The organism is Meridianimaribacter sp. CL38 (genome assembly GCF_004328055.1).
GTDB lineage: Bacteria > Bacteroidota > Bacteroidia > Flavobacteriales > Flavobacteriaceae > Gaetbulibacter_B > Gaetbulibacter_B jejuensis.
Window position 1 is genome coordinate 1 of sequence record NZ_QKWS01000003.1, and the last position, 115,343, is coordinate 115,343.

Genomic DNA, 115,343 nt, shown 5'->3' on the forward strand with positions numbered 1-115,343 from the left:
ATTAATGTGGTAGATACTACTGCGCCTACATTTACTGTACCTGCTGATGTAACTATCGAGTGTGATCAAGATGCTAATGACTTAACTCTTACTGGTGATGTAACGGATGAAGCGGATAATTGTGACTCTGGTCTGGAAGCGACTTACTCAGATGCGGTTGCTGATGGGAACTGTGCTAATGAATCTGTGATCACACGTACTTGGTCACTAACTGATGATTGTGGTAACACTGCTACGCTTGTTCAAACTATTAATGTGGTAGATACTACTGCGCCTACATTTACTGTACCTGCTGATGTAACTATCGAGTGTGATCAAGATGCTAATGACTTAACTCTTACTGGTGATGTAACGGATGAAGCAGATAACTGTGACTCTGGTTTAGAAGCGACTTACTCAGATGCGGTTGCTGATGGCAACTGTGCTAACGAATCTGTGATCACACGTACTTGGTCATTAACTGATGATTGTGGTAACACGGCTACGCTTGTTCAAACTATCAATGTGGTAGATACTACTGCGCCTACATTTACTGTACCTGCTGATGTAACTATCGAGTGTGATCAAGATGCTAACGACTTAACACTTACTGGTGATGTAACGGATGAAGCGGATAACTGTGACTCTGGTCTGGAAGCGACTTACTCAGATGCGGTTGCTGATGGCAACTGTGCTAATGAATCTGTAATCACACGTACTTGGTCAGTAACTGATGATTGTGGTAATACTGCTACACTTGTTCAAACTATTAATATCGTAGATACTACTGCGCCTACATTTACTGTACCTGCTGATGTAACTATCGAGTGTGATCAAGATGCTAATGACTTAACTCTTACTGGTGATGTAACGGATGAAGCGGATAACTGTGACTCTGGTTTAGAAGCGACTTACTCAGATGCGGTTGCTGATGGGAACTGTGCTAATGAATCTGTAATCACACGTACTTGGTCAGTAACTGATGATTGTGGTAATACTGCTACGCTTGTTCAAACTATCAATGTGGTAGACACTACTGCTCCTACATTTACTGTACCTGCTGATGTAACTATCGAGTGTGATCAAGATGCTAATAACTTAACTCTTACTGGTGATGTAACGGATGAAGCGGATAACTGTGACTCTAGTCTGGAAGCGACTTACTCAGATGCGGTTGCTGATGGTAACTGTGCTAACGAATCTGTAATCACACGTACTTGGTCATTAACTGATGATTGTGGTAACACGGCTACGCTTGTTCAAACTATTAATGTGGTAGATACAACTGCGCCTGTCATTGACACTAACGCAACAGATATTATTGTTGAATGTGATGGTTCAGGTAATAACGGAGAAATAGAAAACTGGTTAAATAATAATGGTGGTGCTGTAGCATCAGATAATTGTGGTGCTATAACCTGGACAAATGATTACAATGGAGCTCAATCAGATTGTTCTGCTCCAGTAACAGTAACATTTACAGCTACTGATGCTTGTGGAAATTCATCAACTACAACAGCTTCTTATGCTATTCAAGACACTACTGCTCCTTCTATAGATACTACTAGTGCTAACTTAACTGTAGAATGTGATGGTGCTGGTAATGTTGATGACCTTAATGATTGGTTAACTAATAATGGTGGCGCTATTGCCTCTGATGATTGTTCAGCAATTACATGGACAAATGACTTTACTAAACTTGCAGATGCTTGTGGTGCAACTGGTTCAGCTACTGTAACTTTTACAGCTACTGATGGTTGTGGTAACTCAAGTACTACTACTGCTATATTTACTATCGTAGATACTACTGCACCTACATTTACTGTACCTGCTGATGTAACTATCGAGTGTGATCAAGATGCTAACGACTTAACTCTTACTGGTGATGTAACGGATGAAGCGGATAACTGTGACTCTGGTTTAGAAGCGACTTACTCAGATGCGGTTGCTGATGGGAACTGTGCTAACGAATCTGTAATCACACGTACTTGGTCAGTAACTGATGATTGTGGTAACACTGCTACACTTGTTCAAACTATTAATATCGTAGATACTACTGCGCCTACATTTACTGTACCTGCTGATGTAACTATCGAGTGTGATCAAGATGCTAATGACTTAACACTTACTGGTGATGTAACGGATGAAGCGGATAACTGTGACTCTAGTCTGGAAGCGACTTACTCAGATGCGGTTGCTGATGGGAACTGTGCTAACGAATCTGTAATCACACGTACTTGGTCAGTAACTGATGATTGTGGTAATACTGCTACACTTGTTCAAACTATTAATATCGTAGATACTACTGCGCCTACATTTACTGTACCTGCTGATGTAACTATCGAGTGTGATCAAGATGCTAATGACTTAACACTTACTGGTGATGTAACGGATGAAGCAGATAACTGTGACTCTAGTTTAGAAGCGACTTACTCAGATGCGGTTGCTGATGGGAACTGTGCTAATGAATCTGTAATCACACGTACTTGGTCATTGACTGATGATTGTGGTAATACTGTTACGCTTGTTCAAACTATTAATATCGTAGATACTACTGCGCCTATTATTGTTGGAGACTTTGAAACAACTATAGATGTAAGCTGTTCAGATATTCCTGAAGTACCAGAATTAGTATTTGAAGACGCTTGTTCTTCTGACATAACTGTAGAGTTTAACGAATCAAATGATTCAAATGATGGTTTAGAAGATTATTCAATCACTAGAAGCTGGACTGTTACTGACGAATGTGGTAACGAAGCAATCTATACACAAATAGTAAATGTAAATGTTGAGAGTACATTCACAGGATATGATACCGAACTTTGTATAGATGATTTAGCTATTGACTTATTTGATTTATTAAGTGGAGATTATGACAGTAATGGTGTTTGGGAAGTTGTTTCTGGTAACGCTACGTTAGACGGAAGCATCTTTGACCCTGCAACAGCTGATCTAGGTGATTACATCTTTACTTACACTGTAGCAAACGGACCATGTCCAAGCACTGTTGAAGTAATGATTACAGTTCATGATGATTGTATTGTACTACCATGTGGCGCTGAAGATGTTGTGATTTCTAAAGCTGTTACTCCTAATGGTGACCAATGGAATGAGTTCTTTACAATCACTGGTGTTGAGGATTGTGGGTTCACTATTGAACTACAAATATTCAACCGTTGGGGAGCAAAAATCTATGAAAACTTCAATTATCAAAATGATTGGAATGGTACAGCTTCAAAAGCTTCAATAGGAAGATCTGATAAAGTACCTTCAGGAACGTATTATTATATAATAAACATCAAAGGTAGTAATGGACTGCAGCTAAAACCTTTTACAGGTCCAATCTACATAGGAACCAAATAAATTTTAACCTATTATGAAATTATTAAAGTTTAACATAATCGTTTTTATACTGTTCAATTGCTGGACAAGTGTTGCCCAACAGTTACCTCAGTTTACACAGTATATGTATAACACTATCTCGATAAACCCAGCTTATGCTGGTAGTAGAGAAACATTAAGTATTGTTGGATTGCACAGGAGCCAATGGGTTGGTCTTGAAGGTGGACCAACTACACAAACCTTGTCTATTCATACACCGCTTAGAAACGAGAAAATTGGTTTAGGATTGTCGTTTATTAACGATGAGTTAGGTTATGAAAATTTCTCTTACCTATATGGTGACTTTTCGTATACTATTCAAACTGGAGAAAACACCAAACTTGCCTTTGGTCTTAAAGCTGGATTTACTCATTATAATTTAGATCAGGCTTTACTTAATGACCCTTCGGTAGTAAATGACCCTTTCTTTAATGATGTATCTAATAGATGGAGTCCAAATATTGGTACTGGTGTTTATTGGCATTCAAACAAATGGTATATAGGCCTCTCTGCTCCTAGAATTTTAAATACTGATTACAACAAAGGGAGCCAAGGAAATATTGACTATGTATCATTAGAACGTGTTAGTTATTATTTTACTGGTGGATATGTATTCGATTTAAGCGAAACCACAAAATTCAAACCAGCCACAATGCTAAAAGCTACAAATGGAGCTCCTTTATCATTTGATATAACAGCTAACTTCTTATTTAATGAAAAACTATGGTTAGGAGCTGCTTATAGAATGAATGAGTCTGCTGCCGCTGTTGGTGGTATTGCCGATTTTCAGGTTTCAAAACAATTGAGAATAGGTTATGCTTATGAGTATCCTATTTCAGATATTAGACCTTATACAAGTGGAACTCATGAAGTTTTACTTATGTTTGAAATTTTCAAGACACAACGTGTTAAATCACCTAGATACTTCTAAAAAAACAGATTATGAAAGCAAGAATAATATTATTAATAGTTGCACTTAGTAGTACTTTTATGGTTGCTCAAAAACAGCAAGTAAAAGTAGCTGACAAGTTCTTTAAAAACTTCGCTTATCAAAAGGCTACTGAATTTTATGAAGAAGCTGTAAAAAAAGGTGATAGTAGCGAATATGTATTAACTAGATTAGGTGATTGTTATTACAATAATTCAGATTCTGAAGGATCAGCAAAATGGTATGCTGAAGCTGTAAGGTTACATGAAAATAAAATTGATCCTGAATATTTTTACAAGTACTCACAAGCGCTTAGAGGTTTAGGTAATTATGAAGAAGCTATCATTTGGTTAGAAAAATATAAAGCAGAAAATCCTGATGACGACAGAATTGCAGGCTTAGAGTATGATAACCTTGAACTTTACGAAAAACTATCATCTACTGATGAAATTTATGTTACTATCAACACATTACCAATTAACACCAAGTTTGCCGATTTTGGTGCGTTTGAAAAAGATGGTAAGTTAATTTTCTCTTCTTCAAGAGATGGAAAAGACAAAATTTACGATTGGAATGGTGAACCATTTTTAGACCTTTATGAAGTAGAAGTTACTGTAAAAGATGGTGTAAACACTTATGAAAAAGTAAATAAAATTAATGGACCAAAAATAAATACTGAGTTCCATGAAGCAAATGCAGTTATTACTAGTGATGGAAAAACAATGTACTTTACTAGAGACAATGTAAATAAAAGAAACAAGTTAAAAACTGACAAGGAAGGAACATCACATTTAAAGATTTATAAAGCTTCTTTAGTAGATAGCATGTGGCAAGATGTAGTTGAACTTCCTATTAACGACACCTACTACTCTACTGGTCATCCTGCTTTAAGTCCTGATGATAGTACATTATTTTTTGTATCTGATCGTGATGGTGGTTATGGATCCACAGACATCTATAAAGTTGCAATACTTGGAGATAATAAATATGGAACTCCTGAAAATTTAGGACCTGAAATTAATACAGATGGTAAAGAAATGTTCCCTTTTGTTGCCAAGGATAATACATTATACTTTTCTTCTGACAGTAATATAAACTTAGGATTCCTGGATATTTTTAAATCAAATATATTAAAAGGTGAAAATGCTGAAGTAGAAAACTTAGGTGCTCCTTTTAACACAAGTTACGACGACTTTGGTTTTATTATAGATTCTGACACTCAAATTGGTTACTTTTCATCAAACAGACCTGATGGAGCTGGTAGTGATGATATTTATGGATTTATTGGTTGTTCTCAAATAATTAAAGGAACCATTAGAGACAGTTTAACTCAAAAATCTATTGCAATGGCTACCGTTAAACTAATCAACAAAGAAGGTAAAATCTTAAACGAAGTTACTGCTGATGAAAATGGAGCATATTCATTTAAAGTAAAATGTCATACTGAATATACTGTATTAGCTACCAAACCAGATTATAAAGACAATCATAAACAAATTATGACTGGTGAAGTTAATAATGAAGAAAACACATTAGACCTAGATTTAATTCCGTTAATTATAAATAATGAAATAGTTATCAACCCTATTTTCTTTGATTTTGACAAATGGAATATAAGACCTGATGCTGCTTACGAACTTGAAAATATAGTAAGTGTAATGAGAGACCACCCAAATATGGTTATTAAAATTGAGTCGCATACTGATAGTAGAGGTAGTGATAGATATAACTTAAAACTATCAGACAGAAGAGCTAAATCAACTCATGAATATTTATTATCAAGAGGTATAGCTCCTGAAAGAATTGAAAGTGCTATTGGTTATGGTGAAACACAATTGTTAAACAAGTGTTCAAATGGTGTAAAATGTACTCCTGAAGAGCATCAACTTAACAGAAGATCTCACTTCTATATCTTAAAAAACTAAACAGCACTTAATTATAAGAATAAAAAAACAGGCTAATAATAGCCTGTTTTTTTATACATCATAGTTAAGTCAATTATTGCCTAACCATTGTAATTTTGAACTATTAAAAACTAAGCCTTATGACAACCTAGAATCATTTTTTGTTACGGTAGTTGAATAATCCATTTCAAACTTTAATATTAATAATTAAGTATGCTTCTTCTCTTCTAGCATTAATAAAATATCCTACTGCTCCAAACATTTGTGATTTCTTTTCTCGTTTCCGTTAGGTTAATGGACTAAAGTGAGTATAACTCATAGACAATGTACTCAAATTTAAAGTACTTTTAATAATTACATACTTTAATTTATCAGAGCTAATAAAACTATCTATTTGTAGTTTGAATTATACCATGGTTAAGCTAGAAATAGTATATGGTTTAGCTGCATGATTTATAACAGTACAACAAATGCAATTCCTGTATTTACATTAATGACCATGAATTAAATAAATAAAACCTTTAAATAAAAAAAGACCACTAAAAAGTGGTCTTAATTCATTAACTAATAATTAATCTATTAACGTTTTATAAAAATGTTGGTATAATACCATTTACCTTCTTCATTTTGTTCGGCAGAAATATCAAAGTCTGTAAAGTCTCCTTCAATATTTGCTCTATGACCTTCACTGTTAATCCATGCATTTACAACTGATTGTGCTGAGCTAAATGCATAAGCAACGTTTTCAGATACTTTAGTTGCTGATGCGTGTTGCTCTAAACTACTCTTTCTTTGGAAAAAATTGTCATGATTTACTTGATTAACACTAACCATGTAGTCAGTATGCGAATAGGCAACAGACTTAATAATGTTTAAATTGTTCAATGGATTTAAGCCTAATTCTATTCTGTGCGCATTGATAAGCTCTAAAATTTCTATTTCAATACTTTTTGCAGCTGGTGCGTTTTGTAATGTTATATTATTTGCTTCATTTTCAGGGAATTCTTCAGTAGAACAAGAGAAGCTTAACATTGCAAACAATACCATAACAGGTAGGTAAAATTTAGTCTTCATAAGAGGGTTATTTAGATTTGGTGTAGTAAAATTAGAAGACTATACGTAGTAGACTGTTAATAAAATGTTAAAATCGATAAAAAACATGCATTTCATCGATTTTAAATGTCAATAATCGATGAAATGCATAAAATTAAGGAATATTCTTACTTTTTATCGATAAAATTGTACACTTTATCGTTTTGTAAAAGCTAAAAAACAATTAAGGTGCAAGTCGGTTAATTGTCCAACTAGAATCTGAATTCAATTTATATTCAATTCTATCATGAAGTCTATTAGGTCTCCCTTGCCAAAACTCAATTTCTGTAGGCTTAATTAAAAATCCGCCCCAATGATTAGGTCTAGGTATATCTTTGTCTTTATATTGAAGCTCTAATTCTTTTAACTTGTTATTCAATACATCCCTATCGGCAATAATTTCGCTTTGGTTAGAAGCCCATGCTCCTAGTTGACTTCCTCTTGGACGTGTTGAAAAATAGTCGTCACTAGTAGCAGCATCAACTTTTTCAGCAATACCTTTAATTATAACTTGTCGTTCAGCTGAATGCCAAAAAAACGAAAGACAAACATTAGGATCTGCTAGTATGGCTTGTCCTTTGTCACTATTATAATTAGAATAAAACACAAAACCATCAGTATTAAACTCCTTTAACAGCACAATTCTACTTTTAGGGAAACCATCTAAACTTATTGTAGATAACGTCATTGCATTAGCTTCAATTTCTGGAAAAGAAGCATCTATTTCATGAAACCATCTTTTAAACAACTCTAGAGGGTTTGCAGGAGCATCTTTTAATAAAAGCTCATGTTTTTCATAAGATTTTCTGTAATTACTTAAGTCTGTACTCATTAGATTTTAATATGCTTTTTTGATTAGATTTTATTTTTTTGAATAAAGTAATTCATATAAATTTAAGAATTATTTTAGTCCCATGACATTTGAAAATAGCAAATATTTTAACCTTCTTAAACACTCAAAAGTAGAGTTTTCATTTGGTAATTTTTATCTTTTTGACAAGTTTATAATCTCTGAAATAAATGAAGGCGTCCATTTTGACTGGGACAAAATTCAACAGGTTATTGCTGCATTAATAGATTACTATGGGTCAAATCTTAAAATTGGATATATTTCAAACAGAGTAAACCCCTACTCTATTGAACCACAATTGTGGATTAGATTTCAAAGAGATTATGGTTTTATTGTTGCTAGTGCTATGGTGTCTTATACTGAACTTAATTACATAAACGCCTCTATTGAAAAGCGATTTTCAGAGATGAGTATAAAGCGTTGCGGCTCTTTAGATGAAGCTATAAACTGGATTAAAAATTTAAAGGAGTTTAAATAATAAAATAGAACTGTCTTGCTTTTACTCTCAAAAAAGCTTATTTTAGTTAAAATATTTCCCCTTACATTATTATTTAAATTTATAGCAATTAACAATGGATCATTTTAGAACCATAGAACAATATTGTAAGGGAATAGGTATATCTAAACCTAAACATTCAGAGTTTGACATTAGAAGATTTGAGATTAACATGAAAACCGTTAATCTTAAACAACCTCCTTTTAGACATGAATTTTATGCTATTGCCATAAAAGTTGCAGGAGGTGGCAAAGCTATTTCTGGTCATCATACTGACTTTCCTACTGGTTACACCATTTTCTTTAATTCACCTTATCAAATTTTATCTTGGGATATTTTACCCGATTGGGAAGGCTTTTACATCATTTTTAATCAAGACTTTATATCAAGATCTTCAGTGTTTAATAATATCTTGAATAGATTTCCTTTTTTAAAGATTGAAAAAGATATCCCTTTAGAGATTGGACAAAAACAAGTAGACGAAGTTTTAGCCATCTACGAATCAATTTATGAAGAATACCACAGTAATCATAAAGACAAGTTTCAAATTATTGAATCGCAAGTGTTACTGTTACTAAACTACATTAAAAGGTATTTTAAAAACACAAATACCACTTTAGATGTTCCTGAAGAAATTAGAAAAACAGATTTAAAAATACTAGGTCGGTTTCAAACACTTATTGAGACTTCTTTTTTTCAAGACATCAATACTAACTTTGATTCTAAGCTACACTCTACCTCATTCTATGCTGATATATTAAATGTTCATCCCAATCATTTAAATACTGTAATTAAACAAATTACAGGGCAAACAGCAAAACAGTTAATACAAAACCATGTTATCAATTTAGCTAAATCAAGACTTATTAACACTCAACTTAGTGTAAAAGAAATCGCATACTCTCTACATTACGAATCTCCTAACAATTTTAGTAGTTTCTTTAAAAAAATGACAGGAAAAACACCAAATTCTTACAGAAAAGAAAGTAATATTTGATTTTTATAGTTTTTCCTTTGTTTTTATTTAGATACAAAGTTCTAATAATTAGAATTTTGTATTCATAAGAAATAAAATGCAAAAAAAAATATCTTTTAATAGCAAAGGCCTCAAACTTAAGGGCAACCTTTTTTACCCCAATAACTATAGTGATAAGCAAAAATATCCTGCTATTATAGTCTCTGGAAGCTGGACAACAGTAAAAGAGCAAATGGCAGGTCTTTATGCTTCAAAATTATCAAAAAATGGGTTTATCACCTTAGCTTTTGACTTTAGTCACTATGGTGAAAGTGAAGGTGAACCTCGTTTTTTTGAAAGACCAAAACTTAAAAAAGAAGATATTAAAAATGCAGTTACTTTTTTATCAAGACAAAAAACTGTGGACACTAATAAAATTGGAGTTTTAGGCATTTGTGCTGGCGCAATGTATACATTAATGGCAGCTGCTGAAGACAATCAAATTTCTTCAGTAGTTACTATTGCATCTTGGTTACATGATGAAGAAGTCGTAAAACTCTTTTATGGTGGAGAGACAGGTGTTAGGTCAAAAATTAAAGCTGCAAAAAACGCAAAAATTAAATACGCTATTACTGGAGAGGTAGAATACATACCAACAATATCTGAAACAGATGAAAGTGCAGCCATGTTTGGATCGTACGATTATTACCTAAATCCTAAAAGAGGCGCAATTAAAGAATGGAGTAATGATAAGTTTGCAGTTGCTAGTTGGGAAGATTGGTTAACAACTAATCCTATGCCTTATGCTGAAAAAATTAAAACACCAACATTAATGATACATTCAGATGGTGCTGTTTTACCTGACTACACAAAAAAATTTTATAACACCATACCAACTCACAACAAACAACTTATATGGATGGATACTGACTTAGAGTCACCATTTCATCAATTTAGCTTTTACGATCAAGAACCTGAAGTTAACAAAGCAATAGAATATGCTAGCCAATGGTATAAAAAACATATGAATTAATAGCCTTCAAATATTAACCAAACAACCTCAAAAACACTTTAATATGCGACTAGAACTAACACGTTATTACAAAGAAAACAGTTCGTACAAACTGAAACTGTCTTTTGGAACTTTTTATTTATTTAGTAAATTTTATGTTGCCGAAATCAATGAAGGAGTCCATTTAAGCTACAATAAGTTAAAAGTTATTTTTCAAGAAATAACTGATTTTTATGGTAAAAATGCTAAAATTGTATGTATTGCAAACAGAGTGAACACCTACTCTACCGAACCTATAGTATTTAATATACTTGATGATGAATTCCCTATTTTAAAAGCAAGTGCTTTTGTTACTTATAGCGACAAAGCTTTTAAAGTATCAACTTTAGAAAAAATTATCATTAAGAATAATGTATTAAGATTTAGGTCTTTGGCCGAAGCTTTGCATTGGGCAACTAATTATGACCTCAAATCATCAAAATCAAATGATTTTCCATCTTTAGATAACAACACATTATCAAATGCTGATGAAGCTTCCTCTCGAAAATCTTCATAGTCATTATAACGTGTTGAATAATGACCTAAAATTAATGCCCTTACATTAGCTAACTTAGCTATTTGAGCAGCTTCTTTTGCTGTAGAGTGTTTTGTTTTTGGAGCTAAATGTGCGTGTTTTTCTAAAAAAGTAGACTCGTGATAAAGCACATCAACATCTTTAATGATAGGAACAATACTAGGGTTATATGCTGTATCGCTACAAAACGCATAGCTTTTAACTGGAGATGGAGCTTTAGTAAGCTCACTATTTTTAATTAGTTCTCCATTGTTATCTACAACATCTGCTCCTTGTTTTAACTTTCTATAATAGGCAATATCAATATCATTATTTAATATTGCATTCATGTCTAATTTTCGCTCTCCAGGTTTCTCTTTAAATAAAAACCCATTAGTGTATACTCGATGGTCTAAAGGAATTGTATGAACTTCTACTTTATCGTCTTCAAAAATTAATTCAGACTTTGTTGAAGTTAACTCATGAAAAATCAGTTTATAATTTGTCCATGATTCGGCTAATTTCATTTGGAGTGTAATGACTTCTTTAAGTCCTTTTGGTCCATAAATATGCAAATCAGTTTCTCTGGTTAAAAGCCTAAAAGTTGATATCAAGCCAACTAAACCAAAATAATGGTCACCATGAAGATGAGAAATAAATATATGCTTTATGCGATTGAACTTAATCTTAGCTTTTCTTAACTGCACTTGTGTGCCTTCGCCACAATCAATTAAAAACATGTGGTTTTTAATTTGCAATACTTGAGACGTTGGGTTTGTGTCTATTCGTGGAGTTGCACTATGACAGCCAAGGATTGTTAGTTGCATGTAGTTGTTTTAAAATCCTAAATCGCGCTCAATTTCTTCCATTTCAATAATATCATAAGCTTCTTGCAGTGTAGGAACTACAACAATTTCATCAGGAGTTTCATCTAAATTGGTTTTATCAGTAACTATAACAAACGAATGTTTTGATGCTCTATGTGTATTTGAAATACTTAAAAATTCTACTATTTGTTCTAAAGGAATTTTATTTAAACTAGTAAGATTAACAATTACATTGTCATTTTTAAAACGCTCATACATTACTTCAAGCTTTTTTACTAGTTCAACAACCGTAGCTTTTTCTTGTGTAATGATAGTTGTATTTCCGTCTTTGTCAAAAATCATAATAAATTAGTGTTTAATTTTTGAAGCTAATAAATAAATTACAGCCATTCTAACTGCTACTCCATTTTGAACTTGATCTAAAATAATAGCTTGGTCAGAATCTGCAACATCACTCGTGATTTCCACACCACGATTAATTGGTCCAGGATGCATTATTGTAATTTCTTTATCAAGACTGTTCAATAACGCTTTATTAACTCCATATTGCTGAGTGTACTCTCTTGTTGAAGGGAAATAGCTTATATCCATTCGTTCGTTTTGAACGCGAAGCATATTAGCTACGTCACACCAATTAAGGGCTTTACGCAAATTAGTTTCAACTTTTACACCAAGTTTATCAATATGTTTTGGTAACAATGTTTTTGGTCCGCAAACCATGACATTTGCACCTTGAAGTTGTAATGCATATATATTTGAAAGGGCAACACGACTATGTAAAATATCACCAACTATAACAACGTTTTTGCCTTTTACACTTCCTAGTCGCTCTCGTATTGAATAACTGTCTAACAAAGCTTGTGTTGGATGCTCATGAGCTCCATCTCCAGCATTTACAATACTTGCATCAACATGTTGAGATAAAAACACTCCTGCTCCAGGATTTGGGTGTCTCATAACAACCATATCCACTTTCATGGAAAGAATATTGTTTACCGTATCAATTAAAGTTTCTCCTTTTTTTACTGAAGATTGTGATGCTGAAAAATTGATAACATCTGCAGACAATCGTTTTTCGGCTAACTCAAAAGAGAGCTTTGTACGCGTAGAGTTTTCAAAAAATAAATTAGCAATTGTAATGTCTCTAAGCGAAGGTACTTTTTTTATTGGCCTGTTAATGACTTCTTTAAAATGATCGGCAGTTTCAAAAATAAGTTGAATATCTTGAGAGTTAAGATATTTTATTCCTAATAAGTGGTTGACACTTAATTCGCTCATAGATTTAATTATTTATTAAGTAAACCGAGTCTTCTCCATCATTTTCAGCCCAATTTACTTTTACTTTTTCTTTGTTAATAGCATCTACCTGACGACCTCTATAATTAGGTTGTATTGGTAAATGCCTACTAAAACGTCGGTCAATTAAGGTTAAAAGTTCTATTTCGTTAGGTCTTCCAAACGATTGAATTGCTGTTAAAGCAGACCGTATACTTCGTCCTGTATATAAAACATCATCAATAAAAACCACATTTTTATTTTCAACTAAGAAGTTAATTTCGGTAGTATTAGCTTCAAGAGTTTTTTCTCCTCGTCTAAAATCGTCTCTAAAAAAAGTAATATCTAAATGCCCTAACTGAATGTTTTTTACTTTATAGTCTTCAGTTAACATTTTAGCTAAACGATTAGCTAAATACTTCCCTCTAGGCTGAATACCTATTAAAACTGTGTTGGAAAAATCGTTGTGGTTTTCAATTAATTGACAAGCCAATCTATGAAGAATGATGTTTACCTCTTTTGCATTAAGTAACACTTTTTGACTCATATTGTATCCAAACGTATTTGGAGAACAAAGATAATGCAAAATTTTTACGCAGTTTGTATAAACTCTAAAAAAGTAAAAAGAAGCCTATTTAAGGCTTCTTTTTTTTAGTTGTCAAAATAAATTAATATCTAACAAACTTGACAGACTCACTGTTTTTATTATTGTATAAGTTTAAAACATAAACTCCTTTGTTTAAATAAGATGTGTCAATAGATTGTAAAACATCACTTGAATCTCCTTTAGCCAATTGCTTACCGTCTAATCCATAAATACTAAATTCAAAAAAATCGGTATTGTTTAATAAATCTATTTTATTGTCCTTTACTAAAACTTTAAAGTCTTGTTGATTTGCGCTTTCTAAACCTAAAGTACTATCATACTCACTAACCATGGTAATTGATGTTCCATTTAAAAGATTGGTTAAAACACCTCCAAGTCCTGAAGTTTTATACACTCTTAAATAGTAAACATCACCTGGGTTAATATTATTGATAACAACTTCAAAGCTACCTCCAACAACCAATAAAACTCCGTAAGAATCACATCCTATTTCTTGAAGATTTCCAATATCTCCTGATGGTGCTAATAAAATTTGGTAATCAACACTAGTTATTAAAGAAACACCAGCACTTACCATACCAATTGTAACTTTGTTATCTCCTCCTGAGACTTCATGCATATAAAACACATCATCAGTAGCTCCACACGCAGGATTTAATCCCGAAGGAGTAGCTGAGTTAAAATCTAAAACATTTACAGCTACAGCAGTTCCATCTACTTCTATAGCATCATTAATCGTGTTTCCATTTTGAGCTACTAAGATGGTAGCCATCAAAAATCCGGTTAAAAAAAGTACATTTTTTTTCATAATATAAAAATTTAGGGTTAATAAAAAGACTGCTTTGTTCTTGATTGAACTATATCTTGTCTAATTACAAAGTGCACTCTATAATTATGAAAAAATTTAAAACTTATTTTAACAAATAATCATTAAAATCGTTATTTTGATACATATTTACTATTAATTTAACAAACAAAATTATAAATAACAACGATTTAATTAAATATTATGTGAAATACATAAAATTTTAACATTTAACATGAAAAACATAAAAAAGCCTTACAGAAACTGTAAGGCTTTTTAAAAAATTGGTTTTGGGTCAAATATTACTTCTTCCCGTCCATTTTATCTTTAAGAGCTTGCAACGCGTCGTTAGCATCACCTAAAGTAGGTTTTGCTTCAGCAGCTTGAGCTTCTGCTTTTTTAGCAGCAGCTTTTACGTTTGCAATTTCTTCTTCTTTAAAGATTGCTGTATGAGAAGCAACTACTCTCTTGAATTCTTTATTGAACTCAATGATTTTGAATTCTGCTTCTTCACCTTTCTTAAGTTTCTTACCATCTTCTTTCTCTAAGTGACGAGAAGGAACAAAAGCAACGATATCTTCGTTAAACTCAACAGTTGCACCTTTGTCAACGATTTCAGAAATTTCAGCAGTGTGAGTTGTATCTAAAGCAAACTCAGTCTCATACTTATCCCATGGGTTATCAGTAGTTTGCTTGTGACCTAAAGATAATTTACGTCCTTCTACGTCTAACTCAAGAACAACAACTTCTAACTTGTCTCCTACGTTACAGAACTCGCTTGGGTGTTTAATTTTCTTAGTCCAAGATAAATCAGAGATATAAATTAATCCATCGATACCTTCTTCTAATTCAACAAATACACCAAAGTTTGTAAAGTTACGTACAATACCAGTGTGTGTAGAACCTACAGGGTATTTTCCTGTAATATCAGTCCATGGGTCTGGAGTTAATTGCTTAATACCAAGTGACATTTTACGATCTTCTCTATCAAGAGTTAAGATAACCGCTTCAATTTCGTCTCCTACAGATACGAAATCTTGAGCTGAACGTAAATGTGTTGACCATGACATTTCTGATACGTGAACTAATCCTTCAACACCTTCTTCTACTTCAATAAATGCACCGTAATCAGCAATTACAACAACTTTACCTTTTACTTTGTCACCTACCTTTACAGTTTCACCAAGTGCTTCCCAAGGATGCTTGCTTAATTGTTTTAAACCTAATTGGATTCTAGATTTATCTTCATCGAAATCTAAAATTACAACGTTAAGTTTTTGGTCTAATTCAACAATCTCATTTGGATGGTTGATACGAGACCAAGAAAGATCAGTAATGTGGATTAATCCATCAACACCACCAAGATCAATAAACACACCGTATGAAGTAATGTTTTTAACAACACCTTCTAATACTTGTCCTTTTTCTAATTGACCAATGATTTCTTTCTTTTGTTCTTCAATATCAGCTTCAATAAGAGCTTTGTGAGATACTACTATGTTTTTGAATTCGTGGTTGATTTTTACAACTTTAAATTCCATAGTTTTATTTACGTACTGGTCGTAATCTCTAATTGGTTTTACATCAATTTGAGAACCTGGTAAGAATGCTTCAATACCAAATACGTCAACGATCATACCACCTTTAGTTCTGCATTTTACAAAACCGTTTACGATTTCACCAGTGTCATGTGCATTGTTTACACGATCCCATGCTTTAATAACACGAGCTTTACGGTGAGATAATACTAATTGTCCTGTTGTGTCTTCACGAACGTCAATTAATACTTCTACCTTGTCACCAACTTTTAAATTTGGGTTGTAACGAAACTCATTTAATGAGATTACACCTTCAGATTTTGCGTTGATGTCGATGATAGCATCACGATCAGTAATGTGAATTACTTCTCCTTCTACTACTTCATCATCTAAAGTATCTACGAAATTTTCAGATACTAATTTTTCAAATTCTTCTAATTGCTTGTCGTCAACTTGGTCAATTCCTTCTTCGTAATTGTGCCAGTTAAACTCTTTTAAGAATTTTTCAGGATTTGCTTGTGCTTCAGATACTACTGGAGCTTTAGCTGCTACTGCTTCAGTTGCTTCAACTTCTGCTTGTTTTGCTTGTTTTTCAGCCATGTGCTGATAATTAATTTGTATTCTGTATGTTTAAAAAGATTTATGCGAACACACACAGAAGTGTTATTGTTTGTTTTGTTTGTTTCCTTCCTATCTTTTTCAACTCGCTAAAAAGGAGTGCAAAAATACAATTTATTTATTGTAATACCAAATAAATAATTGAAGTATAAATTATTGGTTTTTAACGCGTAATAAGTGCTTATGCGTTTTTAGCAATGGTTTGTTTTGCTAGTTGCAAAATGGTTTCAAATTGCTCATCTAATGTTAGATTAGAATTGTCTATTTCTATAGCGTCTACAGCTTTGGTAAGTGGAGAGTCTTTTCTGGTGGAATCTATCCTATCTCTGGTTTCAACATTTTTTAAAACGTCTTCAAAACTCACATCGTCACCGCGTTCTTTCAATTCTTCATAACGCCTTAATGCTCTTGTATTTGCAGATGCTGTCATAAACAATTTAAGTTCTGCATCAGGAAAAACAACTGTACCAATATCTCTACCGTCCATAACAACACCTTTGTCTTTTCCCATTTGTTGTTGCTGTTTTACCAATTGCCTACGAACTTCAGGAACCGTTGCTACTTGACTTACAAATTTTGAAACTTCTAATGTTCTAATCTGCTTTTCAACATTTACAGAATTTAAATAGACCTCAGCAAAACCTAGCGTTTCATTAAACTTAAATGAGATATTTATATCATCTAATTGATTGATTAATGCTTCTGTATCAAAACAGTCTTGCGCTATAAGGTTATTTTGCATCGCATATAAAGTTACAGCTCTATACATTGCTCCTGTATCCACATACACATAGCTTAAAGCTTTTGCTAATTGTTTAGCAACTGTACTTTTTCCTGTTGAGGAAAATCCGTCTATAGCAATAGTAATGTTTTGCATTATCTCAAATCTATTTGTAATCCAAAGAAACTTGTGTTCGAAGCTCCTGTATATCTTGCATGCGTATAACTGAATCGCATTTTGTTAAGTTTTATTCCAACTCCAAAAGATAATCCTGAAAAGTTACGTTGGTCAACAATTCTTAATTCTTCTGATCTTCTAAAGTTATATCCTAATCGAACATTAAATCCCCTATCAGGAAATAACTCTGCTCCTAGTATTGTATGACGCAGTACTTCATTTAAAAAGCCTACTTTTTCTTGGGTTTGTTCGCCATCAAGGTCTGTGGTTGCTCTTGCAGGATTAGAAAAACCAATTGGCCACTCTTGAAGGTTTTCTAAGGTTAAATGCCATCTAATTGGTACGTTCTCTAAAGTTTGCGACATACCAAAATTGACTTCTAAAGGTAAACTCTCATTTAAACCTGCATAAGTTTTAAGCTGCGCTCCAAGATTTCTAACGGTTAATGCTGCATGAAAATCTAATCGTTCATTTATATACATTATTCCTAAATCCAATGCACCTCCAATAGAGTTGTATTGTTCCAATTTTGAAGTAATGATTTTAAGGTTTGCTCCTGCATAAAAATCGGAAAACCCAATTTGCTTTGCATAACCTAAAGATAAAGCGGCTTCATTTCCTGTAAAAGAACCTGTAGATACTCCGTTGATATCATAACCATCAAAACTACCATAATTAATATAGGTCATCCCAATATGAAATGTTTGCACTCGTCTGTCCCATGTATATGCATAAGCAGCAGTACCATAACTAATACCTCCCAAATAGCTTGAATAATTAAGTGCTAACTGGTTATCCATTTCATCATTAATAGTTGCAGGATTGTATAAAGGACTGGTTACATCATAATCGTAATTGGTAAGCACTTTACCACCTAATGCGGCTTGACGAGGAGACGATACCAAATTTAAAAACTGGTACGTAGACTCTCCACCAACTTGAGCATAAATTGATGAAGTGACAATGCAAAATAAAAAAATAAAAACCCTCTTTAGCATAAGTCTGCAAAGTAAACAAATCTATCTTAAAACGAAGACATCATTGTTTTATTTTTATGCTATAAAAAAACCTCAACAAATTGTTGAGGTTTAAACTTATAAGGTCTTTGCATTTTTAACCTTTTGGTTAGTGAGTGCAAGCTTTAAAACATCACTCATATCGGTAACATAGTGAAATTTGAGACCTTTTAAATATTCAGGCTTTATTTCGTCTATATCACGCTTGTTGTCTTCACAAAGTAAGATTTCTTTTATTCGAGCACGTTTAGCAGCCAATATTTTTTCTTTAATACCACCAACAGGTAACACTTTTCCACGAAGTGTAATCTCACCTGTCATTGCTAAGCTACTTTTAACTTTGCGTTGCGTAAATAAAGACACCAAAGAGGTTAACATAGTTACACCTGCACTTGGACCATCTTTAGGAGTAGCTCCTTCTGGCACGTGAATGTGTACGTTATATTTATCAAACACTTCTGGGTTTATACCAAACTCATCAGCATGCGATTTAATATACTCCATAGCAATGGTAGCAGACTCTTTCATTACCTTTCCTAAGTTACCAGTAATAGTTAAATTACCTTTTCCTTTAGAAAGTATTGATTCTATAAACAAAATATCGCCTCCTACTCTAGTCCAAGCTAACCCTGTAACAACTCCTGCTACATTATTATTTTCATATTTATCGCGTTCTAGCTTTGGTGCTCCAAGTACTTCTATAATATCATCATTACTCACTTTTACATTGTACTCTTCTTCCATAGCAATGTTTTTTGCTGCGTAACGCACCATTTTTGCTACTTGCTTTTCCAATCCTCTAACACCAGACTCTCTAGTATAACCTTCTACAATTTTTTCTAATTGTGGTTTTGCTATTTTAAGGTCTTTAGGTTTTAAACCATGTTCTTCAAGTTGTTTTGGCAGTAAATGTCTTTTTGCGATTTCAACTTTTTCTTCAATAGTATAACCGCTTACATTTATAATTTCCATTCTGTCTCTTAAAGCAGGCTGAATGGTATTTAAGCTATTAGAGGTTGCAATAAACATCACTTTAGAAAGGTCAAATCCCATTTCTAAGAAGTTATCATAAAACTCACTGTTTTGCTCAGGATCTAACACTTCTAACATTGCAGATGAAGGATCACCTTGGTGCGAATTAGACAGTTTATCTATCTCATCTAATACAAATACTGGATTTGATGTTCCTGCCTTTTTAAGACTTTGAAGAATTCGTCCAGGCATTGCACCAATATAGGTTTTACGATGTCCTCTAATTTCAGCTTCATCTCGCAAACCTCCTAATGACATTCTTACATACTCTCTCCCTAAAGCTTCAGCAATAGACTTTCCTAAAGACGTTTTACCAACTCCTGGAGGTCCATAAAGACAAAGGATTGGAGATTTCATATCATTACGCAATTTTAAAACTGCCAAATATTCAATAATTCGACGTTTTACGTCATCTAATCCATAATGGTCTCGGTCTAAAACTTTTTTGGCATGTTTTAAATCGAAGTTATCGTCACTAAACTCATTCCAAGGTAAATCTAAAAATAAGTCTAAGTAATTACGTTGAATAGAATACTCTGCAACTTGCGGATTCATTCGCTGTAATTTAGATAATTCTTTATCAAAATGCTCGCCTACTTTTTCATCCCAAACTTTATCCTTAGCACGTTGGCGCATCTCTTCTACTTCCTCTTCATACGAAACGCCTCCAAGTTCTTCTTGAATGGTTTTCATTTGTTGATGCAAAAAGTACTCACGTTGCTGTTGGCTCATGTCGCTTTGTACTTTAGACTGAATGTCGTTTTTAAGCTCCAACTTTTGGAACTCAACATTCATATACTTTAAAGTAGTTAACGCACGCTCTTTTAAATCGTTTATCTCTAAAAGCTCTTGTTTTTCCTTTACTGTAAGATTCATGTTTGAAGACACGAAATTTACCAGAAACGAATTGCTTTCAATATTTTTAATTGCAAAAGTAGCTTCGGTAGGAATGTTTGGGCTTTCCTTAATAATTTGAAGCGACAATTCTTTTATAGAGTCTATTATTGCCGAAAACTCCTCGTTATCAACAGCTGGTTTAGCTTCTGCCACATCTTTGATAGTTGCTGTTATATAAGGTTTTTCAGAAACTATTGTATCAATCTCAAAACGTCTTTTACCTTGTATAATAATAGTAGTATTACCATCAGGCATTTTTAAAACTTTAAGGATTTTTGCTACTGTTCCTTTTTTATAAATGTCGTTTCCTGTTGGATTTTCTATAGTTTCATCTATTTGAGAAACCACACCTATTACCTTACTACTTTTATTAGCGTCGTTAATAAGCTTTATAGACTTGTCTCTACCTGCTGTAATTGGAATAACAACTCCAGGAAACAACACTGTATTACGTAAAGGTAATATTGGTAATGTTTCGGGTAGTGCTTCATTATTTATTTCTGCTTCATCTTCAGGTGTCATTAACGGGATTAACTCTGAATTTTCATCGAAATCCTGTAATGACAAACTGTCAAGACTTAAAAAATTAGATTTTGCCATATATCTTTTGTAGGTCATTCTGTCATTATAAATAACAAAATGCATTTTAATTAATCATTAAATATTCAAAACAAATGCTGATAATCAACAATTTAACATATCAACAAAGTTATTTACCTTTATATAATTTCAATAGTTATGCCATTACCAAAATATCACAGTAAAAACTTTTTTCAATTAAAGTGTAACAAATTAAAAACACATACATCTTTATACTAAAGCATTTGTTTTTTGACACTAACCAATCAAAATATAGAGCAGCTACTACAGCTATGTAAATTAGGCAACCAAAACGCGCAAATGGAAGTCTACAACCGGTATTACAAAGCTATGTATAATACTGCACACCGAATTGTAAAAGACAGCTTTGAAGCTGAAGATATCATGCAAGATTCTTTTTTAACCGCTTTTACAAAATTAGACAGCTTAAAAAACGAGTCGACTTTTGGATCATGGTTAAAACGAATTGTAGTAAACAATAGTATTTACCATTACAATAAAAACAGTAAATACAGTGATGTTCCTTTAGATAATGTAATGTATAAAATTGAAGATGAGCAAGGGATTGCCGAAGATTATGAATTTACCAATCTAAAAGCAACCCAAGTTATGCAGAGCATGAAGCAGCTTAAAGAAAATTACCAAGTTAGCTTAACACTACATTTAATTGAAGGGTATGATTATGAAGAAATTTCGGAAATCATGAATATATCACACGCCAATTGCAGAACAATGATATCTAGAGCTAAAGAAAGTTTGAGGCAAAAACTTCAGCCATTAGCTGAATTATAAGTAAACGATATGGAAAAAGATAACTTAAAGAATTTGTTTGAAAAGCTAGATGGTCAATTTGACATTGAAACTCCATCTATAGGTCATCAAGATCGTTTTTTGAGTAAATTAAAAACTCAAGATACTAAAGTAACAACGGTTAAATCCAAAGGTAAAAACATTTGGAAACCTTTAATGGCTGTTGCTGCATCAGTAATACTATGTTTAAGTCTTTTTACTATTACTCAGCAAGAGCCTGAAGTAAAAGATTTAGCTAGTGTGTCTCCAGAGTTATCAAAAACTCAAGATTTCTTTACAACAGCTATAAACAAAGAATTAGCATTACTTAAAGACGAGCGTTCTCCTGAAACCAAAGTTTTGGTTGACGATGCTTTAAAGCAGTTAAACATTTTAGAAAAAGAATACGAATTACTAAAAGTTGACCTTACCGAAAGTGGAGATGACAAACGAGTTATTTACGCTATGATCTCAAATTTTCAAACCAGAATTGACGTATTACAATCAGTACTAGAAAACATAGAACAAGTTAAACAATTAAAGCAACAAAATAATGAAATCAAAAATACTATATAACCTGTTTTTAACCTTGGTTTTAGTGATGCCACTATCTGTTATAGCTGGTGGAACAAGCTTAAAAGGCAAACACACTAAAGAAAAAACCATTAAAAAAGAGTTTACTGTTAACAGTGATGCTCTATTAAGAATAAAAAATAGCTATGGTAATATTAATGTAGCTACTTACGAAGGCAACACAACATCTATTGAAGTGGTTATAAAAACCAACGGAAATGATTTAGACGAGGTTCAAAAAAAGCTTGATGAAATTACTGTTGAATTTAACGCAACATCAAACGAAGTTGAAGCAAAAACCATTTTCAATAAAAACAAATCAAAGTCTTGGTGGAATTGGGGAAAAGGCAACAACATTAATATGGAAATTAATTACATAGTCAACCTTCCTATTACCAACAATGTCGATTTAAACAACGACTATGGTAGTATTACACTTGATAAGCTAGAAGGAAGCGCTATAATAAGATGCGATTACGGAAAGATTACCACAAAAGAATTAATGTCTGACAATAACATACTAAGCTTTGACTATACTAAAAACTGCTACTTTGAGTATATAAAAAGTGGTAAAATCAATGCTGATTACAGTGGTTATACTGTTGCAAAAACCAAAAATCTTGAAATTTCGGCTGACTATACAGACTCTACAATTGAAGTTGCTGAAAATGTAAGTTACAATTGTGATTATGGTTCAATTACCATTAACAATGCAAACAACGTAAATGGCAAAGGAGATTACCTTACTCAAAGACTTGGCAACATTTATAAAAATGTAAAATTGAATGCTGATTATGGTTCTATAAAAATTGCTAAAATGGCTGCAAATGCAGGAAATGTATTGATAGAGTCAGATTACGTTGGAATTACAATTGGCTACGATCCTGGATACAACTTTAATTTTGAAATTGATTTAGAGTATGCATCCCTAAAAATTGATGATGCTGTTGAAATTTCTAAAAAACGAATAGAATCTACTGACAAATATTACTTAGGACATAAAGGAAACCCAAATAGCGGAAACAACATTAAAATCACTTCAGACTATGGAAGTGTAACACTAAAAGAGAATTAATCAAAAAACACAACTGAACAATGAAAAAATCAATCTTATTTTTAGCCTTTTTAGCATGTTCGTTTATTGTAAACGCACAAAAAATAAAAGGAAATGGAAACATGACTACTATTACCAGATCAACATCAGACTATGATGGTATAAAATGCGCTGGGTCGTTTGATTACATTTTAGTAGCAGGAACTGAAGGTAACATAACTATCGAAGGAGAAGAAAACCTTTTAGAGTATATAGTTACCGAAGTTAAAGGTGGAAACCTTATCGTTAAAACCGAAAACAATGTTAACCTTAGAACAAGTAAAGGGAAAACAATTAAAATTACCATTCCTTTTAAAGACATCAATAATGTATCGCTTGCTGGTTCTGGAGACCTTTGGAACGAAGATAAAATTACCTCTACAAACCTCGACGTAGCTTTAGCTGGTTCTGGTGATGTAGTACTTAACGTAGAGGCTTCTTCTATAGTTGGAAAACTAGCTGGCTCTGGCGATTTAACGCTTAAAGGTAACACCAATGAGTTAGAAGCAAAAGTTGCTGGTTCGGGCGATTTTCATGGCTTTAATTTGCAGTCTAACCACACAAATGTAGCTGTTGCAGGTTCTGGTGATGCAGAAGTTGTGAGTAATATAAGTTTAAAAGCAAGAGTTGCAGGTTCTGGTGATATAGAATATAGAGGCAACCCAAAAACTGAAGACACTAAAGTTGCAGGCTCAGGAAGTATTAGCAACTAAAATAATTTCATCAATCAATTAAAAAAGCCACTCAATCCCATTACTTAGGAAGAGTGGCTTTTTATTTTTATCGTTTATATTTCTTAATACGTAATATTAATAACACCTGAAGTAATACTAAGGTCTCCTCCATCAGCATTGGTAACTACTCCTCCAAAAGAACCAACTAAATTTCCAGCTTCATTAACTGTTATATTTGATACAAAATCAAATGGAGGTCCTAATTCTGAAGGATAAAATACTGATGTTAATGTTAATTCAAAAGTATCATTAATTAAACCTTCTCCTGTAGTATCAACAGGTACTTCAAAATAAATTGAATATACAGATCCTGGAGATGTATCTACTCCTGTAACTTTTACCATTCCGTTTTCAACAGCTACACTAATATCTTCAAAATCAATTGGAGCTGTACCTGCAAAAAGGCTTAGTTCCTGATCAGGGTTTTCAACATTTACAACACATTCGCCTAAATCATCAACAATCGCTTGTAAGCTTCCGTCGTTATCTCCACATTCGGCAATTTGGTTTTCTAAAGCCAATTTGTAAGCATTACAATAATCAGCATAATTATCGTCAGTTGCATTATTAAAGTTTACCTCAGCTAAGTTAGTTGCGTTCGCTAAAGCTTCACAATCATCAAATCCGTTAGGATCTGAACAATCTCCTAAAGCGTCGATACTAGATTGAATGCTTCCATCAGGATCACCACAAGCAGCTAATAAGTTTTCTAATGCGGTTTTGTACGCAGAACACAATTGAGTATAGTTATCATCAGTAACCGAAACAAAAGCTAAAGCAGCTGTAGCTACTTCTTGTGCTGCAGCTTCACAATTTAAATTTCCTGAGTTTGATGTATCTATTTCACTATCTAATGGTTCGTTTTCGCAAGTAAATGCTGATAAAAGAATAAATAGAGAAAATAAAAAACTGAGTTTTTTCATAATAGTTTTGAGTTGAATTTTTACAAACATAATACTTTTAATTAATTTTCAGGATTAGATTTAGGTACTCTGAACAATAAAATTATTCCAAATAAGAAAAACAGAAATAAAAATACAATAGCATTTCGCATTGTACTTATGTGGTCAACAATAGCAAAAATAGCCATACCTATAACGATTCCTATTTTTTCAGCTACATCATAAAAACTAAAATATGAGGTTGAATCTTCAGTTTCTGGTAAATATTTTGAATACGTAGAACGAGCCAAAGCTTGTATTCCTCCCATTACCAAACCTACAAATGCAGCAGTAACATAAAAGTGTATTGGCAATGTTACAAAGTAAGCACAAACACATAAAAGCATCCATATAGCATTAATTACAATTAGCGTGTATTTGTTTCCAAAACGTTTTGATGCTCTCGAAGTCAATACAGCTCCTAATACAGCTACTAATTGAATTACCAGTATACTCACTATTAATCCTGTTCTTTTTTCATTATCATCAGCCCAAAGAATTTCTTTTTCACCAAAGTAAACAGCCATTAACATAATGGTCTGTACAGCCATACTAAATACAAAAAACGCATATAAATAACGCTTTAATCTTAGGTTTTGCTTAAGATCTTTCCAAACCGATTTAAGCTCAGTAAATCCGTTAAAAATTACACTTTTGGTTACTTTATGACCTTTAGATGCTCCTTTTGGTAATACGTAAAATGTGTACTGACTAAATATAATCCACCATAACCCAACTGTTATAAATGAAATTCTCATAGCTTCTATTGAAGCTGTATTTCGAGACTCTTCGGTTGTACCAACATCAAATCCAAACCACTCAGGAAACATAACCATAAAAAGGTTAAGAATTAATAATAACACGCTACCTATGTAGCCCAAACTAAATCCTTTTGCACTTATGCTATCCTGTTGGTCCTCGAACGCGATGTCTGGTAAATACGAATTATAAAACACCAAACTTCCCCAATATCCTATAAGTCCCATAAAATAGAATAGTAAACTAACGTGAATTAAATCTTTACTAAACCAATACAAACCTATACAACCTAAGCCACCAACATAACAGAAAAACTTCATGAACGTTTTTTTGTTTCCTACAAAATCGGCAATACCTGAAAGTATTGGTGATGAAAACGCAACCACAAGAAAGGTAAACGCTGTTACAATTTCAATTAAAACGGTTTGTTTAAATTCATATCCAAATGCCGAAACTAGTTCGGTTTTTGTTGCAAATAAACTCCCATAAAACAATGGAAAAATAGAAGATGCTATAGTTAAAGTATATACTGAATTTGCCCAATCATAAAATGCCCAAGCATTAAGAAGTTTTTTACTTCCCTTTTGAAGTTCTGCCATAGTTAGTTAAAATAAAAAGCTGCCCTTTTTAGGACAGCTTCTAAAGTAATCAAATATTTTTAGAATTTGGTGTTATCATTTAAACGATGTTACACCAAACTTTTTTGCTTCAGCTTTTGCCTTTGCAGCATTCTTTGTAAGATTAGCAATTCTAGTTTCGTTTGAAGGATGCGTACTTAAAAACTCAGGTGGTGCTTGTCCTCCACTTTGTGCTTGCATACGTTTCCAAAGTTCAGCACATTCATCAGGATTATAACCTGCAATAGCCATAATCATTTGTCCAATCTCATCAGCTTGCGTTTCATGACTTCTGCTAAAAGGTAGCATTCCTAATACATTTGAACCTACTCCATAAGACTGGTTAAATATATTTCTGGTTTGCTCATCTTTTATAGCAAAATTACCTGCTACTGCAAGACCTTGTTGTATATATGCAGCACTCATACGTTGTTGTCCATGGTTTGCTAAAGCGTGTGATACCTCGTGTCCCATAATGGCAGCTACTCCTGTTTCTCCATTTGCTATTGGTAAAATACCTGTGTAGAATACAATTTTTCCTCCAGGCATACACCAAGCGTTTACAGTTTCGTCATTAACTAAATTATATTCCCATTGGTAATCTTTTAAATACCCTTCATAGCCATTAGCATTTAACCAACGCTCAGCAGCAACTGCAATACGTTGACCAACACGTTTAATCATTTCAGCATCAGCAGTTCCTGTAACTACTTTGTTTTCAGTTAAAAATTGATCGTATTGCGAAAATGATGATGGAAACAATTGGTCGTTAGATACAAATGCCATTGTTTTTTTCCCTGTAAAAGGGTTTGTTGCACAAGATAAAAACAGTAATACTGTACCTAATGCAACGATGCTTTTTCTATAGTTCATTATTGATGGTGTTAAATGTTATTAGTTATAAATTTACAAAAATCATTCCATACAATTATGACACATAACATCATAAATTGTCACAATTAACTTACAGTTTAGTTCTTATTCTCCCACCAAGTGAAGCTCGGTAAAGTCTTTATCAACTATCATACTATTGTCTCCATTCATCTTAACATTAGCTAATGGAATATCGACATTATCAATTTGGATACTAGAAACCTTAAATGGCAATCCATGGAATTTTACTAAAAACTGCTGATAGTTTGCTGTAAACTTACCTTCTTTATGTTGCTGAATAATAAGCTGATTTGGCTTTCCTGTTAACTTAAACGTTCTAAAACTATAACGTCCTTTTATGTAGTCATAACCATCATGTGCATCATCATAAAACAGAGAATCTTCTTTACCTTCTTTGTAATATACATCTAATACTACTTGGTCTATTTCTTTTTCGTCTACATACTGCTGAACAGGATACTTTGGGATAATTGCTCCTTCTTTCACAAAAATTGGCATACTATCAATATCAGCATCAACCCACATTTCCTTTCCTCCATTAACAATTTCATTTGTCCAGAAATTAAACCATTTTCCTCTAGGTACAAACATGCGTCTGCCTCTTGCATTTTGTTCTAAAATTGGACAAACCAATATTTTTTCACCAAAAATAAACTCGTCATTTCTGTAATGTGTATGAACGTCTTCTTGATCAAACAACATTAATGATTTCAACATTGGAATACCTTCTTCAACATACTGCCAAAATGTAGTATATAAATATGGAAGTAATTGGTAGCGAAGTTCAATAAACTTTCTAACAATGTCTGTTACGTCTTCATCAAAAGCCCATGGTTCTTGATCGCCATGATCACCAGAAGAATGTACTCTACAAAATGGGTGAAATACTCCTAACTGAATCCAACGAGTAAAAAGCTCACCTTGTGGCTGTTCTGCAAATCCACCTATATCACTACCAGCAAATGAAAAACCAGACATTGCCATGCGTTGTGCTTGTATGTTTGCTATCCATAAATGCTCCCATGTTGCAACGTTATCACCTGTCCAAGTTGATGTATATCTTTGAGTTCCTGAATAGGCTGCTCTTGTAATTACAAATGGTCGTTTTGGATAAGAGTACTTTTTTAATCCTTGATATGTAGCTCTCGCCATTTGCATACCATAAATGTTATGCGCTTTTCTGTGACTACAAGGGTTACCATCATAATCGTGTCTTACATCGTTAGGGAAAGTTTTATTAGGTACTTCCATAACTGCAGGCTCGTTCATATCGTTCCAAACTCCTTTTACACCAATGTCTTCAACAAGCTCTTTGAATAAACCAGACCACCATTCTCTAACTTCAGGATTTGTAAAATCAGGGAAATAACATTCCCCAGGCCATACTTTACCTTTCATGTATGGTCCATCAGCACGTTTACAGAAGTAGTCTTTATCTAAAGCTTCTTTAAACACACTGTATTCCATATCTATTTTAATTCCTGGATCAATGATAACAACAGTTTTAAAACCATCGTCTGATAGTTCTTTAACCATTCTCTTAGGATCAGGAAAATAGTCTTTATTCCAAGTAAAACACCTAAAACCATCCATATAATCAATATCTAAATAGATAGCATCACATGGTATTCTTAACTCTCTAAATTTTTGAGTGATTTCTTTTACCTTACTTTCTGGATAATAGCTCCATTTACATTGGTGAAAACCTAAGGCCCAAAGTGGTGGTAATTGATGTGGTTTTCCTGTTAAATCTGTATAATTAGCAACTACATCGCTCATTTGAGGACCATAAATGAAATAGTAGTTCATTTCGCCTCCTTGAGCCCAAAAACTAGTGACGTTACGTCTTTCATTAGCAAAGTCAAAAAATGACCTAAAGGTATTGTCAAAGAAAATTCCGTAGGCTTTTTTATTGTGCAATGCTGTATAAAACGGTATTGTTTTATAGATTGGGTCTGTATTTTTACCATAAGCGTAAGAATCAGTTACCCAGTTTTCAAAACGTTTTCCTTTTAGGTTAAGCTTTGCTGGTTTATCTCCAAGACCAAAGTAACTTTCACCATCATGAGAGGCTTTGCTCATTTTTACAATATTGCCTCCAAACTCATAGCTTTCTTCCCAATGAAACCCTAATTCGTCTTCGTTTATCAAACTTCCATCAATAGCATCAAACAATGACACTCTAAGATCTAGTTTTGAAATTTCACAAATTAGTTTTGAAGTTGTGACTTTATAAACTTCCTTCTCTTCTTCAATCTCAAGTTTATTATATCCTCTACTTGCATATTTGGTTATTGCATAGGAAAAATCGTTTTCAAAATTGCCTGTTGTTGTAAACCTAAATCTCAACACACTATCTCTAACCACTGTTAATTCTAAAACAACATCATTGTCAGTTTTAAAATATAAGGTATCAACATCTTTGCTATACGAAACAATCTTTGAAGGAAATAAGTTCCCTTTATATTCTAATTCAGTATTTACAATCATAAGTCAAGGTTAATATACATAACAAAAAAACGTATAAGTTACCACATATAAAACATTAGTTTATAAGAATTATTAACTATAACGTTTTCGAAAATTTATTTTGAATATTTAAACGCTACCATACCTAAAGGCGGAATAGTAATCTCTACAGAATGCTTTCTATACTGCCAATCTTTTTTCTCTGACTTAAGCGTTTTGTTTTGATATTCACCTGTACCATTGTATGACTTTAAATCACTATTAAAGATTTCTTTAAGTGTTCCTTGTTTAGGTAAACCTATTCTATAGTCTTCCCTAGGAATTGGTGTCATGTTACACACTACAATAATGTTATCTTTTACTAGCTTACCTTTTCTTATATAGACAAGTACAGAGTTTTCAGAATCATTATAATCTATCCATTCAAAACCGTCGTTTGAAAATTGTTTTTGGTGTAAAGCAGGTTCACTTTTGTAGAATGTATTCAAATCTTTTATGAGTGTTTGAACACCTTTATGAACATCATACTGTAATAAATGCCAATCTAAACTTTGTTGAAAATTCCATTCTTCGCTTTGTCCAAATTCGGCTCCTTGAAACAGCAAGTTTGCTCCAGGATGTGTAAACATGTAACTATACAGCAATCGTAAATTTGCAAAGCGTTGCCATTCGTCTCCTGGCATTCTACCTAGTAAAGAACGTTTACCATACACAACTTCGTCATGTGATAAAGGCAGCATAAAATTCTCAGAAAACGCGTAGGTCATTGAAAACGTTAAATCATTTTGATGATGCTTCCTATAAATAGGTTCTTTTGCAAAATATTGAAGTGTATCGTGCATCCAACCCATCATCCATTTCATGCCAAATCCTAAACCTCCTAAAAAAGTTGGTTTTGACACCATTGGATATGCTGTAGATTCTTCAGCAATGGTTTGTACATCAGGAAACAAACTATAAACGGCTTCATTCATTTCTTTCATAAAATCAATAGCCTCAAGGTTTTCCCTACCTCCAAACTTATTGGGTTCCCACTCTCCTTCTTCTCTTGAATAGTCTAAAAACAACATAGATGCTACAGCATCAACCCTTAAACCATCTGCATGATAATGATCTAACCAAAAAATAGCGTTACTAATTAGAAACGATTTTACTTCATTACGACCATAGTTAAAAATTAGGCTTTTCCAATCAGGATGATAGCCTTTTCGCTTATCAGGATGTTCGTACAAATGTGAGCCATCAAAAAAACCGAGTCCGTGAGCATCTTCTGGGAAATGTGATGGTACCCAATCTAGAATAATTCCTATGTCATTTTGATGAAGTTTATCTACCAGAAGTTTAAACTCTTCAGGATACCCGAAACGCGATGTTGGTGCAAAATATCCTGTAATTTGATATCCCCAACTTGGGTCATAAGGATATTCCATTACTGGCATCAACTCTACATGTGTAAAGTTCATGTCCTTTACATAGCTTACCAACTCGTCAGCTAATTCTCGATAAGACAAAAACCGATTGTGTTCTAGCTTTCGTTTCCAAGACCCTAAATGCACCTCGTATACTGAAAATGGAGCATCCAAAGCATTATTAGCTTTACGCTTTTTCATCCATTTGGCATCATCCCAAGTATAATTTTCATCATCCCAAACTATTGAAGCTGTTTTTGGAGGATGTTCGCATCGTCTTGCGTAAGGGTCAGCTTTTTCAGTTATTATATCAGCATTATTACTATGTATTTTATACTTATACACACTGCCTTTCCCAACATTGGGTATAAAGCCTTCCCATATTCCGCTAGAATCCCAACGTACATTAAGTTGGTGTTGTTCATCTTCCCAAAAGTTAAAATCACCTATAACCGAAACAACCTTAGCACTTGGAGCCCAAACAGCAAAATACGTCCCTTTTACTCCATTTAAAGTAGTAATATGAGAGCCAAACTTTTCATAAAGTCTGTAATGCTTTCCTGCTTTGAAAAGACCAATATCAAATTCTGTAAACAAACTATGGGCTATTACCTTTTCCATATTGAGAATTAAACACTAAATGTACATAATTAAATACACTGTAAAAGTATTATTTCTTTTAAATAAATGTAATTTTAAGCTAATGGTTTCGACCAAAACCATAAAAAATTGAAAATTTAGAATTATGAAAAAGCTCTTTTTATTATTTGCTATTGGAATGTTATTTAGCTGCAATACTGTAGCGCAAAAAACAAAAACTACAAAAAAGGACGTTTACAAAGTGAACAAAACTGATGAAGAATGGAGACGCGTTTTAACTGATGAACAATTTTATGTTTTAAGAGAAAAAGGCACTGAAAGACCTCACACAGGCAAGTACAATTTACATTTTGAGAAAGGCACATATGCTTGTGCAGCTTGTGATGCTCAATTATTTGAAAGTGGAGATAAGTTTATGTCAGATTGTGGTTGGCCCAGTTTTGACAATGCCATTGAAGGTACTATAAAATATAAAGAAGATCGCTCTTTAGGAATGATTCGTACCGAAATTCTTTGCGCCAATTGTGGAGGACATTTAGGACACATTTTTAACGATGGACCTACTGCAACAGGAAAACGTTTTTGTGTAAACTCTGCGAGTTTAAACTTTGACGCTAAAGCTGAAAAAAATTAGCACCTAGTCATTGACTTAAGTGTTATCTTTACACTTATGGAAAATACAATAATTTCTGGTATAATCAAACAGTTTGAATATTACAAAACTGCTGCTGACAAAACATTTGACCAACTATCTTTTGACGATATAAATTGGCAACCAAATGATACCTCAAATAGTATTTCTATAATTGTTAAACACATGGTAGGAAATATGTTGAGTAGGTGGACCAATTTTTTAACAGAAGATGGTGAAAAAGATTGGAGGCATCGCGAACAAGAATTTGTGGCAACTTACACAACTAAAAACGATGTATTGCAAGCATGGGAAATGGGTTGGGACTGTTTGTTTGACGCTATACAACCACTTAAAGATTCTGATTTAGAACGTATAGTTTACATTAGAAATGAAAAGCATACTGTAGCTGAGGCTATCTTTAGGCAATTAGGACATTACCCTTATCACATCGGTCAAATTGCTTATATAGGAAAATTGCTAAAAGAGAATCATTGGAAATCATTATCTATTCCCAAAGGACAATCTGAAGCATTTAACAAAGAAAAATTCAACAAAAACAGAAATTAACTTTTTTTCACTTCAGATTTTACAATGTGATGTTTTTTATAAGGCCTAATAATTAGTCGTGCTTCCCTATCAAAACGAATGTAATTATACACCCAGTTTATAAAAACAACTGCTCTGTTTCTAAATCCTATTAAAAAGAATAAGTGAACAAACATCCAAACAAACCATGCAAACACACCTTGAAATTTAAACGACTCTAAATCTACAACCGCTTTATTACGACCAACTGTTGCCATTGATCCTTTATCGTTATACTTAAACGGTTTCATGGGTTTACAATCTATTAATCTCACCAAGTTATCTCCAAGTTGTTTTCCTTGTTGAATAGCAGGTTGAGCCATCATAGGATAACCTTGCGGAAAATCTTCGGTTTGCATGCAAGCAATATCACCTACAGCAAAAATGGTGTCAAACCCTTTTACTTGGCTAAACTGGTTTACCACTATTCTATTACCTCTTGCAATGTAATCTTGAGCATCTAATCCTTTTATGGTAGCACCTTTAACACCTGCAGCCCAAACAACAGTTGCAGTTTCAAAAGTAACATCAGTATTAGTGGTTACCGTTTTGCCATCATATCCTGTAACTCTTAAATCCTTCCAGATGTTAACACCTAGTTCTTCAAGAAAATCTTCAGCTTTTTTAGAAGCCTTTTCACTCATTTCTTTCAACACTCTGTCACCAGATTGCACAAGATTTATTTGTGCTAAACGCGTATCTAAATCAGGATAATCTTTAGGTAAAATGCCTTTCTTTATTTCGGCTAAAGCACCAGCTAACTCAACTCCTGTTGGTCCTGCTCCTACAATTACAAAATTCATTAAAGCATTACGCTCATCAAGGTCTGATGTGAGTAGCGCATCTTCAAAATTTTCTAAAATTAAACTTCTAAGATTAAGCGATTGTGGTATGCTTTTCATAGCCATACTATGCTTTTCAATCGATTGGTTACCAAAATAATTGGTTTCAGAACCTGTTGCAATAACCAGATAATCGAACTTTAAATCACCAATATCAGATTTTACTACTTTATTTTCGGCATCAATCTCCTTCACATTTGCCATTCTAAAGAAAACATTAGGAAAATTTTTCAATATTTTTCGCAATGGATATGCAATAGAATCAGGTTCTAATCCACCTGTAGAGACTTGATATAGTAAAGGCTGAAACGTGTGATAATTGTGTTTATCCAATAAAACAACTTGTGCTTCTTTTTTTGATAATCTTCTGGCAAGAGAAATGCCTGCAAATCCACCACCAATAATAACAATGCGTGGATAACTCACTCTAGGTATATTCATAAAGCTTAACTTTCAATACAAAGGTAGCAAAACATATAATTTTTTGTTAGCTAAATTCATATTTCAATTTAGGTTTTGTAAATTCGTAGCTTCAAAATAAGACAAAACAAATTCTCATGAGTAAATACGATATTATTGTTCTTGGAAGTGGTCCTGGAGGCTACGTAACTGCTATTAGAGCTTCTCAATTAGGTTTTAAAACTGCAATTGTTGAAAAAGAAAGTCTAGGTGGTGTGTGCTTAAATTGGGGTTGTATTCCAACAAAAGCATTGTTAAAATCTGCACAAGTATTTGAATACTTAAAACATGCTGAAGATTACGGATTATCAGTTAAAGACGCTGATAAAGATTTTGATGCTGTTGTAAAACGTAGTCGTGGTGTAGCAGATGGTATGAGCAAAGGTGTTCAGTTTTTAATGAAAAAGAACAAAATTGACGTTATTGAAGGGTATGGAAAAGTAAAACCTGGAAAGAAAGTTGAAGTTGACGGTAAAGACTACAGTGCTGACCATATTGTAATAGCAACTGGAGCTCGTTCTAGAGAGTTACCTAGCTTACCACAAGATGGTAAAAAAGTAATAGGTTACCGCGAAGCAATGAGCTTAAAAGAGCAACCTAAAAAGATGATTGTAGTAGGTTCTGGAGCTATAGGTGTTGAGTTTGCTTACTTTTACAACTCTATGGGAACTGAGGTAACTATAGTTGAGTACTTACCTAATATTGTTCCTGTTGAAGATCAAGACGTATCTAAACAACTAGAACGTAGCTTTAAGAAAAGTGGTATTAAAATCATGACTTCAGCCGAAGTAACTAAAGTTGACACTTCAGGAAAAGGTGTTAAGGCTACTGTAAAAACATCTAAAGGAGAAGAAGTTCTTGAAGCTGATGTAGTATTATCTGCAGTAGGAATTAAAACTAATATTGAAAACATAGGATTAGAAGACGTAGGTATTGTTGTTGATAGAGATAAAATTTTAGTAAATGATTTCTACCAAACCAATATACCTGGTTATTATGCTATTGGAGACGTTACTCCTGGTCAAGCATTAGCTCACGTAGCCTCTGCTGAAGGAATTCTTTGTGTTGAAAAAATTGCAGGAATGCATGTAGAAGCTTTAGACTACGGAAACATTCCTGGTTGTACATATTGTACTCCAGAAATTGCTAGCGTTGGTTTAACCGAAAAACAAGCTAAAGATCAAGGTATCGATATTAAAGTTGGAAAATTCCCATTCTCAGCTTCTGGTAAAGCAAGTGCTGGTGGAAATAAAGAAGGCTTTGTAAAAGTTATTTTTGATGCCAAATATGGTGAGTGGTTAGGATGCCACATGATTGGTGCTGGCGTAACTGATATGGTTGCTGAAGCTGTTTTAGGTAGAAAACTAGAAACTACAGGTCATGAAGTATTAAAAGCAGTACATCCTCACCCAACAATGAGTGAAGCGATTATGGAAGCTGTTGCAGATGCTTATGATGAGTGTATTCATATCTAAACAAAACAAACTAATAGATATAAAAAGCAATCCTTAATTTGGGTTGCTTTTTTTTATAATACAAGTCCCATTCCTATGAACAATCCATTAGGAGCTATTTCTTCAAATCCTATGGTGTATTTCATGTGAGCATCTAATGAAGGTGTGATATTATAAGACGCACTTATATCTGCTCTTACCTTAAATTTACTAGAGAAAAAATCAAAAAAGTAATTAAGACTAGGTCCTGCAAGTAAGTTAAAATTGTTAGCCACTTCATATTTGGCATAAATAGGAGCATTTATAAACTTAAAATCACTAAGCCCAATGTATAACACTTCAGGTTGCAAAGAAAAGGTTTCGTTAATTTCAAACTCAGTAAAAGCACCTAAATAAAATCCTGTTTCAGTTTCAGTGTTTGCTCCAAAATTAGCTTCTTCTACATTAAAAAACGTAAGGTTTAAACCTCCTTTAACTCCAAAATTCACTTCATTTTGTGAATGCATTGTAAATGTTGAAATACAAAAAAATAGTAATAGATTAAATCTCATAGTTAGTTATGTGGTTGGTTAAATTATGTGTCTAGAACTTAAATCTAGAGCCTAAATTAAATGAAGAACGCGATTTACCTTGATAATGTTGTGTATTAAAACCTTCATTCTCAAACTGCTCAGTCATTAACAAATTAAATCGCGCATAGATATTCAAATTATCATTAACATCATATTGAACTCCAGTAGTCATGGACATGGAGTATTCGCGTGGAACTCCTGTATTATCTGTGAGAATATTAACTTTTGGACCAGCCATTACACTAAATTTATTTGTAACTCCATATTTTAAAAGAAAAGGATATTCAAAATAATTAAAATGCGGTGTAATGGTTTTATGCAGTTCTGTTCTCAAGGTCCAATTATCTCCAAGTATGTCGTATTCTGAAAAATAACTACCATAAAAGTAATTAATCCCTAAATCTGAATTCAAGACTTCGTCACTTTGTGTAAAAGAATCTATTGGTTGAGTGCTCGTTTCTTGAGCGTTAATAGTTTGAAAAAGACCAACTAATAACAGGCTAGAAATTAATCGTTTCATATGGTTGAGTATAGTATTTTACACTAATTTACAACAACATAGAATAAGTATTTCACAAAAGAACCTTAAATTATAGCTTAAAAAAAGTTAATTAACTAATTATAACTTTATAAAAAGCTTTGAATACCAAGCTCATAGCTTTGTAAACCAAAACCAACTATTACGCCTTTTGCATTAGGAGAAACATAGGATACATGTCTAAACTCTTCCCTATCAAATGTGTTGGAAATATGAACTTCTACAACAGGAGTTTCAATGGCTTTTACAGCATCACCTATACCAACAGAAGTATGTGTATAAGCAGCAGCATTTAATACAATACCATCATAAGCACCATAACCAGCTTCATGAAGTCTATTAATAATTTCGCCTTCAATATTTGACTGAAAGTATTCAATGCTTACGTTTTTATACTTTTCTTGTATTGTATCAAAAAACTCATTAAAAGTTAAGCTACCATATATATTGGTTTCACGTTTACCTAGCAAATTTAAATTAGGTCCATTAATAATAATTAGTTTCTTCATATAGTAAAGATATTAAAAAAAGGTATAAAAAAAGCCGAAGCAACTGCTTCGGCTTTTTTCAACTATTATTTTTTATAATTAGAAGTGAAAAGCAAATCCAATTAAACCTTGGAAAGCGCTTTCAGCTTTTTCCTCATCTAAAGTTACATTGTAACGTACAGTTGGCTCAATACTTACGTTTGGAGCAACAAACCAAGCATAACCACCTTGTACACCAACCCAGTTAGCGTTGTTTCCATCTTGAGAAACACCTGTAAAATCAACTCCTACAGGAAACTGTCCGTCGATGTAGTATTTTGCCCCAACTTTGTAAGCAAAGATTCCATCGTTAAAACCATCATCAGCATAACCTAAACCAGCTTTAACCGCTAAGTTATCCATAACAAAATAACCAGCTTCAGCACCAGCAGACCAAGCAGTGTTCCCATCAATAGATGTTAAAGAAAATGCTGTACTTCCTGTTGTCCAAGAACCAGTGTTGATTTCAATAACCATACTTCCTTCTGATAAAGCAGTTGATGCGTTGTCAGAATCTTGAGCGTTTACATTAGATAATCCTAATACTGCAGCAGCAGCAAATAAAAATAATTTTTTCATAATTGATTAAGTTTTTTTTAAATTGAGGTTGCGAAAGTATATAGAAGTTTTATATCTACACAACATTTTAACAAGAATTTTCTTAACTTTTTAATTATCAGAACATAAAAAAAGCCGAAACGAATGTTTCGGCTTCATTTTTTATGTTTTGGAATATTATAACCCAAACTCAATACCTAAAGAAATTGCATCGAAAGATCCACCATCAACACTTACTCCCTTATAAGATAAAACGATATCTAAAGATTCGCTTACTCCATATTGTACTTTAGGAGCATAGTAAAATCCACCATCGTTACCATCTGGACTTAGTCCTATTGCGTATCCTAAGTCAGCTCCTAAAGTAAATTCTTCAGAAACAGCAAAACGACCAGCAGCAGCTATTGGTAAAAATCCTGCATCGTCTACATCAATAGATGTTCCTAATACTTCAACAGAATCTCCAAAATAGTGATGATAACCAGCAGCAACACCTGCATTGAAGCTTTCAGAAACTTCCCATAAATAATTTGCGTCTAAATTAACTCCAAAAGTGTAAGAGTCTCCAGCATCTCCAATTGGTAATGCAGCACTAATTCCTGCATTAAAATCTTGGGCTTTAGCAGTAAATCCAAAAGCTACCATAGCAGCTAATAACATTAATTTTTTCATAATATTTAAAGTTTTTAAATTGATTATTAGCAAACTAAACACTTTTTTTTGAATTTTTCACATTTTTATCGCTAGTTATTAACAATTTTATACACATTAATTTTTAAAAACATGATTATCAATACTTTAAAAAATACGTTATTAACAATTTTTAAGAAATATACGACATATGACGTACTGATTTTGACTAATTTACAGTAAAAAAGTACTATTTTTACCCAATGAAATGGCTAAATGCACTCAAAGATTATAAACATTATCTCAAAATTGAAAGAGGATTGTCTGATAATTCAATTACTAATTATGAGTATGATGTTCAAAAACTTATCACCTATTTAGAAGCAAATAACATTAATCAATCGCCTGATGTAATTGATTATGATACTATACAACCATTCATTTACGAATTATCAAAATCTCTTAATGCTAGGTCACAATCGCGTTTAATATCTGGTTTGCGTAGTTTTTTTAGCTACTTGGTATTTGAAGATTACAGAACCACAAATCCTTTAGACCATATAGAGTCGCCTAAAATAGGCCGAAAACTACCAGACACTTTAAGTATTGAAGACATCGACTCGCTTATAGCTGCTATTGATATTACCAAAGAGTATAATGGAATACGAATTGGTGAACGTGATAGAACAATACTAGAAACACTTTACAGTTGCGGATTGCGTGTAAGCGAACTTACTAACCTAAAGCTATCTGATCTTTATTTTGATGAAGGATTTATAAAAGTAACAGGTAAAGGTAATAAGCAACGGTTTGTGCCTATTGGAAAAAACACTCAAAAGTACATTAACATCTATAAAAACGAAGTGCGTACAACTATTAATGTTCAAAAAGAGTTTAAAGACACTTTATTTTTAAACAATAGAGGGAAACAGCTTACTCGTGCTATGATATTTACAATTATTAAACAGCTAGCAAAGAAAACTGGTCTTCAAAAAACTATTTCTCCACATACATTTAGACATTCGTTTGCTACTCATTTATTAGAAAATGGTGCCGATTTAAGAGCTATACAACTTATGTTAGGTCATGAAAGTATTACCACTACCGAAATTTATATGCATGTTGATAGAACTCACTTAAAAGACGTACTTACTCAGTTTCATCCAAGAAAATAATGTTCTTCATAATTTTTTCTAAAAATCAGTCCTATCTTTGTGACCCTTTTTTAGATTATGTGTCTTAACACAAAAGCCCTTACATCAATCAATACTTATGGAAAATAGCAAGCTACTCTACATAGAATGCTTAAATAATGATAAATACCTCGAAGAGTTAATTACCGATAGTTATAAATGGCGTTTTGCTTTAGAAAACTCAAATATTGGTGTTTGGGATTGGAATGCAAAAACTAACGAAGTCTTTTATTCTGAAGAATCTAAACAAATGATAGGCTATGAAGATTATGAAATTGGAAACACATCAGACGAATGGGACAAAAGAGTTCATCCTGAAGATAGAGAAGCCTATTACAGAGACTTTAATGCACACTTAAGAGGCGAACTTGATATCTATATAAACGAACATAGAATACGCTGTAAAGACGGAAGTTATACGTGGATTTTAGATAGAGGTAAAGTTGTTAGTAAAGATAACGATGGTAAACCTACAAGAATTATTGGTACGCACTCCAATATCACCAAACGTAAAGAAGTTGAAGAGGCATTAAAAATAAATCTTGACCTTATAACTAATCAAAACGATAGATTGCACAACTTTACTCATATTGTATCTCATAACCTACGCACACACGTTGGTAACTTTGAGAGTATTTTAGAGTTTTATGACCAAGCTAGTTCTGAAAGTGAAAAAGAAGACATGGTTAATCATTTAAAAACTATTTCAAAATCTTTAACTGAAACCATAACCGATTTAAATTCTATCATTAGTATTAAATCAAAGTCAGATACCAAAGCACTTAATCAAAGAGTAAACTTAAGAGACGTTGCAAAAAAAGTTATGGAAAGCTTAGTGCTTGATATTAAAAAACATAATGTTTTAATTGAAAATCTTATTCCTGAAACAATTTATTTAAACACCAACGTAAGTTACTTAAATAGCGTTATACACAATTTAATTTCAAACAGTATTAAATACAGTAGTAAAACACGTCAACCCATAATAACATTAAATTGCGATGTAACTATTAACACTATTCAACTTACTGTTAAAGATAATGGTATTGGTATAGATTTAAACAAACATAAAGACAAGATTTTTCAGCTTTACCAAACATTTCATGGCACACAAAGAGAAGACTCCAAAGGCATAGGTTTATATATCACAAAAACCCAAGTAGAAGCTCTTGGAGGAACTATTGAAGTTGATAGCACTCCTAACCAAGGCACTTGCTTTAAAGTCACATTAAACACATAAAAAAAGCACCTTTTTAGGTGCTTTTTTTACGTTGTAGTAGTTTATATATTCTATTTAGCAATATTAACTGCTCTTGTTTCTCTAATTACAGTAACTTTAACCTGACCAGGATACGTCATATCTGTTTGGATTTTTTGTGAAATCTCAAACGATAAGTTTGCTGCTTGATCATCAGATACTTTTTCACTTTCAACAATTACACGAAGCTCTCTACCTGCTTGTATTGCATAAGCTTTATTAACTCCTGTAAATCCAAAAGCAACGTCTTCAAGGTCTTTTAACCTCTGAATATAAGAATCTAGCACTTGTCGTCTTGCTCCTGGTCTTGCTCCTGAAATAGCATCACACACCTGAATAATTGGCGATAATAAAGTAGTCATTTCTATTTCGTCGTGGTGCGCTCCAATAGCATTGCATACTTCTGGTTTTTCACCATATTTTTCAGCCCATTGCATTCCTAAGATAGCGTGAGGCGTTTCGATATCAGCTTCACTATCTGGTACTTTTCCTATATCATGTAATAATCCAGCACGTTTAGCTAGTTTTGGGTTTAGGCCTAATTCTGCAGCCATAACACCACATAGCTTAGCAACTTCACGAGAGTGTTGTAATAAGTTTTGTCCGTAAGACGAACGGTACTTCATACGTCCTACAAGCTTTATAAGTTCAGGATGTAATCCATGAATTCCTAAATCAATTACAGTACGCTTACCTACTTCAATAATCTCCTGCTCTATTTGTTTCTGCGTCTTTTTAACAACCTCTTCAATACGTGCAGGATGAATTCTACCATCAGTTACCAACTTATGTAACGATAAACGCGCTACTTCTCGTCGTACAGAGTCAAAGCATGATAAAATGATTGCTTCAGGTGTGTCATCAACAATAATCTCTACTCCTGTTGCAGCTTCAATAGCTCTAATGTTTCTACCTTCACGACCAATAATGCGTCCTTTAACGTCATCAGATTCGATATTGAAAACCGATACACAGTTATCAATAGCTTCTTCAGTACCTATACGCTGAATGGTGTTAATAATAATTTTCTTTGCTTCTTGTTGAGCGGTAAGTTTAGCTTCTTCTATTCTATCTTGAATAAAGGCCATTGCATCAGTTTTAGCTTCACCTTTAAGTGACTCTACCAATTGTGCTTTTGCATCCTCAGCAGAAAGTCCTGAGATAACTTCTAATTGCTGAATTTGGCTTTTATGCGCTTTTTCGAGCTCTACTTTTTTCTTCTCTAAAAAGTCTAAACGAAAATCATAATCTTTGATTTTCGCGTCTAGTTCTTGATTGGCTTTTTTACTTTTTGAAAGCTCGTTAGATACTTGAGACTCTTTATCTCTAGTTCTTTTTTCGGCTTCAGCCATTTTTTTATCTCTAGATAAAATCACCTTTTCGTGTTCAGACTTTAGCTCGATAAACTTTTCTTTTGCCTGAAGTATTTTATCTTTTTTAATCGATTCTCCTTCGGAGTTTGCTTGCTTTATAATTGAATCTGCTTCACTTTTAGCATTCTTTATAAGCTTTGATGCGTTGCTTTTTTCTAATGATTTTGCAACTATATATCCAAGTATTACTCCTAATACTATTCCTCCAACAATTAATAAAATTGTGTTCGTTTCCATGTTTAGTTAGTGTTTATATATAAAAAAAGCCTACATCAGTTGAGCATTTTGTATAAACTCCTTAAAAACAAGTTTAGGGCTAACAAGCTGATCAAGGATCCATTCAAAGATGGCTTGCTTTTACAGCTTAAACTCACCCTTTTTAAAGAATTAACGTTGAGTTTATCAAAAAAAATAACTAATGTAGGCAGTAACCTTATGTTTTATTTAAAAGAACGTTAGGCTGATAAATGTTTGTGTAATAGTTCATCAAGTGCTGATAACTTGTTTTGAACTTCTTCACTCACATTTGCCTTATCTATTTGTTTTTGCTCTACCTGAGATGCAAACTGTAACGCACACATGGCCAATACATCTTGCTTATCTCTGACAGAATAATTCTGCTCAAACTGAGAAATCATGTCTTCAATTTTCTTTGCAGCTCTTCTCAAACCTTCTTCTTGGCTTGGAGCAATCGTTAAAGGATATACTCTATTTGCTATTGAAAGCTTTATTTTAAGCTGTTCTGCCATGATTTATTTTACTAACATTATTCAGATAATTGCGCTATACAATGGTCAATATCCCTGATTAATGTATTTATTTTGAGCTTAGTTTCTCTATTATCTTCGCCACTGCCAAGTAATGAATTTGCCATTTTTAGAGCTTCATACTTTTCAACCCAAGAACTTATTTCTTCTTGTTGTTGAATATTTTTTTGTTGTTGTATTGCTAATTCTTCTGAAAGTTTAGCATTGGTTTGCCTTAAAACCTCTAGTTTGTGCAAAACCTTGCTAATTTTATTCTCTAAAGAATCTACAATATCTTCAATTTTACTCATTTACAAATTTCAATACTGTTGAAACAAAGTTAACATACCAAATCAAAAATTACAATTGTTTTACAATAAATTTTAAAATATTTAATTAATAGTATGATAAGCAATCAATATTTAATGAATAACTCTTTATGCTTTTGAAGATTACATTCAAATTAATATTTTAGCTATTATAATTCCATATATGAAATACCTTTTTTCAATCCTTTTTTGCTCGCAATTCTATAGTGCTTACGCACAATACCCTCAAGATTACTTTAGGAATCCTTTGGATATTGACCTTGTTTTATCTGGTACATTTGCTGAGTTGCGTTCTAACCACTTTCACTCAGGATTAGACATTAAAACACAACAACGCACAGGCTTAAAGGTTTATGCTGCTGCTGAAGGTTATGTGAGCAGAATTAAAATTTCACATTATGGTTATGGTAAAGCGTTGTACATTACTCATCCTAATGGATATACTACGGTTTATGCACATTTAGAGAAATTTTCGCCAAGAATTGAAGAATACATCAAGCAGTGTCAATACCAAAAAGAAACTTATGAAGTAGAGGTCTTCCCTACTCCTGACGAGCTTCCCATTACAACTGACGAAATGGTTGCTTTCTCAGGAAACTCAGGGTCTTCTGGCGGACCACATTTACACTTCGAAATTAGAGATAATGCTGAAAGACCTATAAACCCAATGCTCTTTGGCATGGATGTAAAAGATTCTAAAAAGCCTTTAATTTCTGGTATATATGCCTATCCTAAAGACGAAAATTCGCATGTGAACAATTCAAAAAAACGTGTTGAACTAAGATTAATACCAAATAAAAATGGTGATTATTCCGTTGAAAGTGTTGAAGCTTATGGAAATATTGGGTTTGGTATAGTAAGTTATGACCAATTAGATGGAGCCAATAATAAAAATGGTGTTAGTAACATTCAAACCTTTTTTAATGGCAACAAGAGTTTTGAAATGGATTTTAAGCGTTTTAGTTTTAACGAAACCAAACACATCAATCGTTATATAGATTTTGAAATTTATAAAACGAAACGCTCAAGAGTTCAAAAATTATTTGCACAATCTGGTAATACACTTAGTATGCTTAAAGATTTAGATAATAATGGGTATTTAATTGTTGAGGACAGCACCTCTTCGGTTTATAAAATTAGAGTTAAAGATTTTAAAGACAACGATGCGTGGATTACCATTCCTATTATTGGAAAAAAAGAAGTCAAAAAAGAACAAGAAGAACTCAACGATATTAAACCGCTACACTTTGCGTATGCCAACCAAGTAACTACTTTAGAAAAAGGTAATGTTTCGGTTTATATTCCTAGCAATACGTTTTACGATGACCTTCATTTAGATTTTAATGTTAGTAGCGACACCCTATTAATGCATAAAGATGTGGTACCATTACTTAAAAGCTATACCATAAATTATGACATAAGCAATTATAACGATGTTGATAAAGACAAACTGTTTATTGCTGAACTTGTTGGGTATTATCAAAGACCATCTTATGTGTATACAACCCGAAAAGGAGATGTGCTTTCAGCTAGAACAAAATCCTTAGGAACATTTGCTTTACAAAGCGATTTAGTAGCTCCTACTATTACTCCTGTTAATTTTACCGATGGTAAGTGGATGAGTAAATCCTCCGAATTGAAAGTGAAAATAGCCGATGATCTTTCAGGCATTAGTAATTACAGAGCAACTGTAAACGGAAAATGGATTTTAATGGAGTATGAATACAAAACAGGTGTATTAACCCATAATTTTGATGATGGTATTGTTACTGATACCGAAAATAAATTAAAAGTAATTGTTACTGATAATGTAGGAAATAGTTCTACTTTTGAAGCAACCTTTTTCAGAAAATAAAATTTACAGCATTTGAAACCACTTACCAACTATCTACTTTTGTTTTTCTTTGTCTTGTCTACAATGGCTTTTTCACAAAACGCTACCATTAGAGGTGTAATATTGGATGAAAACGATACTCCTATTTATGATGTAAATATCAAAGCAGGTGATTTAGGAACAGCAACAAATATAAACGGGTTTTACGAACTAAAAATACCAGCAAACCAAGATGTAACCATTGTTTTTACACATTTATCACATAAACCAATAACACAAACTTTTAACCTAAAAAGTGGTCAAGAACTGGAATTTAACCCAGTAATGAAAGTTGATGTAGAGCAAATAGGTGTTGTTGTAATTAACACAAATACAAGACAATCAGTAACTGGAGTAACCACAATAGCTCCCGAAATGATTAGAACCATAAAAGGTGCGCAACCAGGAGTTGAAAACATCTTAAAAACATTACCAGGTGTAAATATTTCCAATGAATTGAGTACACAATATTCAGTAAGAGGTGGAAATTTTGATGAAAACTTGGTATATGTTAACGAAATTGAAGTGTATCGTCCGTTTTTAATTCGTTCTGGTCAACAAGAAGGGTTGAGTTTTGTGAATACTGACTTGGTCCAAAATGTAGATTTTTCAGCTGGTGGTTTTCAAGCAAAGTATGGAGATAAACTATCTTCGGTATTAGATATTACGTATCGAAATCCAATAAAGTTTGGTTTAAGAGCAGACTTAAGCTTGCTTGGAGGAAGTATTGCTGCTGAAACTGTTAGTAAAGACTCTAAGTTTTCAGGTATTGTAGGTTTGCGTTATAGAGACAATAGTCTTTTAATAAACTCTTTAGAAACCGAAACTAATGTAGTTCCTGTTTTTGCAGATGCTCAAACCTATTTAACGTATAAGTTTTCTGATAAATTTCATTTAAATTTCCTTGGAAACCTTTCACTTAACAAATACGATTTTAAACCTCAAAACAGACAAACCAACTTTGGTACTATAGATAATCCTGTAGCTTTATTGGTGTTTTATGAAGGTCAAGAAAAAGACCGTTACCAAACTGCTTTTGGAGCATTTAAAGCTAATTATTTTGTAAACGATGACCTAACCTTAAAACTCATTACTTCTGCGTATCACACGACTGAAGAGGAATACTTTGATATTTTAGCACAATACAGACTAGGTGAAGTCAATAGCAATATTGGAGACGAAGACTTAGGTGAAGTGGAGTTTAGTGAAGGTATTGGCTCTCAACTTACGCATGCTAGAAATAACCTTGATGCTGTAATTGTAAATGTTGAGCACAAAGGAGACTATAAAATTGATGAAGAAAGCACACTTGAGTGGTCAGCAAAATATACTCATGAAGATATTAGAGATCGTCTAGTAGAATGGGAAGTTATTGATAGTGCAGGTTTTTCAATAAACCCACCAAATATTGATGCGTTTAACGATCAACCTTACTCGCCTTACGAAGGACCACTTGTCGCATTCCAAAATGTAAGAGCAACCAATAAAGTACTTATTGACCGTTTACAAGCCTATTTACAATATAGCAAGCGTACAAAACTAGGAGAACACGACGTGTTTTATAATGCTGGAGTACGTGTGCACAACTGGAATGTTAGTGGTGACGCTATTGAAAGTAAAAGTCATACCGTATTTAGCCCAAGAGCTCAATTTGCCATAAAACCAAATTGGGAAAAAGACATGCTATTTAGGTTTGCTGCTGGTATGTACTACCAACCTCCTTTTTACAGAGAATTAAGAGACTCTTCTGGTGTAGTACAACCAGATGTAAAAGCACAAAAATCAGTTCATTTTGTATTAGGAAACGAATACAGTTTTGAACTTTGGGACAGACCTTTCAAACTTGTATCTGAAGCCTATTACAAAAGTCTGTCTGATGTAAATCCTTACACTTTAGAAAACGTTCGAATTCGTTACAGAGCAAAAAACAATGCTAAAGCCTATGCTTATGGTCTTGACTTAAGACTTAATGGTGAGTTTGTAAAAGGCACTGAAAGCTGGTTTAGTTTTAGCTACCTTAAAACCGAAGAAAACATTGAAGACAGAGGGTATATTGCAAGGCCAACAGATCAACGTTTAAAATTTGGAGTACTGTTTCAAGATTATGTACCAAGTATTCCTGATTTAAAAATGTATCTTAATTTGGTTTATAACACAGGTGTTCCAGGAGGTTCTCCAAGTTATGCTGACCCATACGACTACCAAAACAGATTAAGAGATTACAAACGTGCCGATTTAGGTATAAGCTATGTGCTTGTTGACCAAAACAAAACCTATAATAGTAGTTGGAAACGTCATTTTAAAGAACTTACCATAGGTTTTGAAATCTTTAATATGTTTGACGTACAAAACTCAATTACCAACACTTGGGTAAGAGATGTGTATAGTAAGCGTCAATATGCCATCCCAAATTACCTAACACCAAGAGTATTTAATGTAAGGTTGTCTACTAGGTTTTAAAGGAATATAATGAAGAAAATATTGTTTCCAATAATAGCATTAATACTTTTCTCTAGCTGCAAATCAGAAAGTAAAGAAAGAGAAAACACATTAGAAAGTAATAAAAAAACTATTTCTAAAGCATCTAAGCTAACTGAACAATACAACCTATTTGTTGAGCAATTTCCAATAATTAAAACTCCTATTAAAATAAAAGCTTGTGATGATGATTTTAGTGAGTTTATCCAATTAAACGACACAAACAACATTCTTGACAGGGAAGAATTCAATTACATCTATGGAAAAATTAAAATTAATGAAGAGTATATTGCTGTAATTACACTAGAAGAAGCTGAGTGTTTTATGCCAATATTAACAACTTTCAAGATTAATGGTGAAATAGTTAATTCAAAAGAATTGATGATTGGACTTTGTGGATCTGACCCATGTTTTGAATGTGAAGAATTAATGGAAATAGATAATGATTTAAATATTTATGTTGCATTTAATTCTCGTTATTTTAATTGTGATGAAAATGGAAACGAAATAGTAGGAACTGATAAAAAAGAAGTTATTTACAAAACAGGAAAAATCACAAAAGAAGGAATTATTGAGTTAACAAATGAAGTAAAAAAACAAAACCCTGATTAAACTATAACCAAGGTTTTTCTATTAGTACTAGGTAAAAATTTAATGCCTTTAAATTTTAGTAAATTTAGCAGTCATATCGGTTGTAGATTTTTGACCTTCAATACTCATCGTCATATTGATTTTTGATAATGTAGGCATACCAGAATCTCTATCTATATCCATAGTTCCAGTAATATCACCAGATGCAGTACCCGAAATACTACCAGAAATATCAACTAAAATATTATTACGATTGATAGCTTTCACTTTGTATATAAAGTTAAACGTCATTGCGTTATCAACTTTAGTTTTTGTCCAAGTATCACCAACGGCAACTTCCTCTTTAGGGTAAATTACACTACCTGATTGATCTGCAAAGTCGGCAGCACCTTCAATGTCACTAGGCTCAACTCTAGTTTCTAAAATATTACCTAAATTATCACCTTTAGTTATAATTGTTGCCGATAACATAGGTTCCAATCGAGTCTTCATCATTTGTCCTGTTTCATCTAATTCTTCATGTTTTTTATTTGTATCATAAGATACAGCCAATTGACCTTGTCTCATATCCATTGCCATTCTAGTAATTTTCGCATTACTTTCATAGGTATCACCAGTGACCTTAGTTATATCATACTGCATATCTATTTGCATATCATTGGTTATAATATCATCACCAATTACTTGCGACATATTCATACTCATAACATATTTTTGTCCTTCAACATAATTTAAACGAAGTAACACTTTTTCTTGCGCAGCACTTACTATGCTTACACCTAACAAAAGCAGTATTAAAATTTTTTTCATCTTTATTGATTTGTGGTTAATTATTTGAAAGCTAATATAGATAAAATAAAAAGACTACTTACAGTAATTTCTTGTAACAACTTAATTGAAAAATAGTATCTTTAATCCAAGTAACTGACGGTTATACGAGACTGTTGTATGCAAGCTGAAAAAAATGAATTCTTTTGACTTAAATGATATTTTTAAAAAGAATGTAGGTGAATTTATACTTACATTTTCAGAAATTGAATTTGGTCTAGGTGTTATGATTTCATATTTAGAAAATGGAATTCAAGATAACCCTTTAAAACCTGATATAATTGGACTTAACTTGGATGATAAACGTAAGCGGATTAGAAACGGATTAAAGGAAAATTCAGAATTATCGAAGTTGTGGAGTAAAATTGAAGGCAAAATTTCGGATTGTAATGAATTTCGGAGATTAATTGCTCACGGAATTGTATCTAACCATTTACCTAATCCAAGTTTACAAGGTTTGATTAAGGTAAAAACGAGAAATGGTGTCAAAGGATTTAAATTTAAGGATATTACTAATGAAGAAGTAGAAAAAAAACTTAAAAAACTAATTGATATAAATTCAGGTAAAATCGGTCTTGGAGTTTTAAATTCTGAAATTAAAGAATGGAAAAAAATAAAAAGTCAGTGCTAACAATTTACAAACGAAATCATTGTAAATAATTATGAAAAAACAAGTTCTGATAATATTTTTACTTCTGATTTCAATGAAATCTTTTGCTTGCTCTTGCGAATGCAATTGGAATTGTCGATTTGGAGCAATCTCTGATAATCAAGAGTTTGTTGCACTAATCAAAGTAATTGAATATTCGGACTTTTTAGAAGAAGAAATCTACGGTTACGATGGAAAAATGCCTTATTCAATGACAGTTGAAGTGGTTAAAAAGTATAAAGGTTCTGAATCTCGAAAAAGATTTAAAGTTTGGGGAGATAACGGAATTCTATGTCGACCATATATTGCAGAATTTGAAGTTGGAAAATATTATTTAATTGCACCATCCAAAATAGAAAATGATTTAGATGATGAACAAAATGGAGATTATGATTTTTTCTCTTGTTGGAACGATTATTTGAGAGTAGATTATGACAAAAAAATAGCTTATGGAGAATACTCTTGGTGGCGGAAAGAAATAACTCTTGAGAAGTTTGAACAGAAACTCGAAAAATAACTGTTTATGATATAGTATAACTACTTCTCAATCTTTCCTTAACCAACCCAATACGCTAGTTTCATCAATAATCCATTTTCCGTTTACTTGTTTTAAACCTAATTGGTCTCTAGATTGTTTCCCAACGTTTTGTTGTACAATTTCAACATAACTATCTTCTACTCTACTCACAATAGCTACATGTCCATAAGGGTTAAACATATTTCCTTTAAAGACAACCAAATCATTAACTTTTGGTTTGCTACTACTACCATTAGTGTATTGTAGTAAATTCCTATCTCTATTGATGCTACCATCTGCTATTTCAGTATTAAAAAAATCGACAGCATGTCCATAACTATTAGGCATTTTATGGTTGAGATGTTGGTAGTAGTAGCGTTTTACAAACTCTACACACTGCCATTTTAAACCAAGATTATAACCGTCTTTGGTTAAATGCCTACCAGAAGTATTTCCCATACTTTTATTGTAAATAACATACACTTCGTTAAATACATCTAGTGTATCACCAATGTTTTTAACCTTAAAGGTTTTAGGAGATTGAACTGTTAGTTGTTGCAACTCTTGAGTAGTCACAACGTCTTGCTTAGGTTCTTGTTTACAAGACACAAGCAATAAAGCAACAATAACTACTAAAATTAGGTTAGTTTTCAACAAAGTCTTTTAAAACCTCTATAACGTAGTCTACTTCGTCTTTAGTATTAAAACTACTGAACGAAAAACGTACCGAAGGTTTTTTTAGTTGTTCTTCATCTAGTATTTGAGACAACACATGAGAGCCTAAAGTGCTTCCGCTTTGGCAAGCACTTCCTTTAGAACACGCAATTCCTTTTAAATCCAACTGAAAATGTAACATTGGTGCTTTTTCTGGTGCAATTGGTAAACATACATTAACCAATGTGTATGTGCTGCTTTCAAAACACTTACTAGCTCCATTAAAGCTTGCTTGTGGTAAAACGTCTTGCAGCTTAGTAATGAAATAATGCTTTAAATCTGATATATAAGCGGTTTCTTCTTCTAGAGTGTTGTAGCTTATATTAAGAGCTTCTTCCATACCTACAATATCGTGTATAGCTTCAGTACCTGCTCTAAAACCACGTTCTTGCTCACCTCCAAACACTGATGCTTTTAAACCAGAGTTTTTTCTTATAAAAGCAAACCCTACACCTTTTGGACCATGAAATTTATGTGCACTAGCTGTAATAAAATCAACAGCTACATCTTGTAAATCTATTTTATAATGTCCAACTGATTGCACAGTATCACTATGAAACAGCGCTCCATTAGCTTTACACAATTGCGCAACACGCTTTATGTCTAAAATATTTCCTATTTCGTTATTAACATGCATTAAAGACACTAAAGCTTTTTCAGTAGATGTTAATACCGTTTCTAGATGTTCAATATCAATGTTACCATCGTCTAACAATGACACAAAATGAAGCGAAACGTTATACTCATTACTCAATGCTTCTAGTGTATGTAGTACAGCATGATGCTCAATTTTAGACGTAATAATATCGGTTACTCCTAAATCTCTTACAGCACTTCTAAGTATTAAATTATCGGCTTCAGTACCACCTGCAGTAAACACAATTTCTGATGCTAAAGCATTAAAATGTTTAGCAATTGATTTTCTTGAATTTTCAATTAAAGCTTTAGATGACCTACCAAAACTATGTGTAGATGAGGCATTTCCAAAGTTGCTCATCATCACTTCTGTCATCTTATTCACAACCTCTGCACGCATAGGCGTGGTTGCAGCATTATCAAAATACACTTTCTTCATGCTGCAAAAATACTTCAAATAAAATTATTTGCATCTTACTGCGTTATAAGTTTATCAAATCTTTTATTTTTGTTTCCAAATCAAATACAATGCGAAAAATACTCTATATATTTTGTCTAAGTTTACTGTTAACAAGTTGCGATGATGGTGATATTCTTGAAATTGAATTAGACTTTGAAGATGACCTTACGTTGTGCGATCAATTTGAAGATGAATACAGCTTATATAAGATTAAAGCAGACCCTTATGAATCGTTGAGCATTGTTTTTCCTTCCAATACTAATAATGATCAAATTTTCAATCCTCCAACTGATGAAATCCCTTTTGAAGGTACTATAACAGGAAGTGTTAGGTTTATTTACAGAACTTATGATGGAAATCCAGAAAATCTTTTCTGTACTCTTGTTCCTGGTTCAGACGTTAATATTATTAGCGATAATGAAAGTGAATCAATAGATATAGACTTCACCTCTACTTTTGTGGATGATGATGATGATGGAATTCCTTCTGAATTTGAAGATTTAAATGGTAATGGTAATTATGATGACGATGACTTTGATGGAGATGGTATACCAAACTATATCGACCAAGATGATGATAATGACAATGTATTAACCATTAACGAAAATCATAATTTTAGTACTGAAGATGGCTTAGCTAACGCTGTAAACACTGATAACGACACGTACGACCACGATAACGATCCTACAACTCCCGAAATACCTTTACCTAACTATTTAGATAATGACGATGATGGTGATGGTGTATTAACACGTTATGAGGATGAAAATATGGACAAAAACCCAACTAACGATTTTGCTATAGATGCAACTATTGCAAGGTATTTAGACGCAGATGCTGCTGATACTTTTGTGGTTGATGAGTTTATAGACAATACTTACACTAGAACAGTGACTACGAATTTTGAAATTAATGACCCTTTCAATTTAGGTGCTTTAAGTATGGATTATTACTTCTTTGGAACTTATGAAACTATAATTACGTTTCCTGAAGAAGACTAATTCACGTTTTGGTAAATATAAACCTCAGTAGCTCCTAAACCATATTTTTTGTAGTCTGCGTCGTAAAACTTGATGTTGTCATAGCGTCGAAACAATGTTTCTAATTCCATTCTTAGAACGCCTTCTCCTACACCATGAATAAATACTATTTTTTGAATTCGCTTTTTTATTGCAAATTCTAGTTGTCGTTGAGCTGTATCTAACTGTAAAGTTAACTTTTCATGACTAGTCATTCTAGAATCATGATCAGTAAGCTTGTGTATGTGAAGATCAACTTCCATTGCAGGATTATTACGCTCTTTAGGCTTTATCTTAGGAAGTTTTCGTCTTTGTTGCTGCTCTTTTTCTTGAATAACAGCACTAGCACTTTGTGTAGAAAACAATTCAGATTGTATTGAAGCATCAGTTTTTATAAGTTCGCTTGCAGGAAATTCAAACACAAAACCATCAGGAGTTTCAATACTCACTTGTGCATCAGAAGTTTTTAAAACAACACCAGAAATATCTTCATCTAACACTGAAACTTTATCGCCTTTTTTAAATTTCATTGTGCAGTATCATTATCAGATTCGTTAGTGTCATCGTTTTTATATTTACTAGGAATATTACGAGAAGTCCTGTAAATACCCATCATTAATAGTACAATTCCTGCCATTAGCAAATAAACACTTTGTCCATCACCTGCTTTGGCATAAATTGCAATAATTCCGCCAGATAAAATCAAAATAAAATTTATAGTTCTTGATAAACTCATGTGTTTGCCTATTAAAAATACGTTATCTATAAAGTAATAGATACAAAAGTAAAGCATTATGCTAAATCGTTCAAATTTTCACTAAAAAACAAAGAAACCTTAGTTTCATTTTTAACTTTTTTTACATTTGTAAGAACTAAAACAGTACCATGTCGCAATACGAAGACTATATGTTACCTTGCTTAAACAAAAAGTTGTTTGGCTTTGAGTGTATGGGTTGTGGCATGCAACGATCGGTTGCACTTATTCTTGAAGGCGACTTTATTGGTGCATTTTTTATGTATCCTGCTATTTATACACTTATACTCCTTTTTGGGATGCTAATAGTAAATGCGCTTAAGATTTATGAAATTTCTCAAAAAATTATTCTTACATTGGTAATCATTAACATCGTTATTATTGTAGGTAACTTTTTACTAAAAATAATCTAATCAAAACTAAAATTATGGAACAACAAAAACTCAACCCAACTATTGTTTATGTATTAGCAATTCTAGGATTACTATGCTGCTGCATAGGAGGTTCAGGATTTATCCTTGCTGGTATTGCTTTTTTTATTGCGCAAAGTAAATTAAAGCAAGCGCAAGCAGCCCCTGAAAACTACGATCATGATAGTGTTAAAGCTATGAACACTGCCAAAATTGTAGCAATGGTAATACTAATAATAAATATAGCATACTTAATTTTTACTATATACCGAATTTCAACAGTTGGTTGGGATGAGATGATGGAACAGTCCAGAGAAATGATGGAACAGTACCAACAACAAAATCAATAAATGAGAAAAGCGACCAAATGGTCGCTTTTTTTATTACATTTGAACACTAACTAAACAAAAAATTATTACATGGAACAAAAACCTACAAGACCTAACAGTTACTTAGCCTTAGCTATAATAAGTACCATTTTATGCTGTTTACCTTCTGGTATTGTGAGCATTATTTACGCTACAAAAGTTAATTCATTATATGAAGATGGAAAGTATGATGAAGCAGTACGTGCTTCTAAGAATGCAAAAACTTGGGGAATTGTTTCTGTGGTTATTGCACTTGTAGGATGGTTACTTTATATTTTAATCTTTGGAGTTGCAATGCTTGGAGCAATTGCTAATGGTGGTTACTAAGTCAAAAAAAATAGTAATATATACAAGTATAGTGATAGTGTTTTTAGGAATGCTATCACTATATTTTTTTTGGAATCCGTCTAACCATGCCTTTTTTCCTAAATGTCCTTTTTATGCTCTTACTGGCATTTTCTGTCCTGGTTGTGGTAGTCAAAGAGCAATACACAAGTTAATTAATGGCGAAATTATTGAAGGTATAAGACACAACTATCTAATACTTCTTCTATTTATAGTTTTAGGGTATCAGTCTATCTTATTTTTGCTTAACAAGTTCACCACAACATCCTATAAAAACCTAACTCATAAACCAATTACTACAAAAGTAATTTTAGTAATTGTTATTCTGTTTTGGATACTTAGAAATATTAGTGTTTTTCCGTTTACCGAGTTAGCACCTTAACAAAAGAAAGCAACCAAATGGTTGCTTTTTTTCTTATAAATTAATGTCAGTTTTTAAAATAAGGAAGCTCCAACTACTGCTCCTATTAAAATTAAAGCGTATAAAGAAATAACTACAATAGTAAAAATCCCGATAAACTTATAGTGAGATTTTAGGTTTGCAAACGCCTTTTTAAAGTCTTGATTATTGCTTAGTCTTAACGCACTTTTCATGTTTTTAGAAAACCTAAATAAGTATAACACAGGAAACAAATAAACAAGCGCTAAAACAACATATACAAACGCTACACCAACAGCGTATCCTGCTCCATACGCTCCATCAAATCCACTGTTTGCAATGCCTCCTGAAATGGCCATAATCAATGCTCCAATAAGCATAAAACCTATTCCTACAAATCCTAATATTGATAAAATATAAGACCATTTAGATGTTTCTTTTAAATAATCAATAATCTCTTGATTAACGTCTAATTCAAAGCTTTTAAAAGCCGATTGCTGTTCCATAAATTTAGTTTTCAAATTGTTTTAATGTCTTTGTTATAATTGACACACAGTCTAACAGTTGCTCTTTGTTCATTACTAAAGGTGGTGCAAATCTAATAATGTTACCATGTGTTGGTTTAGCTAAAAGACCATTATCTCTTAATGCCAAACAAATATTCCAAGCTGTATCACTATCTTCATCATCATTTATAACAATAGCATTTAGCAATCCTTTTCCTCTAACTAAATTAACGGTAGAACTTGTTGCAATGTATTTATTCATTTCCTCACGGAATAATTGTCCTAGTGCTTCAGCATTTTCAGCTAGCTTCTCGTCTTTAACCACTTCTAAAGCAGCAATAGCAACAGCAGCAGCAACAGGATTACCACCAAAAGTACTTCCGTGGTTTCCTGGTTTAATCACATTCATAATGTTATCGTTTGCTAACACAGCCGAAACAGGATAAGCACCTCCAGATAATGCTTTACCAAGAATTAACATATCTGGTTTTACATTTTCATGGTCTACAGCTAACAACTTTCCTGTTCTAGCAATACCAGTTTGTACTTCATCTGCAATAAAAAGCACACCATGAGCTTCACATAATGCCTTTGCTTTGGCTAAATACCCTTCACTTGGCACATAAACTCCTGCCTCTCCTTGTATTGGCTCAACCATAAAACCTGCTACGTTAGGATTGTTTTTTAAAGCAGTTTCTAAAGCTTCTAGATTATCGTATTCAATTTTTATAAACCCTTTAGTGTAAGGTCCAAAGTTTTTACGTGCTACAGGATCGTTACTAAACGATATAATTGTAGTAGTTCTTCCGTGGAAATTGTTTTCGCAAACAATAATTTCAGCATCGTTTTCAGAAATACCTTTTACTTCATAAGCCCATTTTCTACAAAGCTTTAAAGCCGTTTCAACAGCTTCAGCTCCTGTATTCATTGGCAATAATTTATCAAACCCAAACATTTCAGTTGCATACTGCTCATACTTTCCTAGCATATCGTTATAAAACGCTCTAGAAGTTAAGGTTAATGTTTTTGCTTGCGATACCATGGCATCTACAATTTTTGGGTGACAATGTCCTTGGTTAACTGCAGAGTAAGCCGATAAAAAATCATAATATTGCTTACCTTCTACATCCCAAACATGGACACCTTCTCCTCTACTCAACACTACAGGTAACGGATGGTAATTGTGTGCACCATACTTGTTTTCTAAATCTATCGCTTGTTGCGATGTTAATTGGTCTAAAACAGCCATTTTAAAAAAATTTTAATTGTGAAAAAATAACCATTCCTGCTCTACCTTTATTCTTTCATAAGCGTTGCGCAACCATTTTTGAAGTTATGGTGACGCTTAGAAAAAGCAGCGTGGGAGAGAAATCATCCCTAGAGGATGTAAATTTAGTAATTTCTGCACGATTTATAAATAATCACAATCAATTTTAAGTGTAGAATTTTATAAAATGCCACTATCTTTGCAATCAAAATTTTAAGCACATGGCAAGACGAGAACGCAATAAGTTTGTAAAACGTGGCGAAACGATAGATATCTTAATAGAAGATTATGCTTTTGGTGGTAAAGGTATAGGACGTATTAGAAATGAACATGGCGAGTTTGTTGTTTTTGTGCCTAATACTTTACCTGGTCAGTTAGTGAAAGCTCAGGTTAAAAAATCGAGTAAAAAATATGCCGAGTGTAAGTTGCTTGATGTTTTAAAACCTTCTGAAGATGAAGTAGAAACTCCTTATCAAGATATTCCTGGTGCACCTTATATTCAGCTGCCAATAGACAAACAGCATGACTATAAAACGCAAAGTACATTAGAACTTTTTAAGCGTATTGGAAAAGTAAAGGATATAGAAACCAAGTTTGATGAGTTTGTAAGTTCACCTAATACATTTCATTATCGTAATAAAATGGAATATGGCTTTTCAGCTATTGGTTATAATCGTGAAGCTAAAACCGATGTAGACGAGTTTACACTTGGGTTTAAACGTCGTGGTCTTTGGTGGTGTGGTGATAACTTAAATAGCGATTCTGGTTTATTCGATGCGCAGTTAGAAAACCACCTTAAAGACATTAGAGCGTATTGCGAAAACACAGGATTAGCACCATGGCATGCTCCTAAAAAAGAAGGGTTTTTCCGCTTTTTCGTGGTAAGAAAATCCTATAAAACCAATAAGCTGCTATTCAATTTAGTGACTACTTCTTATGATTTAGACCAATTTGATTTAAATGCATTTGCTAACTATTTAGTAGAATTGTTTGGAGATAGAGTTGCTGGTTTATTACATACCATTAATGACGAAATTGGAGATAGAACCATTGCTACCACTGGAAACATAAGCTTAGTTTATGGTGAAGATAAAATAGTTGAAGAACTACTAGGTCTCAATTTTGAAATTAGTATGAAAAGCTTCTTTCAAACCAACCCAAAATGTGCTGAAAAACTATACTCTAAAGTAGCTGATTATGCTTTAGAAAATAAAGACGCTATAGACAATACCGTTGTTTTAGATTTATTTTGTGGTACAGGAACCATAGGACAAATAGTTGCTAGCAAATCCAACAATGCTAAAATTGTTGGTGTAGATATTGTAGCTTCAGCCATTGCAGATGCTAAAGAAAATGCCAAACGAAACAACATTAAAGGCTTAGAATTTTATGCTGCTGATGTTGGTAAATTCTTAACCGAGCATCCTGAGTTTAAAAACAAAATAAGAACCATTATCTTAGATCCTGCTAGAGCTGGTATTGCGCCAAAAACTTTAAATAAAATAATAAACCTAGGCGCAGAACGTTTGGTTTATGTATCTTGCAATCCAGCCACACAAGCTAGAGATACTGAGCAATTAATGCAGTCAGGATATGAAATAAAAAAGCTTAGTCTTGTGGATCAATTTCCACATACAGCACATATTGAGACTGTGGTTTTATTTGAAAAGTAAGCTATTACAAAAAATCTTGTGTAGACTATCACTGAAAAAAGAAAAATTATAATGATAAAAAAAATTAGCGTCTTAGTCTTTTTAATTGCTGTCCTATTTTTAGGCTGCGAAAGAGATGACATTTGTTCTGAAGCAACAGCAACTACGCCACATTTAATCATACGTTTTTATGACGTTAATGATACTGATGAACCTAAAACTGTAAGACAACTTACTGTTACTGGTCAAGGTGTCGAAGATGAAATTGTTTCTAGCACAACTACTGACTCTATACTCTTACCGCTAAGGTTTCAAAACGAAGGTGAAACCATTTCAACTTTCTTTGAATTAAAAAAAGACACCGACTACGACACTAATGGTAACGATAGTAACGCTTCAAATACTGATGTTATTGAAGTAAGCTACACACCAGAATTTATATACGTATCAAGAGCTTGTGGTTATAAAAGTATATTTGCAGGCACTGAAATTGACGTCATTGAAGCCGATGACGATGACGTATGGATTATAAACGCATTAACCGTAAACACTACAATTGAAGATGAAAAAGGAGCACACATCAATATCTATCATTAGTCTGGTATTTTTGATGTTATGCTCCATAACATCATTTTCGCAAAATACAAATGAACAAGAAGACAGCGAAACATCTAATGACACTCTTGTTTTTAAACAAAAATATGGATTGAGACTAGGTATAGACCTTAGCAAACCTGTGCGTTCTTTTTTAGATGACGATTATACTGGGTTTGAAATAAATGCCGATTACAGACTTACCAAAAGACTTTATCTAGCAGGAGAGCTTGGTACTGAAGAAAACAACTTAGTTACTGATTACCTCGATGTCACTTCAAAAGGAAGTTACTTTAAAGCTGGAGTTGATTACAACATGTACCTAAACTGGTTAGACATGGAAAATATGATTTATGGTGGACTTAGAGCTGGAGTGAGCACCTTTAGTCAAACATTAAACAATTACACCATTTACAATCCTGACCAATACTGGAATGAGCCTTTTTCTCCTTCAGATACTAAAGAGTTTGATGGTTTGTCAGCTATTTGGGCTGAACTTATTATTGGTATTAAAGCCGAAACTTTAAACAATTTATATGTTGGATTAAACCTTCAACTAAAAGGTTTAGTAAGCGAAAATGCACCTAGCGATTTTGAAAATCTTTACATTCCTGGATTTAACCGAACCTATGACAGCGGACGTTTTGGAATAGGATTTGGATACAATATATCTTACCTAATACCTATCTACAAAAAAGATAAGAAAGTCGCTAAAGAAGACTAAAAATTGTGTATCTTTTCAATGAAAATGATCACAATTTATGGACAAGGAAAGCATTGCTGAACTTTTAGAATCGAATCATCAGATTTTAATTGATGTGTTAAGTTCTCAAGATGATGAAAAATGGCAGCAAGGTCCTGAAGGAAAATGGACTTCTGGCCAGCAAGCATTACATTTACTTCAAAGCATAAAACCACTTAACGATGCATTAAGTCTTCCTAAGTTTATTATAAAATATCGGTTTGGAACAGCTAATAGAGCTGTGAGAGATTACGCAATTGTTGTAAATAGATACCAAGAGCGATTACAAGAGTCTAAAGGTATCGTTTATGGTCCATCAAAAAACATGAAAGTTCCTTTGCTAAAAGACAAAAACTACATTTTAAACCGCTTACAGGTTGAGAACAAAAAACTACAATACAAGACTCGAAAGTTATCTGACAAACATTTAGACACACTTATTTTACCTCATCCTTTAATGGGAAAAATGCCTTTACGAGAAATAATAATGTGGACTGCTTATCACGTAGAGCACCACACAAAACAGTTACAAGAAAACTATTAATCAATTAACTATATACTTATGAAAAAAACACTTCTATTTATCGCATTTTTAACACTTTCACTTAATGCCAATGCACAATACGTTAACGTTTGGAAAGATGGTAAACTCACCTTTGAAACAAAACAAAAAATTGATACTGAAGGAGATGAAGATGAAACCGATTATGATGGAGAAAATGATGTTTTAGGTATAAATATGCAAATTGTTACTATTAACCAAAACGTTGATAAAAATTCAAACACTCTTAAACTTGTGAGCAGAGAAGGTTGTAAAAATATGTATATGGCTATTATTGAAGATGGTCGTCCTTTCTTGCCTAACTATATGAGCCACTACACTGTTTGTCGTGATGGTGAAGATTATGTTTTAAATGCTGTAATTTATAGAGAGGACAATAAAAAAGCATATGATATAAACCTATATTGCTATGATATTAGTGTAAAACAAGGTGTTAAAATTCTGGAGTCCTTCAAGTTTTTAGACTAGTCCATATATTTAGCTTTCTTACTACCTTCATACATTTCGTATTTTACTAAACGAGATTCTAACTTAGCATTAAACAGTTTTATTTTTCGTGAAGGACGTAAGCCTACAAACTTTAGCGCATCTAAGTTAGAGGTAATAAACCAAGCATGAGTTCCTGGGTAACCTTGTTTTAGGGTATCACCAATATTGGTGTAAAACTTCTCCATGTCAATATCTAAACGTTCTCCATAAGGCGGATTAAAAACCATGTGCAACTTTTTATCTCCTGCTTTTTGGGTCTTAAAAAAGTCTTCATGCTGAATGCTTATAAACTCATCTAGATGTGCATTTTTTATATTGTCTTTTGCTTTTTTAACAGCACTTGGTGACTTGTCGTAACCTATAATTTTATGATGAAAATCTCTGGTCTTTTTCAGTAAAGACTCTTCAATGGTTTCAAATAAATCCACGTCCCAATCCTGCCATCTTTCAAAAGCAAATTCTTTTCGCATTAAATTAGGCGGAATATTACAAGCTATCATTGCTGCTTCGGCTAAAATGGTTCCACTACCACACATTGGGTCCATAAAATCACTCTGTCCATCCCAACCAGATAACATAATCAATCCTGCAGCTAGCACTTCGTTTATTGGTGCAATGTTGGTAGCTGTTTTATAGCCTCTTCTGTGTAACGATTCTCCTGATGTATCTAACGAAATGGTACATTGTTGCCTATCGATATGGACATTTATTTTTAAATCCGGAAAACGTAAATCTACATTAGGTCGCTCTTGAGTAGTATCTCTAAATTTATCTACAATAGCATCTTTTGTTTTTAATGCAATGTATTTTGAATGTGTAAACACATTAGAATGTACTGTAGCATCAATTGCCAAAGAACCTGTAGGTTTCATGTAGTTTTCCCAAGGCATTTTGTACACCTTATCATATAAATCTTGCTCAGTTACAACTCTAAACGTTTTTATGGGTTTAAGAATTTTTATGGCTGTTCTTAATCCTAAATTGGCTTTGTACATAAATCCTTTATCACCAACAAAGCTTACATTTCGCACTCCCTTTTTAATGTCTTGTGCACCTAATTGCAATAGCTCTTTTTCTAGTAAATCTTCAAAGCCAAATAAGGTTTTGGCAACCATTTTAAAATTATTCTCCATACATAAATGCCTTATAGTACTTTCAAAATTCAAAAATACTTTATTTTTGCCAATGCTTATAAACTGTAAGACGATATTCTTAGAAAATTCCACTAGTTGATGAACAAATATTTATTTCCTGTATATGCAGTAATTTTGGGTGTTTTAATCGTATTGATTTACAAAAAGAAAAACCTACACTCTAAATTATTACTTTCTTTTAGTGGTGCGTTTCTATTAGCTTTAACGCTTTTTGAGTTACTCCCAGAAGTTTATCATCACTTAGAAGCCAAAAAAACAGGCTTACTTATAATGACAGGTATTCTTATACAGGTTATTTTGGAGTTTTTCTCAAAAGGTGCTGAACATGGTCACGTACATCATGAAGACACCAAGGAATTTCCATGGTTACTTTTTATAAGTTTATGTATTCATAGCTTTTTAGAAGGGTTCCCAATACATCAACATAACGATATTGTTTATGGCGTATTAGTACACAAAATACCAATAGCTATAGTAATCACAGGGTTTTTACTAGAATCAAGATGTAATAAATTACAAGTAGTTCTGTTTTTAATTTTGTTTACTGCAATGACGCCTTTAGGAACATTTATTTCTAATCATACAAGTATGCCTGCCAATTATGTAAATGCAATTAACGCTATTGTAATTGGTATATTTTTTCATATTTCTACAGTTATTCTTTTTGAAAGTGATGAAGGACATAAATTTAGCTTAACCAAACTAGTTGCCATATTACTAGGTATTGGAATGGCTTATGTAATTTAAAAGGTATGTTTAGTAAAGAAGAATCAAGACGACTGCGTCAAGACTTTTGGATAAGCTTTGGAAAATCATTTCCAAGGAAATGGACGTTATACGACACCAAAATAAAAGGCTTTAGCTTTAAATTTCATTTTGACACCAAAAAAGCACTTATAGCGCTAGACATTGAAGACGATTTAGAAAACCGTATCACCTACTGGGAAAAACTAGTATCACTTAAATCTATTTTAACCCAAGATTACTTACCTGACGTCATTTTTGAAGAAGAATACTTTCTAGAAAATGGTAAAGAAATATCAAGAATTTATCTTCCATTAGAACAAAAGGTGTCTATTCACAATAAAAGTACATGGCAAGATGTAATGGTGTTTTTCAATGAAAATATGAGCAAGTTTGAAGATTTCTTTGAAGACTACAAAGAGGTAATCAAGGATTAATTTATAGGTTTAACCATTCGGTAATCGTCCATCACAAAACCATTTCCTATATCCATTACCAATGCTTCAACGGTTTTAAACCCTAGTTTTTCATAAGCTTTAATAGAATTGACATTGTACTTATTCACTGTCAACTCAATGTTCTTGCAATGTAACGTGTTAGCTCTACGTTCAACAAACTGCATTGCTGTTTTTCCTATTTTTTTTCCTCTGTAATTAGAAAGCACATAAATCTTACTTAAAAACAACGCATCTCGCTTTTTCTTAATGCAAATATATCCTACAGGCACAGTTTCAAAAGTGATTAAATAATACTCAAAACCTTCTTTTACTTGCTGTTGTATAGCTTTTTCTGATTGAAACTTCTCTAGCATATAAGCTACTTGTTCAGCTCCAATAATAGGTGTATAATGTTCGTTCCAGATAATAAAACCTAAATAGGCTATCTGTTTGTAATCGTTGGGTGCTGCAAGTGTAATTTCTGTCATCTATTAAAAACTAAAGCACGTAAAAATAAATCATAAAAAAATGACAAATGGCGCCTCCAAGAACAAAAAGATGCCAAATCACATGGTTATAAGGAATACGTTCTACAGCATAAAACACAATACCAATGGTGTAAAACAATCCACCAGCAAACAATAATAACACTCCATTGCTTCCTAAAGCGCTTGAAACATTAGAAAAATCGAACACAATTAACCAACCCATAACCAAATACAGTAAGGTTGAAAACACTTCAAACTTTCCTGTAAAGAATAGTTTTAGCACAACGCCAAAAGCAGCAATTCCCCAAACAACCCAAAACAAAAGCCAACCAAGACTATCTGGTAATGCAATGAGCAATACAGGAGTATATGTTCCTGCAATGAGCATGTAAATACTAATGTGATCTACTATCCTGAAATAATGCTTTCGCTTTTCTCCTTTTACAGCATGATAAAAAGCGGATGCACTAAACAAAACAATTATTGAAATGCCATAAACTATTACGCTAAATAAACTCCAAGGCAACTTCACTTGTAAGGCTGAGAGAATAAGTAAAACCAATCCTGCAATTCCCAACAAAGCACCAAGTGCATGACTCCATGTGTTTAGACGTTCTTCAAAAGGTGTTTGTATTCTCATTCTTTATCAACAGTAGGTTTTGGGTTTAACCATTTATCGGTAAGATCATAAAAATCAATATCAACAGCAGGTTTTTGACGTACTAATAATCCATTTTGAAACGCACGTTCTAAAATATCTTCAATAAGATAATCCTCTTTCACATTCAAAGGGTCAAACTCTTTTTTAAGCGAAATATCAAACAGTTTTGCAGTGTTTTGAAACCAGAAAGCGCGCCAACCACTTCTAAGGTCTTTAATGAGCTCAAAAGTTGTTTTACCAGTCTGCCTATGAATTAGTTTTATGAGTATTTGTCCTTCGGTTCGAGTGAGTTTTTTTAATTCTGCCGAAAACTCTTCTTCAATATATCGCTGAATTATCTTTGCATACTGCCTACGTTCTCGTTTAGAATCTAGAGTTGCTAAACGTTCATTTAAAGTTTCTAATCGTTCAGCAGCTAGTTTTGCATAAGGATATACTTTTATAGTTTTTCGTTTTAAAATAAGATAGCGCTTTCGGTCTTCACTACTATCAAACTTCAACTTATTGAGCAGAATAACTTCATCTAAATCAATTGTAGTTCTTGGAACCGAATCACCTTCAATTATAATCCATTCAACCTCTGTTGTATCTTTTTCTACAACAGGTCGTAATTGGGCAAATGCCAAAAACGGAAACAAAATAAAGATGTAGGTTATTTTATGCATACACAGTATATAATCTAAAAGTATTCCAAACTTTTAGGTACTTAAAACGTACTGACCAAAATTAATAATTTACAACCTCTAAAACCTTAAAATCGTATTAATATTATTATTTTAGTCCAAAATAATTGAATATGGCAAAAAAGAGTATACTGAATAAAAAGTCAATGGACTTTTTAGAAAAATATTTAAACAATGCGTCTCCAACTGGTTATGAATGGGATGGACAAAAACTATGGATGGAGTACTTAAAACCGTATGTTGATGAGTTTATTACTGACACCTACGGAACTGCTGTTGGTGTTATAAACCCTGAAGCAGAATACAAAGTAGTTATTGAAGGTCATGCTGATGAAATTTCGTGGTATGTAAACTATATTACTGACAACGGATTAATCCATGTAATTAGAAATGGTGGTAGCGATCACCAAATAGCACCAAGTAAAATTGTAAACATCCATACCAAAAAAGGGATTGTAAAAGGTGTATTTGGTTGGCCTGCAATTCATACCAGGAACAAAGCAAAAGAGCAAGCTCCTACTTTAGAAAACATCACTATAGATGTTGGTGCAAAAGACAAAGAAGAAGTTGAAAAAATGGGTGTTCATGTAGGTTGCGTCATTACCTATCCTGATGAGTTTCATATATTAAACAAAGACAAGTTTGTATGTCGTGCATTAGATAACAGAATGGGAGGTTTTATGATTGCTGAAGTTGCGCGTTTACTTCATGAAAACAAAAAGAAACTGCCTTTCGGACTTTACATAACAAACTCTGTACAAGAAGAAATAGGACTTCGTGGTGCTGAAATGATTACGCAAACCATTAAACCAAATGTAGCTATAGTTACCGATGTAACTCATGACACCACTACTCCAATGATTGACAAGAAAAAAGAAGGTCATCTAGAACTTGGTTTAGGTCCTGTTGTAGCTTATGCACCTGCTGTACAGCAAAAACTACGTGACTTAATTACTGATACTGCTGAAGAAAAGAAAATACCGTTTCAGCGTTCAGCATTGTCAAGAGCTACAGGAACTGATACTGATGCTTTTGCTTATAGTAATGGTGGCGTTGCATCTGCATTAATTTCTTTACCTTTACGCTACATGCATACTACGGTAGAAATGGTACATAAAGACGATGTAGAGAATGTTATCAAGTTAATTTATGAGTCTTTATTAAAGATTAAAAACGGAGAAACATTTAGCTACTTTAAATAAGATAGCAAATGTCATTGTGAGACCTTTAGGTCGTGGCAATCTTGCAGTTGAATAAAACAAACTATGTCTGTTCGAGCGCAGTCGAGAACTTGAAAAAAGGTATCTCAAAAAACATCTCGACTCCGCTCGATGGGACAACGCTTATTTAAATGGATGAATTAATCGACATTGTTGATGCCTCTGGTAACCCAACAGGAGAAACCGCTTTAAAATCTGTAATCCATACAAAAGGGTTTTTTCATAATACTGCTCATGTTTGGTTTTACACTAAAAATGGAGACATTTTACTAGCGCAACGAGCAGCTTCAAAAACCATTTGTCCGTTACTATGGGATGTTTCAGTTGCTGGTCATATCGATGCTGGAGAAAGCATTACACAGGCAGCAGTTAGAGAAACCAAAGAAGAAATAGGTTTAGCCATTTTAGAACAAGACCTTAACAAGATTGGTGTTTTTGAATGTTTTCAAAGCTACGATAATGGTATTGTTGACAATGAATTTCATCATACTTTTATGACAGAATTAAAGGTAGACATTAATCAACTAACACCACAAAAAGATGAAGTTGAAGCTTTAAAACTTGTTAGCTTTTCTACATTTCAGTCCTTATTGAATAACAGTGAAACCAACAACCATTTTGTAGCTAGCAATAGAGTCTACTACACTATTATTTTTAATGCTATCCAAAAAAACTGTAGTAAGTTTTAATATTTTACTTAATTTTCAACTATGAATCTACTCCTCCTTGCGATAGCTCCTGTTATAATGATTATCCTTTATATTTATTTTAAAGATAAATATGAAAAAGAGCCCAAACGGTTAATCTTATATTGCTTTTTGTTTGGTGGCATTGGAAGTATAGCGATTACAACTTTTCTTTACCTTGTAACAGATAGTGTTATTCCAATACCTTTTAACACAAGTATTTTTGACCAATTCATCAAAGCTTTTTTTATTGTTGGATTAGTTGAAGAGTTTAGCAAATATGTCATTGTACGCTATTTTGCTCAGCCTAAAAAAGACTTTAACGAGCCTTTTGATGGCATTGTATATGCTGTGGTAGTTTCAATGGGTTTTGCAGCTACCGAAAACATTATGTATGTGTTTGAAGGTGGTTATAAAATTGCATTTTTAAGAGCCTTTACTGCTGTTCCTGCACATGCTACCTTTGGTGTATTAATGGGCTATTTTATGGGTAAAGCAAAGTTTTCTAATAACAGAATAAAACTAAATCTTATAGGTCTTGCATTGGCAACCCTATTCCATGGTGCTTACGATTTCTTTTTGTTTATCGACTTTATTCCTGGTATTTGGGTAGGTGCTTTTGTCTCGCTAGCTGTTGGATTATTCCTAGCTAGAAAAGCCATAAAACGCCATCAAAACGATTCGCATTTTAAACTAGATTAATTATGCAAATACAGGTTTGGTGCTTAACTTAGCAGTATGAAGAACACTATAGCCGAACGTATTGCCGATTTCCTTAAACGCTTCCCTCCTTTTGATTTGCTTAAAAAAAATCAGTTGTTGGAGATTGCTGTTCAGGTTACCATTAAGTATCTCGACAAAGGACAGATAATCTACAACCAAAACGACACATTACACCAGCATTTTTATATTATTCACAAAGGTGCTGTGTCACTAAAAAAGACTATTAACAACACGTCTGAAGTGATTGATAAGTTTGACGAAGGCGATGTGTTTGGACTTCGTCCGCTTTTCGCACAAGAAAACTATGCCATTACCTCCATAACCGAAGAGGAATGTATATTATACAGTATTCCTATTGAGGTTTTTAAGCCGATGGCCGAAAAAAACAAAGAGGTAGGTAAATACCTTTTGGAGAGTTTTGCTTCCAATACCGAAAACCCTTTTTCTAAAGAGCATCAACTGCGCTTTTTTTCGGATACCGAAATTGTCTTAAACCCAACCGACAACTTATTTGAGCTACAACCAGTAAGCTACATTAAAAAAATTGTTACTGCTAAGCCTACTTCAAAAATTAAAACCATTGCGAAACTGATGAGTTCCAAAAACATTGGCTCAATAATTATTGAAGACAATAATTTGCCCTTAGGTATTGTTACCGATAAAGACCTTAGAAATAAAGTTGCTACTGGCTTACATACCATTAAAGAACCTGTTAAAAATGTAATGAGTGCTCCTGTGCTTTGCTACCCTAAAAACTTAACCATTGCTCAAGCACAAATTACCATGATGAAACATAAAATTGGGCATTTGTGTATTACCGAAGATGGCACACCAAACTCTAAACTTATTGGTTTAGTCTCTGAGCATGATATGACACTTATGAAGGGAAATAACCCTTCTGTATTAATGAAAGCAATTAAACGAACTAACAGTACCAAAGACCTTAAACGTGTACGAGAAAAAATAGCCATTTTACTAAAAGGCTATATCCTACAGAATATTCCATTGACACATACAAGCAAGATTATTTTTGAATTAAATGATGCCACAATAAAGCGAATTATTGAACGATGCCTTGAGAAAATGAAAGAAGAGCCTCCTGTTAAATTTGCGTGGATGTCTCTTGGCAGTCAAGGACGTAAGGAACAGCTTTTACAAACCGATCAGGACAATGCCATTGTGTTTGAAAATGTCCCAAAAGAAGAACTTGAAACCGTTAGAGACTATTTTTTAAAACTAGCAAAAAAGGTTAACAAGCGATTAAACACTATAGGTTTTGAGTTTTGTAATGCAGATATGATGGCTAAAAACCCTAAGTGGTGTTTAAGTCTGGATGAATGGAAAGCGCAATTCAGTAACTGGACCTCCAATACAGGAAATGATGAAATCCTACTCTCTTCTATTTTCTTTGACTTTGATATTAGTTATGGTGAAGCATCACTCACCAATGCCTTGTCAGACCACGTGTTAAGCATAACCAAAACCAATTCGGTGTTTTTAAGCAAATTGGGTGTAAATGCTTTAAGAAGTGCATCGCCTCTTGGTTTCTTTAGACAGTTTCTTGTTGAAAGTGATGGTAAGCATAAAGACTTTTTCGATTTAAAAAAGCGTGCGCTTATGCCTTTAATTGATGCTGGTCGTTTGCTAACACTAACGTATCAAATCAAAAACATCAACAATACTGCTGAGCGTTTTGAAAAACTTGCCGAACTGTTTCCTGAAAACAAGGAACTTTACTTATCGTCTTCTTATGCGTTTAAGGCTATCCTTAAGTTTAGAACCAAACACGGACTTCTAAATAACGACAATGGAAGATTTATTGCTCTTGAAGTCTTAACCAAAGAAGAAAAGATGAAACTAAAGCGTTGTTTTAAAACCATAGCAACACTGCAAGAGTTTATTAAAATAAGGTTTAACCTAAGTACTCTAGTGTAATGCTATCGTTTTTTAAAAAACAACCCGAACCTAATTACCCTAACTACTGGCTAGACTATGAAGCTTTGTTTACAAACTCCAAAGGCTCTGAACTTCACAATACACGCTTTGTTGTTCTTGATACTGAAACGACTGGTTTTGATTATGAAAAAGACCGTGTACTATGCATAGGTGCTGTAGAGGTCTATAATAATGAGATAAATATTGCCAACACCTTTGAAGTATATATTAAACAAGAGCATTTTAACGAAAATACTGTAGAGATTCATGGAATCATAAAAAACGAACGTATTGAAACCACAACCGAAGAAGATGCCTTAAAGCTATTCTTAAATTATATTGGCAATAGCATTTTAGTGGCGCATCATGCACGATTTGATATCACTATGATTAACAAAATGCTTCTGCGTCATAACTTACCCAAACTTAAAAACAGGGTTTTAGATACTGTAAATTTATATCGCGCGACACGCATTAAATCTAACCTTATTAAACAAGATAAATACACCCTTGACGAAATTGCAGAAAACTATGTACTTGATGTCTCTGATAGACATACAGCTGCTGGTGACGCATTACTTACAGCAATTATTTTTTTAAAAACCACTACACTACTAAAAACCAACAAAGGTTTAACCTTAAAAAAACTCTTCAAGTTATAAGAAGTAGTCTTAACGCTTCAAAGGTTTCGAAAACGTTTTAGTTTATGTACCTTTACAGCTCTAAAATTATAATTTCATGACGAACTTTAAAACATCTGTTAATAACACAGATCATTTTGAAATTTCAAACGAAAACATCCAAAACCTTGATGTCGTTCCTACAAAAGCAAATACATTTCACATCCTAAAAAACAATCAGTCTTTTAATGCTGAAATCATAGAAAAAGATTTCAATAACAAAACCTATGCTGTGAAAGTAAACAACACAGTATATAATGTTGCAATTGCTGATTATTTAGATCAACTTATTAAAGACATGGGGTTTGAAGTAGGTGCTTCAAAACATGTAAACGATATAAAAGCGCCTATGCCAGGGCTTATCCTAGATATTAGCATATCACAAGGTCAAGAAGTTAAAGAAAATGACACATTGCTTATCCTTGAAGCTATGAAGATGGAAAACGTATTAACATCTCCACGTGATGGTGTTATAAAAACCATTTCTGTAGCAAAAGGCGATGCTGTTGATAAAAACCAACTATTAATAGAATTTGAATAATATGAAGAAGATTTTAGTAGCAAACCGAGGCGAAATTGCCATTCGTGTGATGCGAACTGCAAAAAAAATGGGTATAAAAACGGTTGCCGTTTATTCCACTATAGATAGACATGCGCCACATGTAAAATATGCTGATGAAGCTGTTTTAATTGGTGAAGCACCTTCTAATCAATCGTACTTATTAGGTGATAAAATTATACAAGTCGCTAAAGACCTTAACGTAGATGCCATTCATCCTGGTTATGGATTCCTTTCTGAAAATGCTGACTTTGCCGAATTATGCGAAGCTAACAACATTACCTTTATAGGGCCAAAAAGTAAAGCCATAAAAATTATGGGAAGCAAGCTAGCAGCCAAAGACGCTGTTAAAGCTTATGATATCCCTATGGTTCCTGGAACCGACGAAGCTATTACAGATATTGCTGAAGCCAAAAATATAGCCACAGGCATTGGGTTTCCTATCTTAATAAAAGCCTCTGCTGGTGGTGGCGGAAAAGGTATGCGTATTGTTGAAAAAGAAGCCGATTTTGAATCACAAATGGATCGTGCTATTAGTGAAGCTGTTAATGCCTTTGGTGATGGTTCGGTGTTTATTGAGAAATATGTAGCATCTCCGCGTCATATTGAAATTCAGGTGATGGCAGATACACATGGTAACGTCATTCATTTATTTGAGCGCGAATGTAGTATTCAACGTCGTCATCAAAAAGTGGTTGAAGAAGCGCCATCATCTGTACTAACTCCAGAGTTACGTGCTAAAATGGGTGAAGCTGCTGTAAAAGTGGCAAAAGCCTGCAATTATATTGGTGCTGGAACAGTTGAGTTTTTATTGGATGAAAACCACAACTTTTACTTCTTGGAAATGAATACGCGTTTGCAAGTAGAACATCCTGTTACCGAATTAATCACAAAAACCGATTTGGTTGAACAACAAATTCGTGTGGCTCGTGGTGAAGTTTTAGCTATAAAGCAAGCCGATTTAAGTATTCATGGTCACGCTTTGGAGCTACGTGTTTATGCCGAAGATCCGCTAAACGATTTCTTACCAAGTGTTGGTCATTTAGATGTGTATCAATTGCCAGTTGGTGAAAACATTCGTGTAGATAACGGTTTTGAGCAAGGTATGGATATTCCTATTTATTATGACCCTATGCTTTCCAAATTAATCACTTACGGAACTACGCGTGATGAGGCTATTCAACTTATGATAAAAGCGATAGAAAACTATCAAATTGAAGGTATTCAAACCACTCTTCCATTTGGAACGTTTGTTTGTGAACACGATGCTTTCCGTTCAGGTGATTTTGACACTCATTTTGTTAAAAAACATTACTCTCCAGAAGCCATTAAAGCCAAACAAGAAACTGAAGCAAACATTGCAGCACTTATTGCTGTAAAACAGTATCTGGAAGACCAAAACGTATTACGAACTTGTCATTCCGCACTTGATGCGGAATCCAAGAGAAATTGACAAAGTGGATACTGCATCGGAGCGCAGGATGACAAAGAAAATGATACAAGTACAACGAGATAAAATTAGAACAATTGCTTGTCATTCCGCACAGAGCCTGTACTAAACTTGATTTGATAATGCGGAATATATATAAAATAATTAATAGTGAAACATTTTTAAAAACACATCAACTTTTGTCATTCCGTGCTACGACACGGAATCCATAAAAAATCATTTAAATGTTTTAAAAAATGAAAGGAAATTATTACCAATTTTATGTTTACATATTAACAAATAAAAAGAATGGAACACTTTACATTGGTATGACAAATAATTTAGAACGAAGAGTATTTGAGCACAAAGCAAAACTTATAGAAGGTTTTACTAAAAATTATGGATTAGACAAATTAGTGTACTTTGAACAATTTCAATATGTAAATGATGCAATAAAAAGAGAAAAGCAATTAAAAAATTTGAATAGACAATGGAAAATTGACCTAATTGAAGCTGAAAATAAAAACTGGAATGATTTAGCAGAAGATTGGATATATTAAGTGGATCCTGCGTCGGAGCGCAGGATGACAAAACAAAAACATACATGCTATGCAAGACAAAATAAAAGACTTAAACGAAAAATTAGCCCAAGCCTATTTAGGTGGTGGCGAAAAACGTATAGAAAAACAACATGCCAACAAGAAACTAACGGCTCGCGAACGCGTGCAATATGTATTAGATGAAGGCTCGTTTGAAGAAATTGGTGCTTTAGTGACGCATCGTACCAAGGACTTTGGCATGGACAAACAACAGTTTTATGGCGATGGCGTTGTAACAGGTTATGGTACTATTGATGGTCGCTTGGTGTACATCTTTGCGCAAGACTTCACCGTATTTGGTGGTTCACTTTCTGAAACTCACGCCGAAAAAATTTGTAAAATTATGGACCTTGCTGTAAAAGTTGGCGCACCATTAATTGGGTTGAATGATTCTGGTGGTGCTCGTATTCAAGAAGGTGTGCGCTCGCTTGGTGGTTATGCTGATATTTTTTACAGAAACGTACAAGCATCAGGTGTTATTCCGCAGTTATCTGCCATTATGGGACCTTGTGCTGGTGGTGCTGTATATTCTCCTGCCATGACCGATTTTACCCTTATGGTTGAAAACACCAGTTATATGTTTGTAACTGGGCCAAATGTGGTTAAAACTGTGACGAATGAAACTGTAACTTCTGAAGAACTTGGTGGTGCATCTACACACGCATCAAAATCTGGTGTAGCTCATAAAACGTCAACAAATGATGTGGAATGTTTGGAAGACGTCAAGAAACTATTGAGTTACTTACCTCAAAACAACCAAGAAAAGCCAAAAGCCTTACCGTTTGAATTAGGTGATGAATTGAGAGAACAATTATCTGACATTGTTCCTGATAATGCCAACAAGCCTTATGATATGCATGAGGTAATTTCTGGTATTATTGACGAAGATTCATTTTACGAGATTCATAAAGACCATGCCGAAAACATTATTGTTGGTTTTGCGAGATTAGGCGGAAAATCTATTGGTATTGTTGCTAACCAACCTATGTTTTTAGCAGGTGTATTAGATGTAAACAGCTCTAAAAAAGCAGCGCGATTTGTACGTTTTTGTGACGCATTCAATATTCCGTTGTTAACGCTAGAAGATGTTCCTGGATTCTTACCTGGAACTGACCAAGAATGGAATGGTATTATTGTTCATGGTGCTAAATTATTGTATGCTTTTAGCGAAGCCACTGTACCAAGAATAACGGTTATCACCCGAAAAGCGTATGGTGGTGCTTATGACGTAATGAACTCTAAACACATTGGTTCTGATATGAACTTTGCATGGCCTAGTGCTGAAATTGCTGTAATGGGTGCCAAAGGTGCTGCAGAAATTATCTTTAGAAAAGAGATAAAAGATGCTGATGACCCTGAAGCAAAATGGAAAGAAAAAGAAGCTGAATATGCTGAAAAATTTGCTAATCCTTACAGTGCTACAGAACGTGGTTTTATTGATGAAGTGATTTTACCAAAGGATACACGACGTAAATTGATAAAAGCCTTTGCGATGCTTGAGGACAAACATGTAGACTCGCCAAAACGTAAACATGGTAATATTCCGTTGTAATTTTTAGTATCTTTATGATAATCAACTTTTAATCATACTATTATGAAAAAATTACTGGTATCACTAACACTATTGGTGTTTTGCGTAACAGGGTTTGCGCAAACTCCAGAAGAAATGAAAGCATGGCAGGACAACATGACTCCTGGCAAATACCATAAATGGTTAGCTGCTATGAATGGTGAATGGAACGCTACTGTAAAAATGTGGATGGATCCTTCGCAACCACCTTCAGAGTCTAAAGCAACTACCACTAACGAAATGATTATGAATGGACTTTACCAACGTTCATCGCATAATGGTGAAATGATGGGAATGCCTTTTATGGGAGAAAGCATTACAGGCTATGATAATGCTAAAAAAGAATTTATTGCCACTTGGATTGATAATTTTGGAAGCAGTATCATGCTCATGAAAGGACAGTTGGATGAAAAAACCAACACCTTAACCCTTGAAGGCAGTATGCTTGATCCTGCAAGCGGACAAGACATGCAAGTCAAAGAAGTGTTTACCGTATTATCTGAAACCTCTCATAAATTTGAAATGTTTATCGTTATGGGAGACCAAGAAATGAAAAGCATGGAAATAGTTTACACAAAAAAAGACTAAAATAGTGTCAATTTCACAAAAAAAGAGCTCCTTAATTATCGATTAAGGAGTTTTTCTTTTTTTAAGATAGCTTTAAGACTTTACATTCAATTCAATACAGTAAAACAAGGTACTTTTGTAGCATGCGAAAAAAACCAGCCTTCAAAATTGAGTTTATAGCACTTATGGCATCTTTGATGTCTATTGTAGCACTTTCCATAGATGCTTTATTACCTGCTTTACCGCAAATAGGTGATGCTTTGGGTGTGAGCGACCCTCATCAAAATCAGTATTTAATTACCATGATTTTTTTAGGTATTGGGTTTGGACAATTAATCTTTGGTCCGCTATCGGATAGTTTTGGTAGAAAGCCCATGGTGTACTTTGGGTTTGCTGTATTTGTTATTGCAAGTATCATTTGTGTAACTACCAATGATTTTACGGTTATGCTTATAGCTCGTGTTCTTCAAGGTGTAGGTCTGTCCTCTCCTAGAACCATTGCTGTTGCTATGACACGCGATACTTATAGTGGTGACTTTATGGCTAAGGTACTTTCCATAATTGTAATGTTCTTCATTTTAGTGCCTATTGTAGCTCCAACTTTTGGACAGCTCCTCCTCGACTTTTTCAATTGGCAATCTATTTTTAATGCCAACTTAATTATAGGTTTAATCATTGTGCTTTGGTTTTGGAAACGACAACCAGAAACGCTTTCGGTTAAAAAACGTATTCCGTTTAAACCTTCTATATTTATAAGTGGTACTAAAGAGTTTTTTAAATATAAAGATGCTATTGCCTTTACTCTAGTGTCAGGTTTTATTACAGGTTCGTTTATGGTATATTTAAGTACATCACAACAAATCTTTCAAGAGCAGTATAACCTTGGGGACATGTTCCCTTATATTTTTGCGAGTACCGCCTTTTCGGTTGGGTTTGCAACCTTTAGCAATAGCCAATTGGTTATTAGGTTTGGGTCGTTTAATATTGCCTATACTGCTGGTATTGCGTACACTATTATCTCATTGCTATATGTAGTCTTGTTTCACTCAGGTGTTAACCCTAGTGTGCATGTATTAATCACCTTTTTTATTCTGCAGTTTTTTGCAGTTGGTTTTCTTTTTGGAAACTTACGTTCTCTAGCTATGGAGCCTTTAGGACATATTGCTGGTATTGGGTCGGCAATTAATGGCTTTGTATCTACCGTTATGGCTGTACCTATTGCCAACTATATAGGAAGTTTTGTCTCCACTTCTGCATTACCACTATTTATAGGGTTTTCGGTATTTGGAGTCTTATCGGTACTAGTGTTTGCGTGGTTACGTAACGTACAAAAAAAGACCTTAGCAACAGCTTAATCTTTAACGGCTGTTGGTCTTCTGTTTTAATAAATACAGTTATCTTTACTACATCATTTTAAGTTATACGTTATGAAACCAAAACACCTATTGCTTTTAAGCCTGTGCCTCGTCTTGTTAGTTCCTACCAATGCCAATGTGAAATGGGGAAAAACAGGTCATCGTACTGTTGGAGCCATAGCTGATAACTATTTAACGGCTAGGTCTAAACGCATGATTAAAAAACTGCTTAATCATGAATCCTTAGCTTTTGTATCTACCTATCCTGATGAAATTAAAGCCGATGATCGTTTCAGCCAGTTTTACACTTGGCACTATATAAACATGCCACTAGATGCCGATTATGATGCATCTAAACAACATCCTGATGGTGACTTGGTTTCTGGTATTGCACACTGTAAAGCCGTATTGCAAAACCCTGATGCTACACATGAGGATAAAGCGTTTTACTTACGTATGCTTGTGCACCTTATTGGCGATTTACACCAACCTATGCATATTGGTTTAGCCGAAGATAGAGGTGGTAACGACTTTAAAGTACAGTGGTTTTATAAAGACACCAACCTGCATTCGGTATGGGATACTAAAATGATTGACGACTATGGCATGAGTTATACCGAACTTGCCGCTAATGCCGATTACCTTACCAAAGCCGAAGTAAAAGACATACAACAAGGTACAGTTATTGATTGGGTCAATGAAACCCATATTCTTACACGAGAAGTATATACCAATGTAGAACAAGGAGAAAACTTAAGACACAAATACTCTTATGCTTATTTGCACGTTGCTAGAACACAACTACAAAAAGCAGGTATTCGACTTGCAGAAGTGTTGAATAATGTGTTGTAAATTTAGCTTTTAACCTCTCCTTTATTTTTCCTTAGTTAACCCTAAAGGTTCTTTACTTTTAACCTGTATATACCCTGAAGTACTCCTTAGGCTTACACACTATATATACGCTATACCTATTTTTCAAATTATTCTTTTCCAATACATTAGAATTGTTGTAGCACTACAAAAAAACTCTTAAAACTAGTTGATATTGTTTGAAGACTCGAACTGACGAAAGATGAGATTGCTTCGTTGCACTCGCAATAACGATAAAAAAGGGTAATGACATTTATTTTTATAAGTTTAAATAGACTCTTGGGTTATGGCGTGCAATTTGGTCAAACTCCTGTTCGGTTAAGCCTGCGCGCATATCGGCTAAAATGGCTTTATCGCTTTTATGGTTGCGTACCACGTAAAAGTCGCTGCCATAGAGTACTTTTTCTTTAAGTCCTGGGTTGTTTAGGGTTTGTTTAAGTAGTGGTAAAATGACCTCATCATGCAGGATGTAGCTAATATCGGCATAGACATTATTATGCTGCAAGATGATACTGCAAATGCTAGTGTACCAATCGACATACTTCCATATATAAGCCAACTTACCAGGACTAGGTTTACCACTTGCATTGTTAAAAAAGTCGATACCTTTTTCAGGTTTAAGCAAAAGCTGTGAGGTATAATTGTCTCGGTCGCTTTCGAGAAAGCGTTTCCATTGGTCGTCACCACCAAAGTGGGCGAAACAGAGTTTTAGGTTTTTAAGTGGTTCTTTACGCCATTGCTTATCACTTGTATAAAAGATGGTTTTTATACGAGGGTCTGTAGTTTTGGCAACTACCTTTTGCAGTAAGTGGTCTTCTAAAAGGCATAAATAGTTTAAAGGGTTGGTAAAGTTATTACAGAAGTCAATATTCTTTACTTGGTTAAGATGTAATGCGTTGTCCTCGGCATTAATATAAGTGGCATTGATATCGAAATCGACTTTTTCATCATCGTCCAGTTGTTGCTTTGTTGTGTTATCTATTTTACCTTCGGTAAATACAGGGTGTGTGTCCCACTCGGGTTTCTTTTTTCCTCGATAAAATATAGTACCCTTGATACAGTGGGTCATAATAGGGAGCTCGTGTTGCACACAATATTTCCAGAGTGGTAATAGCCCCTCTTCAAACGGATAGTACCCAAGTGCTGGATACATTTTAATGCCAGCAAAGTTGTGGTCTTCGAGATACTCTTGCATGAGGCAGCCTTTAACTAAGGTGACATCGCCTGTGGCTTTATCAACCGTATAGTCAAAATAGCGTTTGTCTGCCATACGTCTTGGATCAGCAAAAATAAAAGGATGAAAGGTATCTTTATCCTGCGTACGTTGTTTAATGGTTAAGACACCTTCCATTTGGTGTTTAATGGTATGGAAGGCGTCTGGTGTGTTCGTGTTCTTGATTTTTGGAATGTTGATGAAACTTTTGGTGGCTGCATCATAAACTGTTTTAATATGGCCTGCATCCATGGCACCCATATCCATAGGTAGTCCTACAAAATAGGTGTCTGGTGGGTATTGTTTTTTAAGCTTATCATAAATGCCCTTTTGGGTTTTGTACTTAGAAAAGAGTCCAATTTGCACATAACGGTGAAATAACTTAATAAACTCATTACCTGGTAGGACTTTGAGTTGACGTAGTACTGCGATGACTAAGTTACGCACCCATTTTAATAGCAGGAACAAGGCGAACAACACCACTATTTTTAATAGTGTACTGGTAATGACTGGTATAATATGCCAACTGTCTAACCAGAGGTAGGCTTTTTGAAGCCCTTTTTTAATGAGGTTTTCATAGTTAGCTGTAGGTTTTACAAACCAACCAATACTGTAATAAAACACTGCTAAGGTGATGTAGGTATTAAAAAGAAATTTTAAAACCCCAAGCACATAGCTACGTCTAAAGATCATTTCGAACTTGTACTTGCGTTGTTGTGACCTCCTGTAACTATTGGTATAATAACGTGGTTTAATGTTGGTATAATACCAACGTAAAAGTTTAATAACCATGTGTAAAGACAGTAGCTTATACACAGGTGCTGGCAGATAGGTTTTTGCCAGATATGGTGGCACATAATCGCCTGTAAACATGTGAATATGACAGTTGATGATAGGTGGTTTTGTGGGTTGTGGCATGGTGGTAGTTTTTTATACTAGTCTTCCTTTTTAAGCTTATTAACAAATGAACTTAGATTGGTTGCATAACCCACCATTATTTGAGGAAATACTTTATAGGTTCCTAAATTATAATGACCACCTAGCCTGAAGTACACACCTGAATTACTATCTTCAGAATTAGTTAAAGCATAAATATTAGTCATTACTTTTAAGTTAGGTGAGTTATTAGTAGTTGAGAAATCTACATCATTCTTGTTGGTTCCTGTTGCTCTAAACCAGTTAAGACCAACAGTAACATCTGCACCAACACTTGATTGTGGCCTAATTTCAAAATTAAGCTCTGCTTCTTGCCCTATAGAAAATACCTGAAACCCTTTGCGTTCTACAATAGTTTCTTGAATTGTAGGTACACTATCAACCACTATAGTGTTTTGCTCTTTTAGGTTATACTCCACTCCTGTTCTAATAAAACGCAAACCATACCGCAGATGAATAAATGTTGATGCCCCTTTCCATTCAAAAGTGTAAGGTGTTACCAATACTCCAGCATCAATATTATTATTGCTCAATAGGTTAAAGTTATCCGTTGTAAAGTTTTGTGCATTGGCTTCAGAGGTCTCATCGGCATCAAAAGTATCATCCAGTTCAATTTTACGAGAGCTGTTTTCAAAGCCACTAAAGAGGTTTACTGAAGCGTAGGCAGTGATGTTATCGAATAATGTAGCTTTTCGGTAGTTTCTTAAATGCCAAGGGATACGAATACGCCCTTCAGCCACGATTAAACTATTGCTATTATTACTATTCAATCCTAAGAAATCGGAAAAGAAAATACCTGTAAAATAATCACCTATTTTGCGTTCGACAGCTTTAATACTATCACCAACTCTAACTTTTATTTCTCCATTTTTAACAGCATAGTTATACTTCTTATAAGGTAAATAATCTAAAATATCATCATAATAATAAGTTAGAGTATCGTTATTTTTATCTACTAAACTATTGGTTTGTACACGATGAGTAAATTCACGCAAAGGCAAACTATAATTTCTATTGGTAAAAACTCTGGTGTTATCTTTATCATTACTCAAACGACCAACAATAGTTATATTATCAGCTCTGTTATTAAAAAACCTAATATTGACAGAATCAACTATTAATTCTATATCGTCATGAATTTTTGGCTTAGAATATTTATCAAGCCAATACCATCTCTTCTTTAGTAATTTATTTTTATACAAAGGCACCTTCTTGTTAATTACAAACTGCCCACTAAAGGTGTTTTTAGCATTCTCTATTTTTTCAAAAATATTAGAAATAGAATCATTGATTTCTTTTTTTACTATGTCAATTTTTTTAGTCTCTTTTTTTGCGACAATCATATAATATACTTTACCAATAGCAGTCTGATTGTCTTTATTTCCATCTTGAAATACCTTATGTTGATTTGTGATGCTATTTACAAATTCGTTTTCTGAGATAGAGAGTTCATAAGGCCCATAAACTTTACAACTTTCTTTATCCTCAACTTTGCAAACTTTAACATGGATGTTTTTATCCTTTAAAAGATAGTAAAAGTTATAATTACCTTTTACAGGAGGATTACTTGAATCACTTAAAGTCTCAGTAGCTAAATACACATAATCCTCAGTTTTTGCTATTGATGTATTGTATAAATCACCTAATAAATCTTTAAAACTAGTTTCAATTGTAGTTGTTGTTTTATCAATTGAATCTTTTAGAGCTTTAAGGATATCTGCCTTAAATTCATCAGTTTTACTTGCTATATCTTTAACAGAAGTAAACTTTATTGACTTCTCATTAATGGTCATTTCATAACTAGTGCTATCCGTTTTAGTAATTTTAAAAGTTGGTAAACTAACAGGAGCGTCTTCTAGTTTTAGCTCCATACCGTTATCTTTCAGATTATTAAATTCTTCTTCAGTATTAGAAATTGTAATTTTGGAATAATCAATAGAGCTAAGTTCTTCCAATTTGTATTCCTTATCAAAAAACTTATATTTAAAAGTATGTATTGCTAGTTTTGTAACACTATCTAGTGCTTGCATAAAACTGAACTCATCTTTGTTTTCTATAATATACTTATAACACTCTAGGAAGTTATCTGTTTTTTTACAAATTTCGAATTCATTGTTTTCCTTTTTATAGTTTACAGAATATTCATTATCAAGTATTGTTTTTGTTTCTGGTTTCTGACTATAGAGTGACAGAGAACACATTAAGAAAATAATTACTAGAGGTTTCATAATTGATTGGTTTTGGTTAATTAATAGCATAGTAAACCTAGGTAGGTTACTACATTGAAATACGTTGGCGTCAACAACTATTAATTAACCCTACTGCGTAAAGTGCAGTACTTAGGGAAAGTGTGTTAAAGTTAGAAAAAGTTTTTGGGTTTTCCTAATGTAATTTTTTGGTAGTGTGATGGTTAGGTGTTTTAGGCTTATGGATTAGCTGTGCTGTAATTATGGATTAGCTTCGCTGAAGCTACGGTTTCCGCATTACCAAATCAAGTTTGGTATAGGCTCTGTGCGGAATGACAAAGCATGTAGATTAGCTTCGCTGAACCTACGGTTTCTGCATTACCAAATCAAGTTTGGTACAGGCTCTGTGCGGAATGACAAAGCATATGGATTAGCTTCGCTGAACCTACGGTTTCCGCATTACCAAATCAAGTTTGGTATAGGCTCAGTATGACAATAAGATGAGATTGCTTCGTCGCTACGCTCCTCGCAATGACAACAGTGTGAAATGCTGAACTAATGGATTCCGCATCAAGTGCGGAATGACAAAACTGAGATTGCTTCGTTGCACTCGCAATGACAATAAGGAAAGACATAAAAAAACCGTTTCTGGGGAAAGAAACGGTTTTAGTGCTATTAATCAATTAAGGGTTTAAAACTGAAGGTCTGCTACAATATCAAACTCATCATATATTGCTTTGTCTTTTAAGTTGTTGAAAAAACTTTTAGAACCATAACGTACATTGTACTGGCTACGGTCGATTTTTAAGTTTACAGTGGCCTTACTTCCGTAAACTGACAACGTAAAACTAATAGGGTTAGTGATGCCTTTTATAGTTAAGCTTCCTTGTACATCGTAAGCATTTTTACCTGATGGTGTTACTTTAGTAAATACCAACTTAGCTGTTGGATGATTCTCTACACCAAAGAAATCGTCGCTTTTTAAATGTCCGTCCAATTGGTCTTTGTACTCGCCTTCGAGGTCTGTGGTGTTAATGCTAGTCATATCCATTACAAACTCGCCTCCTGTAAGTTGCTCGCCATTGAATTGTAATGTACCTGATTCAATCTTAATGGTACCTTCGTGAGATCCTGCTACTTTGTAACCTTTCCAAACAACTTTACTCTCTGAAGTGTTTACGGTTTGTTCTTGTGCTTCAACTGAAGCTGTAAATGTTGCAAATGCTATAATTGCAGTGGTTTTTAATGTGTTCATTTTGTTGTGGTTTTTTTGATTAAAAAATTACACTACAAAACTATCAACACATTGTAAGGGTAAAAATGAAGTAGTTTATAAAATAAGGTTAAACTAGTTTAACTTTCTTGAGCGACCTGCTTTTTTATTTTGCTTAAAAACTCTTTGGTAATACCCAAATAAGAGGCTATCATATACTGCGGAATGCGTTGTTCTATCTTAGGATAGGTTACTCTAAAGAACAGATAACGGTCTTTAGCCGTCATACTAAAGTTGCGAATAATTCGGTTTAAGGCTGCTGCAAGACCACGTTCGGTTACCTTACGGAAAAAGCGCTCTAGCTTTGGGATGCGTTCGAAGATGTCTTCGATAGTGTCATAATGAAATTGTGCCAACTCGGTATCTTCTAAACACTGTATGTTGAATTCGGCAGGTGTTTGATTTATGAAACTTCCAATATCTGAAGTCCACCAATCTTCAACACCTAGCATAATGATGTGCTCGGTTCCTGTATCGTCTACGTAAAATAGTTTGGTGCACCCTTTTAGTATAAACGAACTGGTTCTGCACACATCGCCTTGCTGAAGGATGTATTGTCCTTTTAAATACCTACGATAGTGTAAATGCTCCACTAGATAATCGGTTTCTTCTTTGGTGAGCTCTACGTGTTTTGCTATGTAGTTTAAAAGTGGTTGGAAGTGCATAACTGTACTTTTGGTAAAAATAGAAAAAGTAGTTTATAGTTTTAAGGTTTATTTGGGTTTAGTTTTTGGGTTCTCGATACATTCCAACTTTGCAGTTGGAACACTCGAACTGATGAAAGTGAGAGACTGCTTTTTCCTTTGTCTTCGACACTTCGGCTACGCTCAGTACAGGCTTACTCAGACTGACAAAAAGGGTGAGATTGCTTCGTCGCTAAGTTCCTCGCAATGACAACAGTGTGAAATGCTGAACTAATGGATTCCGCATCAAGTGCGGAATGACAGAACTGAGATTGCTTCGTTGCACTCGCAATGACAATAAGGAAAGACATAAAAAAACCGTTTCTGGTAGGAAACGGTTTATCATATAGAATTTAGTGTATTAAAGCACTCCATCCATAATCTCTTGTACACAATCTGGATTTAGTAATGTGCTTGTATCTCCAAGATTAGCTGTATCATTACTAGCAATCTTACGAAGAATACGACGCATTATTTTTCCGCTTCGTGTTTTTGGCAATCCACTAGTAAACTGTATTTTATCTAGTTTAGCAATAGGCCCTATTTGCTCTGTAATGAGTTGGTTTATTTCTTTACGTAAGTTATCGTGGTTTCTGCTTTCTCCTGTTTCTTTTAAAATAACATATCCATAGAGTGCGTTTCCTTTGATATCATGAGGAAATCCTACAATAGCACTTTCAGAAACTGCTGGATGTTCATTAATAGCATCTTCTATTGGTGCTGTTCCTAAGTTATGACCAGACACAATAACAACATCATCTACACGACCTGTAATTCGGTAATATCCTACTTCATCACGTAACGCGCCATCACCTGTAAAGTATTTATTTTCAAAAGCTGAAAAATAAGTATCTTTATAACGTTGGTGATTGCCCCAAATGGTTCTTGCCATACTTGGCCAAGGGAATTTTACACATAAGCGTCCATCTACCTGATTGCCTTTTATTTCCTGCCCTTGCTCATCCATTAGTGCTGGTTGTATCCCAATAAACGGTAAGGTTGCATAGGTAGGTTTTGTAGGTGTTGCAAACGGAATAGGTGTTATCATTATGCCTCCTGTTTCGGTTTGCCACCAAGTATCTACAATAGGCGCTTTTCGTTTACCTATATTATCATCATACCAATGCCATGCTTCTTCATTAATAGGTTCTCCAACTGTACCCAAGACCTTTAAAGACGATAAATCATGATTTTCGACGTGCTCTACTCCTTCTTTAGCTAGAGCTCTAATAGCTGTTGGCGCTGTATAAAATTGGGTTACTTTATGTTTTTCTACAATCTGCCAAAAGCGACCATAATCTGGATAGCTTGGAACACCTTCAAACATAACGGTTGTTGCACCATTGGCCAATGGACCATATACAATATAGCTGTGTCCTGTAATCCAACCTATATCTGCAGTACACCAATAAATGTCATTTTCTCTATATTGAAATACGTTTTTAAAGGTATATGCTGTATACACCATATAACCTCCTGAAGAATGCACCATCCCTTTTGGTTGACCTGTTGAACCAGAAGTATATAAAATAAATAAAGGGTCTTCGGCATCCATTATTTCTGGTACACAGTCGTGATAAGCTTCTTCCAACAGTGGCTCCAACCAGTGGTCACGTCCTTCTTTCATATTGATTTCAGAATGAATGCGTTTAGCTACCAAAACTGATTCAACTCCTTCACAATCGTTTAATGCATCGTCAACTATTCCTTTTAAGTCTATTGTTTTTGAGCCACGATACGATCCATCAGAAGTAATCACCATTTTAGCATCACAATCCTTAATTCTTGTTGCTAGAGCCGATGATGAAAATCCTGCAAATACTACAGAATGAATCGCACCAATACGCGCACAAGCTAATACTGAAATAGCCAATTCAGGAATCATTGGCAGGTAAATACACACTCTGTCGCCTTTACCTATACCTTTTTCTTTTAGCACATTGGCAAACCGACATACTTTATCATGTAATTGCCTATAGGTTATATGTTGAGCGTCTTCATTAGGATTATTGGGTTCAAAAATAATAGCTGTTTTATCGCCTCGCGTATAAATGTGTCTATCAATACAGTTTTCGGTAATATTCAATTTTGCACCTTCAAACCACTTTACTTCAGGTTTTGTAAAATCCCATCTTAATACATTATCCCACTTTTTTCGCCACATGAAGTGCTCTTCAGCTATTTCTTCCCAAAAGACCTCTGGGTTTCTAACCGATTTACGATAGACTTGATAATATTCTTCTAAATGTTTGATATGGTAGTTACTCATTATTTATTCTGTTTTCGTTTTATTAAAATAGTTTTCTTCTTCTTGTGTTAGTAATCTAGACTTTATTATAAACCGGAGTCCTAAAGGGATTTCTAAAGAGAAGCTTGCGCCTCTACCTTCGGTAATATCTATGGTTAAGTGTGTGTGTTTCCAATATTCAAATTGGTCTTGATTCATGTAAAAATTAACACCTTGAAGCGTACCTAAAAACACATCACTCTCATCAAGATACATGTCATCCTTTTCAAAAATCATTGGTGCAGAACCATCACAACAACCACCACTTTGATGAAAAATAAGTTCACCATGTTTTTCTTTAAGCTGATTAACCACTGCTGCAGCTTTTTCTGTAATTGCTACTCTTTGCATACCCTAAATATATTAAAAAGGCTGAACATACATTCAGCCTTCGTTTCTAAATAAAACTAACTAATTTAAAAGAAACCTAACTTATTCTTGTCATAAGAAATAAGCATATTTTTGTTTTGACGATAGTAATCCATCATCATCACATGATTTTCTCTACCAAATCCTGACTTTTTATAACCTCCAAATGGAGCGTGAGCAGGATATGCATGGTAACAGTTTACCCAAACACGACCTGCTTTAATAGCTCGAGGTATTTGATATAATTGGTGTGCATCGCGTGTCCAAACACCAGCACCTAAACCGTATAATGTATCGTTTGCAATCTCTAAAGCTTCAGCTTCATCTTTAAATTTAGTCACACACACTACAGGTCCGAAAATTTCTTCTTGAAATACACGCATTTTGTTATGACCTTCTAAAATGGTTGGCTTAATATAAAACCCATTTGCAAGTTCGCCATCCAACTTATTGGCTTCTCCACCACATAATACTTTAGCGCCTTCTTCTTTTCCTATCTCTAAATAAGACTGAATTTTCTCATACTGATCGTTTGAAGCCTGTGCTCCTATCATGGTATTTACATCATACGGATTGTCTTGTACAATAGCATTTGTACGCGCAATAACACGCTCCATAAACTTATCATAAATATCTTCTTGTACTAATAAACGCGAAGGACATGTACAAACTTCTCCTTGGTTAAAAGCAAACAATACAGCACCTTCTATAGCTTTGTCTAAATAAGCATCATCAGCATCCATAACACTATTAAAGAAAATGTTTGGTGACTTACCACCTAACTCCATAGTTACTGGATTAAGGTTTTTAGACGCATATTGCATAATCAATTGTCCTGTAGTTGTTTCGCCTGTAAAAGCGACTTTATCTACTTTTGAACTTGATGCTAAAGGTTTTCCTGCTTCTGGTCCGAAACCATGTACTACGTTTATTACACCTGGAGGAAACACGTCAGCTATTTTTTCCATTAATAACGTAGCGGATGATGGCGTTTGTTCAGCTGGTTTTAATACCACACAGTTACCTGTTGCTAATGCTGGAGGCAGTTTCCATGATAACATTAATAATGGAAAGTTCCATGGAATAATTTGTCCCACAACACCAAGAGGTTCTTTAATATTCATAGATAAGGTATTGGCATCTAGTTCGGTTGCGCTACCTTCTTCAGAACGAATACACGCTGCAAAATAACGCCAATGGTCTGCAGATAAAGGTACATCGGCATTAAGCGTTTCTCTAATAGCTTTACCGTTATCACAGGTTTCAACCAATGCAAACTCTTCTAAATTGGCTTCAATAATATCCGCTACTTTATTTAATAAGGTTGCACGCTCTGTTGCAGATGTGTTTCCCCAACTTTCTTTTGCTGCATTTGCTGCATCTAGTGCTAATTCTACGTCTTCTTTTTGAGATCTTGGATATTTCGCAATCACACTATTATCTATTGGTGATCGGTTTTCAAAATATTGACCATCTAATGGTTCTATAAACTTTCCGTTTATAAAATTTCCATAGGATTCTTTAAACTTAGGTTTTGAATAACTCATACTTTTTTAGTTTAGATTATTATTTCGCTTAAAATCAGATAATTATCAATCATGATGAATTGTTAAAAATTTTAACATTTAAACAATTTAAAGCCTATATATTTAGGTTATTGATAATTTTTATAAAGTTATTTTATGATATTCTGATTTTATTGAACATATTTATTAAATTGTTGAACATATCTATCAACACTAAAATAGACTTGTTCAATTTTTGTAATATTGAGTATGAATCATTTATTAAGACATCATAAAAGCCATAGAAAGCTCACCACTTTGGTAGAGAATCGTACTACCTATAATGCAGATTATGCCGAATTGAATATTTATGAAACCCATGAATATGCCGAAAAGGTATCGTTAACTTTCAATTTTCCTGTAATTGCAAGCATGCTTACCGGAAAAAAGATAATGCATATTGATGGTTTACCGTCTTTTGATTTTTTTCCAGGCGAATCTGTTGTGATGCCAACTAATAAAGAAATGATTATTGATTTTCCTTTGGCAAAAGCTAATGACCCAACGCAATGTCTCGCGCTTGGAATAGATAGTGATAAAATTGATGAAGTGGTTGAAAAGTTTAATCATCATGTAACTATTGAGAGTGAAAACAACAATTGGAAATTAGATGATAACGCGTCGCACCTCATAAATAATGTAGATGTTAATCATTTAGTTGAGCGTTTGGTACATACTTTTACTAATACTACTTCGTCAAAAGATGTTTTATTGGATTTAATGATTCAAGAGCTTATTGTTAGGCTTTTACAAACCAAAGCAAAAGCTTTTTTATTGAATGATACTGATGGTATTTTTAACGACACGCGTATAGGTTTTGTTATTAAATACATTAAACAAAACCTTACCAATAAAGATATTACCGTAGATTTACTTGCTGAAAAAGCATGTATGAGCGCGTCGCATTTTCATAAGAAGTTTAAAAACACACTTGGTGTGTCTCCTATAGATTATATCAATTCTGAAAAAATTAAATTTTCTAAAAAGCTTATTAAGGAAACCAAAGATTTACGCATGTCTGAAATAGCGTTTAAGTCTGGGTTTAATAACACCAGCTACTTTAACAGACAGTTTAAAAAAATGGAATTAATGACGCCACAGCAGTTTAAAAACTCTATCAGTAAATAGTTTTAATGCTGAACAGCTTCGCCTGCTCCACTTGGTATTCTTATGTTTTCTACAATTTCTTGAACTTCAGCTGGTGGTGCTTTTGTAAATTTCATAACAACTATAGACACTACAAAATTAAGTACCATAGCCACTGCTCCAAACCCTTCAGGAGAAATACCAAACCACCATTCGCTTTTATCAGGAACAACATCGTCAAACCAACCTAGTTTGTACTTAATCATGTATAACAACATAGCTGTAATACCAACAATCATACCTGCAATAGCACCTTCTTTATTCATTCTTTTATAAAAGATTCCTAAAATAATAGCTGGAAAAAAGGATGCCGCTGCCAACCCAAATGCAAGCGCTACAACAGCTGCTACAAAACCAGGTGGATTAATCCCAAAATAGCCTGCAACACAAACAGCTCCAACAGCCGATAAACGCGCAGCGATGAGTTCGCCTTTTTCAGAAATATTAGGCTTGATAATCTTTTTAACTAAATCATGAGAAACAGAAGCTGAAATAACTAACAATAAACCTGCTGCTGTTGATAGTGCTGCAGCTAGTCCGCCAGCAGCAACTAAAGCTATCACCCAGTTAGGCAGTTTTGCTATTTCAGGATTTGCTAACACCATGATATCTCTATCAACGGTTAATTCGTTTATAGATTCGTCAGCTACATATTGAATTAGTCCGTCGTTATTTTTATCAGTAAATGCAATAAGTCCGGTTGCTTCCCATTTTTTAAACCATTCAGGAACCGTCGCATACGGTTGATTGGAAACCGTTTCAATTAAGTTTGTTCTAGCAAAAACAGAAACTGCAGGTGCTGTTGTATATAAAATAACAATGAGCAGCAACGCAATACCTGCCGATTTACGAGCATCTTTAACTCGTTTTACCGTAAAAAACCTAACAATTACATGAGGTAAGCCTGCAGTACCTACCATTAATGCCAAGGTAATTGCAAAGACATCAATCATAGATTTTGAGCCATTGGTATATTCAGAAAAACCGAGTTCTGTGCTTAACCCATCTAATTTATCTAATAGATAAGTTCCTGAACCATCACTTAAAGTATCCCCAAAACCTAGTTGCGGAATTGGGTTTCCTGTCATTTGAATAGAAATAAAAATAGCAGGAACCATAAATGCAAAAATAAGTACACAGTATTGTGCTACTTGTGTATAAGTAATGCCTTTCATTCCACCTAAAACAGCGTAAAACAAAACAATAAGCATTCCAATAATAACACCTGTATCAATATCAACTTCGAGAAAACGAGAAAACACAACACCAACGCCACGCATTTGTCCTGCCACATAAGTAAACGACACAAGCAAAGCACAAAATACAGCAACAATACGTGCAGTTTTAGAATAATATCTATCACCTATAAAATCAGGTACTGTAAACTTACCAAACTTACGCAGATAAGGTGCTAGTAAAAGTGCTAATAACACATAGCCACCAGTCCAACCCATTAAATACACAGAACCATCATAACCACTAAAAGAAATAATTCCTGCCATAGAAATAAATGATGCGGCACTCATCCAGTCGGCTGCTGTTGCCATTCCGTTTGCCAATGGAGAAACGCCACCACCAGCAACATAAAAGTCTTTTGTAGAACCTGCTCTAGACCAAATAGCAATACCTATGTATAAAGAAAATGTAATACCAACGAGTATGTAGGTCCATGTTTGAACATCTACATTTAAAAAGAAATTATGCATCATATCCGTACTTTTTGTCTAGTTTATTCATTAATCTAACATAAACGAAAATAAGGACGACAAACACGTACATAGATCCTTGTTGAGCAAACCAAAACCCAAGTTTAAAGCCTCCTAATTGTATGGTATCTAATTCATCCTTAAATAAAATTCCTGCGCCATAAGACACCAGAAACCAAATTGCTAAGAGGATTAAAACGTATTTAATATTGGCTTTCCAATACTTTACTGGGTTTTGTTTATTCATAATAAAAAACTGTTTTAATTTTCAATTTATAAATAAAAGCCAATAATAATTATTAAACTATCAACATTTTCACTAATTCTTATACAATAATTTCAAATCATAATATTAATCTATCAAAATAAGCACTAGTTTTTGGGAATGGTTAATTTTTACTAAATTAAGGCTGCTTTTTTAATGAACCATGTGCGAAAATATCCATAGAGAAATTACCCAACTAAAACCCTTTGATGTGTTTTTAGTTATTGATCGAACCAAACCAAGTTTTGATTTTCCAATTCACTTTCACCCAGAGTACGAACTTAATTTTATTAGAAATGGTAAAGGTATACGACGTATTGTTGGTAACAGTATGGAAGAAATTGACGCTATTGAATTGACGCTTATAGGCTCAAACCTAGAACATGGTTGGGAGCATCATAACTGCACAAGTAATGCTGTTGATGAGATAACCATTCAGTTTCATGATTGGTTATTTACTGATGAATTGCTGAACCTAAACGCGTTTAAAGCCATTAAACAATTGTTCTTAAGGGCGAAGGAAGGCATAAATTTTTCAACAGAAACTGCTTTAAAACTTGAAAAACAGCTTACCTCTTTAGCTGAACACAATAATATTAATGATTATTTTGAATTGTTTTCAATACTTCAAACATTGGCTGACAGTGATGACTATAGACTACTCAATACTGACAACGATGTTGAAATAAGCGAATATGAAAACAGTAAAAAAATACAATTGGTACATGATTTTGTACATAATAACTATCACCAAAAAATTTCGTTAGATGAGATTTCATGTTTAGTAAATATGAGCACAAGCTCTTTTAATCGTTTTATAAAAAAACGAGCAGGAAAGACTTTTATTAACTACGTAAATGATGTTCGTTTAATTTATGCTACTAAACAGCTTATAAATACTGACATGAGCGTTAGCGAAATTAGTTACAATTGTGGATTTAATAACATATCCAACTTCAACAGGATATTTAAAAAAATTAAAAAAATTACACCAAGTAATTACAGAAACGAGTTTAGTAAAGTCACTCGTTTTTCATCTGAATTACACCAAGTATAATTCATTTATTTATCAGAAGAAGTCTTTAGCGTTTGTGTGTAGCTTTTAATTTGTTTAACCACTTTAGGTGCTAAAATAAGCGTAGAAATCATTGTTGGAAATGCCATTAAAGCAAAGAAACCATCAATTAAATTAATCATCATTGCTAGTGAGGTAGTTGTTCCCATTATAATACTAAGTATATACACTATGTTGTAGTAATTTTTGTTTTTAGCTCCAATTAAAAACGACAAACATTTTGTTCCATAATATGAATATGAAAACAAAGATGACACACTAAAAACTATAATGCAACACAACAACATGTATTTACCTGTTGAAGCAAATGTTTGTTCAAAAGCTAAAGCTGTGAGGCTTACTCCATTGGCATCGGTGGTTTTCCAAACACCAGTAACCAATATAGCTAAAGCAGTAAGTGTACATACAATAATAGTATCTATAAATGGACCTAACATAGCTACTAAACCTTCACGAACTGGTTGTGATGTTTTAGTTGCTCCATGAGCCATTGGTGCAGTACCAATACCAGCTTCGTTAGAAAATGCACCTCTACGTATTCCTAAAAGTATAAGTCCGCCAACTACACCTCCTAAAAATGTATCTCCTGTATAGTGATGAGCTGTAAATGCTTCAGTAAAAATAAGCGAGAAATATTTTGGTACTTCACTCGCATTTAAAATTAAAATTGAAAGCACCATTACAAAATACAACAACACCATAGCAGGTACTAACTTTGAAGCTGTTTTACTAATTCTATTTAATCCACCAATAATTACCAAAGCAGTAAAAAACACCAAAACGCCACCTATAACAAGGTTTGAGGTAGTATTCACCTCCACTCCATTTGGTTGTAACAATATATCATTAATAGCTTGCGTAAGCTGATTAACATTAAACACAGGTAATGCACCAACCATACCACAAAAACTAAAAAATACTGCTAAGGGTTTCCAATGTTTGCCTAAACCTTCAACGATAACATACATTGGTCCACCTTGTAAATTGCCTTGACTGTCTTTACCACGATACATAATCGCTAAAGCAGCAGTGAAGAATTTTGTTGACATACCAATAATAGCACTCACCCACATCCAAAACACTGCTCCAGGACCTCCAATAGATATTGCAACAGCAACACCAGCAATATTCCCCATTCCAATTGTGGAAGACAATGCTGTAGTGAGTGCTTGAAAATGTGTAATTTCTCCAGGATCATCAGGATTATCATATTTACCTCTAAGTACACTTAAAGCATGACCAAACAACCGAAAAGGCAAAAACCTTGATAAAATGAGTAAGTACAAACCACCTCCAATTAACAAAATAAGCAATGGTAAGCCCCAAGCATATGAAGCAAAATCTGAAATAAATTGATTGAGTTGTTCCATGAAGTGTTTTAAACAGTACTAAAAGTAATAATTTACTTTGAATAGGTAATATTTATGATTTACAAACTTCAACTTTAAAAGAGAATAAAACCATAGCCATTCAAAGAAAAAACTCATTTTTTTCTTCATTATTCACATAAAATAAATAGTTTTGATTTATTAAATATTAACCCCAAATTTTATATTATGACAAAACTTTACCTAACTTTTTTTGTTATTCTAACATGTACTATTCATGTAAGTTCGCAAATTACTTTTAAGGGCTGTACAGGAATATTAGGAGACCAAGATTTTTATCTATCCAATACAGGTACTACTGATGATTCTGGAGACATTAGAAACACTTATGAAACACAACCTAGTGACTTTGCCCAAAGTTGCCCTGCAGGTGTTTGTGAATTAAGAATTATATGGAACACATCCCTTGACAGATGGGAAATTCAGCTAGACAATGATGGACCACTAAACACTCCTGATTATACTACTGCAGTGATGTATTACAACACTACACCTTCTTTACCTAACCCTCCAGATTTAACCTTAGGTAGCTGGGTTGACGCTGAAGGTTATTGCCCAGAAACTATTACTACTTTAACAGGAAGCGTACAGGGTAATACATTAGGGAATGACGAAGTTGCTTTAATTAGTAATGTGAGTTTATATCCTAATCCTTCAAGCAACTATATTGTTGTTGATGGCTTGACAAATACTACAACTTTTAATATTTATAATCTTGTTGGTATGAACCTTAAAAATGGTAAAATATCAAATAAAGAAAAACTAAATATTCAAAACTTAAATAACGGAATCTACTTATTAAAATTAGAAAACGGCACTACATTTAAGTTTATAAAAGAATAACTACTAGCAACTTATAATAGCACACACCTGTTTCTTATACATAGACCGAAAGGTTTTGTTTGAGAAATAGGTGTTAATAATTAACATCACTTTACATCAGGCTTACTTAATAGCCAACTTATTTTTTAACTTTTTAAAATCCCTATAACTTAAATTAAAAGCATGAAACACATTTACTCTGCCTTACTATTTACATTAATCAGTACATTATCATTCTCACAAGTTTTTGACTGGGAAACGGTTGAACTTGCTGATACTGGAGTTGCTCAAACAGTAGCTGGTATTACAGCTACATTTTCTTCATCTTATTCAAATACTGATGCAACGGCCTTATATGGTAATGGCTTCTCTGGCACTTCAGGTGTTGTTGTATTTACCTATCAAACAGATTCAGGTGATTCTGCAACTGTAAGTTTTAGCTCTCCAGTTGATATAACTTCGATTTATGCTTTTGCTCTTTATGATTATTCTGGAACTCGCACTTGGACCTTTACACCTTCAGGTGGAAGCAACTCAAGTATTAATCAAGACTTGATATACGAAACAGGATCAGCTGTAACTGTAAATTGGACAAACGTTAATTCTTTTACTATAACTAGTAGCCTTGGTAATGATTCATTTGGTCTTGATGATATCGTATTTTCTGCTGCAACATTAAGCACAAGCGACTTTAGCCTTAATGATAAAGTTGTTTACCCTAACCCTTCTTCAAGTTTTATTCATATTAAAGGCTTAACAGAAATAAGCAACTATAGTATCTTTAATAATCTAGGAGCTGAAGTAATGAATGGTACACTATTAAACACTAACAAAATAGACATTCAAAATTTAAACAATGGAATCTATTTCTTAAAGACTGATAATGGATATACGTTTAAATTCATAAAAGACTAACTGGTAATAAAAATTATAACTTCAATGGCTACAAGGTTCAAAAACTATGTAGCCATTGTTTTTATAAGGCAGCTTTTGTATTTTAACGTAACACAAAACCCAATAACAACCAGCAAATTTTCACCAAAAACATATATATTAGTAGAGCTGTAAGTGATTATATTAAGTTTAAAAGCACCTTAAAGCATAAATGCTTTTGTAGCTCATTTAACTCAGAGCTTTTAAACTCATTAAATCAAAGGGCATACCCATAAAACACTATAGTTTTAAAACACTAAAACCATGAAAAAAATAAAATTTAGCACACAAGTAAATGCCTCTTCGCAAAAGGTATACGAAACTATGTTAGGGCTTAACAATAAAAATACTTATGAGCAGTGGACAGCTGAATTTAATCCAACCTCTACATATGAAGGCAGTTGGAACAAAGGTGAAAAAATGTATTTTGTTGGAACTGATGAAAACGGAAAAAAAGGTGGAATGATTTCAGAAATTGCTGAAAATATCCCATCAAAATTCGTGTCTATTCGTCATTATGGAATTCTTGATGGTGATCATGAAATCACTTCTGGTGAGCAAGTTGAAAAATGGGCTGGAAGCCTCGAAAACTATTCGCTAACAGAAAACAATGGTGTCACTACAGTAGAAGTTGAATTGGATACTGATGATAATTACGCAGATTATTTTAATAACACTTGGCCTAAAGCACTAAACAAACTGAAAGAGATTTCAGAAAACCAATAAAATGAATTCAACACAACAACTCGCTAATCGTTTACGCGAAGTTATTTTAAATGGAACTTGGATAGCTAACACAAATTACAAACACCAGCTAGAAGCTTTAGATTGGACTGTTGCTATTGCCAAAGTAAAATCGCGCAACACTATTGCTGTGTTAGCACAACACATCCATTACTACATTGCTGGTGTAAAACATGCTTTTGAAAGTGGTACGCTAGAAATACGTGATCAATACAGTTTTGATTTTCCTCCAATAGAATCACAAGAGCAATGGAATGCTTTTTTAAATAAATTTTGGACTGATACCGAAGGTCTTATCGAACTAATTGAAAAATTACCTAACAGTAAGCTTAACCAAAATTTTATAGATGAAAAATATGGAACTTACCAACGTAATATTGATGCTATGATAGAACATAGTTACTATCACCTTGGACAAATAGTATTGTTAAAAAAACTATTAGCCTAAATAAGCCAATACATTAGTTTGAATACGCTCTTGTATATTACTTACATCAGCTTTTACAAAAGGTTCTCCTGTAATGTTTTCGTAAAGTTCTATGTAGCGTTCTGAAACACTTGTAATGTACTCATCACTCATTTCAGGAACGGTTTGACCTTCTAAACCTTGAAAATTGTTTGCAATTAACCATTGGCGTACAAACTCTTTTGATAATTGCTTTTGGGCTTCTCCTCTATCCTGACGTTCTTGATAACCGTCAGCATAAAAATATCGTGAAGAATCTGGAGTGTGGATCTCGTCAATCAATACAATCTTTCCGTCTTTGGTTTTTCCAAATTCGTATTTGGTATCTACTAAAATTAATCCTCTTTCAGCAGCAATTTCAGAACCTCTTTTAAAAAGCTTACGTGTATAATCTTCAAGTACTAGGTAGTCTTCTTCTGATACAATTCCGCGTTTTAAAATGTCTTCTCTAGAAATATCTTCGTCATGATCTCCCATTTCAGCTTTTGTAGCTGGTGTAATTATAGGTTCAGGAAATGCATCATTTTCTTTCATCCCTTCAGGCATTGGCACACCACACAACAGTCGTTTTCCAGCTTTGTACTCACGTGCTGCATGACCAGACATATAACCACGAATAACCATTTCAACCTTAAAAGGATCGCACAAATGACCTACAGCAACATTTGGATCAGGAGTAGCTGTTAGCCAATTAGGAACCAAATCTTCAGTAGCTTTCATCATATTGGTTGCAATCTGATTTAAAATTTGTCCTTTATAAGGAATACCTTTAGGCATCACCACATCAAAGGCGCTTAACCTATCGGTTGCAATCATTACTAACTGCTCGTCGTTAATATTATAAACTTCTCTAACCTTTCCTTTGTATACACTTTTTTGATTAGGAAAATTAAAATTGGTATCTATTATTGTGTTGTGTGACATTTGCTTTAATTTATCATCATTACATACGATATAATGATAACTCTATTTAATTTTTTGTTGGCTGCGACTAAAAAACTACCAACTTAATTTATTCTCTATTTTCTATGCTCTTGTATGCTGCTATAATCTTTTTTACCAGCTTATGGCGAATAACATCTTTATCGTCTAAAAATATAATACCTACGCCTTCTACATTTTTAAGAATTAACAAGGCTTCTTTAAGTCCTGAAATGGTACGACGTGGTAAATCGATTTGTCCAGGGTCACCAGTTAGTAAAAACTTAGCATTTTTCCCCATACGTGTTAAAAACATCTTCATTTGCGCATGAGTAGTGTTTTGACCTTCGTCTAAAATCACAAATGCATTATCCAAAGTACGTCCACGCATAAAGGCTAAAGGAGCAATTTGTATCGTTCCGTTTTCTATAAAACTAGCCAGTTTTTCTGCAGGAATCATATCACGTAACGCATCATACAACGGTTGCATATAAGGGTCTAATTTTTCTTTTAAATCACCTGGAAGAAATCCAAGATTTTCACCAGCCTCAACAGCAGGTCTTGTTAAAATAATACGTTTTACCTCTTTATTTTTTAATGCCTGAACCGCTAGAGCAACTCCTGTATAGGTTTTACCTGTTCCTGCAGGACCAATGGCAAATACCATATCATTTTTACGCATGCTTTCAACAAGCTTCCTCTGGTTTAGAGTTTGCGCTTTTATAATTCTTCCTCCAACACCATGAACAATGGTTTCTCCACTTTGTTCAGACGTTGTATAATCGTCACTACTTTGACTGGTAAGTACTCGCTCAATAACATTTTCGTCCAACTTATTGTACTTAGCAAAATGAGTCATTAACATGGTCATACGACGGTCAAACTCTTCAAGCAAGTCTTCGTCACCATATGCCTTAATTTTATTTCCTCTAGCTACAATTTTTAATTTTGGGAAGTATTCTTTTAGAAGTTCGATATTAACGTTTTGAGCTCCAAAAAACTCTTTAGGAGTTATTTCTTCTAATTCAATTATAAGTTCATTCAAAAGGTACCTGATTTAATAAATTAATCTGTTTTGTTTTATTAGTTTTGTGTAGTAACAAATCTACACAATTTTAAGCGAGGTTAGATTAAAAAAATATCAACAATTATTACATGGCAATAATCACATTAACAACTGATTTTGGCGAAAAAGACCACTTTGCAGGAGCTATTAAAGGTGCAATTTACAGTGAGCTTCCTGATGTAAGAATTGTTGATATCTCGCATTCGGTTTCTCCTTTTAATGTTCCTGAAGCGGCTTACATTATTCAAAATGCATACAGCAGTTTTCCTAAGGGAACTATTCACCTTATAGGTATCGACTCTGAGTTAAACCCTGAAAACAAGCACATTTCAGTAAAACTAGACGACCATTACTTTATATGTGCCAACAATGGAATAATGAGTATGATATGTGCCGAAATTGCTCCTGAAAAAATTGTGGAGATTAATATCCATGATAAAATTGAAACCAATTTTCCTGTTTTGGATGTGTTTGTTAAAGTAGCTTGCCATATTGCCAGAGGAGGAACGCTTGAAGTGATTGGAAAAGTTATTAACACAATTAAGCCTATTAGAGATTTAGTGCCTTTTGTAAATGATGAAAAAAACCAGATTATTGGTAGTGTTATTTACATTGATAATTATGGCAACGTAGTTACCAATATAAGACGCAAATTTTTTGAATCTATACAAAAAACTCGTGCCTTTGAAATTTCTGCTCGTAACTACAAGTTTAAAGAAATATTGAACAGATATAGCGATGTTGTAAATTTTGACACTCCTGAAGATAAACGCTATGATGAAGGAAAAGGATTGGTTGTTTTTAACTCTTCAGGTTATTTAGAAATTGCGGTTTATAGAAGTAATCCTACTACTGTTGGTAGTGCCTCTACACTTATGGGATTAAGCATGCGAGATACTGTAACGGTTAACTTTTCAAAAACTTAAATATGTTTGTACGAATTGTAAAAATGAGCTTTGAGCCAAAACACATTGATGAATTCTTATCGAACTTTGAATTAAGCAAACACAATATTAGAGCTTTTGATGGCTGTGAGTTTTTAGAACTTTACAGAGACAAGCACAATACAAACGTATTTTTTACGTATAGTTATTGGAATACCGAAGCCGACTTAGAGCGCTACCGACAATCGAGTTTATTTAAAGGTATTTGGAGTAAAACCAAACCTCTTTTTAATGCAAAACCTGAAGCTTGGAGTGTGGATAAATTGGCAAGTTTAGATTGATAAAATTTGAAATTACCAATTAATTCATCACAGAAACAGAACTAAAAAATTCGTGATTTACTAATAAACTTTTAACTTTCCACTTTAAACTTTTCAACTAAGATAATGCTAGCAATTCTAAAAAAAGAAATTACCTCATTTTTTGCATCACCAGTTGGTTACTTGGTTATCGCTATTTTTTTATTACTCAACGGATTGTTTTTATGGCTCTTTAAAGGTGAATTCAACATTTTAGATAATGGATTTGCTGACCTCAATAGTTTTTTCACTTTAGCACCTTGGATACTTATTTTTCTTGTTCCTGCAGTAACTATGCGTAGCTTTAGTGATGAAAAAAAACAAGGAACACTTGAACTTCTACTCACTAAACCTGTAAGTCATTTACAAATTGTTTTAGGCAAATACGTTGGTGCACTGGTTTTAATACTTATTGCCTTGTTACCAACACTATTATACGTGTATAGTATATACAAACTTGGAAGCCCAGAAGGAAATCTAGATTTAGGGAGTATTACAGGTTCTTATTTTGGTTTATTACTTATGGCTGCTGCCTACACAGCTATAGGTGTATTTTCTTCAACACTCTCATACAACCAAATTGTAGCTTTTATTATTGCTGTGTTTATTTGCTTCTTCTTTTATTTTGGGTTTGAAGGTTTAGCTAATTTTAATCTTTTTGGTGATGCTTTTCGCCTTGAAAAATTAGGAATGGACGACCATTACAAGAGCATTAGCAGAGGTGTTATTGATACTAGAGATTTACTGTATTTTGTAAGTATTATTGTATTGTTTGTACTCATAACTGCTAGACGAATTGGCACAAAAGCCATTGATAAAAAAGAATGGTTACATCTATTAGTATTACCTTTAGGATTATTAGTTTTAAACCTCTTTACGCAGTCAATTTATAAGCGTTTCGACTTAACACAAGACCAACGTTATACGTTATCAAAAGCAGCACTCAACACTGTTGAAAATGTAGATTCTCCTTTAATTATCGATGTTTTTTTAGAAGGCGATTTCCCTTCGGAATTTAGACGTCTTAAAACCGAAACCAAGCAGTTATTGGAAGAGTTTGCGCTTCAAAATAACAACATTAAATTTAGTTTTATTAATCCTATTGAGAATGAAACAACTCGAGACCAAAACATTCAGCAATTAGTACAACGTGGTTTACAACCCTTTCAACTTACCGTAAAAGAAAATGGAAAATCGTCTCAGGAATTAATTTTCCCATGGGCTTTGGCTAGTTACAACGAGCAGACCGTAAAAATCCCATTAATAAAAAACAGCATTGGAGTTACTGACCAAGAACGCATCAACAATTCCGTGCAACATTTAGAATATGCTTTTGCTGAAGGATTTAAAAAACTAACCACTGAAAAATCTAAGAAAATAGCCATTTTAAAAGGTAATGGCGAGCTAAATGACATATATATTGCTGATTTTTTAACAAGCATTAAAGAGCATTACAACATTGCTCCTTTTACTATGGATAGTGTTGCTAGCCATCCGCAAAAAACCTTAGAGCAATTAAAAGATTTTGATTTAGTAATAGCTGCAAAACCAACTATTCCTTTTACTGAAGAAGAAAAATATGTCTTAGACCAATATACTATGAATGGCGGAAAAAGTCTTTGGCTTACCGAATCGGTTATTATGGACAAAGACAGTTTGCTAAACGACTCAGGAAGAGCTATTGCTGTTATTAGAGATTTGAATCTAAATGACTTTTTCTTTAAATATGGTGTTCGCATCAATCCTGTGTTAGTTAACGACATGTATTCTGCTCCAATAACTCTTGCTATTGGAGAAGGTAGTGACGCTCAGTTTCAACCAATACAATGGCAATATTCGCCATTAGCAGCTAGTAATCCAAATCATGCAATAACCAACAACTTAAACTTGGTAAAGTTTGATTTTGCAAGTCAAATAGATACTTTAAAAAACGATGATGTTTCAAAAACTGTTTTATTACGTAGCTCTCAACTAACCAAGCTAGATGGTGTACCAAGAGAAATAAGTTTAGATATTGTTACCCAAGAACCTGACCCAAAAACATATACTAAAGGATTACAACCACTTGCTATTTTATTAGAAGGTGAATTTACATCGGTTTATAACAATAGAGTAAAGCCTTTTAATCTTTCTAATGATAGAACAAAGAGTGATGCTACTAAAATTATTGTCATTGCTGATGGTGACGTTATTAAAAATGATGTAGTAAGAAACAAGCCGCAACAATTAGGTTTTGATCGTTGGACAGGTGAAAGTTTTGGAAACAAGGAGTTTTTAGAAAATGCTGTTAACTACCTTTTAGACGACAATAAACTTATAGATATTAGAACAAAAGAAGTTGCTATAGCTTTCTTAGATTCCAAAAAAATTGAAGCACAAAAAACAAAATGGCAGTTTATAAATATTGCTTTACCTCTGCTCCTTTTAGGTATTTTTGGTTTTGTCTTTAAGTACTTAAGACGAAAAAAATACGCATAAAAAAAAGCGACCCAAAAGGTCGCTTTTTTATTTTATTGAGAGTTGTTTGTTATTTAACCATTAGTTTTTTAACTCCTTTTTGTTGACCATTTATTACTTCAACAAAATACATTCCGCTAGATAAGTTCTCTACACTTACAAGTTTACGCTCGTTTGTATTAAATGATTTTGAAATCAATAAACGACCATTAATATCATAAACACCTACTTTAACATTTTCTTGTTGGTTTAACAAAGTAAACTCAAAATGATTTTTAGCAGGATTAGGATAAATTGCAAATCCTTCTAGTTCTTTATCAGCTACACTTAAAGGTCCTGCAGTACTACATAATTCAAGTGAGAAACTATTTAAAAACCCACCATCTTCATCATAACCATCATTAACTGTAAGTGTCCAATCACCAGCTGCATTTTCTCCTATAAATGGAGTCAATAAATTTTGAGGTTGCATTGTTCCTGAAAGTGCTGGCACTGTTCCTGAACAAGAAAACTCAACACCCGAATCATCAAAAGTTACATTTGTATCGTCTAAATCATCACAAGCGTTACTAAACAATACGACGGAAGTACCTGATGGACTAGTTAAACTAACCGTTAAATCACCCATCCAAGTATGTGATAAATTAACAGTCACATTAATATCACCAACTAAAATATCTTGACCTGCTGGTACATTTATAACCGATGTAACCGTATTTGGCACAGTATCTATAGGTTGTGGGTTATCATTTGCAGTAGATGAAATAGAACAATTAACAGCTTCAGTAGTAAAAGAAGAAGACACAAAATTAGCATCAACACAATCAGAGAATGCCATAACTCTCCAGTAATATTGTGTGTTACTATTCAATGCCGGAACACTAACAGTGTTTGCTTCTACTGTATCTTCAAAAATTAGAGTACTAAAGTCAGAAAGCTCAGAAACTTCAACTTTATAACCACTTGCTCCACTGACTGCGTCCCAAGTTAATCCTGGATATATGTAAACACCTGACTCTCCTGCGCTAGGGTAATTTAATGTTACATCACTAATAGGGTCAGCGCTTAATACTTCAATTTCCATTTGTCTTGTCTTAGTATCAGAAGTACCAGTAGCAACAACATCAAAGGAATAAGTACCAGGAGTCACTGAGTCTAAACCAGATATTTCTAAAGTAAAGTCTTCATCGGCAGTGATTACACTAGGAGTAAATGTTGCCACTGCTCCTGCTGGTAATCCAGTAGCTGACAGTGTTGTTGGCCCATTGTAAGTGTCACTTGATGAATAGTTAAAGTAATAATCTCCAACTTCATCTGCACAAAAAGTTTTTGTAATATTTTCAGGAGTAAATGCAAAATCTGATTCAGAAATCCCTGTTACGATTAATGCAAAATCTTGATTTCCTGAATCTAAAGTCCCTTTATGATCTACTATGATTGTATAATCTCCAGCAGGAACATCTATTTCAACTTTTTCAACATTATCAACGTTATTTACGCTTCTAATTGCAGGAGAAGTATAACTAAATGCACTTAAAGCCCAAGGATAAGTTGTATTATTACTAGCATCTACGACTCTTAAATCTAAATCATTAACTAGTCTAGGTGTAGTATCATCTACCGTAGTACCCTGTACTGTACCTGCAGGATCAGTCCAAGCAATTGTAACCACTAGAGGCTCTGTTCCTAACGCTGTTACAGACTTTGTGAATGTTGCTCCATCGGCAAGACTGTTCTCTTCAATTAAAGACTGAAATTCTTCTTCTAAAATTGCAATAGCTGCCGTTTCACAATCCAATAATCCCCAACCAAATTGATAATCTGGACCAGGAAAAACACCTGCTTCAGAAGCAGTATGAATTGCTAAAGCTCTTAATGTTGAAGACTTCATGAAATTACCATGAATATCACTGTAAAGCTCTTGGAGTAACCCTAAAGAACCTGAAACACTTGGTGTAGCCATAGATGTACCATTCATACTACCATATGCAGTATTAGAAGTAGCTACAGATGAATATGTGTTAACACCCTTAGCTGAGATGTCTGGTTTTATTCTTCCATCATCTGTTGGTCCCCAACTACTAAAACTTGACATCACAACACTTGAAGGTCCTGTATAATTATTAACTTGGTTTACAGCAGCAACTGTAATTCCGTTTTTAGAGACTCCTCTATCAGTTAATAAATCATAACCATTATCTCCAGTATTGTAACCTGCGTTTCTATCATTTCCGGCAGAAAAAACTGCAGTATAGTAAGGTGCATTGTATAATATGTTATCTACTTGAACTGCTAAATTATCATATCTACCAAAATAGTATGTTGGTAAAAATTCAGCATTAAGTCCATAAGAATGATTAGAAATTAACAACCCATTTGCTGCGGCAGTAGTCATTTCTGATAGATCGTTATCAAAGTCATACGCATTTAGACTAGCTCTAAACGCCATACCTCTAGCTTGACCACTTGCTGGCACATTAGATCCAATCATTGTTCCTGACACATGCGTTGCATGGTTAGACAATGTTGTTGATCCATCTTGTTGAGTAACTCTATCAACTAATAACTCATGCGTATCCAAAACTTTTCCACCATCCCAAACACCTAGAGTCATTCCTGTACCTTCAACAGATAAATTTAGTCCTCCACTTGGACCTGTGTAGAGCTTATTTGCTCTAACCGTAACTCCAGCTCCTCTATTGTCTGTTGACAAATAAAGTAAAGTTCCATCTTCTAAAACTTTATGCAACTTTGACATACCTCCATTTTCTGTAAAAATTACAGTTGGTAAATTGTTTTCCATAGCATAGACTCTAGCTGCCTTTAAATCATTTTCAAAAGCTAACGAAAATTCATTCGCCATTTGTGAAAGTAATGCATGGTCATAAGTAGCGATAATTTCTCTTTTTTGTTCATCAGTTTGGGCTGTTAAGAAATTAAAACTAACAAAAGAGAGCATTAGGATTAATTTATACCCGAAAGTATTTTTATACATTTTTCATTTTTTTAAGCGTATAAATATACCACATAATATTATAATCACAATACTTTTTATGTTAACGAGAATCTAAAATTCTGGTTAAGAAATACAAAAAATTTACTTGTTAATAAAAATGTATAACTAAGGCTTACAATTATCACTTTAATAAAATATATTTGCTTAAATATTCATAACGATAAAAATTTAAAGCAATTTCATGAAGTTTATAGTATCGAGTACGTATTTGCTTAAACAATTACAAGTTTTAGGTGGAGTAATTAACAACTCTAACACACTTCCAATTTTAGATAATTTTTTGTTTGAACTTGAAAACTCAAAATTAACGGTTTCAGCTAGTGATTTAGAAACCACAATGTCATCAGTAATTGATGTTGAAAGTGACAGTAATGGTAGTATAGCCTTACCTGCACGATTACTATTGGATACCTTAAAAACGTTCCCTGAGCAACCATTAACGTTTGTTGTTGAAGATAACAACACAGTTGAGATTAGCTCTAACCATGGTAAGTATGCTTTAGCTTATGCTGAAGGAAACGAATTTCCTAAAGCTGTTGAATTAGAAGATCCAAGTACAACTATGGTTTCTGGTGAGATACTAGCAACTGCTATTAGTAAAACTATTTTTGCTGCTGGAAATGACGATTTAAGACCTGTTATGAGTGGTGTATTCTTTCAGTTTTCAACAGACGGTTTAACCTTTGTTGCTACTGATGCTCATAAATTAGTTAAATACACTAGAGAAGATGTTAAAGCAAATCAAGTTGCTGAATTTATCATGCCTAAAAAACCTTTAAATCTTTTAAAAGGAATTTTAGCTACAAGTGATGATGATGTAAAAATTGAGTATAACGATTCAAATGCTAAATTTACTTTTGAAAACTCTGAACTAGTTTGCCGATTAATTGATGGAAAATACCCTAATTATGAAGCTGTAATACCAAAAGAAAATCCAAATAAATTAAGTATTGACAGAACACAGTTTTTAAATTCTGTTAAACGTGTTAGTATTTTCTCAAATAAAACAACACATCAAATTCGCTTAAAAATTGCAGGAGCTGAATTAAACATTTCTGCCGAAGATATTGATTACTCAAACAAAGCTGAAGAACGCCTAACATGTGACTACCAAGGTGATGACATGCAAATAGGTTTTAACTCTCGCTTTTTAACTGAAATGTTAACAAACTTAAATGCTGACGAAGTACAATTAGAAATGAGCTTACCTAACAGAGCTGGTATTTTAACGCCTGTTGATGGGTTAGACGAAGGCGAACAAGTTACTATGCTTGTTATGCCTGTAATGTTGAATAGTTAGCCTTTTCAAATTAATTATATATAAAAAGCGCTTACATTGGTAAGCGCTTTTTTTGTGTTAAAATTATAGTTCCTCTTTTATAATTAATAGTAACACTTTTTAATTATTAGTATCATCCAAATAGATGAATGAGCCATTATACGTTCCTGACACCAATACACCATCAGCTCTCTCAAATTCAAGAGATAAAGTAATATTATCTACTGAGTAGTCAATTACTGTTACATGTCCTGATGTTACTTCTAAATCAGCGTTACTTCCACTTTTATAAAACTGACTGAAACCGTTTTCAAACTCAGAATTAATAACATCTCCATTAACAATAAATTCTAAATTAGAAATGTCATCTAGATCGTAAGTTTCTCCAGGAGTAAGATCAAAATGATTGATTCTTGCAGTAAAATAATCGACATTATTTAGTGTTGTTCCTGAAAAAGAAGCATTAATTTCTGCTTCAGTTTTATTTGTTAAACTTAAAAAAACCGAATTAAATGATGGCTCTACTAATGCTGCTTTCATCTCAAAAGAAGATTCACCAACTTTAATAAAATTGCTTTCTGAAGTATTGGAATCATCATCAGATGAACAAGAAGTTAATACAATAGTAAACATTACGAGTATGATTGTTTTTAAATATTTCATAGTTTTTGTTTTGAATAGTTTTTTAAAAAAAGCGCCCACAAGAGTGAGCGCTAAATCAAATTGATATAACATCAACTAGTTTCTAAGAAACTTCTGATTAATAGTTCTTTTAGATGTTTTAATTTGAATCATGTATAATCCTGAAGGTAAATTAGCCACATTAATTCCATTATTAACTTCATTTACTTGCTTTACTAACTGTCCGCTAATAGTGTAAATAAACACGTTCTCAACTTGCTCTGTAGATTTAATAAATAACCTGTCACTTACAGGGTTTGGATATAGTTTTACTGAGTTTGTATCTAAAGACAAATCATCAATTCCTAATGTTGAATCATATTCAAAAGCACCAAGGTCTATTGTACTGTTAAAAATTCTATCATTACCTGATAAATCTAAATCACCGAATAAAGCAGTATCATATAAAGAATTATTTCCTTGGTCTATAATGTAAGACGAGCTTGATGTTGGTTTATAATCTGCACTCAAATTAAGAGATACTGTATTTGGATCTAAATCTTGAACATTATTAAATGATGGTGCTGCAAAAGCTCCTGATGCTCCACCATTGTTTGTAATTTGAGTTATTGAATTATTAATTACTAATTCATAATGATTTCCCTGAGTACCATAAGAAATATCTCTGTCTGCGTAAGTTCCATTTAACGTATTACCAAAAAAGATCGAGTTATTTATCTCTAAGTGTCCTCTAGTATTATCAGATCCCATGATAATAGCCTGACCATAAGATGTATTATTGACATTTACTACATTATTATTAATAAAAGATGAATTAGTTATTATTAAATCTAAGTCTCTGAAGTTTGTAAATGAGCCATCAGGAATTCGGTAGGCATTGATAACAGAAAACTTGGTTTCGTTATCTGCAAACAACACATTTGAAAAGTTTGCATAAATATTATTAAAACGATCTGTGTGTAATAAAATAATACTTTGTCCAGTACTTACATTATTTGTAAAACTTACGTTGGAAAGTTTAAAATTATCTTTTAGACCAATTCCTTTAATTAAAAAATCATTACTATAGTTATTTTTAAAACTACAGTTTTTTATACTCAAGTTTTCAATCCAAGTAGAAGCACCATAATATTTTGAACAAATAACACCATTGTCTTGATTATGAGCATTACTTGATGTATCGTAAATATTTTCTAAAATAAAACCATCAATCGTAATGTTTGTAGCATCAACTAAAATTAATCTATCTGCATTATCAGATTTATTAGAAGTAAAATCACCATCAACGTCATCACCATTCATATCACCTGTAATAACAGTCGCATTAGTTGTATTTATCAAAGTTAAATCTCTATCTGATAATTGAGTTTCAGTACCATCAAAACCACCGAAAATAGAAATACTAGTATCATTTATTTCTAAAGGCGTGTTTTGAGCTGTTGGCTTATAAATACCTTTTGCTACCCAAATATTTCTATTAGGACCAGCTACAGCTAGTGCTGCATCAATTGTTGTATAAGCATCAATCCACGAACTTCCGTCATTTGCTCCAGTTGCATTCGCATCTACATAAACAGGTCCATAATTACAATTTGAAGAATAACTAGAGTTTGCATCTCTTGTCCATCCTTGTGCGTACTGACCAGCATTAGTATACGAAGGTGTGTAATTAGGATCATGTTGAATACACGTTAAATTTGGGTTTCCATAAGATTTCATGTATGTAAAATTAGGATTGTTACCATTAGCTAAATTTAATTCTACCAACTGATTATTTTGACAATGAATTTGATTTAATGTTGGAATATTACTAACATCTATTGTTGTTATTTGGTTATTTGCACAATGTAATCGTGTTAAACTGGTGTTGTTACTAACGTCTAATGATGTTAAGATATTTGAATATACTTCTAATGTAGTTATATTTACAAAAGCTTCAATTCCTGTTAAATCTGTAATTCCCAAACTTGTAGCCGATATTGTTCCTGTAAAAGCTTGCGCTTCAGCTACCGAAATTTCTGTATCAGAATTTGTATTAATAGCAGTATTATTTAACAAATAATTTTTAAAGTTGAAATCTGGAATGTTTACGTTTTGAGCGAAAATTGCAGAAACACCCAAACATAAATAGGTTGTAAATAAGAGTAATGTTTTTTTCATTGTAGTTGAGATTTGTTTTTATTTTCAACCACAAAACAACTACTACATATAAGGTTTTCAATTTGCTTTTTTCTGAATAGCTCTAATTTCTTTCTGAATAAATAATAAAGATTATTCTTACACTTTTAATCAAATAAAAAAGCCTGCTTAATAAGCAGACTTTACAAACTATGGGTTATTAGCCTATATTAATTATTCGCAATTCATTTTTTGTCCGTATGGCATTTGTCCGTGAATAACACCACCAAATTGTGAACTGCCATAACCACTACCATTGTACTGTTGCTTGATTAAAAAACCTTGTAAATAGCAGTCGTTATTTTTGTTTTTTTCTGTGAATGCACCTTTAATCCAACGGTATAAAATACGACCTGTGTATTTGTTTTTTACAATACTCCAATCGTTAGATTCTATGTTTAACTTTAGAAGTTTTGCGCCATCTTTTGCAATGATTTTTGATACATTTTCTTTAGCAAAACTCACTAATGAAGCATTACTATTCATGCTGCCTGCTTTTGGCATTTTTATAGCATCCATAGTCGATTTTGCAGCAGCATCATAATTTGCTTTTAACGTGGCTTCAAACTCTTTTACAATTGGCTTCGCTTTTTCTAACCACTCTAAATGAAATTGTTGTTCGCCTTTACCAATCACATTTAGAATAGTAATATCTTCTTGAATCATGTACGATGGCACATTAAATGCGTGTCCGCCTTGGTGAGAAGCTGCGTAAATTACAAATACGTCGTCTGCAATTAACATGCCTCTTACTAAAATTGGCATACCTGTACCAAGCTCTAAAGTTTGCGATCGGTCTGCGCCAACTTTGGTTGTAAACATTCCTGAAACTAACTCGTAACCTATGTAACCTTCTGGTGACATGGCTACTAGTTCTGGTGTTGTTAAAAAGCGTAACCATGAATATTCTGGATCTTGTGCAGGCAATAAGTCTACATTATCGCCCATGTCTGTCATTTGACGTCTAATTTTTACGCGATCAACACCAACTGCACTCATACCTTTTGTCATCGCAAATGGATACGACATATATAAAAAATCGTCACTTACTGTATTAGCAGGTTTAGGCTTATTAGCTTCGGCTTCTTGTTGCTTTTTCTCAAGATATTTTTGATAGTATAAATCTTGTTTCTCTTGGTCATTTGGATACTTTTTAGCTAATTCTGCTTTAAATTCTTCATCAGTATATTCTGTTTTTGATACATTTTGATTAGATGTTGAAGAACTGCTAACCATTCCTGAAGCATTTTCAGATTTTGAAGATGAACTGCTTGTTTCTTTTTTATCTAACTTTTTCTCTACTGCTGCTTTGGCTTTCTTCTTTAACATTTTACCAAATTGCGCATGCGACGTTGTGTAGCATAATGCCAATACAAATAATAGAACTATTTTTTTCATAAGAATTGTGTTTAGTGGGCTTCAAAATAAGCACCTAAACAACCATTCTTAATTTGGATTTTTCTAAAACCGAGGATTTTTTTTCTGAAGGAATTTTCGAGATACATCGCTTTGCTCTGAAAGACATAATGCTCTGAAAAACTACATAAACGTTTCCTTAATTACTTCTAAAAATTGATCGCGTTTAGATTTTGAAATTGGAATTCGTTTTTGATTGTTCATTAGTAAATAATCGCCATCGTCTTTAACCAATTCATCAACATATTTTAAGTTGATTAAATACGAACGATGACATTTAAAAAACATCGCGTTGTGTTCCAATTGCTCTACAAAGTGCTTTAATGGTTTACAAATGGTTTTTTGTTTACCATCCATAAGTTGTACGTTGGTGTACATACCATCGGCTTCAAAATAGACGATATCATTATGCGATGCGAACATGATGCCTTTAGGTATTTCTAAAGCAATTTTGTCCATTGAGAGTTGCTTTAACGAGTCGCGTAACTTATTAATCTGGTCGTTTAAATTGTTGGCTTTTATGGCTTCTTCAGCTTTTGTAACAGCTTCTTTTAATTCGGTTGTATCAACTGGCTTTAACAAATAATCTACTGCTGATAATTTGAAAGCTTCAATCGCATATTGATTGTATGCCGTCACGAAAATGATTTTAAAATCTATCTGATTTGGAAAGTATTCTAAAATATCTAATCCAGACTGATTTGGCATTTCAATATCTAAAAAAACGACATCAGGTTTACTGGTTTTAATCAAGTCTACACCAGATGCCAAATCTTGCGCTTCTTCAATGTTTGTGATGCTTTCACAATGTTCGGTTAGCAAGTTTGATAGTAAATGTCTGGCACGTTTTTCGTCGTCTATAATTATGGCTTTCATATCTTAATGTATTGGCATCGTGATGACCACTTTTGTACCTGCAGCTACGTCGTTTTCGTCATACAAATCGTTGGTAGTTATGGTTATATCACGTTTTAATTTGTTTTTATATAAGTGCACACGTTCTTCATTAGCTTTAGTGGCAAAAGGTTTGTGCTGTTGGTTTGGTCGTTTTAATCTTTCCGATTGTACTCGACCAATTCCGTTATCTTCAACCGTAATTTCTAATTTATTTTGCTGAATTATTTTCGCTTCAATATGCAATTTTCGGTCGTTTAATTTGTGTAATAAACCGTGTTTTAAAGCATTTTCAACATACGGTTGTATAAATAATGACGGTACTTTTATCTGTTTTGTCTTCAATTTATTATCGACAGAAATCTCGTATTCCAATTCATCTTCAAAACGCACTTTTTCTAATTCTAAATACAGTTTTAAAGCGTTTAATTCTTCTTCTAAAGTAATTTCGTTTTGCTGACTGTAATCTAAATACATGCGGATTAATCGGCTAAACTTCACTAAATACGAGCTTGCCAATTCCTTTTCATTGGAAATAATATAATCTTGAATAGAATTTAAGGCATTGAAAATGAAATGCGGATTCATTTGCGAGCGCAGGTTTTCTAACCTTAAATTCGTTATTTTTTTATCGATTAAAATTTTATCAACTTCAGCAATTCGCTGCGCTTCTTTTTGTTGTAATCGCCATCTAAAATACAGCCAAACTAAACCTATTATTGTTGCTATTACTAAACCATAAAACCAATAGGTTTCCCAAAATGGTTTTGCTATAGTAAAGGTAATAGGACTTGCAAATTGTACGTCTTTACTACTAATATTTTGACCTTGTAATTCAAATATATAATCGCCACTAGACAAGCTGTTAAACACCACAAAATGCGTATTTAAAGGCACGTTTCGCCACGTGGTATCAATTGGTTTTATACGGTATTTGTAGCTAACATGTTTATTAGATTGAAATCCGTTTGAGTTAAAATCGAATCGTAATTTATTATAATCGTAAGGTAAATTGTAGTAGGTATTTACAACTGTATCCTTATCATTTACTTGAACGGATGTTATCCAAACTTTTGAGGTTTTAAAAGCCTTAAAAAGCGTATTGTTTTTGGGCATTACGTACAATGAATTTGGAAAAACAGACACCAAATAATCTTCAAGAATAATAAACTTATCTACTGATAATGTTAATCCATCTTGTGTGTTTAAACGCCTTACTTGATTGGTTTTGGGATGAAACTTATAAAAACCTTCTTCGGTAGAAATCCATAAAAATTCACCATCAGATTTTAATGTATTTATTTGCACTTGCTTTGGCAACGCATCATGCCTAGAAATTAATTGACCATCCTTAAAACACAACAAGCCATTGTGCTGTGTTGCCAACCAAATAGCATCGTTTATTTTAGCTATTGAGTTTACTAAAATACTTTCGCCATCTAACTTAATTTCTTTTGACTGAAAACTATTAACATCAAATTGATATAAGCCATCTATAAAAGAAACAAATAACTGATTGTTTAATATTTCAGATGCTTTTACTCTACTTTTTCTAATAACTCTTGTAGAATCTGAAATATACGGTTTGTTATATATTATGGCTTCTTTGTAGCTTCCGTAGAAGAGATTTTCATCATTAATTTTTGAAAATGTTTTTGCAACAGAATATTTATTTTTTTGGTCTTTAATAGTGAACAGATTTAGATCTACACTATAAGATTCTGATGCATTAATACTAACAATTACATGGTTTTGTGATGCATCAAAAAATAAATTACCTATGATTTTTGATCCAGGTAATTTAAGCGTCTTAAAAACACCGTTTGTATTATAAAACAACAACTTACCATTATTTGTACCTAATAAAAATTGATTGTTATTTAGTGCACAAGCTGCGGTAATTTTATCTTTTGCTTGTTCTAAATTAAGCTGTCTAATATTAAGATTAGAAGACACAAAAACACCGTTGTCTAATGTTGTAAACCAATAATTTTCATTAAAATCTACCAATACATCGGTAACAGACTCATTACTAAATAATTGTTCTTTTAAAACTAATTGTTGACCTTTTAGTTGAAAAATAAACACACCAGATGTTGTTAAAAACCAATAGTCACTATTTAAAGAAGTGATGTTGTAAATGGTTAAATCTTCTAATGATTTAGGTGTCTTTAGCTTTAAAACATCGTCTATTTCAGTTTTATAAATATAAAGTTGATTTTTGCCTTGTTCTTTAAAATTTAACAACACACTATTTTTAAAAGCGTATACCTTTGGTGACTGCATTCTGTATTTAGACGTGAGTGTTTTAAGCAGTTTTATCTGGTCATCTTTAATTTGATACCAGTTCTGTTTTTCTTTTGAAGGTCTGTTATTTGCGTTCATTTTAATGACATAGGACAAATCATTGTGAGTACTCTCACTAACAGACATACCTTCAAAAAGCTTGATGGCGTTTTTGTCTTTTAAATTAATATCATAAATACCATCTACAGTAAATAAGCGTATGGATGTATTGGTAATTTCAAAAGGTGACAACTGCCCTTTTACTAGCTTACTTGCGTCATAAAAAAGATGTAAAGTATCGTTTTCAACATAGAAAATTTGCCCGTAAATATTACTACACCAAAGTTTTCCTTTTTCATCTAATTTTAATTGAAATAAAGAATTTGCTTTTTGGTTAGGGTTTGTAAACTTTTGGTAATTATTTCCGTTATAACGGTATAAACCCTTATCTGCAGCAAGCCAGATATAGTGGTTGTGATCTTCTAGAATATCATAAAACTCAACATCAGGAAGATTAGAAATTTTAGACATATGCTGCGTCACCGGATTTTGAGCAACTACAAAAACTGGTAACAATAAAAATAATATGTATTTAATATAACGCCACATAAATATCAATTAACAAACTTAATATTTATGTTCACAATGAGCGTCTTATTTTTCTGTAACTGCCTTATTTTTTTCTAAATATAAAAAAACGCCCACTATACAGTGAGCGTTTTTAATTTACCTCTATAAAAAATATAACTAACTAATAAAACTAAGAGATAAAGGGTATGTTGGAGTTTCTCCATTGTTTGCTTTAATAGCGTTTATGATAGGAAAAACTAATGAAATAATGCCAAGTATTATAAAA

At 33.3% G+C, this 115,343-nt stretch carries 110 protein-coding genes and 1 other RNA gene (1 of these 111 running past the window's edge); 55 read left to right on the forward strand and 56 right to left on the reverse strand.

Translation table 11 applies throughout. The annotated features are described in order from the left end of the window. From DMZ43_RS07895 to DMZ43_RS07905, 3 genes are all read left to right on the forward strand, one after another. A partial coding sequence (locus DMZ43_RS07895; RefSeq protein WP_131507243.1) for a gliding motility-associated C-terminal domain-containing protein occupies window positions 1-3,342 on the forward strand: 3,342 nt, incomplete at its 5' end. 13 nt (window positions 3,343-3,355) lie between these two features. Further along, on the forward strand, window positions 3,356-4,291 hold the full coding sequence (locus DMZ43_RS07900) for a type IX secretion system membrane protein PorP/SprF (RefSeq protein WP_131507245.1): 936 nt from the start codon (window positions 3,356-3,358) through the stop codon (window positions 4,289-4,291). 11 nt (window positions 4,292-4,302) lie between these two features. Next, complete coding sequence (locus DMZ43_RS07905; RefSeq protein WP_131507247.1) at window positions 4,303-6,213, forward strand: OmpA family protein; 1,911 nt, start codon at window positions 4,303-4,305, stop codon at window positions 6,211-6,213. A 558-nt stretch (window positions 6,214-6,771) separates the two neighbouring features. Here the strand turns inward: DMZ43_RS07905 and DMZ43_RS07910 are convergent. Continuing rightward, window positions 6,772-7,266, reverse strand: coding sequence for a CAP domain-containing protein (locus tag DMZ43_RS07910; RefSeq protein ID WP_131507249.1), 495 nt, complete (start codon window positions 7,264-7,266; stop codon window positions 6,772-6,774). Between the two features lie 202 nt (window positions 7,267-7,468). Continuing rightward, window positions 7,469-8,116 carry a pyridoxamine 5'-phosphate oxidase gene (gene pdxH, locus DMZ43_RS07915; RefSeq protein WP_131507251.1) on the reverse strand — a complete coding sequence of 216 codons (648 nt, stop codon included), beginning with the start codon at window positions 8,114-8,116 and terminating at the stop codon, window positions 7,469-7,471. 82 nt (window positions 8,117-8,198) lie between these two features. Between pdxH and DMZ43_RS07920 the strand changes: the two genes are divergently transcribed. From DMZ43_RS07920 to DMZ43_RS07935, 4 genes are all read left to right on the forward strand, one after another. Then, window positions 8,199-8,612 carry a hypothetical protein gene (locus DMZ43_RS07920; RefSeq protein ID WP_131507253.1) on the forward strand — a complete coding sequence of 138 codons (414 nt, stop codon included), beginning with the start codon at window positions 8,199-8,201 and terminating at the stop codon, window positions 8,610-8,612. 94 nt (window positions 8,613-8,706) lie between these two features. Further along, entirely contained in the window at window positions 8,707-9,627 is a 921-nt protein-coding gene (locus tag DMZ43_RS07925) for an AraC family transcriptional regulator (RefSeq protein ID WP_131507255.1), read from the forward strand. Between the two features lie 76 nt (window positions 9,628-9,703). Then, a complete protein-coding gene (locus tag DMZ43_RS07930) occupies window positions 9,704-10,618 on the forward strand; it encodes an alpha/beta hydrolase (protein ID WP_131507257.1) in 915 nt (304 codons plus the stop codon). A 43-nt stretch (window positions 10,619-10,661) separates the two neighbouring features. Then, a complete protein-coding gene (locus tag DMZ43_RS07935; protein ID WP_131507259.1) occupies window positions 10,662-11,153 on the forward strand; it encodes a hypothetical protein in 492 nt (163 codons plus the stop codon). Here DMZ43_RS07935 and DMZ43_RS07940 read toward each other — a convergent pair. From DMZ43_RS07940 to lon, 9 genes are all read right to left on the reverse strand, one after another. Next, window positions 11,057-11,977 carry a ribonuclease Z gene (locus tag DMZ43_RS07940; RefSeq protein ID WP_131507261.1) on the reverse strand — a complete coding sequence of 307 codons (921 nt, stop codon included), beginning with the start codon at window positions 11,975-11,977 and terminating at the stop codon, window positions 11,057-11,059. The two genes, DMZ43_RS07935 and DMZ43_RS07940, sit on opposite strands and share 97 nt — an antisense overlap. Window positions 11,978-11,986: 9 nt before the next feature. Beyond that, complete coding sequence (locus DMZ43_RS07945; protein ID WP_131507263.1) at window positions 11,987-12,319, reverse strand: ribonuclease Z; 333 nt, start codon at window positions 12,317-12,319, stop codon at window positions 11,987-11,989. A 6-nt stretch (window positions 12,320-12,325) separates the two neighbouring features. Then, complete coding sequence (locus DMZ43_RS07950; RefSeq protein ID WP_129760784.1) at window positions 12,326-13,255, reverse strand: aspartate carbamoyltransferase catalytic subunit; 930 nt, start codon at window positions 13,253-13,255, stop codon at window positions 12,326-12,328. Between the two features lie 4 nt (window positions 13,256-13,259). Continuing rightward, window positions 13,260-13,799 carry a bifunctional pyr operon transcriptional regulator/uracil phosphoribosyltransferase PyrR gene (gene pyrR, locus DMZ43_RS07955; protein WP_129760783.1) on the reverse strand — a complete coding sequence of 180 codons (540 nt, stop codon included), beginning with the start codon at window positions 13,797-13,799 and terminating at the stop codon, window positions 13,260-13,262. Between the two features lie 121 nt (window positions 13,800-13,920). Continuing rightward, the gene (locus tag DMZ43_RS07960; protein ID WP_131507265.1) at window positions 13,921-14,667 is read right to left on the reverse strand and encodes a T9SS type A sorting domain-containing protein; all 747 of its coding nucleotides are present in this window, start codon (window positions 14,665-14,667) and stop codon (window positions 13,921-13,923) included. 299 nt (window positions 14,668-14,966) lie between these two features. Next, the gene (rpsA, locus tag DMZ43_RS07965; protein ID WP_129760782.1) at window positions 14,967-16,802 is read right to left on the reverse strand and encodes a 30S ribosomal protein S1; all 1,836 of its coding nucleotides are present in this window, start codon (window positions 16,800-16,802) and stop codon (window positions 14,967-14,969) included. 199 nt (window positions 16,803-17,001) lie between these two features. Then, window positions 17,002-17,697 carry a (d)CMP kinase gene (gene cmk / locus DMZ43_RS07970; RefSeq protein WP_131507267.1) on the reverse strand — a complete coding sequence of 232 codons (696 nt, stop codon included), beginning with the start codon at window positions 17,695-17,697 and terminating at the stop codon, window positions 17,002-17,004. Further along, a complete protein-coding gene (gene porQ, locus DMZ43_RS07975; RefSeq protein WP_131507269.1) occupies window positions 17,697-18,716 on the reverse strand; it encodes a type IX secretion system protein PorQ in 1,020 nt (339 codons plus the stop codon). The genes cmk and porQ overlap by 1 nt, the downstream gene beginning before the upstream one ends. 96 nt (window positions 18,717-18,812) lie before the next feature. Beyond that, complete coding sequence (lon, locus tag DMZ43_RS07980) at window positions 18,813-21,263, reverse strand: endopeptidase La (RefSeq protein WP_131507271.1); 2,451 nt, start codon at window positions 21,261-21,263, stop codon at window positions 18,813-18,815. Between the two features lie 231 nt (window positions 21,264-21,494). On the opposite strand from lon, the gene DMZ43_RS07985 reads away from it, so the two are divergent. From DMZ43_RS07985 to DMZ43_RS08000, 4 genes are read left to right on the forward strand one after another with little or no spacing between them, the layout of a single operon-like run. Further along, window positions 21,495-22,055 carry an RNA polymerase sigma factor gene (locus DMZ43_RS07985; protein WP_129760779.1) on the forward strand — a complete coding sequence of 187 codons (561 nt, stop codon included), beginning with the start codon at window positions 21,495-21,497 and terminating at the stop codon, window positions 22,053-22,055. A 9-nt stretch (window positions 22,056-22,064) separates the two neighbouring features. Continuing rightward, window positions 22,065-22,628, forward strand: a complete 564-nt coding sequence (locus DMZ43_RS07990; protein WP_131507273.1) for a hypothetical protein — start codon at window positions 22,065-22,067, stop codon at window positions 22,626-22,628. Beyond that, window positions 22,606-23,700 (forward strand): hypothetical protein, encoded by a 1,095-nt coding sequence (locus tag DMZ43_RS07995; protein WP_131507275.1) that lies wholly within the window; start codon window positions 22,606-22,608, stop codon window positions 23,698-23,700. Before DMZ43_RS07990 ends, DMZ43_RS07995 begins: the two co-directional genes overlap by 23 nt. Before the next feature lie 20 nt (window positions 23,701-23,720). Next, on the forward strand, window positions 23,721-24,431 hold the full coding sequence (locus tag DMZ43_RS08000) for a head GIN domain-containing protein (protein WP_131507276.1): 711 nt from the start codon (window positions 23,721-23,723) through the stop codon (window positions 24,429-24,431). 83 nt (window positions 24,432-24,514) lie between these two features. On the opposite strand, the gene DMZ43_RS08005 is transcribed toward DMZ43_RS08000, so the two are convergent. The 5 genes from DMZ43_RS08005 to glgB all read right to left on the reverse strand — a co-directional run bounded on the left by DMZ43_RS08005 (window position 24,515) and on the right by glgB (window position 32,162). Then, a complete protein-coding gene (locus DMZ43_RS08005) occupies window positions 24,515-25,375 on the reverse strand; it encodes a hypothetical protein (RefSeq protein WP_131507278.1) in 861 nt (286 codons plus the stop codon). A gap of 41 nt (window positions 25,376-25,416) precedes the next feature. Further along, on the reverse strand, window positions 25,417-26,751 hold the full coding sequence (locus DMZ43_RS08010; protein WP_131507280.1) for an MFS transporter: 1,335 nt from the start codon (window positions 26,749-26,751) through the stop codon (window positions 25,417-25,419). Window positions 26,752-26,826: 75 nt separating this feature from the next. Next, a complete protein-coding gene (locus DMZ43_RS08015) occupies window positions 26,827-27,642 on the reverse strand; it encodes a M48 family metallopeptidase (RefSeq protein WP_131507282.1) in 816 nt (271 codons plus the stop codon). A gap of 105 nt (window positions 27,643-27,747) precedes the next feature. Continuing rightward, window positions 27,748-30,153: a glycoside hydrolase family 31 protein gene (locus DMZ43_RS08020; protein WP_131507283.1), complete on the reverse strand. Its 2,406-nt coding sequence runs from the start codon at window positions 30,151-30,153 to the stop codon at window positions 27,748-27,750. A 95-nt stretch (window positions 30,154-30,248) separates the two neighbouring features. Next, window positions 30,249-32,162: a 1,4-alpha-glucan branching protein GlgB gene (glgB, locus tag DMZ43_RS08025; RefSeq protein WP_131507285.1), complete on the reverse strand. Its 1,914-nt coding sequence runs from the start codon at window positions 32,160-32,162 to the stop codon at window positions 30,249-30,251. 124 nt (window positions 32,163-32,286) lie between these two features. Here glgB and msrB point away from each other — a divergent pair, with 124 nt between their 5' ends. Then, on the forward strand, window positions 32,287-32,775 hold the full coding sequence (gene msrB, locus DMZ43_RS08030; protein ID WP_131507287.1) for a peptide-methionine (R)-S-oxide reductase MsrB: 489 nt from the start codon (window positions 32,287-32,289) through the stop codon (window positions 32,773-32,775). 36 nt (window positions 32,776-32,811) lie between these two features. Then, the gene (locus DMZ43_RS08035) at window positions 32,812-33,342 is read left to right on the forward strand and encodes a DUF1572 family protein (RefSeq protein WP_131507289.1); all 531 of its coding nucleotides are present in this window, start codon (window positions 32,812-32,814) and stop codon (window positions 33,340-33,342) included. On the opposite strand, the gene DMZ43_RS08040 is transcribed toward DMZ43_RS08035, so the two are convergent. Beyond that, window positions 33,339-34,643 (reverse strand): NAD(P)/FAD-dependent oxidoreductase, encoded by a 1,305-nt coding sequence (locus DMZ43_RS08040; RefSeq protein WP_131507291.1) that lies wholly within the window; start codon window positions 34,641-34,643, stop codon window positions 33,339-33,341. The genes DMZ43_RS08035 and DMZ43_RS08040 overlap by 4 nt on opposite strands. A gap of 116 nt (window positions 34,644-34,759) precedes the next feature. On the opposite strand from DMZ43_RS08040, the gene lpdA reads away from it, so the two are divergent. Continuing rightward, window positions 34,760-36,136 (forward strand): dihydrolipoyl dehydrogenase, encoded by a 1,377-nt coding sequence (lpdA, locus tag DMZ43_RS08045; RefSeq protein WP_131507293.1) that lies wholly within the window; start codon window positions 34,760-34,762, stop codon window positions 36,134-36,136. A 53-nt stretch (window positions 36,137-36,189) separates the two neighbouring features. Here the strand turns inward: lpdA and DMZ43_RS08050 are convergent, their stop codons facing one another. The 5 genes from DMZ43_RS08050 to DMZ43_RS08070 form a co-directional block, all read right to left on the reverse strand. After that, on the reverse strand, window positions 36,190-36,621 hold the full coding sequence (locus tag DMZ43_RS08050; RefSeq protein ID WP_161566741.1) for a PorT family protein: 432 nt from the start codon (window positions 36,619-36,621) through the stop codon (window positions 36,190-36,192). 76 nt (window positions 36,622-36,697) lie between these two features. Further along, window positions 36,698-37,207 (reverse strand): hypothetical protein, encoded by a 510-nt coding sequence (locus DMZ43_RS08055; protein WP_131507295.1) that lies wholly within the window; start codon window positions 37,205-37,207, stop codon window positions 36,698-36,700. A gap of 107 nt (window positions 37,208-37,314) precedes the next feature. Next, the gene (gene aroQ, locus DMZ43_RS08060) at window positions 37,315-37,734 is read right to left on the reverse strand and encodes a type II 3-dehydroquinate dehydratase (protein WP_131507297.1); all 420 of its coding nucleotides are present in this window, start codon (window positions 37,732-37,734) and stop codon (window positions 37,315-37,317) included. Window positions 37,735-37,812: 78 nt separating this feature from the next. After that, a complete protein-coding gene (locus DMZ43_RS08065) occupies window positions 37,813-38,331 on the reverse strand; it encodes a hypothetical protein (protein WP_131507299.1) in 519 nt (172 codons plus the stop codon). Between the two features lie 156 nt (window positions 38,332-38,487). Beyond that, entirely contained in the window at window positions 38,488-38,982 is a 495-nt protein-coding gene (locus tag DMZ43_RS08070; protein ID WP_129760760.1) for an outer membrane beta-barrel protein, read from the reverse strand. Between the two features lie 221 nt (window positions 38,983-39,203). Here DMZ43_RS08070 and xerD point away from each other — a divergent pair, with 221 nt between their 5' ends. Together xerD and DMZ43_RS08080 are read left to right on the forward strand one after the other, a co-directional pair. After that, window positions 39,204-40,115 (forward strand): site-specific tyrosine recombinase XerD, encoded by a 912-nt coding sequence (gene xerD, locus DMZ43_RS08075; RefSeq protein ID WP_131507301.1) that lies wholly within the window; start codon window positions 39,204-39,206, stop codon window positions 40,113-40,115. A 97-nt stretch (window positions 40,116-40,212) separates the two neighbouring features. Next, the gene (locus DMZ43_RS08080; protein ID WP_131507303.1) at window positions 40,213-41,373 is read left to right on the forward strand and encodes a PAS domain-containing protein; all 1,161 of its coding nucleotides are present in this window, start codon (window positions 40,213-40,215) and stop codon (window positions 41,371-41,373) included. Window positions 41,374-41,423: 50 nt separating this feature from the next. Here DMZ43_RS08080 and rny read toward each other — a convergent pair whose 3' ends face one another. From rny to DMZ43_RS08100, 4 genes are all read right to left on the reverse strand, one after another. After that, window positions 41,424-43,001 (reverse strand): ribonuclease Y, encoded by a 1,578-nt coding sequence (rny, locus tag DMZ43_RS08085; protein WP_129760757.1) that lies wholly within the window; start codon window positions 42,999-43,001, stop codon window positions 41,424-41,426. A 54-nt stretch (window positions 43,002-43,055) separates the two neighbouring features. After that, window positions 43,056-43,163, reverse strand: a non-coding RNA gene (gene ssrS / locus DMZ43_RS08090) — 6S RNA. Window positions 43,164-43,219: 56 nt separating this feature from the next. Continuing rightward, window positions 43,220-43,513, reverse strand: a complete 294-nt coding sequence (locus DMZ43_RS08095; protein ID WP_129760756.1) for a cell division protein ZapA — start codon at window positions 43,511-43,513, stop codon at window positions 43,220-43,222. Between the two features lie 17 nt (window positions 43,514-43,530). Next, complete coding sequence (locus DMZ43_RS08100; protein ID WP_129760755.1) at window positions 43,531-43,821, reverse strand: hypothetical protein; 291 nt, start codon at window positions 43,819-43,821, stop codon at window positions 43,531-43,533. Between the two features lie 181 nt (window positions 43,822-44,002). Between DMZ43_RS08100 and DMZ43_RS08105 the strand changes: the two genes are divergently transcribed. From DMZ43_RS08105 to DMZ43_RS08115, 3 genes are all read left to right on the forward strand, one after another. Continuing rightward, window positions 44,003-45,694, forward strand: coding sequence for a M23 family metallopeptidase (locus tag DMZ43_RS08105; RefSeq protein ID WP_131507305.1), 1,692 nt, complete (start codon window positions 44,003-44,005; stop codon window positions 45,692-45,694). Window positions 45,695-45,757: 63 nt separating this feature from the next. Next, window positions 45,758-48,172, forward strand: coding sequence for a carboxypeptidase-like regulatory domain-containing protein (locus DMZ43_RS08110; protein WP_131507995.1), 2,415 nt, complete (start codon window positions 45,758-45,760; stop codon window positions 48,170-48,172). 9 nt (window positions 48,173-48,181) lie between these two features. Beyond that, entirely contained in the window at window positions 48,182-48,802 is a 621-nt protein-coding gene (locus DMZ43_RS08115; RefSeq protein ID WP_131507307.1) for a hypothetical protein, read from the forward strand. A 48-nt stretch (window positions 48,803-48,850) separates the two neighbouring features. On the opposite strand, the gene DMZ43_RS08120 is transcribed toward DMZ43_RS08115, so the two are convergent. Next, window positions 48,851-49,591 (reverse strand): DUF6263 family protein, encoded by a 741-nt coding sequence (locus DMZ43_RS08120; protein WP_131507309.1) that lies wholly within the window; start codon window positions 49,589-49,591, stop codon window positions 48,851-48,853. Between the two features lie 154 nt (window positions 49,592-49,745). Here DMZ43_RS08120 and DMZ43_RS08125 point away from each other — a divergent pair, with 154 nt between their 5' ends. Together DMZ43_RS08125 and DMZ43_RS08130 are read left to right on the forward strand one after the other, a co-directional pair. Further along, a complete protein-coding gene (locus tag DMZ43_RS08125) occupies window positions 49,746-50,240 on the forward strand; it encodes a hypothetical protein (protein WP_131507311.1) in 495 nt (164 codons plus the stop codon). Between the two features lie 73 nt (window positions 50,241-50,313). After that, on the forward strand, window positions 50,314-50,775 hold the full coding sequence (locus DMZ43_RS08130) for a hypothetical protein (RefSeq protein WP_238155797.1): 462 nt from the start codon (window positions 50,314-50,316) through the stop codon (window positions 50,773-50,775). 27 nt (window positions 50,776-50,802) lie between these two features. Here DMZ43_RS08130 and DMZ43_RS08135 read toward each other — a convergent pair whose 3' ends face one another. Both DMZ43_RS08135 and DMZ43_RS08140 read right to left on the reverse strand, forming a co-directional pair. Further along, window positions 50,803-51,429, reverse strand: a complete 627-nt coding sequence (locus tag DMZ43_RS08135) for a CHAP domain-containing protein (protein ID WP_238155798.1) — start codon at window positions 51,427-51,429, stop codon at window positions 50,803-50,805. Further along, window positions 51,419-52,564 (reverse strand): cysteine desulfurase family protein, encoded by a 1,146-nt coding sequence (locus tag DMZ43_RS08140; protein WP_131507315.1) that lies wholly within the window; start codon window positions 52,562-52,564, stop codon window positions 51,419-51,421. The genes DMZ43_RS08135 and DMZ43_RS08140 overlap by 11 nt, the downstream gene beginning before the upstream one ends. A gap of 89 nt (window positions 52,565-52,653) precedes the next feature. On the opposite strand from DMZ43_RS08140, the gene DMZ43_RS08145 reads away from it, so the two are divergent. Further along, a complete protein-coding gene (locus tag DMZ43_RS08145; RefSeq protein WP_131507317.1) occupies window positions 52,654-53,586 on the forward strand; it encodes a hypothetical protein in 933 nt (310 codons plus the stop codon). On the opposite strand, the gene DMZ43_RS08150 is transcribed toward DMZ43_RS08145, so the two are convergent. Then, window positions 53,583-54,134: a Smr/MutS family protein gene (locus tag DMZ43_RS08150; RefSeq protein ID WP_131507319.1), complete on the reverse strand. Its 552-nt coding sequence runs from the start codon at window positions 54,132-54,134 to the stop codon at window positions 53,583-53,585. The two genes, DMZ43_RS08145 and DMZ43_RS08150, sit on opposite strands and share 4 nt — an antisense overlap. After that, window positions 54,131-54,340, reverse strand: a complete 210-nt coding sequence (locus tag DMZ43_RS08155; RefSeq protein ID WP_131507321.1) for a hypothetical protein — start codon at window positions 54,338-54,340, stop codon at window positions 54,131-54,133. Before DMZ43_RS08155 ends, DMZ43_RS08150 begins: the two co-directional genes overlap by 4 nt. A gap of 149 nt (window positions 54,341-54,489) precedes the next feature. On the opposite strand from DMZ43_RS08155, the gene DMZ43_RS08160 reads away from it, so the two are divergent. The 4 genes from DMZ43_RS08160 to DMZ43_RS08175 all read left to right on the forward strand — a co-directional run bounded on the left by DMZ43_RS08160 (window position 54,490) and on the right by DMZ43_RS08175 (window position 55,863). After that, window positions 54,490-54,771 carry a DUF2752 domain-containing protein gene (locus tag DMZ43_RS08160; RefSeq protein ID WP_129760746.1) on the forward strand — a complete coding sequence of 94 codons (282 nt, stop codon included), beginning with the start codon at window positions 54,490-54,492 and terminating at the stop codon, window positions 54,769-54,771. A 14-nt stretch (window positions 54,772-54,785) separates the two neighbouring features. Beyond that, window positions 54,786-55,118, forward strand: coding sequence for a CCC motif membrane protein (locus DMZ43_RS08165; protein WP_131507323.1), 333 nt, complete (start codon window positions 54,786-54,788; stop codon window positions 55,116-55,118). 69 nt (window positions 55,119-55,187) lie between these two features. Beyond that, complete coding sequence (locus DMZ43_RS08170) at window positions 55,188-55,463, forward strand: CD225/dispanin family protein (RefSeq protein WP_129760744.1); 276 nt, start codon at window positions 55,188-55,190, stop codon at window positions 55,461-55,463. Window positions 55,464-55,512: 49 nt separating this feature from the next. After that, entirely contained in the window at window positions 55,513-55,863 is a 351-nt protein-coding gene (locus DMZ43_RS08175) for a DUF2752 domain-containing protein (protein WP_161566742.1), read from the forward strand. A gap of 53 nt (window positions 55,864-55,916) precedes the next feature. On the opposite strand, the gene DMZ43_RS08180 is transcribed toward DMZ43_RS08175, so the two are convergent. Both DMZ43_RS08180 and rocD read right to left on the reverse strand, forming a co-directional pair. Then, complete coding sequence (locus DMZ43_RS08180) at window positions 55,917-56,366, reverse strand: DUF5362 family protein (protein WP_131507327.1); 450 nt, start codon at window positions 56,364-56,366, stop codon at window positions 55,917-55,919. A 4-nt stretch (window positions 56,367-56,370) separates the two neighbouring features. After that, entirely contained in the window at window positions 56,371-57,615 is a 1,245-nt protein-coding gene (gene rocD, locus DMZ43_RS08185; protein WP_131507329.1) for an ornithine--oxo-acid transaminase, read from the reverse strand. A 239-nt stretch (window positions 57,616-57,854) separates the two neighbouring features. Between rocD and rlmD the strand changes: the two genes are divergently transcribed. Genes rlmD through DMZ43_RS08210 form a run of 5 tightly spaced genes read left to right on the forward strand, consistent with a single transcriptional unit; the run spans window position 57,855 to window position 61,651 of the window. Beyond that, on the forward strand, window positions 57,855-59,306 hold the full coding sequence (gene rlmD, locus DMZ43_RS08190) for a 23S rRNA (uracil(1939)-C(5))-methyltransferase RlmD (protein WP_131507331.1): 1,452 nt from the start codon (window positions 57,855-57,857) through the stop codon (window positions 59,304-59,306). 51 nt (window positions 59,307-59,357) lie between these two features. Beyond that, entirely contained in the window at window positions 59,358-59,882 is a 525-nt protein-coding gene (locus tag DMZ43_RS08195; RefSeq protein WP_131507338.1) for a DUF6452 family protein, read from the forward strand. Then, the gene (locus tag DMZ43_RS08200) at window positions 59,848-60,603 is read left to right on the forward strand and encodes a DUF6048 family protein (RefSeq protein ID WP_187347852.1); all 756 of its coding nucleotides are present in this window, start codon (window positions 59,848-59,850) and stop codon (window positions 60,601-60,603) included. Before DMZ43_RS08195 ends, DMZ43_RS08200 begins: the two co-directional genes overlap by 35 nt. Before the next feature lie 37 nt (window positions 60,604-60,640). Next, complete coding sequence (locus tag DMZ43_RS08205) at window positions 60,641-61,165, forward strand: DinB family protein (RefSeq protein ID WP_131507340.1); 525 nt, start codon at window positions 60,641-60,643, stop codon at window positions 61,163-61,165. Window positions 61,166-61,183: 18 nt separating this feature from the next. After that, window positions 61,184-61,651: a hypothetical protein gene (locus tag DMZ43_RS08210; protein ID WP_131507342.1), complete on the forward strand. Its 468-nt coding sequence runs from the start codon at window positions 61,184-61,186 to the stop codon at window positions 61,649-61,651. Here DMZ43_RS08210 and DMZ43_RS08215 read toward each other — a convergent pair. Beyond that, entirely contained in the window at window positions 61,648-62,805 is a 1,158-nt protein-coding gene (locus DMZ43_RS08215) for a class I SAM-dependent RNA methyltransferase (protein WP_129760736.1), read from the reverse strand. The genes DMZ43_RS08210 and DMZ43_RS08215 overlap by 4 nt on opposite strands. Before the next feature lie 99 nt (window positions 62,806-62,904). Here DMZ43_RS08215 and DMZ43_RS08220 point away from each other — a divergent pair, with 99 nt between their 5' ends. Then, window positions 62,905-63,573, forward strand: coding sequence for a ZIP family metal transporter (locus tag DMZ43_RS08220; protein WP_131507344.1), 669 nt, complete (start codon window positions 62,905-62,907; stop codon window positions 63,571-63,573). 5 nt (window positions 63,574-63,578) lie between these two features. Next, window positions 63,579-64,007 carry a DUF4268 domain-containing protein gene (locus DMZ43_RS08225; RefSeq protein ID WP_131507346.1) on the forward strand — a complete coding sequence of 143 codons (429 nt, stop codon included), beginning with the start codon at window positions 63,579-63,581 and terminating at the stop codon, window positions 64,005-64,007. Here DMZ43_RS08225 and DMZ43_RS08230 read toward each other — a convergent pair. Genes DMZ43_RS08230 through DMZ43_RS08240 form a run of 3 tightly spaced genes read right to left on the reverse strand, consistent with a single transcriptional unit; the run spans window position 64,004 to window position 65,821 of the window. Continuing rightward, on the reverse strand, window positions 64,004-64,495 hold the full coding sequence (locus DMZ43_RS08230; protein ID WP_131507348.1) for a GNAT family N-acetyltransferase: 492 nt from the start codon (window positions 64,493-64,495) through the stop codon (window positions 64,004-64,006). The two genes, DMZ43_RS08225 and DMZ43_RS08230, sit on opposite strands and share 4 nt — an antisense overlap. A 10-nt stretch (window positions 64,496-64,505) precedes the next feature. After that, window positions 64,506-65,135 carry a hemolysin III family protein gene (locus tag DMZ43_RS08235; protein ID WP_131507349.1) on the reverse strand — a complete coding sequence of 210 codons (630 nt, stop codon included), beginning with the start codon at window positions 65,133-65,135 and terminating at the stop codon, window positions 64,506-64,508. Further along, window positions 65,132-65,821, reverse strand: coding sequence for a DUF4294 domain-containing protein (locus DMZ43_RS08240; RefSeq protein ID WP_131507351.1), 690 nt, complete (start codon window positions 65,819-65,821; stop codon window positions 65,132-65,134). The genes DMZ43_RS08235 and DMZ43_RS08240 overlap by 4 nt, the downstream gene beginning before the upstream one ends. A 131-nt stretch (window positions 65,822-65,952) precedes the next feature. Here DMZ43_RS08240 and DMZ43_RS08245 point away from each other — a divergent pair, with 131 nt between their 5' ends. From DMZ43_RS08245 to DMZ43_RS08300, 12 genes are all read left to right on the forward strand, one after another. Further along, window positions 65,953-67,041, forward strand: coding sequence for a M42 family metallopeptidase (locus tag DMZ43_RS08245; protein WP_131507352.1), 1,089 nt, complete (start codon window positions 65,953-65,955; stop codon window positions 67,039-67,041). Between the two features lie 149 nt (window positions 67,042-67,190). Then, the gene (locus DMZ43_RS08250) at window positions 67,191-67,748 is read left to right on the forward strand and encodes an NUDIX domain-containing protein (RefSeq protein WP_131507354.1); all 558 of its coding nucleotides are present in this window, start codon (window positions 67,191-67,193) and stop codon (window positions 67,746-67,748) included. 21 nt (window positions 67,749-67,769) lie between these two features. After that, complete coding sequence (locus DMZ43_RS08255) at window positions 67,770-68,447, forward strand: PrsW family intramembrane metalloprotease (protein WP_131507356.1); 678 nt, start codon at window positions 67,770-67,772, stop codon at window positions 68,445-68,447. A 36-nt stretch (window positions 68,448-68,483) separates the two neighbouring features. Continuing rightward, window positions 68,484-70,403, forward strand: a complete 1,920-nt coding sequence (locus DMZ43_RS08260; RefSeq protein WP_131507358.1) for a DUF294 nucleotidyltransferase-like domain-containing protein — start codon at window positions 68,484-68,486, stop codon at window positions 70,401-70,403. After that, window positions 70,403-71,065 carry a PolC-type DNA polymerase III gene (locus DMZ43_RS08265; RefSeq protein WP_131507360.1) on the forward strand — a complete coding sequence of 221 codons (663 nt, stop codon included), beginning with the start codon at window positions 70,403-70,405 and terminating at the stop codon, window positions 71,063-71,065. Before DMZ43_RS08260 ends, DMZ43_RS08265 begins: the two co-directional genes overlap by 1 nt. Window positions 71,066-71,141: 76 nt before the next feature. Next, complete coding sequence (locus DMZ43_RS08270; RefSeq protein ID WP_131507362.1) at window positions 71,142-71,624, forward strand: acetyl-CoA carboxylase biotin carboxyl carrier protein subunit; 483 nt, start codon at window positions 71,142-71,144, stop codon at window positions 71,622-71,624. 1 nt (window position 71,625) lies between these two features. Further along, a complete protein-coding gene (gene accC / locus DMZ43_RS08275) occupies window positions 71,626-73,095 on the forward strand; it encodes an acetyl-CoA carboxylase biotin carboxylase subunit (RefSeq protein WP_131507364.1) in 1,470 nt (489 codons plus the stop codon). Between the two features lie 233 nt (window positions 73,096-73,328). Then, entirely contained in the window at window positions 73,329-73,631 is a 303-nt protein-coding gene (locus DMZ43_RS08280) for a GIY-YIG nuclease family protein (protein ID WP_131507366.1), read from the forward strand. A gap of 49 nt (window positions 73,632-73,680) precedes the next feature. Then, window positions 73,681-75,222, forward strand: coding sequence for an acyl-CoA carboxylase subunit beta (locus DMZ43_RS08285; RefSeq protein WP_131507368.1), 1,542 nt, complete (start codon window positions 73,681-73,683; stop codon window positions 75,220-75,222). Window positions 75,223-75,264: 42 nt separating this feature from the next. Further along, window positions 75,265-75,828 (forward strand): DUF1579 domain-containing protein, encoded by a 564-nt coding sequence (locus DMZ43_RS08290; protein WP_131507370.1) that lies wholly within the window; start codon window positions 75,265-75,267, stop codon window positions 75,826-75,828. Between the two features lie 122 nt (window positions 75,829-75,950). Next, complete coding sequence (locus DMZ43_RS08295; protein ID WP_238155799.1) at window positions 75,951-77,162, forward strand: multidrug effflux MFS transporter; 1,212 nt, start codon at window positions 75,951-75,953, stop codon at window positions 77,160-77,162. A 72-nt stretch (window positions 77,163-77,234) separates the two neighbouring features. After that, the gene (locus tag DMZ43_RS08300; RefSeq protein ID WP_131507372.1) at window positions 77,235-78,014 is read left to right on the forward strand and encodes a S1/P1 nuclease; all 780 of its coding nucleotides are present in this window, start codon (window positions 77,235-77,237) and stop codon (window positions 78,012-78,014) included. 277 nt (window positions 78,015-78,291) lie between these two features. Here DMZ43_RS08300 and DMZ43_RS08305 read toward each other — a convergent pair whose 3' ends face one another. From DMZ43_RS08305 to DMZ43_RS08335, 7 genes are all read right to left on the reverse strand, one after another. Then, window positions 78,292-80,163: an amidohydrolase family protein gene (locus DMZ43_RS08305; RefSeq protein WP_131507374.1), complete on the reverse strand. Its 1,872-nt coding sequence runs from the start codon at window positions 80,161-80,163 to the stop codon at window positions 78,292-78,294. 17 nt (window positions 80,164-80,180) lie between these two features. Continuing rightward, the gene (locus DMZ43_RS08310; RefSeq protein ID WP_131507376.1) at window positions 80,181-82,409 is read right to left on the reverse strand and encodes a hypothetical protein; all 2,229 of its coding nucleotides are present in this window, start codon (window positions 82,407-82,409) and stop codon (window positions 80,181-80,183) included. 649 nt (window positions 82,410-83,058) lie between these two features. Then, window positions 83,059-83,622, reverse strand: a complete 564-nt coding sequence (locus DMZ43_RS08315; protein ID WP_129760714.1) for a YceI family protein — start codon at window positions 83,620-83,622, stop codon at window positions 83,059-83,061. A gap of 98 nt (window positions 83,623-83,720) precedes the next feature. Then, window positions 83,721-84,305 carry a Crp/Fnr family transcriptional regulator gene (locus DMZ43_RS08320; RefSeq protein WP_131507378.1) on the reverse strand — a complete coding sequence of 195 codons (585 nt, stop codon included), beginning with the start codon at window positions 84,303-84,305 and terminating at the stop codon, window positions 83,721-83,723. A gap of 379 nt (window positions 84,306-84,684) precedes the next feature. Then, window positions 84,685-86,592, reverse strand: coding sequence for an acetate--CoA ligase (gene acs / locus DMZ43_RS08325; RefSeq protein WP_131507380.1), 1,908 nt, complete (start codon window positions 86,590-86,592; stop codon window positions 84,685-84,687). A 3-nt stretch (window positions 86,593-86,595) separates the two neighbouring features. Then, entirely contained in the window at window positions 86,596-86,961 is a 366-nt protein-coding gene (locus DMZ43_RS08330; protein ID WP_131507382.1) for a DUF779 domain-containing protein, read from the reverse strand. Window positions 86,962-87,026: 65 nt separating this feature from the next. Next, window positions 87,027-88,526 carry an aldehyde dehydrogenase family protein gene (locus DMZ43_RS08335; RefSeq protein WP_131507384.1) on the reverse strand — a complete coding sequence of 500 codons (1,500 nt, stop codon included), beginning with the start codon at window positions 88,524-88,526 and terminating at the stop codon, window positions 87,027-87,029. A 228-nt stretch (window positions 88,527-88,754) separates the two neighbouring features. Here DMZ43_RS08335 and DMZ43_RS08340 point away from each other — a divergent pair, with 228 nt between their 5' ends. Further along, window positions 88,755-89,672 (forward strand): AraC family transcriptional regulator, encoded by a 918-nt coding sequence (locus DMZ43_RS08340; RefSeq protein WP_129760709.1) that lies wholly within the window; start codon window positions 88,755-88,757, stop codon window positions 89,670-89,672. A 2-nt stretch (window positions 89,673-89,674) separates the two neighbouring features. On the opposite strand, the gene DMZ43_RS08345 is transcribed toward DMZ43_RS08340, so the two are convergent. Together DMZ43_RS08345 and DMZ43_RS08350 are read right to left on the reverse strand one after the other, a co-directional pair. Further along, complete coding sequence (locus DMZ43_RS08345; protein WP_131507386.1) at window positions 89,675-91,399, reverse strand: sodium:solute symporter family protein; 1,725 nt, start codon at window positions 91,397-91,399, stop codon at window positions 89,675-89,677. Beyond that, entirely contained in the window at window positions 91,389-91,643 is a 255-nt protein-coding gene (locus DMZ43_RS08350; RefSeq protein WP_129760707.1) for a DUF4212 domain-containing protein, read from the reverse strand. Before DMZ43_RS08350 ends, DMZ43_RS08345 begins: the two co-directional genes overlap by 11 nt. A gap of 181 nt (window positions 91,644-91,824) precedes the next feature. Between DMZ43_RS08350 and DMZ43_RS08355 the strand changes: the two genes are divergently transcribed. Further along, on the forward strand, window positions 91,825-92,718 hold the full coding sequence (locus tag DMZ43_RS08355) for an AraC family transcriptional regulator (protein WP_129760706.1): 894 nt from the start codon (window positions 91,825-91,827) through the stop codon (window positions 92,716-92,718). A 5-nt stretch (window positions 92,719-92,723) separates the two neighbouring features. Here the strand turns inward: DMZ43_RS08355 and DMZ43_RS08360 are convergent, their stop codons facing one another. After that, entirely contained in the window at window positions 92,724-94,106 is a 1,383-nt protein-coding gene (locus DMZ43_RS08360; RefSeq protein ID WP_131507388.1) for a sodium:alanine symporter family protein, read from the reverse strand. A 186-nt stretch (window positions 94,107-94,292) separates the two neighbouring features. Here DMZ43_RS08360 and DMZ43_RS08365 point away from each other — a divergent pair, with 186 nt between their 5' ends. The 4 genes from DMZ43_RS08365 to DMZ43_RS08380 all read left to right on the forward strand — a co-directional run bounded on the left by DMZ43_RS08365 (window position 94,293) and on the right by DMZ43_RS08380 (window position 97,071). Further along, window positions 94,293-94,967, forward strand: coding sequence for a T9SS type A sorting domain-containing protein (locus DMZ43_RS08365; protein WP_131507390.1), 675 nt, complete (start codon window positions 94,293-94,295; stop codon window positions 94,965-94,967). A gap of 162 nt (window positions 94,968-95,129) precedes the next feature. Further along, the gene (locus DMZ43_RS08370) at window positions 95,130-95,861 is read left to right on the forward strand and encodes a T9SS type A sorting domain-containing protein (RefSeq protein ID WP_131507392.1); all 732 of its coding nucleotides are present in this window, start codon (window positions 95,130-95,132) and stop codon (window positions 95,859-95,861) included. Between the two features lie 282 nt (window positions 95,862-96,143). Further along, entirely contained in the window at window positions 96,144-96,605 is a 462-nt protein-coding gene (locus DMZ43_RS08375; protein ID WP_131507394.1) for an SRPBCC domain-containing protein, read from the forward strand. 1 nt (window position 96,606) lies between these two features. Next, entirely contained in the window at window positions 96,607-97,071 is a 465-nt protein-coding gene (locus DMZ43_RS08380; protein ID WP_131507396.1) for a DUF1572 family protein, read from the forward strand. Here DMZ43_RS08380 and DMZ43_RS08385 read toward each other — a convergent pair. Further along, window positions 97,063-98,013, reverse strand: a complete 951-nt coding sequence (locus DMZ43_RS08385) for a phosphoribosylaminoimidazolesuccinocarboxamide synthase (protein WP_131507398.1) — start codon at window positions 98,011-98,013, stop codon at window positions 97,063-97,065. The two genes, DMZ43_RS08380 and DMZ43_RS08385, sit on opposite strands and share 9 nt — an antisense overlap. 88 nt (window positions 98,014-98,101) lie before the next feature. Next, window positions 98,102-99,055, reverse strand: a complete 954-nt coding sequence (locus DMZ43_RS08390; RefSeq protein WP_131507400.1) for a PhoH family protein — start codon at window positions 99,053-99,055, stop codon at window positions 98,102-98,104. Between the two features lie 110 nt (window positions 99,056-99,165). On the opposite strand from DMZ43_RS08390, the gene DMZ43_RS08395 reads away from it, so the two are divergent. The 3 genes from DMZ43_RS08395 to gldG all read left to right on the forward strand — a co-directional run bounded on the left by DMZ43_RS08395 (window position 99,166) and on the right by gldG (window position 102,797). After that, window positions 99,166-100,002 (forward strand): S-adenosyl-l-methionine hydroxide adenosyltransferase family protein, encoded by an 837-nt coding sequence (locus DMZ43_RS08395; protein WP_131507402.1) that lies wholly within the window; start codon window positions 99,166-99,168, stop codon window positions 100,000-100,002. Between the two features lie 2 nt (window positions 100,003-100,004). Then, window positions 100,005-100,301 (forward strand): putative quinol monooxygenase, encoded by a 297-nt coding sequence (locus DMZ43_RS08400; protein WP_131507404.1) that lies wholly within the window; start codon window positions 100,005-100,007, stop codon window positions 100,299-100,301. 105 nt (window positions 100,302-100,406) lie between these two features. Continuing rightward, on the forward strand, window positions 100,407-102,797 hold the full coding sequence (gene gldG / locus DMZ43_RS08405; RefSeq protein WP_131507406.1) for a gliding motility-associated ABC transporter substrate-binding protein GldG: 2,391 nt from the start codon (window positions 100,407-100,409) through the stop codon (window positions 102,795-102,797). 49 nt (window positions 102,798-102,846) lie between these two features. On the opposite strand, the gene DMZ43_RS08410 is transcribed toward gldG, so the two are convergent. Next, window positions 102,847-105,771, reverse strand: coding sequence for a S8 family serine peptidase (locus DMZ43_RS08410; protein WP_131507408.1), 2,925 nt, complete (start codon window positions 105,769-105,771; stop codon window positions 102,847-102,849). Between the two features lie 202 nt (window positions 105,772-105,973). Between DMZ43_RS08410 and dnaN the strand changes: the two genes are divergently transcribed. Continuing rightward, window positions 105,974-107,092 (forward strand): DNA polymerase III subunit beta, encoded by a 1,119-nt coding sequence (gene dnaN, locus DMZ43_RS08415; protein WP_129760696.1) that lies wholly within the window; start codon window positions 105,974-105,976, stop codon window positions 107,090-107,092. A 99-nt stretch (window positions 107,093-107,191) separates the two neighbouring features. Here the strand turns inward: dnaN and DMZ43_RS08420 are convergent, their stop codons facing one another. The 6 genes from DMZ43_RS08420 to DMZ43_RS08445 all read right to left on the reverse strand — a co-directional run. Beyond that, the gene (locus DMZ43_RS08420) at window positions 107,192-107,734 is read right to left on the reverse strand and encodes a hypothetical protein (protein WP_131507410.1); all 543 of its coding nucleotides are present in this window, start codon (window positions 107,732-107,734) and stop codon (window positions 107,192-107,194) included. Window positions 107,735-107,809: 75 nt separating this feature from the next. Next, window positions 107,810-109,873 (reverse strand): T9SS type A sorting domain-containing protein, encoded by a 2,064-nt coding sequence (locus tag DMZ43_RS08425; protein WP_131507411.1) that lies wholly within the window; start codon window positions 109,871-109,873, stop codon window positions 107,810-107,812. A 192-nt stretch (window positions 109,874-110,065) separates the two neighbouring features. After that, a complete protein-coding gene (locus tag DMZ43_RS08430; RefSeq protein WP_131507413.1) occupies window positions 110,066-111,289 on the reverse strand; it encodes a hypothetical protein in 1,224 nt (407 codons plus the stop codon). A 141-nt stretch (window positions 111,290-111,430) separates the two neighbouring features. Further along, window positions 111,431-112,183 (reverse strand): LytTR family DNA-binding domain-containing protein, encoded by a 753-nt coding sequence (locus DMZ43_RS08435; protein ID WP_131507415.1) that lies wholly within the window; start codon window positions 112,181-112,183, stop codon window positions 111,431-111,433. A 3-nt stretch (window positions 112,184-112,186) separates the two neighbouring features. Next, a complete protein-coding gene (locus tag DMZ43_RS08440) occupies window positions 112,187-115,018 on the reverse strand; it encodes a histidine kinase (protein ID WP_238155800.1) in 2,832 nt (943 codons plus the stop codon). Window positions 115,019-115,234: 216 nt separating this feature from the next. Further along, window positions 115,235-115,343 carry the 3' portion of a DUF4870 domain-containing protein gene (locus DMZ43_RS08445; RefSeq protein WP_131507419.1) on the reverse strand. Its footprint extends 230 nt past the window's final position, so 109 of the gene's 339 nt are visible here — the last part of the coding sequence; its start codon lies beyond the right edge, outside the window — the gene reads right to left on this strand; it ends in the stop codon at window positions 115,235-115,237.

Coding starts and splice junctions, on each gene's coding strand:
- pdxH (WP_131507251.1), bottom strand. CDS start 8,116: ATGAGTACAGACTTAAGTAATTACAGAAAATCTTATGAAAAACATGAG.
- DMZ43_RS08110 (WP_131507995.1), top strand. CDS start 45,758: ATGGCTTTTTCACAAAACGCTACCATTAGAGGTGTAATATTGGATGAA.
- DMZ43_RS08010 (WP_131507280.1), bottom strand. CDS start 26,751: ATGGCAGAACTTCAAAAGGGAAGTAAAAAACTTCTTAATGCTTGGGCA.
- DMZ43_RS08265 (WP_131507360.1), top strand. CDS start 70,403: ATGCTATCGTTTTTTAAAAAACAACCCGAACCTAATTACCCTAACTAC.
- DMZ43_RS08130 (WP_238155797.1), top strand. CDS start 50,314: ATGAAATCTTTTGCTTGCTCTTGCGAATGCAATTGGAATTGTCGATTT.
- DMZ43_RS08210 (WP_131507342.1), top strand. CDS start 61,184: ATGAAAAAAACACTTCTATTTATCGCATTTTTAACACTTTCACTTAAT.
- cmk (WP_131507267.1), bottom strand. CDS start 17,697: ATGCAAAACATTACTATTGCTATAGACGGATTTTCCTCAACAGGAAAA.
- lon (WP_131507271.1), bottom strand. CDS start 21,263: ATGGCAAAATCTAATTTTTTAAGTCTTGACAGTTTGTCATTACAGGAT.
- DMZ43_RS08345 (WP_131507386.1), bottom strand. CDS start 91,399: ATGATGCATAATTTCTTTTTAAATGTAGATGTTCAAACATGGACCTAC.
- DMZ43_RS08115 (WP_131507307.1), top strand. CDS start 48,182: ATGAAGAAAATATTGTTTCCAATAATAGCATTAATACTTTTCTCTAGC.
- lpdA (WP_131507293.1), top strand. CDS start 34,760: ATGAGTAAATACGATATTATTGTTCTTGGAAGTGGTCCTGGAGGCTAC.
- DMZ43_RS08240 (WP_131507351.1), bottom strand. CDS start 65,821: ATGCATAAAATAACCTACATCTTTATTTTGTTTCCGTTTTTGGCATTT.
- DMZ43_RS08435 (WP_131507415.1), bottom strand. CDS start 112,183: ATGAAAGCCATAATTATAGACGACGAAAAACGTGCCAGACATTTACTA.
- DMZ43_RS08410 (WP_131507408.1), bottom strand. CDS start 105,771: ATGTATAAAAATACTTTCGGGTATAAATTAATCCTAATGCTCTCTTTT.
- DMZ43_RS08015 (WP_131507282.1), bottom strand. CDS start 27,642: ATGAACTATAGAAAAAGCATCGTTGCATTAGGTACAGTATTACTGTTT.
- DMZ43_RS07995 (WP_131507275.1), top strand. CDS start 22,606: ATGAAATCAAAAATACTATATAACCTGTTTTTAACCTTGGTTTTAGTG.
- DMZ43_RS07920 (WP_131507253.1), top strand. CDS start 8,199: ATGACATTTGAAAATAGCAAATATTTTAACCTTCTTAAACACTCAAAA.
- DMZ43_RS08195 (WP_131507338.1), top strand. CDS start 59,358: ATGATAAAAAAAATTAGCGTCTTAGTCTTTTTAATTGCTGTCCTATTT.
- DMZ43_RS08230 (WP_131507348.1), bottom strand. CDS start 64,495: ATGACAGAAATTACACTTGCAGCACCCAACGATTACAAACAGATAGCC.
- DMZ43_RS08260 (WP_131507358.1), top strand. CDS start 68,484: ATGAAGAACACTATAGCCGAACGTATTGCCGATTTCCTTAAACGCTTC.
- DMZ43_RS08315 (WP_129760714.1), bottom strand. CDS start 83,622: ATGAACACATTAAAAACCACTGCAATTATAGCATTTGCAACATTTACA.
- DMZ43_RS08200 (WP_187347852.1), top strand. CDS start 59,848: ATGAAAAAGGAGCACACATCAATATCTATCATTAGTCTGGTATTTTTG.
- DMZ43_RS08105 (WP_131507305.1), top strand. CDS start 44,003: ATGAAATACCTTTTTTCAATCCTTTTTTGCTCGCAATTCTATAGTGCT.
- glgB (WP_131507285.1), bottom strand. CDS start 32,162: ATGGAAAAGGTAATAGCCCATAGTTTGTTTACAGAATTTGATATTGGT.
- DMZ43_RS08285 (WP_131507368.1), top strand. CDS start 73,681: ATGCAAGACAAAATAAAAGACTTAAACGAAAAATTAGCCCAAGCCTAT.
- DMZ43_RS08080 (WP_131507303.1), top strand. CDS start 40,213: ATGGAAAATAGCAAGCTACTCTACATAGAATGCTTAAATAATGATAAA.
- DMZ43_RS08395 (WP_131507402.1), top strand. CDS start 99,166: ATGGCAATAATCACATTAACAACTGATTTTGGCGAAAAAGACCACTTT.
- DMZ43_RS08040 (WP_131507291.1), bottom strand. CDS start 34,643: ATGAATATACCTAGAGTGAGTTATCCACGCATTGTTATTATTGGTGGT.
- dnaN (WP_129760696.1), top strand. CDS start 105,974: ATGAAGTTTATAGTATCGAGTACGTATTTGCTTAAACAATTACAAGTT.
- DMZ43_RS08360 (WP_131507388.1), bottom strand. CDS start 94,106: ATGGAACAACTCAATCAATTTATTTCAGATTTTGCTTCATATGCTTGG.
- DMZ43_RS08245 (WP_131507352.1), top strand. CDS start 65,953: ATGGCAAAAAAGAGTATACTGAATAAAAAGTCAATGGACTTTTTAGAA.
- DMZ43_RS08215 (WP_129760736.1), bottom strand. CDS start 62,805: ATGGAGAATAATTTTAAAATGGTTGCCAAAACCTTATTTGGCTTTGAA.
- DMZ43_RS08220 (WP_131507344.1), top strand. CDS start 62,905: ATGAACAAATATTTATTTCCTGTATATGCAGTAATTTTGGGTGTTTTA.
- DMZ43_RS07935 (WP_131507259.1), top strand. CDS start 10,662: ATGCGACTAGAACTAACACGTTATTACAAAGAAAACAGTTCGTACAAA.
- rny (WP_129760757.1), bottom strand. CDS start 43,001: ATGGAAACGAACACAATTTTATTAATTGTTGGAGGAATAGTATTAGGA.
- DMZ43_RS08065 (WP_131507299.1), bottom strand. CDS start 38,331: ATGAAAAAATTATTTTTATTTGCTGCTGCTGCAGTATTAGGATTATCT.
- DMZ43_RS08400 (WP_131507404.1), top strand. CDS start 100,005: ATGTTTGTACGAATTGTAAAAATGAGCTTTGAGCCAAAACACATTGAT.
- aroQ (WP_131507297.1), bottom strand. CDS start 37,734: ATGAAGAAACTAATTATTATTAATGGACCTAATTTAAATTTGCTAGGT.
- DMZ43_RS08430 (WP_131507413.1), bottom strand. CDS start 111,289: ATGAAAAAAATAGTTCTATTATTTGTATTGGCATTATGCTACACAACG.
- DMZ43_RS08020 (WP_131507283.1), bottom strand. CDS start 30,153: ATGATTGTAAATACTGAATTAGAATATAAAGGGAACTTATTTCCTTCA.
- DMZ43_RS08050 (WP_161566741.1), bottom strand. CDS start 36,621: ATGCATTCACAAAATGAAGTGAATTTTGGAGTTAAAGGAGGTTTAAAC.
- DMZ43_RS08440 (WP_238155800.1), bottom strand. CDS start 115,018: ATGTCTAAAATTTCTAATCTTCCTGATGTTGAGTTTTATGATATTCTA.
- DMZ43_RS08370 (WP_131507392.1), top strand. CDS start 95,130: ATGAAACACATTTACTCTGCCTTACTATTTACATTAATCAGTACATTA.
- DMZ43_RS08125 (WP_131507311.1), top strand. CDS start 49,746: ATGAATTCTTTTGACTTAAATGATATTTTTAAAAAGAATGTAGGTGAA.
- msrB (WP_131507287.1), top strand. CDS start 32,287: ATGAAAAAGCTCTTTTTATTATTTGCTATTGGAATGTTATTTAGCTGC.
- DMZ43_RS08420 (WP_131507410.1), bottom strand. CDS start 107,734: ATGAAATATTTAAAAACAATCATACTCGTAATGTTTACTATTGTATTA.
- DMZ43_RS08295 (WP_238155799.1), top strand. CDS start 75,951: ATGCGAAAAAAACCAGCCTTCAAAATTGAGTTTATAGCACTTATGGCA.
- rlmD (WP_131507331.1), top strand. CDS start 57,855: ATGGCAAGACGAGAACGCAATAAGTTTGTAAAACGTGGCGAAACGATA.
- DMZ43_RS08290 (WP_131507370.1), top strand. CDS start 75,265: ATGAAAAAATTACTGGTATCACTAACACTATTGGTGTTTTGCGTAACA.
- DMZ43_RS07910 (WP_131507249.1), bottom strand. CDS start 7,266: ATGAAGACTAAATTTTACCTACCTGTTATGGTATTGTTTGCAATGTTA.
- DMZ43_RS08160 (WP_129760746.1), top strand. CDS start 54,490: ATGTCGCAATACGAAGACTATATGTTACCTTGCTTAAACAAAAAGTTG.
- DMZ43_RS08235 (WP_131507349.1), bottom strand. CDS start 65,135: ATGAGAATACAAACACCTTTTGAAGAACGTCTAAACACATGGAGTCAT.
- DMZ43_RS07940 (WP_131507261.1), bottom strand. CDS start 11,977: ATGCAACTAACAATCCTTGGCTGTCATAGTGCAACTCCACGAATAGAC.
- DMZ43_RS08175 (WP_161566742.1), top strand. CDS start 55,513: ATGCTATCACTATATTTTTTTTGGAATCCGTCTAACCATGCCTTTTTT.
- DMZ43_RS08375 (WP_131507394.1), top strand. CDS start 96,144: ATGAAAAAAATAAAATTTAGCACACAAGTAAATGCCTCTTCGCAAAAG.
- DMZ43_RS08340 (WP_129760709.1), top strand. CDS start 88,755: ATGAATCATTTATTAAGACATCATAAAAGCCATAGAAAGCTCACCACT.
- DMZ43_RS08225 (WP_131507346.1), top strand. CDS start 63,579: ATGTTTAGTAAAGAAGAATCAAGACGACTGCGTCAAGACTTTTGGATA.
- DMZ43_RS08095 (WP_129760756.1), bottom strand. CDS start 43,513: ATGGCAGAACAGCTTAAAATAAAGCTTTCAATAGCAAATAGAGTATAT.
- accC (WP_131507364.1), top strand. CDS start 71,626: ATGAAGAAGATTTTAGTAGCAAACCGAGGCGAAATTGCCATTCGTGTG.
- DMZ43_RS08355 (WP_129760706.1), top strand. CDS start 91,825: ATGTGCGAAAATATCCATAGAGAAATTACCCAACTAAAACCCTTTGAT.
- DMZ43_RS08100 (WP_129760755.1), bottom strand. CDS start 43,821: ATGAGTAAAATTGAAGATATTGTAGATTCTTTAGAGAATAAAATTAGC.
- DMZ43_RS08320 (WP_131507378.1), bottom strand. CDS start 84,305: ATGCACTTCCAACCACTTTTAAACTACATAGCAAAACACGTAGAGCTC.
- rpsA (WP_129760782.1), bottom strand. CDS start 16,802: ATGGCTGAAAAACAAGCAAAACAAGCAGAAGTTGAAGCAACTGAAGCA.
- DMZ43_RS08280 (WP_131507366.1), top strand. CDS start 73,329: ATGAAAGGAAATTATTACCAATTTTATGTTTACATATTAACAAATAAA.
- acs (WP_131507380.1), bottom strand. CDS start 86,592: ATGAGTAACTACCATATCAAACATTTAGAAGAATATTATCAAGTCTAT.
- DMZ43_RS08270 (WP_131507362.1), top strand. CDS start 71,142: ATGACGAACTTTAAAACATCTGTTAATAACACAGATCATTTTGAAATT.
- DMZ43_RS08310 (WP_131507376.1), bottom strand. CDS start 82,409: ATGAAACCTCTAGTAATTATTTTCTTAATGTGTTCTCTGTCACTCTAT.
- DMZ43_RS07930 (WP_131507257.1), top strand. CDS start 9,704: ATGCAAAAAAAAATATCTTTTAATAGCAAAGGCCTCAAACTTAAGGGC.
- DMZ43_RS08330 (WP_131507382.1), bottom strand. CDS start 86,961: ATGCAAAGAGTAGCAATTACAGAAAAAGCTGCAGCAGTGGTTAATCAG.
- DMZ43_RS07945 (WP_131507263.1), bottom strand. CDS start 12,319: ATGATTTTTGACAAAGACGGAAATACAACTATCATTACACAAGAAAAA.
- DMZ43_RS08250 (WP_131507354.1), top strand. CDS start 67,191: ATGGATGAATTAATCGACATTGTTGATGCCTCTGGTAACCCAACAGGA.
- DMZ43_RS08300 (WP_131507372.1), top strand. CDS start 77,235: ATGAAACCAAAACACCTATTGCTTTTAAGCCTGTGCCTCGTCTTGTTA.
- DMZ43_RS08170 (WP_129760744.1), top strand. CDS start 55,188: ATGGAACAAAAACCTACAAGACCTAACAGTTACTTAGCCTTAGCTATA.
- DMZ43_RS08055 (WP_131507295.1), bottom strand. CDS start 37,207: ATGAAACGATTAATTTCTAGCCTGTTATTAGTTGGTCTTTTTCAAACT.
- gldG (WP_131507406.1), top strand. CDS start 100,407: ATGCTAGCAATTCTAAAAAAAGAAATTACCTCATTTTTTGCATCACCA.
- DMZ43_RS08005 (WP_131507278.1), bottom strand. CDS start 25,375: ATGAAAAAACTCAGTTTTTTATTTTCTCTATTTATTCTTTTATCAGCA.
- DMZ43_RS07960 (WP_131507265.1), bottom strand. CDS start 14,667: ATGAAAAAAAATGTACTTTTTTTAACCGGATTTTTGATGGCTACCATC.
- DMZ43_RS07990 (WP_131507273.1), top strand. CDS start 22,065: ATGGAAAAAGATAACTTAAAGAATTTGTTTGAAAAGCTAGATGGTCAA.
- DMZ43_RS08365 (WP_131507390.1), top strand. CDS start 94,293: ATGACAAAACTTTACCTAACTTTTTTTGTTATTCTAACATGTACTATT.
- DMZ43_RS08070 (WP_129760760.1), bottom strand. CDS start 38,982: ATGAAAAAATTAATGTTATTAGCTGCTATGGTAGCTTTTGGATTTACT.
- DMZ43_RS08145 (WP_131507317.1), top strand. CDS start 52,654: ATGCGAAAAATACTCTATATATTTTGTCTAAGTTTACTGTTAACAAGT.
- DMZ43_RS07950 (WP_129760784.1), bottom strand. CDS start 13,255: ATGAGCGAATTAAGTGTCAACCACTTATTAGGAATAAAATATCTTAAC.
- DMZ43_RS08205 (WP_131507340.1), top strand. CDS start 60,641: ATGGACAAGGAAAGCATTGCTGAACTTTTAGAATCGAATCATCAGATT.
- rocD (WP_131507329.1), bottom strand. CDS start 57,615: ATGGCTGTTTTAGACCAATTAACATCGCAACAAGCGATAGATTTAGAA.
- xerD (WP_131507301.1), top strand. CDS start 39,204: ATGAAATGGCTAAATGCACTCAAAGATTATAAACATTATCTCAAAATT.
- DMZ43_RS08155 (WP_131507321.1), bottom strand. CDS start 54,340: ATGAGTTTATCAAGAACTATAAATTTTATTTTGATTTTATCTGGCGGA.
- DMZ43_RS08385 (WP_131507398.1), bottom strand. CDS start 98,013: ATGTCACACAACACAATAATAGATACCAATTTTAATTTTCCTAATCAA.
- DMZ43_RS08180 (WP_131507327.1), bottom strand. CDS start 56,366: ATGGAACAGCAATCGGCTTTTAAAAGCTTTGAATTAGACGTTAATCAA.
- pyrR (WP_129760783.1), bottom strand. CDS start 13,799: ATGAGTCAAAAAGTGTTACTTAATGCAAAAGAGGTAAACATCATTCTT.
- DMZ43_RS08165 (WP_131507323.1), top strand. CDS start 54,786: ATGGAACAACAAAAACTCAACCCAACTATTGTTTATGTATTAGCAATT.
- DMZ43_RS08335 (WP_131507384.1), bottom strand. CDS start 88,526: ATGAGTTATTCAAAACCTAAGTTTAAAGAATCCTATGGAAATTTTATA.
- DMZ43_RS08425 (WP_131507411.1), bottom strand. CDS start 109,873: ATGAAAAAAACATTACTCTTATTTACAACCTATTTATGTTTGGGTGTT.
- DMZ43_RS08150 (WP_131507319.1), bottom strand. CDS start 54,134: ATGAAATTTAAAAAAGGCGATAAAGTTTCAGTGTTAGATGAAGATATT.
- DMZ43_RS08120 (WP_131507309.1), bottom strand. CDS start 49,591: ATGAAAAAAATTTTAATACTGCTTTTGTTAGGTGTAAGCATAGTAAGT.
- DMZ43_RS08305 (WP_131507374.1), bottom strand. CDS start 80,163: ATGCCACAACCCACAAAACCACCTATCATCAACTGTCATATTCACATG.
- DMZ43_RS08140 (WP_131507315.1), bottom strand. CDS start 52,564: ATGAAGAAAGTGTATTTTGATAATGCTGCAACCACGCCTATGCGTGCA.
- DMZ43_RS08255 (WP_131507356.1), top strand. CDS start 67,770: ATGAATCTACTCCTCCTTGCGATAGCTCCTGTTATAATGATTATCCTT.
- DMZ43_RS07905 (WP_131507247.1), top strand. CDS start 4,303: ATGAAAGCAAGAATAATATTATTAATAGTTGCACTTAGTAGTACTTTT.
- porQ (WP_131507269.1), bottom strand. CDS start 18,716: ATGCTAAAGAGGGTTTTTATTTTTTTATTTTGCATTGTCACTTCATCA.
- DMZ43_RS08380 (WP_131507396.1), top strand. CDS start 96,607: ATGAATTCAACACAACAACTCGCTAATCGTTTACGCGAAGTTATTTTA.
- DMZ43_RS07925 (WP_131507255.1), top strand. CDS start 8,707: ATGGATCATTTTAGAACCATAGAACAATATTGTAAGGGAATAGGTATA.
- DMZ43_RS08350 (WP_129760707.1), bottom strand. CDS start 91,643: ATGAATAAACAAAACCCAGTAAAGTATTGGAAAGCCAATATTAAATAC.
- DMZ43_RS08035 (WP_131507289.1), top strand. CDS start 32,812: ATGGAAAATACAATAATTTCTGGTATAATCAAACAGTTTGAATATTAC.
- DMZ43_RS07900 (WP_131507245.1), top strand. CDS start 3,356: ATGAAATTATTAAAGTTTAACATAATCGTTTTTATACTGTTCAATTGC.
- DMZ43_RS08000 (WP_131507276.1), top strand. CDS start 23,721: ATGAAAAAATCAATCTTATTTTTAGCCTTTTTAGCATGTTCGTTTATT.